A 114,154-nucleotide genomic window follows, 5' to 3' on the forward strand; every position below is an offset into this window, starting at 1 on the left:
CCAAGAAGCTGATGAAGACCGCCGGTGTTCCAGTGACGCCGGGCTATCAGGGCGACGACCAGAGCCTCGCGCGCCTCGAAGCGGCCTCGAAGGCGGTCGGCTACCCGCTGCTCATCAAGGCCGTCGCGGGCGGCGGCGGCAAGGGGATGCGGCGGGTCGATGATCCGTCCGAGTTCGCCGACGCGCTCATCGCGGCGAAGCGCGAAGGCGAGAAGTCCTTCGGCAACGACGGCGTGATGATCGAGAAGCTGATCCTGCGTCCGCGCCATGTCGAGGTGCAGGTGTTCGCGGATCGGCACGGCAATGCCGTCCATTTGTTCGAGCGGGACTGCTCGCTGCAACGCCGCCACCAGAAGGTGATCGAGGAAGCCCCCGCGCCCGGCCTCTCCGCCTCGCTGCGGGGAGCCCTTGGCGCAGCTGCGGTAAAGGCGGCGACCGCGATCGGCTATGAGGGCGCGGGCACGATCGAGTTCATTCTCGATTGCGACGATGTCGATACCACCGGCGACCCGAAATTCTACTTCATGGAGATGAACACCCGGCTGCAGGTGGAGCATCCGGTGACGGAATTCATCACGGGCACCGATCTTGTGGAATGGCAGATCCGCGTGGCGCGCGGCGAGAAGCTGCCGATGACGCAGGATCAGCTCCGTATCGAGGGTCACGCGGTCGAAGCGCGGCTTTATGCCGAAGATCCGGAGAGCGGCTTCCTGCCGTCCACCGGACGCCTGCGCCAGCTCGTGTTCCCGGAAAACCGTCCCGGCGTGCGCATCGACAGCGGAGTCGTCGAAGGCGGCGAGATCAGCATCCACTACGACCCGATGATCGCCAAGGTGATCGCGCACGGCGCCGACCGGCAGAGCGCCATCGATCGGCTGGTCGGCGCGCTCGACGCCACGATCGTGGAGGGCGTGCGCACCAACCGCGCCTTCCTCGCGCGGCTCGTCGATCACGCCTCGTTCCGCGACGGGGACGTGGATACCGGCTTCATCGCCCGCCACGCCGAAAGCCTGAAACCGCCCGTCGATATCCCGGACCGTGTGCTCGCGCTCGCCGCGCTCACGCGCGTCGGCGGCTATAACCCGCCAAGCGCGCAGACGATGTTCGAGCGTGCGGGCGCATGGCGCATGAACCTGCCGAGCCGCCGCCACGTCGATCTGTTCCCCGACGGCGGCGAGAAGCGCGCGCTGAGCCTGACACCCGAAGGCGCGGCCTATCGCATCGACGGCCTCGACGAACCCGTCACCGGCGCGCTGTACTGGACGGGACCGCAGAGCGTGGAAGCCGACCTCGGCGGTGAACTCGTGCGCGCAACCATCGTGGAACGCGACGGCAGCTTTGAACTCCGCATCGGCGGGCGCGTGTTCGTGATCGGAACCTCGGCGCCGGATGCCGATGCAGCCGAAGGCGGCAGCGGGCATATCACCGCGCCGATGCCGGGCCGCGTGCTCGCCGTGTTCGTGAAGCCAGGCGACAAGGTGGAGGCAGGCGCCCGCCTGCTCGTGCTGGAAGCGATGAAAATGGAAAACCGCATGACCGCGCCGGTTTCGGGCACGGTCACGAAGGTCGGCGTGGCGGAGGGCGATCAGGTCGCCGAAGGCACGCTGCTGGTGGAAATCGAAAGCGAGGACCAATGAGCCTGTCCCTTATGAACTTCGCCCACGGCGAAACCATCGACATGCTGCGTGATACCGTGCGCGCGTTCGCGCAGGACAAGATTGCGCCGCGCGCGGCCGCGATCGATGCGGAGAACAAATTCCCGCGCGACCTCTGGCCGGAGCTTGGCGCGCTCGGCCTTCACGGCATCACGGTTTCGGAAGAAGACGGCGGCGCCGGGCTCGGCTACCTCGCGCACGTCGTGGCGATGGAAGAGATCAGCCGCGCGTCAGCCTCCGTCGGCCTCAGCTACGGCGCGCATTCGAACCTCTGCATCAATCAGCTTAAGCGCTGGGGCACGGCGGAGCAGAAGGCGAAATACCTGCCCAAGCTGATTTCCGGCGAGCATGTCGGCAGCCTTGCCATGTCCGAGCCGGGATCCGGGTCCGACGTCGTTTCGATGCGCCTGAAGGCGGAGCGCAAGAACGACTGCTATGTGCTGAACGGCAACAAGATGTGGATCACCAACGGGCCGGAGGCGGACACGCTGATCGTCTATGCCAAGACCGACATGGACGCAGGCCCGCGCGGCATCACGGCCTTCCTGATCGAGCGCGGCTTCAAGGGCTTTTCGACGGCGCAGAAGCTCGACAAGCTCGGCATGCGCGGTTCCGACACGTGCGAACTGGTGTTCGAGGATTGCGAGGTTCCCTACGAAAACGTGCTCGGCGCGGAGGGCAAGGGCGTCAACGTGCTGATGTCCGGCCTCGACTACGAGCGCGTCGTGCTCTCGGGCGGTCCTCTCGGCATCATGGCGGCGTGCATGGACGTGACCGTGCCCTATGTGCACGAACGCAAACAGTTCGGGCAGGCGATCGGCACCTTCCAGCTGATGCAGGGCAAACTTGCCGACATGTACGTGACGTTCTCGACGGCGCGCGCCTATGTCTATGCGGTCGCGCAGGCGTGCGATCGGGGCGAGACGACGCGCAAGGACGCGGCGGGCTGCATCCTCTATTCCGCCGAGAAGGCGACATGGATGGCGCTGGAAGCGATTCAGGCGCTTGGCGGCAACGGCTATATCAACGAATATCCGACCGGACGCCTGCTGCGCGACGCCAAGCTCTACGAGATCGGCGCGGGCACGAGCGAAATCCGCCGTTACCTCATCGGCCGCGAGCTGTTCGAGGAAACCGCCTGACCTGAAAGGACCGCCCATGCGCCGACTGCTGCCTCTTCTCCTGATGATGATCGCGGCACCGGCGCTGGCGGCAACGCCCGAAGAGCGACTGGCGGCGGCGGGGCACAGCCTGCCCGCCGCGCCCAAGCCTGCGGCGACCTATGTGACGTCAGTCGAAACCGGAAACCTGCTGTTCCTCTCCGGCCATATCGACTGCATCGGCGGCGGCAAGCGCGGCAAGGTCGGCGCCGATGTTACGCTGGAAGAGGGCAAGGCGGAGGCACAGCGTGTCGGGCTCTGCATGCTTTCCACAATCAGGACGGCGCTCGGCGGCGACCTGTCGCGCGTGAAGCGCTTCGTGCGCATTCTCGGCATGGTGAACAGCGCCCCGGATTTCACGGCGCAGCCCCAGGTCATCAACGGCTTTTCGGAACTGATGAAGACGGCGTTCGGCGACGCCGGGCTCGGCGCGCGCTCGGCGGTGGGCGTCGCCTCGCTGCCTGCGGGCTATGCGGTCGAGATCGAGGCGACGATCGAAATCGCGCGCTGATGCGCATTCTCGGCGCGGTTCTGGCGGGCGGCGAAAGCCGCCGCTTCGGCAGCGACAAGGCCGAGGCCCTGCTCGACGGCAAGCGCCTGATCGACCACGCCGCCGCGAGCATCGCGCCCTTTTGCGAAACCGTTGTGATTGCGGGCCGCACCGGCGGCGTGCCGGACCGCCCTGCCCCCGGCCTCGGGCCGCTCGGCGGGCTGTGCGGGGCGCTTGCTTACGGCGCGGAACAAGGCTTCGAGGCGGTACTGACGACGGCGTGCGATGTGCCGGAGCTGCCGGAAGCGCTGATGCGCGTGCTCATTGCTGCGCCCCCCGCTGTGATCGAGAGCCTGCCGGTCGTCGGTGTGTGGCCGACCTCGCTCGGGGTTCGGCTTGCGGCGTATCTGGAGAGCGGAGCGCCGCGCGCCATGCGGGCGTGGTGTGAAACGGCCGGCGCGCAGATGGTGGCGTGGCCGCAGGCGATCCGGAACATCAACCGGCTCGAGGACATGGCCCAACCCGCCCGTCTCCCCGGCGCAGGCCGGGGCCCATAGGCTGGTGCAAGACACGGAAACATGTCGGAAGATCGTGCGATCGGATGCGTCGTATGGGGAGCCGGGGTGACGGGCGGGGCGATCAGGCCCCCGGCGGGTCCGCGATCATTGCGGTGAAGCTGCATTCCGCCGCCACCTTGCCGCCGACGATGCTGGCGACGCCGTTGAACTTGCAGACCCTTGAGCGGCGCTGCACGAATTCGACATCGAGGTTCAGCAGGCAGCCCGGCTCGACCGGCTGACGGAACTTGGCGTTTTCGATCACCATGAAATAGACGAGCTTGCCGAGCGCCTCGTCGCCGAGCGATTTGATCGCCAGAACGCCCGCAGTCTGCGCGAGCGCCTCGACGATCAGCACGCCGGGCATGATCGGACGCTGCGGAAAATGGCCCTGGAAGAACGGTTCGTTGATCGTGACCGCCTTGATGCCGCGCGCGCGTTTATCGGGCACGAAATCGACCACGCGGTCGACGAGCAGCATGGGAAAACGGTGTGGGAGCAGTGCCATCACTGCTCCCACCTCCATCGCGTCGAAGTTCTCGGACAAGCCCTTGGCCGTTACTTCTGGGCCGGAGCGGCCGGCGGGTTCACGTTGACGCGGGGCAGCGCGGAGTTGAGGCGCGTCATCACCTCGTTCGTCACGTCGAGCGACTGCGCCGTGGCGAGCGTGACCTCGCGGTCGAGCGCAACGCTTGCGCCCTTCTCGCGCATCACGGCCGTGATGATCGGGTTCACGGCTTCAAGGATCTGCTGGCGCACATACTGCACGGAGCGGCCGTAATCCTGTTCCCTGCCGCGCACTTCGTTCTCGGCGGTGACCTGGCGCTGCTGAAGCTCCTTGGCCTTGGCCTGGAACGCTTCCTTCGCCATCGAGGGCTGCGCCTTCTGCAGGCTCTCATATTCGCCGCGGAACTGGTCGCCCAGCGTCTTGGCGCGCGCCTGTACGCCTTCGAATTTCGCCTTGAGCTGCGGTTCGGCGCTCTTCGAAGCTGCGGATTCCGCAGCGATGCGGCTCATATCGACAACGATGATCGACGGAGCGGTCTGCGCCAGGGCAACGGTCGGCGCCGTGAAGGCAAGAGCGCCGGCGATCGCGGCGCGTGTAAGCATTTTCATCAGAATTGGGTCCCTACGTTGAATTGGAACAATTTGGTGTCGTCACCTTCCTGTTTGACGAGCGCCTTGGCGATATCGATCCGGAACGGACCGAACGGAGAGTTCCAGTTGATGCCGAAGCCTACGGCAACACGCGGCTTCCATGTATCGCCGTAGTAGAACTCTTTGAAGCCGGGTGCAAATTCCGGATCACCATTGGCGTCAACGCCGCCGGTCGAAATTTGCCGAATGTCCTGCAGGTCGGTCGCGGGGTTGAAATCGGTGTGCCAGAGCGCGCCCACATCGACGAAAACCGAGGGACGCAGGCCCATTTCCGCAGCGCCCGCGCTCAGCGGAATCTGCACTTCTGCGCGAACCTGATAGTAGGTCTCGCCGCCGATCGAGTCATCCTGCCTCTGGTTGCTTTCCGAGCTCAGGATGTAATCCAGCGGATCCGGCGAGTTCGTCGGGTTCGTGTAGGACTGACGGATAACGCGCGGGCCGACGCCTCGAATGTCGAAGCCGCGCATGCGCGGTTCGCCGAGGAAGAAGCGGTCGGTCAGGCGGATGTTGTCGCCGCCCCAGCCGAAAATCTGCCCCGCTTCGAGCCCGAGGTTGAAAATGAAGCCGCTGCCGAACAGGCGCCAGTATTTGTCGGCGTTGAGGCGCGAGCGCACGTACTGCACACTGCCGCCGACGCCGGCGATATCCTGGCTGATCATGAAGCGGTGGCCACGGCTCGGCCGGATGGCGTTGTCGCGCGTGTCGTAGGCGATCGAATAGCCGATCGACGAGGTGGTGCGCTTGCCGACTGCGTCGCAGAGGAAACGGCCCGCGCGCAGCGGATCGCAGATGCCGTTCGTGTAGAACGTGCTCTCGTCGAGCGACACGTCGTCGTAGCTGAGGCCGTAGCGGAACGAGGCCGACCAGAACTCCGTGATCGGAAAGCCGGTGCGGATCTGGAAGCCGGTCGTCGACTGTTCGTAGGTGGTGTCGCGGTCGCCGTTGCCGAGGAAGCGGAAGCTGTTGTAATCGCGCCGGAAGATGTCGCCGCCGAGCGCGAGATTGCGCCCGAACAGGTACGGCTCGGTGAAGCCGATTTCCGCCGACTGCGAATATTTGGACCAGTTGACCGAGGCGCGCAGTTCCTGGCCCATGCCGCGGAAGTTGCGCTGCCGGATCGACAGGTTGACGAGGAAGTTCTCGAGGCTCGAATAGCCCGCCGAGACCTGAAGCTCGCCCGTCGCCTGCTCCTCGAGATTGGCTTCGAGGATCACCTTGTCCGGCCCCGAGCCCTGCTTTTGCTGGATTTCGAGGTTTTCCTGGAAGTAGCCGAGGCTCTGGATGCGGTCGCGCGAGCGCTTCACGCGGAAGCTGTTGAAGGCGTCGCCCTCCGCGAGGCGGAACTCGCGGCGGATCACGTGGTCCTTGGTGATGGTGTTGCCGTTGATCTCGACCCGCTCCACGTAAACGCGCGGCGTTTCGTTGATGACGAACGTCACCCCCATCTCGCGCTTTTCCTTGTCGCGATTGAAGCGGGGGTTGATGTCGGCAAACGCATAGCCGAGGAGCCCGACCGATTCCGACAGGTTCGTGACCGTGTCCTCGATCTCCTTGGCGTTGTACCAGTCGCCCTGCTTCATCGGAAGCATGCGCTTGAAATTCTCTTCCTTGATGTCGCGAATCTGGCTTTCCAGATCGACCTCGCCGAACTTGTAGCGCTCGCCTTCGTCCACCACGTAGGTGATGAGGAAGTCCTTGCGGTCCGGCGTCAGCTCGGCGACCGACGAGACCACACGGAAATCCGCATAGCCCTGCGTCAGGTAGAATTGCCGCAGCTTCTGCTGGTCGAAGGCCGAGCGGTCGGGATCATACGTGTCGTTCGACGTGAAGAACTTGTACCACTTGGCTTCCTTGGTGGCCATTTCGCCGCGCAGCTCGCCGTCTGAAAACTTCGTGTTGCCCACGATGTTGATGCGGCGGACCTTCGACTTCGGCCCCTCCTCGATCTCGAACACCACATCGACGCGGTTCTGATCGAGCTGGACGATCTTCGGATCCACGGCAGCGGCGAAGCGGCCCTGGCGCCGGTACAGCTCCAGAATACGCGCCACGTCGGCGCGCGCCTTGGTGCGGGTGAAGATCTGGCGCGGAGAGAGCTTGATCTCGTCCTTGAACTTGTCGTCTTTCAGGCGCTTGTTGCCTTCAAGCACGATGCGGTTGACCACGGGGTTCTCGCGAACATCGACGATCAGCTCGCCCTCGCGGTCGCGGATCGTGACGTCGGCGAACAGTTCGGTCGCGTAAAGATCCTTCAGCGCGCGGTCGAGTCGGTTGCGGTCGTAGGTGTCGCCCGCCGTCAGGCCCACGTAGGAGCGCACCGTCTCGGGCTCCAGACGCTCAGCACCGCGGATCGTGATCGAACGCACCGTCCCGGACTGCTCCGCCATCGCGGCAGGCGCCGCCGCGGGCGCAGCTTCCGGCGTCGCAACGGGCGAAGGCTGCGCGTCCTGCGCAAGCGCGGGCAGCGACAGGCCGAGCGCACTGCCGACAAGCAGCGCAGCGGCCCAGTTACGATGCATGGCAGCCGGCGTCAGCGTCTGTTGGCCCACAAGTACCCCACTCTCGTTCAAAACTTATGACCGCATCTCAGCCGATCAGCCCGGCGACATGCTTGAACACGCCAAAAGATGCAAGGTCGTTCCAGGTTACGATCAGCATGAAGGAGATGAGAAGTGCAAAGCCGGTCATGAACGCCCACTCCTGTACACGCGGCGGAATCGGCTTCCGGCGCACGGCTTCCGCTGCGTAGATCGCCAGATGCCCGCCGTCCAGCATCGGAATCGGCAGCAGGTTGATGAACCCCAGGTTGATCGAGACCAGCGCCATCAGGTTCACGAAGGCCTCTATGCCCATCGTGCCCGCCTGCCCCGAAACCTCGGCGATCTTCAGCGGCCCGCCGAGTTCCTTCACCGATCGCCGGCCGGTGATGATCTGGGCGAGGCCTTCAACCATCATGCCGGTGGTGTCGAAAACGGCCTGCGTGCCGTAGACGAGCGATTCCACCGGCCCGCGCTCGACGACGCTGCGCTGATCGCCGATCAGGCCGATGCGCGGGATTTTGAAAGTTTTGCCGAAGCGATCCTGTTCCTCGATGATATCGGGCGTCAAAACGATGCTGCGCACCGCGCCGTCGCGTTCGAAATCGACCGAGACGGGCGTGCCGGGATTTATCATCACGACACCGACGATGTCCTCGAAGCGCTCGATGCGCTTGCCGTCCACGTTCAGAATGCGGTCGCCGGGCGCGAGTCCCGCGCGATCCGCCGCCGACTCCGTCACGATGTTGGAAATCACGGGCGACGTATAGCTCTGGCCGTAGATCGCGATGAACGCCGAAAAGATCAGGATCGCCGCCGCAAAGTTCACGAATGGCCCGGCCGCGACGATGATCGCGCGCTGCCAGAGCGGCTTGAACGCGAAGAGGAACGGCTTCTGCTCCGGATCGACGCGCGCGGCCTCCGCAGGCATGCTCGCGGCGTTGGCGTCGCCGGTGAATTTCACGTAGCCGCCGAGCGGCAGCCAGCCGACCTTCCAGCGTTCGCCGCGCCGGTTCGTCCAGCCGAAGATTTCGCGCCCGAAGCCAATCGAGAAGCTGTCCACCGATGTGTTGAACATGCGCCCGGCGAGGTAGTGGCCCATCTCGTGAATGAACACGAGCGGGCTGATCATGGCCACGAACATCAGGATCGTGAAAAGCAGCCCCGGGGACGGCAAAATTTCCATCAGTGCGCGCGACCTTTTATATGCATCTCGCCGACACGCCGGGCTTCCCTGTCGCAGGCCAGCACGTCCTCGAGTGATTCGACGGCGTAACCGCCGACGGCGTCCATCGTTTGCTCCACAATCACGGCAATATCGAGGAAGCCGAGTCGGCCGTCCAGAAATGCCGCAACCGCCACTTCGTTGGCGGCGTTTAACACGGTGGGAGATGAACCGCCGCTGACGAGCGCCGCGCGCGCAAGGCGAAGTGCGGGAAAACGCTCCGGATCGGGCGCCTCGAAATCGAGTCTGGCAACTTTGGCAAGATCGAGCTTAGCGCACGGCGTCGCCATCCGATCCGGCCACGAGAGCGCATAAGCGATCGGAATCCGCATATCGGGTGCCCCGAGCTGGGCCAGCATCGAGCCGTCGACATATTCCACGAAGCTGTGAACCACCGATTGCGGGTGTACGATAACGTCCAGCTGTCTCTCCTCCACGGGGAACAGGTGATACGCCTCTATCAGTTCCAATCCCTTGTTCATCAGCGTGGCGGAATCGACGGAAATCTTGGCGCCCATCGACCAGACGGGGTGCGCGACAGCCTGCGAGGGCGTCACGGCGGCCATTTCGGCAAGGCTGCGCGAACGAAACGGCCCGCCGCTCGCCGTCAGGATGATGCGCGCGATGCGCTCGGGATTATCGAAATCGAACACCTGGTGGATGGCGTTGTGCTCGGAATCGACGGGCAGCAGATGCGCGCCGCTCAGCTTCGCGCGCGCATTCACCAGTTCGCCCGCGCAAACGAGCGTTTCCTTGTTGGCGAACGCCACGCAGGCGCCGCGCTCCACGGCGCGCAGCGTGGGCGGAAGGCCGGCGGCGCCGACGATCGCCGCCATCACGATATCGCTCGGCACATCGGCGGCGTCCGCAAGCGCCTTCGCCCCCGCCGCTGTCTCTATGCCCGATCCTGCGAGCGCATCCTTCAGGTCGCCGTAAGCCGCCTCGTCTGCGACGACCGCGATACGGGCACCCAGACGGCGCGCTTCGGCGGCCAGACCGCGAACGTCCCGGTTCGCGGTCAGCACATCGACCGACCAGCGTTCCGGCTCCCGCGCGACGAGATCGATCGTCGAACGGCCCACGGAGCCGGTCGCGCCGAAAATACTGATCGACCGGGTCATCGTGTAAGGCCGATCGCAATCGCGACGAGCACGCTTACCGGCATCACGCCGTCCAGCCTGTCCATCACGCCGCCGTGACCGGGCAGGATATTGCCCGAATCCTTCACGCCCGCGCGGCGCTTCAGGTGGCTTTCAAAAAAATCGCCGACCTGCGCGGCGACAGCGAGCAAGGCACCGAGCGCTGCGGCGAAGACGGGGTTCAGATCGAGCCCGAACTGGCGCGCGAGCAGCCAGGCGGCAAGCGCCGCAGCGATCATGCCGCCGCCAAGCCCTGCCCATGTCTTGGATGGGCTGATGCGCGGCGCGATCTTCGGGCCGCCGATGGTGCGGCCCGAGAAATAGGCCGCGATATCGGTCGCCCAGACGATGACGAGAGTCCAGATCACAAGCTGCGCGCCGAGCGGCTCTGCGCGCAGCCAGACGAGCGCAATGCCCGGCAGCGCCGCGTAAAGCAGTCCCCACGCCGCGATGCTGGCCAGAAAGAACAGGACTGCTGCGGCAATGCCGACCAGCATCAGCGCATAAGCGGCATAATCAAGGTGCGTGAAGAGCACCGCGCCAGCCAGCGCGAACATGCCGACCATGCGAACCGCGCGGCCGACACGGTGCATGGCGCACCATTCAGCGTAGATGAGCAGAACCACGACGACCGCGAGCAGAGCGAAGGCGATGCCGCCAAGCCAGACCGCGCCGAGCGCGAGCGCGATCAGCGCGATGCCGACGAGGATGCGCGGGAGCAGATCGCCGTAGCGTGACCCCGGCGTCACGACCGGCTCAGAGCCCGCCATAGCGCCGTTCGCGCCCGCCGAATGCCTCGACGGCGCGTCTTAGCGACTGGCCGTCGAAATCGGGCCAGTACTGTTCCGTGAACACAAGCTCCGCATAAGCGGCCTGCCACATCAGGAAATTCGAAAGGCGCTGCTCGCCGGACGTCCGGATCACGAGATCGAGCAGCGGAAGGTCGGCAGTGTCGAGCCGCGCGGCGATGTCGGCGGGCATGACCTCATCGGGCGCCATTTTTCCGGCGGCGACATCGCGGCAGACGCTGCGCACCGCGCGCGCGATCTCGTCCTGCGAGCCGTAGTTGAGCGCGATGACGAGCCTGAGCCGCGTATTGCCCTCCGTGCGCACCTTCGCACCTTCAAGCAGCGCAAGGATATCCGGCGACAAACGGCTGTAATCACCGATAAAGCTGAGCCGCACGCCGTTTCGGTCAAGTTCCGCGATCTCGCTCAGCAGATACTGCTTGAGCAGGCCCATCAGGTAGCCGACCTCGTCCTCGGGACGTTTCCAGTTCTCGGAAGAAAAGGCGTAGAGCGTCAGCACCTCGATACCCAGATCGGGCGCCGCCTCGACGACCTTGCGAACCGCCTCGACACCGGACTTGTGCCCGGCGATGCGCGGCAGGCGGCGGGCTTTCGCCCAGCGCCCGTTGCCGTCCATGATGATGCCGACATGGCGCGGCCCTGCGGACTCCTGCCCGCTACCGGCACGCGCGGTTGGCGGTACGGCAGGTGTCACTGGCCGAGGATTTCCTTTTCCTTGGCGGCGCTGACGCTGTCGACGTCGGTGATGGCCTTGTCGGTCAGCTTCTGGACTTCGGCTTCGAAGCGCTTCTGCTCGTCCTGGCTGATGTCGCCCTTCTTCTCGGCAGCCTTCAGCGCGTCCATGCCGTCACGGCGGACATTGCGGACGGCGATCTTCGCCTTTTCGCCGTACTGCGAGGCCAGCTTCGCGAGTTCCTTGCGGCGCTCCTCGGTAAGGTCGGGGATCGGCAGGCGGAGCGTCTGGCCGTCGACGATCGGGTTGAGGCCGAGCCCGGCGGAGCGGATCGCCTTTTCGACCGGCTGGACGTTGCTGCGGTCCCAAACCTGCACGGCAAGCATGCGGGCATCGGGCGCGGTCACCGTTGCGACCTGGTTCAGCGGCATGTGCGCGCCGTAAACCTCGACATTCACCGGATCGAGCAGCGATGTGGAGGCGCGGCCCGTGCGAAGACCGCCAAGGTCACTCTTCAGCGCTTCGATCGCGCCCGTCATACGCCGTTCGATGTCAGCCTTGTCGTAGCTCATGGTCGGTTCCCTCGAATGCTATTGATTGCGCACGATCGTCGAGACGCCCTCACCCGCAAGAACCCGCGCGAGATTGCCGTGTTCCCGGATATTGAAGACAACGATCGGAATGTCGTTCTCGCGGCAGAGCGCCACCGCCGAAGCGTCCATCACCTTCAGATTGTCGGCGAGCACCTTGTCGTAGCCCAGGGACTCGTAACGCGTCGCGCTTTTGTCCTTCTTCGGGTCGGCGTTGTAGACGCCGTCGACGCTGGTGCCCTTGAACAGCGCGTCGCACTGCATCTCTGCGGCGCGGAGCGCGGCAGCGGTGTCGGTCGTGAAGAACGGATTGCCCGTGCCCGCCGCGAAGATGACGATGCGGCCCTTTTCCATGTGCCGCTCGGCGCGGCGGCGGATGTAGGGTTCGCAAACGCTCGACATCGGGATCGCGGATTGCACGCGCGTATCGACGCCGAGGCGTTCCAGGCTGTTCTGCACGGCGAGCGCGTTCATCACCGTCGCGAGCATGCCCATGTAGTCGGCGCTGGCGCGGTCGAAGCCCTGCTCGGCTGCCGCGAGGCCCCGGAAGATGTTGCCGCCGCCCACGACGAGGCAAAGCTCGAAGCCGGCCTCCTTCGCGATGCGGATTTCATCGGCGACGCGCGTGACGGTGGCGGTGTCGATGCCGAACGTCTGGTCGCCCATCAGCGCCTCGCCCGACAATTTTAGAAGAATGCGCTTGAACGGCTTCGATGACATGATTTTCGTCGCGCCTCCCGATACGCGGGGCGCACCTTAGTTGGCCGGCGGGGGGCGGACAAGCGCCCGCCGCCCCGCTTCCGGCTGAAATTTTAACGACCGACGGCGGCGGCGACCTCAGCCGCGAAATCGGTCTCTTCCTTCTCGATGCCTTCGCCGAGCTGGAAGCGCACGAACTCGGCAACCTTCACGGGCGTGCCGAGGTCTTTCGCCGCTTTGGCGACCACGTCGGACACCTTGCTCTTGCCGTCGATCACGAAGATCTGGCCGAGCAGAGTCGATTCGGCGAGGAACTTGCGGACGCCGCCTTCCACCATCTTTTCGACGATGTCGGCGGGCTTGCCCGACTGCGCGGCCTTCTCGCGGGCGATCGAGCGCTCGCGCTCGACCACGGCGGGATCGACGCCCGTTTCATCGAGCGCCAGCGGGTTCGCGGCGGCGATGTGCATGGCGAGCTGCTTGCCGAGCGCTTCGAGCTGGGCGGCGTCGCCCGTCGATTCGATCGCGACGAGCACGCCGATCTTGCCGAGGCCGGGGGCTGCGGCGTTGTGGACGTAGGACGACACGACGCCCGACGCGACCGAGACCTGCGCGATGCGGCGCAGCGACTGGTTCTCGCCGATCTTTGCAATGTTGTCGGTGAGCGCTTCGGAAACGAGCTTGCCGGCGGCAGTGGCCTGCGCGCCGAGGGCGGCAACTTCGGTGGTGCCGCTTGCAAGCGCAAGGGCGGTCACTTCGCGCACGAAGCCCTGGAAGATATCGTTCTTCGCGACGAAATCGGTTTCCGAGTTCACCTCGACCGCCGTGCCCTTCGTGCCGCTGGTGGCGACGCCGACGAGGCCTTCGGCGGCCGTGCGGCCCGCCTTCTTGGCGGCGGTGGCGAGGCCCTTGGCGCGCAGCCAATCGACCGCGGCTTCGAAATCGCCGCCGGTTTCGATGAGCGCCTTCTTGCTGTCCATCATGCCGGCGCCGGTGCTCTCGCGCAGATCCTTCACAAGCTGTGCCGTGATCTCGGCCATATGCTTAATCCCTTCTGTCTTTGAATGAGGCGGGGCGGCTGCCCGTTACGGCGCCGCCCCTTCCGTTTTATGACACACCGCGAAAAACGCGGCGTGCGGGAGGTCAGGCGGCGACTTCGGCCTGCGGCTCGGCCGCTGCGCCGAGGTCCGCGCCCAGATCGCGCTGACGGTTCTGATTGCCGCCGAGCACCGCATCCGCGATCGCATCGCAGTAGAGGCGAATGGCGCGCGAGGCGTCATCGTTGCCCGGGATCGGGAAGGCGATGCCCGAAGGATCGCTGTTCGTGTCGAGGATGGCGATCACCGGGATGCCGAGCACGTTGGCTTCCTTGACGGCGAGGTCTTCCTTGTTCGTATCGATCACGAACATGACGTCGGGCAGGCCGCCCATGTCGCGGATACCGCCGAGCGAGGCTTCGAACTTGTCGCGCTCGCGCGTCATCTTCAGCACTTCCTTCTTGGTGAGGCCGTGCGTGTCACCGGCAAGCTGCTCTTCGAGCTGCTTGAACTTGCGGATCGACTGCGAGATCGTCTTCCAGTTGGTGAGCATGCCGCCCAGCCAGCGGTGGTTCACGAAATGCTGGCGCGAACGGCGCGCGGCCTCCGCGATCGGATCCTGCGCCTGGCGCTTGGTGCCGACGAACAGCACCTTGCCGCCCGCCGCAACCGTGGCACGAACGAATTCGAGCGCACGCGCGAACTGCGGTACGGACTGCGACAGATCGATGATGTGAACGCCGTTGCGGTCACCGAAGATGTAAGGTTTCATCTTCGGGTTCCAGCGGTGCGTCTGGTGACCAAAGTGGGCGCCGGCTTCCAAAAGCTGCGCCATCGTGACGACGGGTGCCGCCATAATCGTTTCTCCTTCCGGTTTTACCTCGATGCAGGAGGAAGGCAGCAGGCTGCCCACCGGATATGTTCCCGCATCTGTGGAATGCCGCGCCCTTAACGCCGCGCGGCGGCAAAAGCAAGAGGCAGCCCGTGCACGGCGAGCGCGGCATTGTAGTAGTGCGGATCGGCGGTCACCTCGCGGCCGAGCCAATCCGGGCGGATAACGGCCTCGTCCTCGCGCTCCAGCTCGCATTCGGCGATCACGAGGCCGGAGAGTTCGCCTTCGAAAACGTCGACCTCCCAAAGCCGGTCGCCTGCCATGACGTCATATCGGCGCTTGGCGAGAAGACGCCCGCTGCGCAGCGCAATCAGCCCGCGCGCGTCTTCGAGCGGAACCTCATATTCGAACTCGTCGCGGGACAGGCCTGAAACGCGGCCCTTGATGGTGAGCCTGCCGCTGTTTTCGTCGATGATGCGGACGCGCACCGAGGCATGCTCGCCGCGCGCGATATAGGCCTGCGCCATCGCCCGGCTGCGCACGACGCCCGCGCGCCAGCCGTCGCCCGCCACGAGGAACTTGCGCTCGATCTCGCGGCCCATCAGGCGGCCTCGCGCCAGCCGTTCCACGCGCGTTCCCAGCGGCGGAGGCGCGATGTGCAGGGCTCCTCGAACAGCACGGCGCCGAGCTTCAGCGCTTCCTGTTCCAGTGCGCGGCGCCGTTCGATCGCCGCCTTTTCCAGCTGCCGCAGCGGCTTTTCCCGGCGGCGCTGAAGCCGTGCCTCCAGCGCGCAGAGATCGTGCTGCTCACCCAGAAGCGTCCCGAGCCGGCCCAGCATTTCGCCGCGCGCGGCAAGGCCCGGATCGCTTTCGTTCAGCAGCCGCACCTGAAAACCGTGATCCTTGATGTGCTTGCGCCATTCGTGGAACGTCTCGATGTCGCCGCCCCCCGCCTCCGCCATCAGCGCCACCGCTTTTTTGCAGGTGCGCCGAAGCCCCTTGCGCAGCGCGCCGAAGCCCTCGCGTTCGATCCGCCAGCCTGCCGACGCCTTGCGCAGCGCGATCAGCCTCTTGCGGGTATCTTCGAGCACGGCGCCGCGCACGCGCGCCGCTGAGGTCTGCGCTTCGGCCTCAAGTTCCGCCCGGAACGCTGCGATCGCCTTGCCGCCATCGGGCGCGATGTCGTTGAAGGTCGCGAGCAGCACCTGCGCCTCGCGCACCTCCGCCAGCCGCCCGGCAAGCGTGCGAAGCGCGCCGTTCGCGTCCGCATAGCAGGGAAAGCCTGCACGCAGCAGCCGCAGAAGCGCGCGGATACGCTTGGTCGCGGTTCGGACGCCGTGGACGCTGCGTTCAAGATCAGCGTCCGCCGATGCAAGCGCCGCGAGCGCGCCTTCAAGCTGTTCCGCCGCGATCCGCCGCAGCGCCGCCTCGACGTTCGCATCGCCGGACGTGAAACGATAGGCCATAGATCGATGCCGCTCCGCCTGGTTTCAGCAGGCTGCTATAGGCGCTCGGCGCACAAAAAAAAACGGCGGACGCAAACTCAATGCGTTCCGCCGTCAGTTTCTCGGTGTGGGCCAGCTCAGGCAATCGACCCAGACCGAAAGCTGCGGGGCCTGTCCATACAGACATCCTCGCGCTGCCGATCCTGCCGCAGCAAAGCCGGTGCCAACATATTCAATCGTTTGAAATCAACAGCTTGCCGGTGACGTCACATTCAGGCACCTGTGCCGCCTGCCCTGTTTCGGGACAGTCAGTGCAGCCGGCCCGCCGCCACCCACCAGTCCGGGTACGCCGCTGCAATCGCGGCGCGCGCGGCCTGCGCATCCGAAGGCAAGTCGAAGAGGGCAAAGCACGTCGCGCCGGAACCGGACATGCGCGAAAGCGAGGCGCCGAAACCGTCCAGAGCACCCAGAACCGTGCCGATCGCCGGGCAAAGCGACACCGCGGCAGCTTCCAGATCGTTGCGGCCTGCCTGTGCCGCGGCGAGCGGCGGCCCCTCGGCGAGCGGTCCCCGGTCGATGCCGTCCCACGCCGCGAACACCGCCCCGGTTGCGAGCGGGAGGCCAGGATTGACGAGCAGCACCGATTTGCCGCGCAGATCGTCGTCCGCGAGCGCGCGAAGCCGTTCCCCCGCGCCGTCGCCGCGCTGGGTTCGGCTGCCGACGCAGGCGGGCACGTCCGCGCCGAGCGTGGCGGCGATCGCGCGCAGCGCGGTTTCGTCCGCGCCGATGTTCCAGAAACGGTTCAGCAGCCGCAGCGCCGCCGCCGCATCCGCCGATCCGCCGCCGATGCCGGAGGCGACCGGCAGGCGCTTGTCGAGCGCAAGCGCCGCGCCCGCTTTGATCCCGCAGGCTTCGGCAAGGGCGGCGGCAGCGCGCAGCACCAGATTGCCGCCGTCCACCGGCAGGCCGGCACCGAACCGCCCGGCGATCGTCAGCGTGACGTCATCGGCAGCGCGAACGGCGAGCCCGTCGCCGAAATCCGCGAACGCGAAGATCGTTTCGATGTCGTGGTAGCCGTCCGCGCGGCGGCGGCGCACGTGGAGCGCGAGGTTGATCTTCGCCCAGCCGGTCTCGGCGGCCGTGTCGCCGGTCACTTCTTCGCCGTATCCTTCAGCGCAAGATCGAGCCCGTAGTCGTACTTGGCTTCCAGCGTTTCGATCCGCTCGGGCGTCGGCCCGGCGTCGAGCGCGGCCTTCCAGCGGTGGCGCGCCTCGATGCGGCGTCCCACCATCCAGTAGGCGTCCCCCAGATGCTCGGTGATGACGGGATCGTCCGCGACAGCGGCCACCGCCTGCTCCAGCGTCGCGGCGGCGGCGGCGTATTCGCCCGCCTGATACTGCGCCCAGCCGAGCGAATCGGTGATGTAGCCGTCCTCCGGCGCGAGCGCGTGCGCCTTTTCGATCAGCATGCGCGCCTCGGGCGTGGAAAGCCCGCGATCGAGCAGGGCATAGCCGAGATAGTTGAGCAGCGTCGCGTCGCCCGGCTGCAGGCGGACCGCTTCGCGCAGCGCGGCTTCCGCTTCGGGCCACATCCCGCCCTGCTCCAGCGCGGAGCCCTTCAGGAAATGCAGCCGCCAGACGATCGCCGGATCGGCGGGGCCGATCGCGAGCGCCTTGTCGTAAGCCGCTGCGGCTTCAGGAAAGCGCTTCGCCGATTGCAGCGCATCGCCGTAGCGCGCCATGTCCTCGGCGCTGGCGTCCGGGGCGTTTGCGGCGTTTTCCAGCAGCTGCATCGCTTCGGGCTCGCGGTCGAGGCGCGTGAGGATCGCCGCCTCCTGCCCCCGCGCCAGCGCTTTCTCTTCATCGCCGCCCGGCACCTTGCGAACCGCATCGAGCGCCGCTTCGTAACGCTCTGATGTGGCAAGCAATTCCGATGTCAGAAACCAGCCCGACGCCTGCTCGGGCGCCAGCATCGTCGCGATGCGCGCCAGCGTGAGCGCGACAGGGATCGGCCGCTCGCGCGACAGGTCCGCCGCCATGCGCAGCGCGAGTAGCGCGACGCCTTCACGGGCATTCGCGGGGATGCCAAGGATGGGCGTGCCTGCGGCAAGCGCGGCTTTCGCGGCCTCGACATCGGTATGCGCCGCCGATGCGCTCAGCCGCTTCAGCGCCTCTTCGGGCTGCTTTTCGGCTTGCAGCGCGCGCGCCGACGCAATCCGCATGCGGATGTTGCGGCCGCCGTCTTCCTTTGAAAGCTCATCATAAATTTCAGCAGCTTCCGCATATTTCCTTGCGTTGAACAGCAGGTGAGCGCGATGCTCCAGCACATAGGTTCGCGCAAAGCCGTCCAGCTGTTCGGGGGCGAGCTTGCGGAGACCTTCGGTGGTCTTGCCCCGCGCCTGCGCGATCCAGGCGTCGATGATCGGCACGATGAAGCTGCCGAACCCCGCATCGGTAAGCCGCGCCGTGGCTTCGCGGGCGTCGTTCCATTTGCGCGCCTTGATGGCGTCTGCAACGAGCAGCAGCGTGACGCCGCTGTCGAAACGGTCCTGCCGGGCCAGCCGCTCGCCGACGCTTACGGCAAGCGCCTCGTCGCCCGCCGCGATGGCCAGATCGAATGTCTGGCGCAGCAGCTGCGGATCGTCGGGCGCATAGGTGAGCGCGCCTGCGAAATACTCCGCCGCGCGGCCCAGCTCGCCGTTCGCCAGCGCAAGATGGCCCTGCACGTAGCTGCCGTAATCCGCCTCCCGCGTCGACATCATCGTCGCGTGCGCCGCAGGCGCGGCGAGCGATGCGAGAAGGAAGGCTACGGCTGCACGCATGGGAACCTCGCTACATGTTGGGATAATTGGGCCCGCCGCCGCCTTCGGGCGTCACCCAGTTGATGTTCTGCGTCGGATCCTTGATGTCGCACGTCTTGCAGTGGACGCAGTTCTGCGCGTTGATCTGGAAGCGCGGATTGCCCTCTTCCTCGCCGATCACCTCGTAAACGCCCGCCGGGCAATACCGCTGCGCGGGTTCGTCGTAGAGCGGCAGATTGTACGCGATCGGGATCGACGGGTCTTTCAGCTGCAGGTGGACGGGCTGGTCTTCCTCGTGGTTCGTGTTCGAAAGGAACACGGATGAAAGACGGTCGAAGGTCAGCACGCCGTCGGGCTTGGGATAATCCGGCTTCTTGCAGTGCTCCTTGCGCCAGAGCTGCTCGTTATCCCGGTGGTGCTTCATCGTGAACGGCAGGCGGATGCCGTACTGTTCGAACCACATGCTGGCGCCCGCAAGCATCGTTCCCACGAAATTGCCGAATTTTTCAACCAGCGGGAGCGTGTTGCGGACGATGAAGAGTTCCTTCTTCACCCAGCTTTCGTCGTAAGCGGCGGTGTAGGCCGAAAGCTCGTCGTTCGCGCGGCCTGCAGTCACCGCCTCGAAGGCCGCGTCCGCCGCCATGATGCCGGTCTTGATCGCGGTGTGCGACCCCTTGATGCGCGGCACGTTGACGAAACCCGCCGCGCAGCCGACGAGCGCGCCGCCGGGAAACACCAGCTTCGGCACGGACTGATAGCCGCCGTCGTTGATGGCGCGCGCGCCGTAGGACACGCGGCGTGCGCCTTTCAGCATTTTCGCGATCTGCGGGTGCGTTTTCCAGCGCTGCATTTCGTGGAACGGCGAGAGATGCGGGTTGCGGTAGTTCAGCCACGTGACGAAGCCGAGCGCGATCTGGTTGTTCGCCTGATGGTAGATGAAGCCGCCGCCGTTCGCATCGTCGAGCGGCCAGCCCTGCGTGTGGATGACCGTGCCTTCGTCGTGGTTGTCCGGGTCGACATCCCACAGTTCTTTTATACCAAGTCCATAGACTTGCGGCTCGCTGTTCGCATCGAGCGCGAAGCGTTTTTTCAGCTGCTTGGTCAGGTTGCCGCGCACGCCTTCGGCAAAGAAGGTGTATTTGGCATGGAGTTCAAGGCCGGGCTGATACGACGGCTTGCGGCTGCCGTCGCGCGCGACGCCGAAGTCGCCGGTGGCGACGCCGCGCACTGCACCGTTCTCGTCGAACAGCACTTCCGCAGCGGGGAATCCGGGGAAAATCTCGACTCCGAGCGCTTCGGCCTGAGACGCAAGCCAGCGGCAGAGGTTGCCGAGGCTGCCGGTGTAGCAGCCGTCATTGTCCATGAACGGCGGCAGCAGAATATGCGGAAACTCGAACTTCCGGGTCTTGGTCAGGATCCAGTGGTGGTTGGACGACACCTCGACCGTCATCGGATGCCCGTCCATCTCGCGCCAGTCGGGTAGCAGCTCATCGAGGCCGCGCGGATCGAACACCGCGCCCGAAAGGATATGCGCGCCGATCTCGGAGCCCTTTTCGAGCACGCAGACCGAAATCTCCTGTCCGGCAGTCTGCGCGCGCTGTTTCAGCCGTATTGCCGACGCGAGACCTGCCGGTCCGCCGCCGACGATGACGACATCATAGGCCATCGATTCGCGTTCGCTCATGGCTTCCTTCCCTTTCCCCCGTTTGCAACTCTAGCCGTGCGCCTTATTGCAGACGACACAATAATGGTTTTGGCGGGTTTGATAGGTCGCGAGGCCTGCCTTGGCCAGAGCGTATTGAAGAGTTGAGGAAGATGCGAGTGCTGGACGGCAACGAGCGCGATGAACTCCTCGCCACTCTCGGCTGGTGGGTCGAGGCGGGCGTGGACACGCTCGTCGATGCCGCCCCGCGCGACTGGCGCGCACCCCCGCCCCGCGCCGCGACGCGGGAGATTCCGGCAGCGGCGCCGGAGCCTGAGCTTGTGCTGCGCAAGGCAGCGGCAGGCCCGGTGACCGTTGCAGCCACGACACTCGCCGAGCTTCGCCACGCCGTGGAGGTGTTCGACGGCTGCCCGCTGCGCACGGGCAATGTCAGCACCGTGTTCGCGGACGGCAATCCCGAAGCCGATCTGATGCTGATCGGAGAGGCCCCCGGCGCGCAGGAAGACCGCATGGGCCTGCCTTTCGTAGGCCCTGCGGGTCAGCTTCTCGACCGGATGCTCGCCGCGATCGGCCGCGACCGAACCCGCGCCTACATCACCAACGTGACCTTCTGGCGCCCGCCCGGCAACCGCACACCCACCCCGGCGGAGGTGGAAACGACGATGCCCTTCGTCCACCGCCACATCGCGCTCGTGCGCCCGAAAGCGATCATCGCGCTCGGCGCCTGCGCGGCGCGCGCGCTGACCGGTGACGTCACCGGCATCATGCGCCAGCGCGGCCAGTGGCGCACGATCTCCGTGGAAGGCACGGATGTCCCGATCCTGCCGACGCTTCACCCGGCGTTTCTGCTGCGCCAGCCGGAGTCCAAGCGCCTCGCCTGGGCCGACCTTCTTGCCGTGAAAGCCAAGCTCGATGCCGATTGACGAAAGCCTGCCGTTCCGCCCCGTCCGCATCGCCGTGCTTACGGTGTCGGACACGCGCACCCTTGCCGACGACCGCTCCGGAAACACGCTCGTCGAACGGCTGGAGGGCGCCGGGCATGTGCTCGCGGCGCGGGAAATCGTGAAGGACGATGTCGGCACCATCGTCGAACAGCTCGCCGCGTGGATCGACGATCCGGAGGTCGATTGCGTCATCACCACGGGCGGCACCGGCGTCACGGGGCGTGACGTCACGCCCGAAGCGCTCGCGGAGGTCTGCGAGAAGGAGATACCGGGGTTCGGCGAGCTGTTCCGCTGGCTCAGCTTCCAGTCGATCGGCACCTCCACCGTGCAATCGCGCGCCACCGCAGGCGTTGCGCGCGGCACATACATCTTCTCCCTGCCCGGATCGACCGGCGCGGTGAAAGACGGCTGGGACGGCATCCTCGCCAGCCAGCTCGATAGCCGCCACCGGCCCTGCAACTTCGTGGAGCTGATGCCGAGACTGAGAGAGCGCTGAGGCGCCCCGCCTTACCCAAATCGTCATCCTGAACGTGCTTCGGGGTCCATACGTCGGTTAAGCGGCACTGCCGCATGGATGCTGAAACGCGTTCAGCAGGACGGCGCGGAAAATTTCATCACGCCCCGCTTTTCACCGCCGCCAGTTCATGCCCTTCGAGGTCGATGAAGTGGAAGCGGTGCCCGCCGGGAAACGCGAAGATGTCGAGGCTGATCGTGCCGCCCGCTGAAACCACAGCCTCCCGCGCCGCCTCCAGATTTTCGACCTCGATCACCGGCAGCAGGTTCGCCGTCACATGCTCGCCCGTGGCGTTGAAACCGATGTCGGTATCGCCCGTGGTCGTGGCGGCATACGCCGGGCCGAAATCGGTGATCGCGAAGCCGAACGCCTCTGCATAAAAGCGCTTCGCCATCGCGATATCGCGCGTCGGCAACTCCACATAGTTGAAACGTGCCATCGCAAATCCTCAAATAGTTCTTGATTTGTTCTCACCCGCCCCGCATCTTTTGTCAATGTCCAAACGGATAAACGCTGCGCGCGGCGCCACGATCAACGGCCTCAGTACGCGCTTCAACGACCCCGCGCGCGAGGCGGACGGCGACTGGCTCGACAGCGCGGAAGAGGACGATCTGCCGTCATCCCGCACCGAGATCAGCTACGAAACGCCGCGCACCGCGATCACGCGCAACACCTCGCCCGACCTGTCTTTCGACCGTTCGATCAACGCCTATCGTGGCTGCGAACATGGCTGCGTCTACTGCTTCGCGCGACCGACGCACGCCTATCTCGGCCTGTCGCCGGGGCTGGACTTCGAGCGCAAGCTGACGGTGAAAAGGAACATTCCCGCGCTGCTTCGCAAGGAACTCGAAAATCCGCGCTACGCATGCCGCCCGATCGCGCTCGGCACCAACACGGACCCCTACCAGCCCGTTGAAGGAACCTACGCCACCACACGGAAAATCCTGGAAATTCTGTCCGAAACCAACCACCCGGTGATGATCACCACCAAATCCGCGCGCGTGGTGCGCGACATCGATATCCTCGCCTCGATGGCCGAGCGCGGCCTCGTGGCGGTGATGGTCTCCGTCACCACGCTCGATCCTGAAACGGCGAGGACGCTCGAACCGCGCGCGACCGCGCCGCACCGGCGGATCGCGGCGGTGAAGGCGCTCGCCGAGGCGCGCGTGCCGGTCTCGGTATCGCTCGCGCCGCTCATCCCCGCGATCAACGATCACGAGATCGAGGCGCTGCTGGAGGCTGCGGCCAAGGCGGGCGCCACGATGGCCTCGATGATCATGGTACGCCTGCCCCACGAGGTCGCGCCGATCTTCCGGGCCTGGCTGGACGCGACCATGCCGGACCGCGCCGCGCGCGTGATGACGCACATTCGCGCGATGCGCGGGGGGAAGGACAACGACGGCGACTTCCACACCCGTTTCAAGCCGCAGGGCGCCTATGCCGCCATGATCCGCACGCGCTTTCAGGCCGGATGCCGGCGTTACGGCCTCGTGCGCCGCGACATCCCGCTCCGCACGGACCTGTTCAGCCCGCGCGGCAAGCAGTTCTCCCTGTTTTAGGCGGCGTCAGGGAAACGGTAGTCCTTGAACTGCTGGCGCAGCGTCAGCTTCTGGATCTTGCCCGTCGCGGTGTGCGGGATTTCGTCTACGAAGACCACATCGTTGGGCATCCACCACTTGGCGACGCGGCCCTCGAGATGATCGAGCAGATCCTGCTTGCTGGGGTTTGTGTCCGGCTTGCGCACGACGATGAGCAGCGGCCGTTCGTCCCATTTGGGATGCGGCAGGCCGATCACGGCCGCTTCGGCGACCGCCGCGTGGCCGACCGCTTCGTTTTCCAGCTCGATCGAGCTGATCCACTCCCCGCCGGACTTGATGACATCCTTGGCGCGGTCGGTGATCTGCATGTAGCCTGAAGGATCGATCGTGGCGACGTCGCCGGTATCGAACCAGCCGTCCGCATCGAGCACATGCCCGCCGTCCCCGGCGTAATATTCGCGCACCACCCACGGCCCGCGCACCATCAGATGGCCGAACGCCTTGCCGTCGCGCGGCATTTCGTCGCCGTTGTCGTCGACGATCTTCATCTCGACGCCGAAAATCGCGCGGCCCTGCTTCGTCTGGATATCGAACTGTTCCTGCTGCGTCTTTTCAAGCGCCGCAGCGGACAGCGAGCCGAGCGTGCCGAGCGGCGACATTTCGGTCATGCCCCACGCATGGCAGACGGTGACGTCATACTTTTCCTTGAAATCGACGATCATCGAGCGCGGCACCGCCGACCCGCCGATGACGACGCGTTTCAGTTCGCCCATCCCCTGCCCCGACTTTTCGAGGTGCTGGAGCATCGCAAGCCACACGGTGGGTACGGCCGCGGTCAGCGTCACGCCTTCGCGCATGATGAGGCCGTGCAGCGTCGGCGCATCGAAATGGGCGCCGCCCATCACCAGCTTCGCGCCCGCTGCGGCGGCCGCATAGGGCACGCCCCAGGCATTTGCGTGATACATCGGAACGACGGGCAATATCGTCGCCGCCGACGTCAGCCCGAGGGCGTCCGCCGAATTCGCGCCGAACGTGTGGAGGACGTTCGACCGGTGCGTGTAGAGCACCCCCTTCGGGTTGCCCGTGGTGCCGGACGTGTAGCAAAGCCCGGCGGGGGTCAGCTCGTCCACGTTCGCCCATTCGAAATCCCCGTCGCTTGCCGCGATCAGGTCTTCATAGGCGAGAAGATCGGGGATGCTCGTCTCGGGCACGTGCTCGCGGCCGGTCATCAGCACATAATGCTCGACCGTATTGAGCTTGGGCGCAATGCGCTCGACCAGCGGCACGAAAGTGAGATCGAAGAACAATACGCGGTCGCCCGCGTGGTTGATGATGTAAACGATCTGTTCCTCGAACAGACGCGGGTTCACGGTGTGCGCGACCGCGCCCATGCCCGAGATGCCGTACCAGCATTCGACATGGCGCTGCGTGTTCCACGCGAGTGTTGCCGCGCGGTCGCCGGTGCGGACGCCGAGACGGCTGAGCCCCTGCGCGACTTTCAGCGCGCGTTCGCGGACCTCGCGCCAGTTCGAACGGCTCTCGCCGCCTTCCACGCGCGCGGTGACGATTTCGCGCGAGCCGTGATGAAGCGCCGCATGATCGATAAGTTTCCAGACCAGCAGAGGCCAGTCCTGCATTCCGCCCAGCATTTATGATGCCTCCCTCAAGAGCAGCCCGAAGCTAGCCGCTGGCCTTCCGCCGATCAATCCGGCGCATGGATCGCGGGCGCTTGACAAGGTGAGAACAAATATGGAACAAGAGAACATCGGTAGAACAAACGAGGTTCAAACATGGCCTTTATGCTCTCTGCAGCACTTTCAAGCCTGCTGCTTTTCGTAAGTCTCGCCGTGGTTGTCAGGATGTTCGCGGATGCGCGCGGCACGATCGTGCGGGCGCTTCGCGGAGACATTGAAACCGTATTTACGGAACATCTGGTGACGGCGGTGGAGCCGCTGCCGCAGCCGTGCCCGTCTCCGCTGCGCTATCGGGAGTGGCAGTCCCTGCCGCTTGCCGCCTGACCTTGCGGTACGAGACGATAGCCATCGGGATCGTGGCCGCATAGATCACGGAAATCAGCGAAAGCGTCATGTACGGGGCGGAAAGCAGCGCGCCTGCGAACAGGGCCACCCCGACCAGCGCCATGATGCGGTATTCGGGCCGGATGCGCACCGATTTCCACGAATAGGTCGGCAGGTTCGACACCATCAGGAACGCGACGGTTCCCACCACGATCGCCGTCGCGGCGGTGCCGACCTCGGAGTATTGCGTGAAACGGGTGGGCTCCAGCCAGTAATAAAGGAACATCGGGCTGAGCGTCAGTCCGGCGCCCACGGGCGCGGGAATGCCGGTTAGAAAGCCGTACTTCTTGTGCGGCTGGTCGGTCACGTCGAGGTTGGCGTTGAAGCGCGCCAGCCTGAGCGCGCAGCACACGGCATGCGCGAGCGCGACGATCCACCCCACGCCGGGAAGATGCTCAAGCGTCCACAGATAGATGACGAGCGCCGGCGCGACGCCGAAGGCGGTCACGTCCGAAAGAGAATCGAGTTCGGCGCCGAAGCGGCTGGCGCCTTTCAGCAGGCGCGCGACGCGCCCGTCGATGCCGTCGAGCACGCCGGCGACCACGATCGCCAGAATCGCGCGCTCGTAATCGCCCGCGATCGCAAGGCGAACCGAGGTGAGCCCGGCGCAAAGCGCCGCGATGGTGATCGCATTCGGGATCAGCACCCGAATCGGGATGACCCGTTTCAGTCTGCGCGGCCGCTCGTGGTCGACCTTCACTGCCGCACGCCGCGGAGCCGCTCGCCGGGGGCGCCTGGGCGGCCGATCACGGTTTCGCCCGCAACAGCCCGCTGGCCGATCGCCACCGCAGGAACGGTGCCTGCGGGCAGGTACACATCAACGCGGCTGCCGAAACGGATGAGGCCGACACGCTGGCCGCTTCCCAGGCTTTCGCCCGTGTTCACGAACTTGATGATGCGCCGCGCGACAAGCCCGGCGATCTGCGTGAAGCCGATGCGGCGCCCGTCCGCGCCTTCAACGACGAAATATTGCCGCTCGTTGTGCTCGCTCGCCTTGTCGAGCTCGGCGTTCAGGAACTTGCCGGGCACGTACACGACATCGCGGAGCACACCGGCGATCGGAGAGCGATTTACATGAACATCAAACACACTCATGAAAATCGAAACGCGCGTGAAGGTTCCATCGCCGATGCCGCGTTCGCTGCCGGAAATCTCGCGCGGCGCGGGAACATCCATGATCTGCGAGACAAGCCCGTCCGCCGGAGAGACGACGAGCCCCGCCCCTTCGGGGGTGACGCGCACGGGATCGCGGAAGAACGCGAAGGTCCAGAACGTGAGCGCCGCCGAGAGCCAGCCGAGAATGTTCCAATCGACGACGAACCAGAAAAATCCGGTCAGAATCGCCGCAAGCACAACGAACTTGTTGCCGTCGGGATGAATGGAGGGCGGAAACTTGTACGTCGCCGCGGCTTCGACAGGCACGGGCGCAGGCGCCGGAGCGGCAGGCGCAGCCGGTGTTGCGGGCGCTGCCGCAGTTGGCGTGACGGGCGGTTCGGGGGGTGTGGTGTCGTTCATATGTCATCTTTAGCCCCTGCGCACGGGCGATGACAACGCGCAGCGTGCGAGAAAGCGGGAAAGGGGCGCTTTGCGGCCCCTGCGGCTGTTGATCTTGGCCGATGTTTCCTTCAAGAGCGTGCGCGAGTAAAAAATCCATACACGACCAAGAGGTATCGATGGCGAAGATCAAGGTGGCAAACCCCATCGTCGAAATTGACGGCGATGAGATGACGCGGATCATCTGGCAGTGGATTCGCGAGCGCCTGATCCTCCCCTACCTCGACGTCGATCTGAAATATTACGATCTCAGCATCGAGAACCGCGACGCCACCGACGACAAGGTGACGGTGCAGTCGGCAAACGCCATCAAGCAATACGGCGTCGGCGTGAAATGCGCGACGATCACGCCCGACGAAGACCGGGTCCGGGAATTCAACCTCAAGAAGATGTGGAAGTCGCCCAACGGCACGATCCGCAACATCCTGGGCGGCGTCGTCTTCCGCGAACCCATCGTCATCAAATCCGTGCCGCGCCTCGTGCCGGGCTGGACGGACCCCATCGTCATCGGCCGCCACGCGTTTGGCGACCAGTACAAGGCGACCGATTTCCTGATCCCGGGCGCCGGCAAGCTGACCATGAAGTGGACCGGCGAGAACGGCGAAACCATCGAGCACGAGGTGTTCGAGTTCCCGACCTCGGGCGTCGCCATGGGCATGTACAACCTCGACGATTCGATCCGCGATTTCGCGCGCGCGTCGCTCAACTACGGCCTCGCGCGGCAGTGGCCGGTTTACCTTTCCACCAAGAACACGATCCTCAAGGCCTATGACGGCCGCTTCAAGGATCTGTTCCAGGAGGTCTTCGACAAGGAATTCAAGGCGCAGTTCGACAAGGCCGGCATCGTGTACGAGCACCGCCTGATCGACGACATGGTGGCCTCCGCGCTCAAGTGGAGCGGCAAATTCGTGTGGGCCTGCAAGAATTACGACGGCGACGTGCAGTCCGATACCGTCGCGCAGGGCTTCGGCAGCCTCGGCCTGATGACGTCGGTGCTGATGACGCCCGACGGCAAGACGGTGGAGGCAGAGGCCGCGCACGGCACCGTGACGCGCCACTACCGCATGCACCAGCAGGGCAAGGCGACCTCGACGAACCCGATCGCCTCGATCTTCGCGTGGACGGGCGGCCTGAAGCATCGAGGCAAGCTCGACAACACGCCCGAGGTCACGCGCTTCGGCGAACTTCTGGAGCGCGTCTGCGTCGAGACCGTCGAGGCCGGCCAGATGACAAAGGATCTCGCGCTGCTCATCGGCCCCGATCAGGCGTGGATGACGACCGAACAGTTTTTCGAGGCGATCGTGCAGAACCTCGAAACCGCGATGAGCAAGGAATTCTAGCGCTCTACCTGCTTTTCTGCTGACGGCGCGGCGGCCATCCCGTTAGGATGCCGCCGTGGCTGTAGACCCGCTCTTTTCCCCCGGTTTCCGTGACGCTCTGGTCATTCTCGGCGCGACCGGCCTCGTCATACCCGCATTCCACCGGCTCCGCATCAGCCCCGTCATCGGGTTCATCGTCGTCGGGCTTCTGATCGGCCCGTCCGGGCTCGGCGGATTGGGAGAGGCTTTGCCGTGGGTTCGGCATATCTCGATCGCCGACCGCGAAGTCATCGAACCCTTCGCCGAAATCGGCATCATCCTGCTGCTGTTCTCGATCGGGCTCGAGCTGTCGTTCCGGCGTCTGTGGGATCTGCGGCAGCTGGTTTTCCTCATCGGCCCCGCCGAACTCGCGATATCCGGCGGCCTCATCGGCTTCATCCTTCACCAGTTCACCGATCTGGGCGCCGTCGTTTCGCTGATGCTCGGCATTGCGCTCGCGATGTCGTCGACCGCGCTCGTGCTGCCGATGACCGGCACGAAGAGCGCGATCGGCAAGCCCGCCTTTGCGATGCTGCTGTTCGAGGATCTCGCGATCGTGCCGATCATCTTCGTGATGGGGGTCATCAGCCCGCTTCCCGGAAGCGATGACGCCGGCGACCTTACGCGCACGGTGATCCTCGGCGCTGTCGTCGTTGCCGCCTTGCTCGGGCTCGGCAAGCTGCTGCTTCCGCCCCTCTTCCGCCAGGCGGCGCGCACCAAGAGCCCTGAGCTGTTTCTGGCGGTCTCGCTCGTCGTCGTCATGGGCGCCAGCCTCGTGACCAGCGCCGTGGGCCTCTCGCCGATCGTCGGCGCCCTCGTCGCCGGGCTCGTGATCGCCGAGACGGAATACCGGATGCAGGTCGAGGTCACGGTCGAGCCTTTCAAGAATCTGGCGCTCGGCATCTTCCTGATGACCGTGGGCATGAGCCTCGATTTCGAGCTTATCGCCGAATCGTGGCCGTACCTTATAGCGGCAATCGTCGGCATCATCCTGGTGAAAGCGTTGGTGACCGGCGGCCTGCTGCGCCTTTCCGGGGTGCCGCGCGGGGTCGCCGCCAATGTCGGCGTGCTGATGGCGTCGCCGTCGGAAACGACGCTGATCGTGCTTGCCGCCGCCGTGCAGGCGCGCGTGATAGACAGCGACACCGCCGCCTTCTGGCAGATCGTTACGGCTGTCGGCCTGACCGCGACGCCGCTGCTGGCGCGGATCGGCAGCGACACGGCGCGGCGCGTGGATCCGCCCCCGGCAGACTTGATCGAAGCGTCACGAAGCAGCGGGCGCACGATCATCGCGGGCTATGGCCGGGTGGGGCAGATGGTGGCGGACATGCTGGTGCGCCATGAACAGCCCTTCGTCGTCGTCGATGCGGACATCGACATGGTGGAATTCGGCCGCAAGCGAGGCCACGAAATCGTTTTCGGCGATGTCGGACGGTCCGGACTGCTGGAGCATCTCGGCATCGCAAGCGCGCGCGCGATCGTGCTGACCATGGACGATCCCGTCCAGCTCGTGGCGACGACGCGCGACGTGCGCACCGCCTACCCCGACCTGTGCATCATCGCGCGCGCCAAGGATGCCGAGCACGCCGCGCAGCTCTACCGCGCGGGCGCCACCGACGCCGTGCCTGAAACGCTCGAATCCTCGCTCCAGCTTGCCGAAGCCGTGCTTGTCGATATCGGACGGCCGATGGGTCTGGTGATCGCGTCGATCCACGAGATGCGCGAGATCAAGCGCAACAAGATCAAGGCGATGGTGCCCAATCTTCCGCGCGAGCCACTGAAAGCCGCATCACGCCTGCGCCACAGCGACGAGGAAACGGCCGAGTAAGGTAAGGCTCAGGCCCCGAGTGCGGCCTTCACGGCGGCGATCGCGTCTGCCGCTTTATCGCCGTCCGGTCCCCCGCCCTGCGCCATGTCGGGACGTCCGCCGCCGCCCTTGCCGCCGAGCGCCGCGACACCCGCCTGCAAGAGCGTGACGGCGTTGAAGCGTGCGGTGAGATCGTCGGTGACGCCCACGGCGATGCTGGCGCGGCCCTCGTTTACCGCGATGATCGCGGCAACGCCCGAGCCGAGCTGCTTCTTCGCCTCGTCGACAGCGCCGCGCAGATCCTTGGGATCGAGGCCGTCGGCAACGCGCGCCACGAACTTCGTGCCCGCGACATCCTCGGCCTCCGCCGCCGGAGCCGCGCCGGCGCCGCCGCCGAGCGCCAGCGCCTTCTTCGCGTCGGCAAGCTCGCGTTCCAGACGGCGGCGTTCCTCCACGAGCGTCTGCACGCGTGTCGGCAAGTCCGCGGGCGCCACTTTCAGCGTCGCGGCGGCATCGCGCAGCCGGTCTTCCTGGCCCTGCAGATAGAGGCGCGCGGCCTCTCCGGTCAGCGCCTCGATACGGCGCACGCCCGAAGACACCGCGCTTTCGCTGATGATCTTGAACAGCCCGATGTCGCCGAGCGCGCGCACATGCGTGCCGCCGCACAGCTCCACCGAATAGTCGGCGTCAACGTCGCGGCCCATCGAAAGCACGCGCACCTCGTCGCCGTATTTCTCGCCGAACAGCGCCATCGCGCCTGCCTCGATCGCGTCGGCATGGCTCATCAGGCGTGTGTTCACCGCCGCGTTGCCGCGCACCTGCGCGTTGACGTCCGCCTCTACCAGCGCGATTTCCTCAGCGCTCAAGGCCTTCTGGTGGCTGAAATCGAAACGGAAGCGGTCTTCCGCGACGAGCGAACCCTTCTGCGTGACATGCGCGCCGAGACGCCTGCGAAGCGCGGCGTGCAGCAGGTGCGTCGCCGAATGGTTGGCGCGAATGCGGTCGCGGCGCGCGGAATCGACATCGAGTTGCACGACATCGCCGACGCGCACGCTGCCCTCTGCAATGCGCGTCTGGTGCGCGTGCAGCTTGCCGAGCGGTTTCGACGTCGTTTCAACGACAGCCTTCAAGCCATTGGCGACAATCGTTCCCGCGTCTCCGGACTGGCCGCCGGATTCGCCGTAGAACGGCGTCTGGTTGGTGAGGATGACGACACTCTCGCCCGCCGCCGCGCTTTCCGCGCGCGCGCCGTCCTTCAGGATGGCGATCACCTCGGCCTGCGCGGTGTCTCCCGTGTAGCCGGTGAACTCGGTCGCACCGAAATCCTCGGCAATGTCGAACCACACGCCGTCATCGGCCTGCGCGCCGGAGCCTGCCCACGCCGCGCGCGCCGCCTTCTTCTGCGCGGCCATCGCCGTGTCGAACCCGCTCTTGTCGACGGACTGGCCCTGACGGCGCAGCGCGTCTTCGGTAAGATCGAGCGGAAAGCCGTAGGTGTCGTAGAGCTTGAACGCCGTTTCGCCGGGCAGCACGGCGCCTTCGCCCATGCCTGCCGTCGCCTCGTCGAGCAGGCGCAGGCCCGTTTCCAGCGTCTGGCGGAAGCGGGTTTCCTCCAGCTTCAGCGTCTCTTCGATCAGCGGCTGCGCGCGCGTCAGTTCCGGGAAGGCGCCGCCCATCTGGCTGACGAGCGAGGGCACCAGCCGGTACATCAGCGGATCTTTCGCGCCGAGCAAGTGCGCGTGGCGCATGGCGCGGCGCATGATGCGGCGCAGCACATAGCCCCTGCCCTCGTTCGACGGCAGCACACCGTCCGCCACCAGAAAGCCGCTCGCGCGCAGATGGTCGGCGATCACGCGGTGCGAGGCCGACATCGGGCCCTTCGCATCGGTCTTCGTCATCTCGGCGGCTTCACCGATCAGCGCCTGGAACAGATCGATCTCGTAATTGTCGTGCGTTCCCTGCAGCACCGCGGCGACGCGTTCCAGCCCCATGCCGGTGTCGATCGACGGACGCGGCAGGTCGCGGACGATTTCGCCGGCTTCCTGCTCATACTGCATGAACACCAGGTTCCAGATCTCGACGAAACGGTCGCCATCCTCGTCCGGGCTGCCGGGAGGGCCGCCGGGAATGTGGTCGCCGTGGTCGAAGAAGATCTCCGAGCACGGCCCGCACGGGCCGTTGTCGCCCATCGCCCAGAAATTGTCCTTGGTGGGGATGCGGATGATGCGGCTTTCGGGAAGGCCTGCGATCTTCTTCCACAGCGCGAAGGCGTCGTCGTCGGTATGATAGACCGTCGCCGTCAGCCGCTCGGGCGAGATGCCCCATTCCTTCGTGATGAGCCTCCACGCGAGTTCGATCGCGCGTTCCTTGAAATAGTCGCCGAAGGAGAAATTCCCCAGCATTTCGAAGAACGTATGGTGCCGCGCGGTGTAGCCGACATTGTCCAGATCGTTGTGCTTGCCGCCCGCGCGCACGCACTTCTGGCTGGAGACGGCGGTGCTGTAAGCGCGCGTCTCGAGCCCGGTGAAGACGTTCTTGAACGGCACCATGCCCGCGTTCACGAACATCAGTGTCGGGTCGTTCTGCGGCACCAGCGGCGAGGACGGCACGCGTGCGTGCCCCTCGTTCCCGAAAAAGTCGAGAAATGAGCGGCGTATGTCGTTCGTGGAGGTCATGGCGAGCATGTAGTCGAGGACCGCGCTCTACTCAAGGCGACAGAATGGAGGGGGTGCGCATGCCTTTCCCCTTGCGCTCGCCGGGCAACAGGCAGACCTTGGCCCCGTTGTGCCGCCTTGAGTGCCGGCCCAATGCACGAGGCCGAAACCGGGCGGCGATCATCCACTATGGGGAGATCGTGACATGGCGGCTTTTTCACAGGAGACCGGCAAACCTGTCAGGGTGGTCGCGCTCGTCGGCCCGGCGGGCACGGGCAAGACGAGCCTTGCGGAGGCGATGCTGTTCACGGCGGGGGCAATCTCGCGGCAGGGCAGCGTGGATGCCGGCACGGCGGTGGGCGATGCCTCGCCCGAAGCCCGCGCGCGGCGCGGTTCCACCGAACTCAATCTTGCACGCTTCGTATATCTTGAAGAGACGTTCGTGCTGATGGACGCGCCCGGTGCGTCGGGATTTGCGCCCGATGCTCTCCCGGCCATTGCGGCGGCGGACCTTGCGGTGGTGGTGATCGATCCCGATCCCGCCCGCGCCGCGCTTGCCGAACCCGCGCTCCGGCTGCTCGAAGCACTCGGCGTGCCGCACGCGATCTTCGTCAACAAGATCGATCAGGCGCGCGGCCGCATCCGCGACCTCCTCGAAGCCCTGCAACCCATGAGCGCGCGCCCGATTCTGGCGCGGCAGATCCCGATCCGCGAGGGCGAAGCGATAACCGGCTTCATCGATCTCGCGCTCGAACGCGCGTTTCACTACCGGCCCGGCAAGGCGTCGGAACGCATCGAAATCCCGCAGGCGCTGGCGCAGCGCGAGTCGGCGGAGCGCTTTCACATGCTGGAGCAACTCGCCGATCACGACGACGCGCTGCTCGAAAAACTGCTGATGGACGAAACCCCGGAGCCCGCGATGGTGTTCGGCGACCTTTCGCGCGAGACCGGCGACAGTCTGGTGGTGCCGTTGCTGTTCGGATCGGCACAGGGCGATCACGGCGTGCGGCGGCTTTTGAAGATGCTGCGGCATGAAACCCCCTCGCCCGCCGCTGCCGAGGCGCGTCTCGGCGCGGACGGCGGCACCTATGTTTTCAAGATCGCGCACGCAAACGCGGCGGGGCGCCTGGCCTATGCGCGGACGTTCAGCGGGCTTGCCGAAGGCGCCGAGCTTCACGACCGCGAGGGCAACGCCGTGCGCGCCGGGGCGCTGTTCACCGTGCTTGGCGACAAGCTCGGCAAAACGGCGAGCGTGCCGCCCGGCGCCGTGACGGCGATCGCCAAGGTGGATACGATACGGGCGGGAGACGTCATCTCGAACGGGCGGGCGCGCTGCGCCGGCTTCGCGCCGCCCATGCCCGGTCATGCGCTCGCCATCGCGACGCGCGACCGCAAGGATGACGTGCGGCTCTCCACCGCGCTTCACAAGCTCGTCGAGGAAGACGCGGGGCTGGCGTGGGATCAGGATGCCGAAACGCACGAGATGCTGCTGCGCGGTATCAGCGACGAGCATCTGAACATGGTGCTCGCGCGCCTCAAGCGCCGGTATTCGGTGGCGGTGGACGCGCAGCCCCCGCGCATCGCCTACCGCGAATCGATCCGTCGCACCGCCACGCAGCGCGGACGTCACAAGAAGCAGTCGGGCGGACACGGCCAGTTCGGCGACGTCGTGATCGAGGTCGCTCCGCGCGGGCGCGGCGAAGGCTTCGCGTTCGACGACCGCATCACCGGCGGCGCCGTCCCCAGGCAATGGATCCCCGCGGTCGAAGCGGGCGTTCGCGATGCGATGGAACGGGGCCCGCTCGGATTTCCCGTCGTCGATGTCGCCGTGACGCTGATCGACGGTTCCTATCACACGGTCGACAGTTCGGAGCTGGCGTTCCGCACGGCGGGACGCATCGCGATGAGCGAGGCGCTTGCGGCGTGCAGCCCGCACCTGCTCGAGCCGGTGGCGCGCGTGACCATAGAGACGCCGGGAAGCGCGACCTCGCGGATCACGTCGAGCATCGCAAGCCACCGGGGGCAGATGCTCGGCATAACCCCGCGCGCAGGCTGGTCGCGGTGGGATGTGGTGGAAGCGTTGATGCCGGAGGCGCAACTCCACGGACTGGGCGCGGAGCTGCGCGCCTTGAGTCAGGGGCTGGCAACGTACCGCGCCGAATTCGATCACCTCGCCGAGCTGAACGGCGCGCTTGCGGACGCGGTCGTCAAGCAGTCGAAAGCCGCCTGACACGGGGCGCGCTGCATAAGGGTCGAAGGCAAAGATATGTGTTGATATTGAGAATTAAAATCAATAATGAACAACACACCGGTGGTTTCCCTCCCCGGCCATCCGTTTCGGCCTCCTCCCTCCCCTCGGCCGCCGGATATTCCTGACCGGAGCATGAGATTTCGTGCTCCGGTCTTTTCTTTTCCGGTCTCGCGATCTTTCTGCAACGCACCAGCCCCAAACGAAAGAGGCCGCCCCGGGGGAGGCGGCCTCGGCGGGAGCCTGGGAAGGGCCGCTTATTCGTCGCTGTCGCTGTCGGTATCGGGGCCCGCGGTGAGCAGCGCTTCGGAAATACCGGCGGCATTGGCGCGGATCGCCTTTTCGATCTTGTCACGCATCTCGGGATTGTCGCGCAGGAACTGCTTGGAGTTCTCGCGGCCCTGCCCGATGCGCGTCGAATCGTGGCTGAACCAGGCGCCGGACTTCTCGACCAGGCCGATCTTGACGCCGAGATCGAGAATTTCGCCGACCTTGGAGACGCCCTCGCCGTACATGATGTCGAACTCGACCTGCTTGAAGGGCGGCGCGACCTTGTTCTTCACCACCTTCACGCGCGTCGCGTTGCCGACGATTTCGTCGCGGTCCTTGATCTGCCCGGTGCGGCGGATGTCCAGACGAACGCTGGCATAGAATTTCAGCGCGTTGCCGCCCGTCGTCGTTTCCGGGTTGCCGTACATGACGCCGATCTTCATGCGCACCTGGTTGATGAAGATGACGATGCAGCGCGAACGGCTGATCGATCCGGTGAGCTTGCGGAGCGCCTGGCTCATCAGCCGCGCCTGCAGGCCGACATGGCTGTCGCCCATTTCGCCTTCGATTTCCGCCCTCGGCACCAGCGCCGCGACCGAATCGACCACGAGAATGTCTACGGCGTTCGACCGCACCAGCGTGTCGGTGATCTCCAGCGCCTGTTCACCCGTATCGGGCTGCGAGACGATAAGGTTCTCGATATCGACACCCAGCTTCTTGGCGTAAACCGGATCAAGCGCATGTTCAGCGTCGATGAACGCGGCGGTGCCGCCGCCCTTCTGCGCTTCGGCGATGGCGTGGAGCGCCAGCGTGGTCTTGCCCGAGCTTTCCGGACCGTAGATTTCGATGACGCGGCCGCGCGGAAAACCGCCGACGCCGAGCGCAAGATCGAGCCCCAGCGAACCCGTCGAGATGGAATCGATTTCCAGGGCATCGCGCTGACCGAGCTTCATCGCAGAGCCCTTGCCGAACGCGCGGTCGATCTGCGCCAGAGCCGCGTCGAGAGCCTTTTGTTTGTCCATGCCTGTTTCTACCACCCGAAGCGCTGATGCCATTGTCCGGTTCCTCCTAGTGGGCTGACGAAGCCGTTTCAATGGAGGAACGTGTACGCACTTTGTTCCAGGCGCGCAAGGCGGTTTGTTCTATTTTCGTTCTTTACTTGGCGGCGGCAGGTTCCGGCTTTGCGCGCGCCGTGCCGCGCGCGATCTCGTGCCGCACCTTGTCCGAAAGCTCCTGCACCGAGAATGGCTTGGCGAGGAACGCCACATCGGGAACGTCGATGGATTTCCTCAGCTGTTCTTCCGCGTAGCCCGACATGAAGATGATCTTGAGATCGGGAAAGGCCTTGCGGGCATGCTGAACAAGCGTCGGGCCGTCCATCGTCGGCATCACCACGTCGGAAATCAGCAGGTCGACGCCCTCGGGCATGCGCTCCAGGATCTCCAGGGCCTCCTCGCCGTGACCCGCCGTCAGCACCTCGTAGCCCTTGCGCGTCAGCGCGCGCTCGGCGACGGCGCGGACCATCGCTTCATCTTCCACCAGCAGGATCTTGCCCTGCCCCCACGGATCGCCGCCGTCCGCCTTCGCTGCCGCCGAAGCCGCCTCGGGGAGCGCCTCCTGCGCGGGCAGGTAGATCGTGAAGGTGGTGCCGCCGCCCGGCGTGCTGTCGGCGAAGATGTAGCCGCCCGACTGCTTGACGATGCCGTACACGGTAGACAGGCCGAGGCCGGTGCCGCGCCCGATCTCTTTCGTCGTGAAGAACGGTTCGAAGATCTTGCCGAGGATGTCCGGCGGAATACCCGTGCCCGTGTCCTTCACGCCGATCGCGACATATTCGGCCGACGGCATGCCTTCACGGTCGAGGCTCTTGGCCTCGCGCGCGGAGATCGCGAAGGTCGATATCGTCAGCTCGCCGCCTTCGGGCATCGCATCGCGCGCGTTCACGGCGAGGTTGACGATCACCTGCTCCATCTGGCCGGGGTCGGCGCGCACGGGCGCGAGGTTGCGTCCGTGCTTCACGGTCAGCGTCACCGTCTCGCCGAGCAGGCGCTTCAGCAGATGGCTGAGTTCGCCGACGATGTCGGAGACGTGGATAAGCTGCGGGCGCAGCGTCTGCTGGCGCGAGAAGGCGAGCAGCTGGCGCACGAGGTTCGCGGCGCGGTTCGCATTCTGGCGGATCTGGTTGATATCGTCGAAATCGCTGTCGCCGGGCGTGTGGCGCAGCAGCATGAGGTCGCAGTAACCGATAACGGCGGTCAGGATGTTGTTGAAATCGTGCGCGACGCCGCCCGCAAGCTGGCCCACCGCCTGCATCTTGGTCGCCTGCGCGATCTGCTTTTCAAGTTTGAGCTGTTCCTGATTGTCCTTGAGCGACAGCACGACGGCAGGGCCGCCGGCGCCCGGCGCCTTGCCGACGGTGAGAGCGACCGGCTCATCGGGCTTGTGCTTCAGGTGGACGCGAAGGTCGCGCGCGCGCTCGATCGAGGCGGCGGCGCGGCGCACGGCGTCCGACACCATCGTCTTGTCCTCGTCGATCACGAGGTCGCTCGGGTAGCGCAGTTCGCTTCCCGCCTCCACGCCTGCGATGGCGGCGAAACTTTCGTTCATGAACGTGAAGCGGCCGTCGCGGTCGGCGAGCGCGAGGCCGATCGGGAGCACCGAAAGCAGCGCGGGCAGGCTGTCGGGCACCCGGCTCGCCGCCTCTGCCGCCGCGCTGCCTTCGCGCAGGATCAGGAACACGTAAGCGCTTGTGCCCTGCTCCTTCTGGTTGCCGAGCGGCAGCTCGATCAGGCGCACGGGCAAACTGACGCCGCCGCCGGTTTTCATGCGGCGCGCACCGTCCTCACCGGCTTCGAGGATGTCGACAAGGTTTGTCGGCGCGCGCCCGGATCCGCCGCTTATCAGGGTCTTGAACGCGCCGTTTGCCGTGATGATCTCGCCCGACGGGTCGGCCATCACGATCATCAGCCCCGCGCTGCCCAGCCAGATGCCTGCGGGCCCTTCGAGCAGCGCAACCGTATCGTCCATCGCCTTTTCGGCGGTTCCGCGCCGCAGCGTCCACAGCAGATAGCTTCGCGCCGCATCGGCGGGCCGCACCGAAATGCGCAGCCTGCGCAGCGCGCCGCCGACGGACTGCTGGATCTCTGCAAAGCCGTTGCCGTCGCGCCGCGCCTGTTCGGCGATGTTGGCAAGCCGGCTGCGGCTCGCCTCGTCCGCGCCCGCGAGGTCGAAGGGCGAGGGATAGCCGTCGCAGCGCGTGCCGTAGGCCGCGTTCGCGCAGACGAGCTTGCCTTCCGTGTCCGTGACGGCGAGCGCATCGCTGCGCGAATCGAGCGCTGTCCGCATCATCGTCCAGTCGATGCCGCCGGCGCCGCGGCGCGCCCTTCCCAGCGCCGAGAAATACGCAACGACCGTCGAGGCGAGAATCATCGCGGCGTAAAGCGCCGCGATCTCCCAGGAATCCATTGTCCAGCCGACAAGCACGGTCGAAACGAGCCCGAGCAGCACCGCGCCGGCAATCACGATCGCCATATGACGCTGCGCGCCCGGCAGACGCGGCCACTCGATAGGATCGGGTAGATCCTCCATGCGGGGTTTGGAGCGGGAGTCGCTGCGCGTCATCATCGTGTCGTGGTCATCCGCGCAAGCCGCCGCCCGGTCAAGTCCGCGTGCGCGGAACGGATGCAGCGCCGGGGCGGCCAGCCGATCGACACCTCAGGCGGGCGCCCGAAGCAGGTCGCGGTAGGCGGAGATCAGCCGATCGTCGGCAAGGCAGATGGCGGTCGCGGCGACGGGTCTTTGCACCCTCGGCATCGCGGGCGCCGCCTCTGCCGGTATCGCATGTCGCGCGCGCCGGGCACGAAACATGCCCCGGAGCTTCGCGCCGATGATTTCGGCAAGGCTGAGACCGCGTTCCGTCATGCGCGATTTTCGCCGGTTCACGGATAATTTCGCGTTAACTCCGACAGGAAGATTTTCCCGTCAGCCCAGCAGTTTCTCTGCTTTGCACAAAGCCGGGCAGCGGTCTAAGCGCATGGCCATGACCGCGCCCGCCGCCGAGGATAAAACGTCCGTCTTCGCGATACCCGATTATCGCTATTTCTTTATCACCAAGCTCGCCTCCACGACTTCGCAGATGATCCTGGTGATCGTGATCGGGTGGATGGTCTACGATATCGCGCGCGAGACGATGCCGGAGCGCGAGGCCGCTTTCCTGCTCGGCATGGTCGGCCTTGCGCAGTTCCTGCCGCTGTTCGTGCTGTCGCTCGTTGTCGGCTACATTGCGGACCGCATGGACCGCCGCTACATCGTGCGCGGCGCGCTCGCGCTTGAAATGCTGTGCGCCGCTTGGCTCGGGGCGCTCGAACTTACCGGGGGCATCACGATTCCGGCGCTGTTCATGGTGGCGGCGCTGCTGGGTGTGGGTCGCGCCTTTGCCTCGCCCGCGCTGTCGGCGCTCGCGCCCAATCTCGTGCCGGTGCGGATGCTGCCCACGGCGATCGCGTGGAATTCGATCGGCTGGCAGGTCGGCGCGATCGGCGGCCCGGCGCTCGGCGGTTATCTCTATGCGGCGAACTCCGCCGCGCCGCTGGTCGTCTCCGCAGCGATGCTGACGATCAGCCTGGTGGCGATGTTCCTGATCTCGCGCGTGCCCCTGCCGACCACGGAAGCGGTGGCCAATCCGATCGAATCGGTGATGAACGGATTGCGCTACGTGCGCGACAACAAGATCGTGCTGGGCGCGATCTCGCTCGATCTCTTCGCGGTTCTGCTCGGCGGCGTCACCGCGCTGTTGCCGGTCTATGCGCGCGACATCCTCGCGGTCGGGCCGGAAGGTCTCGGCCATCTGCGCGCCGCACCCGCCGTGGGCGCTGCGCTCGTGGCGCTCTGGCTGTCGCGGCGGCCGATCGCGCGCCATGTCGGCGTCAAGATGTTCGTGTGCGTTGCGATTTTCGGCATCGCCATCGTGGTTTTCGGCCTGTCACGCGACCTCTGGCTGTCGCTGGGGGCGCTCGGCGTGCTCGGCGCGGCCGACATGGTGAGTGTCTATGTCCGCACCACGCTCATCCAGATCTACACGCCCGATGCGATGCGCGGCCGCGTATCCTCTGTTTCGATGCTGTTCGTCTCGGCATCGAACGAGCTTGGCGAAGCCCGCTCCGGCCTCACGGCCGCCCTCGTCGGACCCGTCGAGTCGGTGGTGATCGGCGGTGTGGGCACGATCATCGTCACCATTCTGTGGGCTTGGCGCTTTCCAGAACTGCGCCGAGCCGATACTTTCGAGGTTCCGGGCGCACTCAAGGAGAGACCGACATGAAGGCATCAAGCATATTGGAGACGATCGGCGGCACCCCGCACATCCGGGTGAACCGCCTGTTCGGGGCGGATGCATCGGTATGGGTGAAATCGGAACGCTCGAACCCCGGCGGATCGATCAAGGACCGCATCGCGCTCACCATGATCGAGGACGCGGAAGCCTCCGGCGCGCTGAAGCCCGGCGGCATCATCGTGGAACCGACCTCCGGCAACACCGGCATCGGCCTTGCCATGGTTGCGGCGGTAAAAGGCTACCGCCTGGTGCTCGTCATGCCGGAATCGATGTCGCTCGAACGTCGGCGCCTCATGCTGGCCTACGGCGCCACGTTCGATCTGACGCCGCGCGAAAAGGGCATGAAGGGCGCCATCGAGCGCGCGGTCGAGATCGTCGGCTCCACGCCCGGCGCCTGGATGCCGCAGCAGTTCGAAAACCCGGCGAACGTCACCGCGCACGTGAAGACGACAACACAGGAAATCCTCGCCGACTTCCCCGATGGGCTCGATGCGATCATCACCGGCGTCGGCACCGGCGGCCACATCACCGCCTGCGCCAAGGTGCTGAAGCCGAAGATGCCCGGGCTGAAGGTCTATGCCGTGGAGCCGACGCTCTCTCCCGTGCTTTCGGGCGGTCAGCCGGGTCCGCACCCGATCCAGGGCATCGGCGCGGGCTTCGTGCCGGGCGTGATGGATACCGCGCTGCTCGACGGCATCATCCAGGTCGCGCCGGACGACGCCAAGGAAATGGCCCGCCGCTCCGCGCGCGAGGAAGGCACGCTCGTCGGCATCTCATCGGGCGCCACGCTCGCCGCGATCCGCCAGCATCTTGAAAAGAACCCGAAGCACCGCGTGCTCGGCTTCAACTACGATACGGGCGAGCGCTATTTGTCGGTGCCGGACTTCTTGCCGGAGTGAACCGCCGGAGCCGGGGGGGGCGTCTGGTCGCGGCGGATCGCGCTGCGCCAGACGCTGACATCGTCGGATGAGCCCTGTTCGGTGACCGCCTGCTGGAAATCCAGCAGCTGCGGCACTTCGTTCATCGACATGGCGACCGTCAGATGCTCGCCCTGGCGGCGCTTCTTCATCACGTCGAAGCCCGACGCGAGCAGCGCCTCGATATTGTTGTTGCGCGCGGCGGACGTCGGCGCGCCGAGCACCACCGCGATCAGCCGCCTGCCGTCGCGCACGGCCGTCGCCGCCAGCGTGAAGCCCGAAGCATTGGTGTAGCCCGTCTTGATGCCGTCAAGACCGGCAAACTTGCCGAGCAGCTTGTTGTGGTTGGGCAGGAGCGTGCCCTGGAAGTTATACTGCTGCTCCGAGAAATACGGATAATATTGCGGAAAATCGCGGATCAGCGCCTTTGAAAGCGTGGCGAGATCGCGCGCCGTCGTGTGATGCGCGGCGTTCGGCAGGCCCGAGGCGTTGAAGAACGCCGTGCTGTTCATGCCGAGTTCCTTCGCCTTCTCGGTCATGGCACGGGCAAACACCACTTCGGAACCGTCCAGCCGCTCGGCCATCGCGACCGCCACGTCGTTCGCGGATTTTGTGGTCAGAACGCGGATCGCCTGTTCCACCGTGATCCAGCCGCCGCGCGGAATGCCCAGCTTGGATGGCGGCTGCGCGGACGCATTGGCCGAGAAAAACACCTTGTCGGTCAGCTTGAGTTCTTTGCGCTCCAGCGCATCGAAGGTGAGGTAGAGCGTCATCACCTTGGTGATCGAGGCGGGGTGCCGGGCTTCATCGGGGTTGCGCGCATAGAGCACTTCCCCGCTGTCCGCATCGACGAGGATCGCCGCATACTTGGAAACCGAAACGAGACTTGCAGCCGTAGCGGGCTGGGACGCGAGCGGCGCGCCGACCAGAACCGAAACCACCAACGCGACGATCAGATGCAATCGCATGATCGTAATCTCCCTCCCGCCGCCTGCGCCCCCGCGCAGACTACTCAACTCCACTATCCGGCCAGAATGAGGCAAATGCGCCATTCTGAAAAGCCCTTAAGGCGAACCGAACCGAAACGTGCGACGATCCGAGTCAATTCCGCGCTGTTCTGAATCCAGCGCGCCCTGAACGCAAGATTGCGGATTCAAACTTAAGAAGCGCTGAACGCCGCATAAACGAAAAGGGCCGGAGCGCTTCCGCGCCCCGACCCTCTAAAATCGGTATGGAACGAGACTTAATGCAGACGGCGCTCGAGTTCGCTGATCGCGGCGTCGGTCAGTTTGGTTTTCGTCGCCTTGTCCGTGGTCTCGGCGATGATGCGCGCGGCGGCGGCTGTCGCAAGCGTGGCGGCGCGGGCGCGAAGGTCGGCTTCCGCGGCGCGTTCGGCAGCGCCGATCTTCGCTTCCGCCATCGCGGTGCGGCGCGTGACCATCGTTTCCGCGTTCTTCTGGGCGGCGACGGTGATCTGCTCGGCTTCCTGCTTCGCGTGCGCGATGATCGCCGCAGCGTCCTTTTCGCCCTGTGCTTCGCGCGTTTTTGCTGCGGCGAGCAGCGCTTCGGCTTCCTCGCGCAGCGTCTTCGCCTCCGCAAGCTGCGCCTTCACCAGCGCGATACGGGCATCCAAGCCCTGCGCGATCAGCTTCGGCGCCTTCATCACGAAGATCGCGACCAGGAAGAAGAGCGTGATGCTGACGTAAACCCAGCCCGTTGCATCAAGGCCGAGGAGAACCGCATGTTCGTCCTGCGCGGTCTGCTGAACGACGGTCGCAGTCGTCTGCTCGGCCTCGCCTGCGCTCAGCGGCACATCGACAGGGGTCACATCACCGGCGGGAACTTGCATGGCGTTATCCTACGAAAGGCTCGCGTCGACCGCGGCCCTGGCTTCGAGCGCACCGGGGCGAACACCCGTCAGGCGTTCGACGACATCGGCCGCAGCCTCGCCCGCCGCGGCGTCGATCTCGCCGAGCGCCTTGGCACGCGCATCGGAAATGCGCGCTTCCGCAGAGGAAAGGCGGGCGTTCAGTTCGGCATCGACCGCAGCAAGTCGGGCCTCGTTTTCACGGGCCGTGACCGCCTTGGCCTCCGCAACCACGCCGGTCGCGGCGTCGCGGGACTTGGCGAGCACCGCATTATAGGCCTCGCCCGTCGTCTCGGCGGCGGTGTGCGCCACTTGTGCTGCCGAAAGGTCTGCCGCGATGATGCTGGCGCGTTCGTCGACGACCTTGCCGATTTTCGGCAGCGTCAGGCGGACGACGCCGAAGTACAGGATGGCGAAGGTGATCGCCAGCCAGAACATCTGCGGCAGAAAATTGGACGGGTCGAACTGTGGCATGACTTACCCCGATGCGAATCCGGCTGAACGATCAAAAGGGCGCGCACCGGCACGATAACCGCGCCGGTGCAGAGCCCTTGTGGATCAACCGAACGCGAGCGCGAGCGCGACGACGGCGGCGATCAGGCCGAGCGCCTCGGTCACGGCGAAGCCGAAGATCAGACGGCCGCCGAGCTTGTCGGCAGCGGCAGGGTTGCGCAGCGCACCCTGCAGGAACTGGCCGAAAATCGTGCCCACGCCGATGGCGGCAATGCCCGCACCGATAGCAGCGAGACCGGCACCGATGAGCTTGGCTGATGCGATATCCATGTTGAGAACCCTTCCGTTAACTAAGCTAGCGTGATTGCGTGGAAACTAGTGAAGATTGACCGCGTCGTTCAGGTAGATCGACGTCAGCAGTGCGAAAACATAGGCCTGCACGACCGCGATCATCACTTCAAGCGCGGTGAGCGCCACATTGACGCCGAGCGGCAGCACACCGAACACGCCGAGGCTGACGACGAAACCGCCGAACACCTTCAGCAGAACGTGACCCGCGGTCATGTTCGCGAACAACCGGATCGCCAGTGTGAACGGCCGCGACAGGAACGAGACGAACTCGATCGCCGTCACCAGCGGCAGCAGCACGATCGGGCAGTCCTTGGGAATGAACAGCGAGAAGAAATGCAGCCCGTGACGGGCGAAACCGATCCCGATCACCACGATGAAGACGAGCGCGGCGAGGCCGAACGTCACCGCGATGTGGCTGGTCGGCGTGAAGGCGCCCACAAAGGGCAGCAGGCCGAGCAGGTTGCAGCCGAGCACGAAGATGAAGAGTGCGAACACCAGCGGCACATACCTGCGCCCTTCCGGCCCGACGTTTTCCGCAAGCATGTTGCGGATGAACTCTTCGAGATACTCGACGGATGCCTGCCAGCGCCCGGGGACGAGCTTGGGGGCGGCCGTGCCGATGAAGAGGAAACCCGCGACCGTGACGAGCGCGATCATCATCCACAGCGACGAATTCGTGAACGAGACGTCATAGCCGCCAAGCTCGATCGCGCTGAGCGTCTTGATCTCGAACTGTTCCATCGGGTTCGCCATTGAAAGCCCGCGCTCCTGAACCTTAGTTGTTGTCGTCCGGGTTGCCGTCGAAGTCGCCGCTCTTGCGCATCACCGTGCGCAGACCGGCGCCGAAGCCGAGCAAAAAGAACAGGATCATTCCGTAAGGCCCCGTTCCGAACCAGCCGTCGACCAGCCAGCCGAAAAAGGCGCCCACGAGGATCGCACCGATGAACTCGATGGCGATCGACCAGCCCCTGTTCTCTTCCCGTTTTAGCCCGTCACGCTTCGGTTCGGCCCGCTCTTTCGCCTCTGCAAGCCGGCGACCGAGATCGCCGGGATCGATACGTCGGTCATCTGCCAACGATCATCTCCATGCCAAAGGACGGTTGGAACGGTCCACCCGAAACGCATGCCGTTTCCGGCAAGCGACGAGACGCCGGAGCCGAAACCCCGAACGCGAGCGCACGTTTAGTGGCGGGTTTTCGCCAAGTCAACGCTCGCCTTGCCGCAGCGCGGCATAGCGTCCGCAAGGGCACGCTTACTCCGCCGCAAGCAGCGTTTCGGCGCGGCCGAGGTCGACGGAAACAAGCTGGCTGACGCCCTTTTCGCCCATCGTCACGCCGTACAGGCGGTGCATGCGGCTCATGGTGACGGCGTTGTGCGTCACGATCAGGAAGCGGGTGTCCGTCAATGTCGTCATGCGGTCCAGAAGATCGCAGAAACGCTCGATATTGGCGTCGTCGAGCGGCGCGTCGACCTCGTCGAGCACGCAGATCGGCGCGGGGTTGGTCAGGAACAGCGCGAAGATCAGCGCGATGGCGGTCAGCGCCTGCTCGCCGCCCGACAGCAGCGTAAGCGATTGCAGCTTCTTGCCCGGCGGCTGCGCCATGATTTCGAGCCCGGCTTCGAGCGGATCATCCGATTCGATGAGTTCGAGCCGCGCCTCGCCGCCGCCGAACAGGCTGGTGAAGAGGTCGCCGAAGTGGCGGTTCACCTCCTCGAACGCGGTGAGCAATCGCGCGCGGCCTTCGCGGTTCAGCGAGCCGATGCTGCCGCGCAGGCGGGCGATGGCGGTTTCCAGTTCCTCGCGCTCGGATGTCGAGGTGGTGAGCGTCGTCTCGATCTCTTCAAGCTCGACATCGGCGCGCAGGTTCACCGGCCCCATGCGTTCGCGCTCGCCGGTCAGCCGGTCGAGCCCGGAGGTCAGCGTTTCGGTGTCCTCCATGTTCTCGTCGCTGAATTCGAAGCGCGCAGGCAGCATCTGCGGCGAGCACTGGAAGCGCTCCACCGACAGGCGGTTGATCTCGGTGCGCCGGTGCTCGCAGTTTTCGACGCGCACCTCGATGCGCCCGCGCTCCTCGCGCAGCGTCGAGAGGATTTCGGTCGCCTCGCGCGCTTCGCCGTCGATGGTGCGCAGGCCGCTTTCCGCTTCCGCAAGCCGGTCCGCCGCGCCCCGGCGCGCGGCCTCCGCGTCGGCGAGATCGCCCGCGAGCCGCGCCTGCCGCTCGGCGATGGCGGCGGGCACATCGGCGATTTCGGCGATGGTCGCGTTCGCCGCAGCGATTCGGGCCGCAAGCTCCTCGCGCTGTGCCGTGCTGCCGGAGATGCGGCGCTCCCACGCCTCGCGCTCGGCACTGATCGCGTCGCGCCGCGCGGTATCGCTTTGCAGCCCGCGCTGCAGCGCGACATGCTCGGCGCGCGCCGTGGCGAGATCGGAGCGGTGCGCGTCGGCTGTGTTGCGCGCCGCCGTCACGGCTTCGGTCAGCCCTTCGGCGCCCGGAACATCGAGCAGCGCGGCATCCAGCGCCTGCACCTTCTCGCTGGATTCGGCGATCTGATCGTTCGCGCGCGTCACCGCAGCCGCCAACGCTTCGAGCTGCGCGGCCCGCCGCTCGACCTCGCCGGCGAGCTGCGACATCGTCTTCGCCGCATCGGCGCGGGCGGTTTCGGCGCGGCGCAGCGCCTGGCGTTCGGCGTCGATCGCGGAGGCGGTTTCAGCAACCACGGCGCGCGCGGCGGCCAGTTCGGTATCGAGCGCTTCCACCGACGCCTCGGCATCGGGCATCAGCGCCTCGACCTCGGCGAGCCGGTTGCGCTGGCGCAGCTTTTCCGCAGCGGCGCTGCCGTCGCCCGCCTCGGTGCGGAAGCCGTCCCAGCGGATCATGCGGCCTGCGGTCGTGACGAGGCGCTGGCCCACGGAGAGCTTCGCCGCCATCCGGTCCAGCATGTCGTCGTCGACAATACCGATCTGCGCGGCGCGGCGCGCGACTTCCTCTGGCGCGTCGATTACGTCGGAGAGCGGCCGCGCGCCTGCCGGAAGCGCCGGATCCCATTCGCCCTTGATCGCCCCGCCCCAGCGGCGTCCGCTTTCGCCGCCCACGGGCGCTGCCGTGTCGTCGCCGAGCGAGGCCGCGAACGCCGCCTCGAAACCCTTCGTCACGCGCACGCGGTCGATCAGCGGCTCGGCGTCACCGCTGCGGCTCGCCGCCAGCGAGCGCTGGAGCGACTGCCGCTCGCCCGTAAGCGCGGAGAGCGCTGCCTGCGCCTCGCCGCGTTTCGCCTGCGCCGCCTCGCGCGCGGTCTCCGCTCCCGCGCGGCGTTCCTCGCCGGTCGCGATGGCGGCAGACGCGCGCTCGGCCTCGGCCTCGGCGTCCCTGGCGCGCGCTTCGGCGGCAATCAGACGCTCACCCGCGTCATCGCCCTGCGCGGCGGCGGCCTGCGCGGCGAGCGTGCGGGTCTTTTCGGAGTCGGCGCGGGCGATCTGCGAGCGCAGCGCGGAAAGCTCGGCCTCGATCGCGCGGCGCTGGCCCTGCGCCTCGGCCTGCGCGGCGAGTGCGTCGCCGAGCGTGCGCTGATCGGCCTCGACCACGCCTTCAAGATCGGTGATCCGCGCTTCCGCCGGGCCGAGCGCAGCCTGCGCCTCGGCGAGCCGGGCCGCGATCGCCGCATCTTCGGCTGCAAGCCGTTCGAGCGCGGCGCGGGCATCGTGGTTCAGCGCATCCTCGCGCGCGATGTCGCGCTCCGCCGCCTCGCGGCGTGTCTCCGCCTCACGACGGCGGCGTTCGACTTCGTTAAGCTCGGCGTTCAGCGAATCGCGCGAGAGCTTCAGCCGCTGCAGGATCGCCGCAGCCTCGGCCTCGGCCTCGCGCAGCGGCGGCAGGTTCGCGGCGGCATCCGCTTGCCGCGCCGAGATCGCCGCGCCGAGCCGGGTCGCATCCTCGATCTTCCCGCGCAGCGCTTCGGCTTCGGCCTTCGCCGCATTCGCGTCGGCGGTCGCCTCGCAGGCCTTCGCGTAGAGCAGCATCGCCTCGGCGATACGGATCTGCTCGGAGATTTTTTTATACCGCTCCGCCTGCCGCGCCTGCCGTTTCAGGTTCGCGGCCTGCGTGCTGAGGCCCTGCAGCACATCGTCGAGCCGGGTGAGATTCGTTTCAGCCGCGCGCAGCCGCTGCTCGGCGTCCTTGCGGCGCACGTGCAGCCCCGCGATCCCCGCCGCTTCTTCGAGAAGCTGGCGACGATCCTGCGGCTTCGCGGCGATGATCGCGCCGATGCGCCCCTGGCTGACGAGCGCGGGCGAATGCGCGCCGGTCGCCGCGTCGGCGAACAGCAGCTGCACATCCTTCTGGCGCACGTCGCGGCCGTTGACCCGGTATGCGGAGCCGAGCCCACGCTCGATGTGGCGGACGATTTCCAGATCATCCGAATCGTTGAACTGCGCGGGCGCGCGGCGGCTGGAATTGTCGAGGTGGAGCGTCACGTGCGCGGCATCGCGCGCCGGGCGGCGATCGGTGCCCGCGAAGATCACGTCTTCCATGCCGCCGCCGCGCATGGATTTGGCGCTCGATTCGCCCATCACCCAGCGGATGGCTTCAAGGAGGTTCGATTTGCCGCAGCCGTTCGGCCCGACAACGCCCGTCAGCCCATCCTCGATCCTGAGTTCCACAGGATCGACGAAGGATTTGAATCCGGCGAGTCTAAGCCGCCTGAAATGCACGCGTCCCCCGCTCTCTCACGTCCCCACGCGTCACGCTACTTCACGGCATCCTTCAGCAGCGGCTCCAGATCCGCCCAGCTGTGCACGCCTTCCAGCCCCTTGCCGTTCAGAACGAATGCGGGCGTGCCCGTCACCTTGTACTGTTCGACTGCGGTTTTGCGGATCGTTTCCAGATGGCCGCGCTGCGTCGCATCGGTCAGGCAGGCGCGGAACTTCGATTCCGGTATGCCCCGCGCGCGCACGAACGCGTCCAGCCCGCCGAGCTTTGCGTAGGTCACGACCTGATCGTCCGGCGACATCGATTGCAGAGACGCCGTCTGCGCCTCGGTGAGCTTGGTGAACGGCTCGATCCAGGCCTGCTGGTTCTTGAAGAACGCATCGGAAAGCCCGAAGAACGCGCCCGGCCCCTGGCAGCGCGAGAGCATCGTGGCGCCGTAGTCCGCCGGGTTCAGCACGAAGTTGCGGAACTCGTAGTAAACCTTGCCGGTGGCGACATATTGCCCCTTGATGGTGGGCATCGCCATTTCATGGAAATCGCGGCAATGCGGGCAGGTGAGCGAGGCGAACTCGATCAGCTTCACCGGCGCATCGGGGTTGCCGATGCTGAAGCCGCCGTCGGGCGTCGCGGCGATCGTCTCCAGCCAGTTATTGGCCTTTGCTGCCGGCGCGGTCCCCGTCGACTTCGCCGTCGCGGGCGCGCTCGCGGCTTTACTGCCCGCGGCTTCGGAGGAGTCCTGCCCGCAGGCGGAGAGCACTGCGACAGCACCGAACAAACACAAGGCCTTGAACCGCACTTTTCTCAACATCTGGTAGCCTACCCTTGAAAAAGCCCAATACCTGCCACGGATACGGGTAGCGCACTATGGCGAGGCGCGCCTCCCAAGTCAAAGCCGATCAACGCCCCGCAGCGCTATCGAATGACCGGCGGGCCTTTCGTCGCGCCCATCTGCCGGGCAAGATCCTCGAGACTCTGCCGCAGCCCCTGATCCGCGATCGTCTTCAGGCTGCCCGCGATGTCTTCCGGCACTTCGCCGGGTGTCTGCACGGTCGTTCCCGCCGTCTGCGCGGCCGCCACCATGCCCTGCCGGATCGCGATGCGGACGATCGCATCATAGCCGAAAAAGCGGTTGACGCGTTCGATGATCTGCGGCGCGACATGCTGGATCATCAGCGCGTGCGAGCCGCTTGCGGAAAGATTCAGCGTGCCGCCGCTGCGCTTGCCGTGCGGGAAGGTCAGCGATTCGGGCGTTGAATGCCGCGCGTAATCGGGGCCGACGATTTCGGGCCAGCGCGCCACGACCGCGCTGTCGACGAACCCGAAGCGGCGAAAGGCCTTGCGCCCCACGAGCGGGACGAGTTCGGCGACCGACCTGCTTCCGCCCCTTCTGTCGCCCGGTTTCCTCATGGGGAAACCCATGCCATAGGCGCGCCATGCCCGCCAAGGAAATCGCCCCGAAAGATATCGCCCCCAAGGACATCGCGGCGCCGCTGCTCGCCTGGTACGATCGCGCGCACCGCCGCCTGCCGTGGCGCGCGCCGCCGGGCGCGAACGCCGCCGATCCCTATCGCGTCTGGCTGTCGGAGATCATGCTCCAGCAGACGACCGTTGCGGCCGTCATCCCTTATTTCGAGCATTTCACGTCGCGCTGGCCCACGGTGGAGGCGCTTGCCGCCGCTGAAGACGGAGACGTGCTCGCCGCGTGGGCGGGCCTCGGCTATTATGCCCGCGCCCGCAACCTCATCGCCTGCGCGCGCGCCGTGGCAAGCGAACACGGCGGCCGTTTTCCCGAAACCGAAGCGGCGCTGCGCGGGCTTCCCGGCGTCGGCGCCTACACTTCGGCGGCGATCGCGGCGATCGCGTTCGGGCAGCGCGCCGTCGTCGTGGACGGCAACGTCGAGCGTGTCGTCGCCCGGCTGTTCGCGGTCGAGACACCCCTGCCCGCCGCCAGGCCGCAGCTTCGCGCGCTTGCCGACACGATCACGCCCGGCGCGCGCGCTGGCGATTTCGCGCAGGCGATGATGGATCTCGGCGCCACGGTCTGCCGCCCCCGCTCTCCCGATTGCCTCGTCTGTCCGCTGGTCGTGTCCTGCGATTCGGCGCGGCGCGGCATCGCCGATGCGCTGCCCGCGAAGACGCCGAAGCCGCCACGCCCCACGCGCTATGCCAATGTTTATGTGCTTCGCGATGCCGACGAGGTTATGCTGGTCCGCCGCCCGCCGCGCGGACTTCTGGGGGGCATGCTGGGCCTGCCGATGAGCGAGATTGCCGACACCCCGGCTCCCGACAACGCCCACCCCGGCGCGCCCGCCGCCGTCCGCTGGACGCGCAGCGCAAGACCGGTAACCCACGTATTCACGCATTTCGAGTTGCATCTTGCCGTTTTTTCAGGCGATCTGTCCGGCATAACGAAACCGTCGGGGGATTGGCGTGTGGCAAATAAATCTGCCGCGCGGGATTTGCCGACGTTGTTTCGTAAAGCATTGGACTTTGTAGTATGAGATTGATTTTAGCCGCCTTGTAACGGCGTACGCCTGATCGGAGTGAGATTTGTCGATGTCGAGGCACGTTGTGTTCGCGCTCGCTGTATTGCTGGCTGCTTGTGACGGTCAGAAGGGCGGCGAAGAGGGCCGCGCGCCCGTTGTGGTCGGCGGCGTGGTCGAACCCGTTCGCTTCGTCGACAGCATCGATGCCGTCGGCACGGCGTTCGCCCGCGAATCCACCACGCTCACCTCCACGGTGACGGAGCGCGTGGAATCGCTGCGCTTCACGGACGGCGCCTATGTGCAGGCGGGCACGGTGATCGCCGTGCTGCGCGCCGTCGAACAGAACGCCGACCTTGCCAGCGCGCAGGCGCGTTCGCGCGAGGCCGAGCAGCAGCTCGGTCGTCTGCGCGAACTCCAGCAGCGCGGTTTCGCCACCAATGCCAGCATCGACGCGCAAACGGCGGCGCGCGATCAGGCGCGCGCGCAGGCGGGCGCCATTCGCGCGCAGATCGGCGATCGAATCATCCGCGCGCCGTTCTCCGGCGTTGTCGGCCTGCGCCGTCTCTCGCCGGGAAGCGTCGTGACCGCAGGCACCGAAATCGCGACGATCAGCGACATCAGCTCCATCAAACTCGATTTCACCGTGCCGGAACGCTTCATCTCCGCGATCAAGGCCGGGCAGGACATCGAAGCCCGCGCGCAGGCCTGGCCGGGGGAAGTGTTTCGCGGCACCATAGAAGGCGTGGAGCCGCAGATTGATCCGATCACGCGCTCGGTCGCGATTCGCGCGCTACTTCCCAATACAGAGCGGCGCCTGCATCCGGGCATGCTGCTCACGGTGTCGATCGTCACCAATCCGCGCGATGCGCTCGCGGTCCCGGAACTCGCGCTCGTCTTCCAGGGCGACCGTCAATTCGTGTTCAGGCTGGATGAAAAGAACGTCGCAAACCGCGTGCCTGTCGAAATCGGCATGCGCTCGGGCGGCATGGTGGAAGTGACCGGCGGCCTCAATCGCGGCGACCGCATCGTTGCCGACGGCGTCGTCAAGGTGCGCGACGATGCTCCCGTAAAGCCTGTTTTCCCCGGCGAAACCGGCAGAACCACCGGCGCGCTCTCCGGCGCGGCGGCGGGTGCGGGCAAGTCCCGATGATCCTTTCCGATGTCTCGGTAAAGCGGCCGGTCTTTGCGGCGGTCATCAGCCTCATCATCGTGCTGGCGGGCGCCATCGCCTTCATTTCGCTTCCGGTCCGCGAATATCCCGCCATCGAGCCGCCGATCGTTTCGGTCGAGGTCGCCTATCCCGGCGCGGCGGCCAGCGTCGTTGAATCGCGCATAACCCAGCTGATCGAAGACAGGATCGCAGGGGTCGAGGGCATCGAGATGATCCGCTCGCGTTCACGCGACGGCGTTTCCGACGTGACCATCGAATTTTCCGCAACCCGCAATGTGGATGACGCCGCGAACGACATCCGCGACCGGGTCAGCGGCCTTGCCGACGATTTGCCCGACGAAGTGATCCCGCCGGAAATCCGCAAGGTCGATGTCGATTCCCAGCCGATCCTCTGGATGCATCTGTCGGGCGAGGAGCGTGATCCGCTCTGGCTCGCCGACTATGCCGACCGCATCCTTGTCGATCGTTTCTCGTCGATCGACGGGGTCGCGCGCGTGCAGGTCAGCGGCCTCTCGCGGCCCGCGATGCGGATCTGGCTCGATCGCGCCAGGCTCGCCGCCTATCAGCTGACGCCCAACGACATCGAAACGGCGCTGCGCTCGCAAAACGTCGAGCTTCCCGCAGGCCGCGTAGAGGCGGAAACCCAGAACCTCACCGTCCGCGTCGCCCGCGCCTACAGCCAGGTCGATGATTTCCGCGCACTCGTCATTTCGCGCGGCGACGACGGGCATCTCGTGCGTCTCGGCGACGTCGCGCGCGTCGAGGTCGGGCCGGAAAATCCGTACAGTTTCTTCCGTTCGAACGGCAAGCCGGGTGTCGGCATCGGCATCGTGCGCCAATCCGGCGCGAACACGCTCGCCGTTGCCGACGAGGTCAAGGCGCGCCTCGAAGAAACGCGAAAGATGCTGCCCGCAGGCCTCAGCATCGACATATCCAACGACAGTTCGGTGTTCATTTCGGCCGCGATCGACAACGTCTGGAGAACGCTTGCCGAAGCGTCGGCTCTCGTCATCCTCGTGATTTACGTTTTTCTGGGCTCGGCGCGGGCCACGATCATCCCCGCCGTCACCGTTCCCATCTGCCTTATCGCCACCTTCGCCGTGTTGTGGGCGCTCGGCCTGTCCATCAACCTGCTCACCCTGCTCGCGCTGGTGCTCGCCATCGGCCTCGTCGTCGATGACGCCATCGTCGTGCTCGAGAATATCTATTACCGTATCGAACGGGGCGAGACGCCCCTCGTCGCGGCCTATGAAGGCGCGCGGCAGGTTGCCTTCGCCGTGATTGCCACAACCGCCGTCGTGTGCGCGGTGTTCGTGCCGATCATGCTCCTTGCCGGAAACACCGGGCTGCTGTTTCGCGAACTCGCCGCCGCGATGATCGGCGCTGTCGCCTTCTCGGGCTTCATCGCGCTGACGCTGACGCCGATGCTGTGTTCCAAGATGCTCAAGTCCGAATCCAGCAGCAACCGGCTCACCCGGTGGGTCGATGAACGGTTCGATCGCGTCTCGGCGGCCTATGATCGCGCGCTCGGCCGCCTGCTGAATCGTCCGCTGCTGATCGGCGGCATTTCGCTTGCCGTCGTCGGCGGCTGTATCGCGCTTGCGACCACGCTCTCGTCCGAGCTGGCCCCGCTCGAAGACACCGGCAATCTGATGGTGACCGCCACTGCGGCGGAAGGCACCGGCTTCGATCAGATGGTCCAGTACATGGAAGACCTTCAGGCCCGTGTCCTGCCGATGGTCGACGAAGGCCCGATCCGCCGCATGATGGTCCGCGCGCCGGGCAGCTGGGGCACGAGCGAGGATTTCTCCAGCGGCCGGATGGTGCTTTTCCTGAAAGACTGGTCGGAGCGTGATCAGACCACGCAGGAAACGGCCGAAATGGTCCAGAAGGCGCTTGAGGATTATCCCGGCGTCCGCAGCTTCGCTTCGGGCGGGCAGACCATCGGCAGCCGCGGCGGGCGCCCGATCCGTTTCGTCATCGCCGGAGCCACGTTCGAGGAACTGGCCCGCGCCCGCGACGCGATCATGGATGCCGCGGCATCTTATCCCGGCATTGAAAACCTGGAATCGGACTACAAGGAAACCAAGCCTCAGCTCCTTGTCGATATCGACACCACGCGCGCAGGCGATCTCGGCGTCTCGGTGGCCGATATCGGAAGCACGCTTGAAACCATGATGGGCTCGCGCCGCGTCACCACCTACATCGACCGGGGCGAGGAATATCGCGTCATCGTGCAGGCGGAAGACAAGGACCGGCTGACCCCGCAAGACCTTTCCAACGTCTATGTCCGCTCGCGCACCGGAGACGTGATACCGCTGTCGAACCTCGTCTCGCTGCGCAACTTCGCGGACGCGGGCGAACTCGGCCACTTCAACAAGCTGCGCGCCATCACGCTCGAAGGCTCCGTCGCGCCCGGCTATTCGCTCGGGGAAGCGCTCGACTGGCTGGAGGCGGAGGCCTCCACGCTGCCGGAAGTCGCCGCCATCGGCTACGACGGCGAAAGCCGCGCCTTCAAGCAGACCGGCGGCGCGATCTGGGGCGTCCTCGCTGTCACCATCCTGCTCGTGTTCCTCGTGCTCGCCGCGCAGTTCGAAAGCTGGGTGCACCCCGGCATCATCGTGCTCACCGTGCCGCTTGCGGTGGGCGGCGGGCTTCTCGGGCTCGTCGTCATGGGCCAGTCGCTCAATCTCTACAGCCAGATCGGCATCGTCATGCTCGTGGGGCTGGCCTCCAAAAACGGCATCCTCATCGTCGAGTTCGCGAACCAGCTGCGCGATCAGGGCGTCCCCTTCGACGATGCGATCCGCGGCGCCGCCGTGCGCCGCCTGCGTCCCGTCATCATGACCTCGATTGCAACGGTCGCGGGCGCCGTGCCGCTTATGCTTGCAAGCGGTGCGGGCGCCGCCTCGCGTCAGGCGATCGGCACGGTCGTGGTGTGGGGCGTCAGCCTTGCGACGCTGCTCACGCTGTTCGTCATCCCGGTCTTCTACCGGCGCCTTGCCCGCAACACCGGCTCGCCGCTCGCGGTCACGCGCAAGCTGGATGAGGAGCGCGGCGCAGAACCTGCCCCGGCGGAGTAAGACCAATGTCGCTCCCCAGGAGCCTGCGCATCGCCATCCTGACCGTTCCGGGCGTGATGCTGCTCGGTTCGCTGTCCGGCGTCGTCGCCGGGTCGGGGGAAACCAACCCGTGGTTCGCGACGCTGGTGAAGCCTGCGCTCTATCCCCCCGGTTTCGTGTTCGGCATCGTCTGGACACTGCTCTACGCGCTGATGGGCATCGCGATCGCTCGCGTCCTCGCATGCCCGCCGGAGCGAGACCGGCAGCGCGCGGCCCTGCTCTTCGCCGCCCAGCTCGTGCTCAATCTTCTGTGGTCGACACTTTTCTTCAAGCTGCACCTGCTCGGCCCCAGCTTCGCGCTCATCCTCGTCATCCTCGCCGCCGCGCTCGCCACGACCCTTGCGTTCGCGCGGCTGGACCGCATCGCGCCATGGCTGCTTGTCCCCTATCTGGCGTGGCTCTGCTTCGCCGCGGGCCTTGCCTTCCGCATCTGGCGGTTGAATCCGGGCGCTGCGCCGCCATATTAGGCACACAACACAGCGAAGGGCCCCGTCCATGCAGTCCAAAAACCGCTTCTTCGACGATTTCTCGCGTATGGCGACCGGCGCCATGGGCTCGCTTGCGGGTATGGGCCGCGAGATGGAATCCGGCTTCCGCGCCCGTATGGAGGAATTCGTCGGCGGTCTCGATCTCGTGAAGCGCGAGGAGTTCGAGGCCGTGAAGCAGATGGCGGCGAATGCCCGCGCTGAAAACGAAGAGCTGAAGGCGCGAATCGCCAGGCTCGAAGCGGCAGCGGGCGCAGCGCCCGAAAAGCCCGCGCCGGCCCGCAAGCCCGCCGCGAAGAAACCCGCGAAATCAGCGCCCGCCGCCTGATATCCACAGCAAATTCTCGGGCGTCAGCGCGCAGCGGCTTGCGTATCGCCGGTCGGCACCGCACCATATATGGTGCAGCATGAACTCCATCGGACGAGCTATTGACCGAACTCGAACTTGAAATGGCCCAGGCCACGGCAGCGCCGCTCGATATGCTCGAGCATTATTTCGGCGCGCACGGCTGGTCGTTCGAGCGCGCCAGCGACGAGGAACTCATCGCCCGCGTGGAGGGCAGCTGGACGACGTACCAGCTCCGCGCGCTCTGGCGCGAGGAGGAGCGCGTGCTCCAGTTCATCGCCATGCCCGATGTGCGCGTCCCGGAAAACCGCCGCGCCGCCGTGTGGGAAGTGCTCAGCCTCATCAACGAGCAGCTCTGGCTCGGCCATTTCGAGATGTGGTCGGCGGACGGCACGCTCCTCTTCCGCCATGCCTCGATGCTCGACGGCGCCGACGACGACAGCGGCCTCTCGCTCGCGCAGGCCGAAACACTGGTCGAAGCCGCCGTCGACGAGTGCGAGCGCTACTACCCCGTCTTCCAGTTCATCCTCTGGGCCGGAAAAACCCCCCGCGAAGCCCTCGACGCCGCACTGATCGACACGGTGGGCGAGGCATAGCTTCCGCCGTACATCAGGGACTCTTCGCAGGCAGCGCAGTTACCGGGCTGATCTCGACGGCATGATAAGGCAGGGGCATTTTCAGCGTCTTCGGCCCTGCAAGCGATGATCCCGCGACGCGATCGAAAGTCCCGTCGCCGTCATCGTCGAAAAAGCACGCACGCCCATAGGGAAGACCGAGTTGGAAGACGGTCATCGTCTCCGAGCAGACTTTCAGCTTCGCCTCGGACTCCACCCGCCTGAGGATGGTGCCCGCTGGTACTTTTATCCTGGAAAGCGTCAGCCCGGTCTTGAACGCCTCGGGCAGCACATACACGCCTTCGAGCGGCTGCGCCGATACGGCTCCGGCCCATAGCGGCAATAGCGCCGCGAGCGCCGCGCTTCGGCCGAACCTCACCCCGCCAGCGCCGCCTTCAGCAGTTCGTTCACCACCTGCGGGTTTGCCTTGCCGCCGGTCGCCTTCATCGTCTGGCCCACGAAGAAGCCGAACAGCGCTTCCTTGCCGCCCTTGTACTGCGCCACCTTGTCGGCGTTCTTCGCCAGCACGTCGGCGATCGCCGCGTCGAGCGCGCCGGTGTCGGAGACCTGCTTCAGGCCCCGCTCCTCCACGATCTTCTCGGGGTCGTCGCCGGTTTCCAGCATGATCTGGAACACGTCCTTGCCGAGCCGCCCCGAAAGCGTCCCGTCACCGATCAGCGCCAGCAGCGTCGCGGCATGTTCGGGGCTGATCGGGCTGTCGATGATATCCTTGCCGAGCGCGTTCAGCGCGCCGAACAGGTCGGATATCACCCAGTTGGACGCCGCGCGCGCCACCTCCGTCAGCGGCTTGCCCTGCTTCTCCGCGCTCAGCGTCAGCATGCGCTCGAACCAGTCGGCAGCCTCCTTCTCGGCGGTCAGCACGCCCGCGTTGTAATCGCTGATGCCGAGGTCGCGCACATAGCGCGCGAGCTTCGCGTCGGGCAGCTCCGGCAGTTCCGCGCGCAGCGCCTCGACGAACGCGTCGTCGAACACCAGCGGCGGCAGGTCGGGGTCCGGGAAATAGCGGTAATCGTGCGCGTCTTCCTTGGATCGTAGCGCGCGTGTCTCCATCCGGCTCGGGTCGAACAGCCGTGTTTCCTGCACGATTCTGCCGCCGCCTTCGATGATCTCCACCTGCCGCTGCGCCTCGAATTCGATCGCCGCCTGCACGAAGCGAACGCTGTTCACGTTCTTGACCTCGCAGCGCGTGCCGAGCGGATCGCCGGGCTTGCGCACGCTGACGTTCACGTCCGCGCGCATGGAGCCTTCCTCCATGTTGCCGTCGCAGCTGCCCACATAGCGCAGGATCGATCGCAGCTTCTTCACATACGCCCCCGCCTCTTCGGGCGAGCGCATGTCGGGCCGCGAGACGATCTCCATCAGCGCCACGCCCGACCGGTTGAGATCGACGTAGGAATAGCCCGGAGACTGGTCGTGCATCGATTTGCCCGCGTCCTGCTCCAGATGGATGCGCTCGAGCCCCACGGTCTTGGTGCGCCCTTCGCCAAGCACGATGTGCACCTCGCCCTCACCCACGATCGGGTGCTGGAACTGGCTGATCTGGTAGCCCTGCGGCAGATCGGCGTAGAAATAGTTCTTCCGGTCGAAGCGCGACCACGTGTTGATCTGCGCATCGAGCGCCAGCCCCGTGCGCACCGCCTGCTTCACGCACTCGCCGTTGATGACCGGCAGCATCCCCGGCATCGCCGCATCGACAAGGCTCACCTGCGTGTTCGGCTCCGCCCCGAACTCCGTCGCCGCGCCCGAGAACAGCTTTGCGTTCGACGTCACCTGCGCATGCACCTCAAGGCCGATCACGACCTCCCACTCACCGGTTTCGCCTTTGATTCTGTAGTCGCTCATCTTACCACCAAGCCTCCGGCCGCGCGGAGAAGCCCGCCGCCTGTTCGATCGCATAGCCCGCGTTCAGCACGCCTTCCTCGTCGAGCGGCTTGCCGATGATCTGGAGGCCGAGCGGCAGGCCGTCGTTCGAAAGCCCGCCGGGCACCGACATCGCGGGAAGTCCCGCAAGGCTCGCGGGCACGCAGAACACGTCGTTCAGGTACATGGCGATCGGGTCGTCGATGTTCGCGCCGATGCCGAACGCCGCGCTCGGCGCGGTCGGCGCGAGGATCACGTCGCATTTCGCCCACGCCTGCTCGAAGTCGCGCGCGATCAGCGCCCGCACCTTCTGCGCCTTCAGATAATAGGCGTCGTAGTATCCCGCCGACAGCACATAGGTGCCGATCATGATGCGCCGCTGCACCTCCGTGCCGAAGCCTGCCGATCGCGTCGCCTCGTACATGTCGATCAGGCTGCCGCCGTCGGGCGTTTCGCGCAGGCCGTAGCGCACGCCGTCATAGCGCGCGAGGTTCGAAGACGCCTCTGCGGGCGCGATGATGTAGTAGGTGGGAAGCGCGTATTTCGTGTGCGGCAGCGAGATGTCGACGATCTCCGCGCCCGCGTCGCGCAGCATGTCCGCGCCCTTCTTCCACAGCGCCTCGATCTCGGCGGGGATGCCCTCGACCGTATATTCCTTGGGAATGCCGACGCGCCTGCCCTTCATGTCGCCGGTCAGCGCCGCCTCGAAGTCGGGCACCGGCAGGTCGAGGCTGGTCGAATCCTTCGGATCGAACCCGCACATGGATTTGAGCAAAATCGCGCAGTCGCGCACGTCGCGCGCCATCGGCCCGGCCTGATCGAGCGAGCTTGCGAACGCCACGATGCCCCAGCGCGAGCAGCGGCCATAGGTCGGTTTGATCCCCGAAATGCCCGTGAACGCCGCCGGCTGGCGGATCGAGCCTCCGGTATCCGTGCCGGTTGCGCCCGCCACCAGCCGCGCCGCGACCGCCGCCGACGAGCCGCCCGAGCTGCCGCCGGGCACGAGGCTTTCGTTGCCCTTCCCGCGCCACGGGTTGATGACCGTGCCGAACGCGCTCGTCTCGTTCGACGAGCCCATCGCGAACTCGTCCATGTTGAGCTTGCCGAGCATTCCCGCGCCGTCCGCGAACAGCCTGCCGCTCACCGTCGATTCGTAGGGCGGCTTGAAGCCCTTCAGGATGTTCGAAGCCGCCGCGCTCTGCACGCCTTCGGTCGCGAACAGATCCTTGATGCCGAGCGGTATGCCCGACAGCGGTTTCGCCTCGCCCTTCGCCAGCGCCGCGTCGGCGGCATCCGCCGCTTTCAGCGCCAGTTCAGGCGTTTCCACGGTGAAGGCATTCAGCGCGCGCGCGGCTTCCACCGCTTTCACATGCGCTTCGGCGAGTTCCTTTGCGGAGAAGTCCCTGGCGCGCAGCCCGTCGCGCATCTTGCCAAGCGTCAGGTCGGTCAGCGCCGTCATTATTCGATCACCTTCGGCACGGCGAAAAACCCGTATTCGGCCTTCGGGGCGTTCGACAGCACCTTGTCCTGGATGCCGCCATCGGTGACGACATCCTCGCGCCAGCGCAGCGTGTTGGGGATCACCGCCGCCAGCGGCTCCACGCCGTCGGTATCCACCTCGCCCAGCATCTCGACCCAGCCGAGAATCTTGGAAAGCTCCTCGGCCATCACCGCGCAGCGGCCATCATCGATCTTGATGCGCGCAAGATGCGCGACGCGTTTGACGGTTGCGGCGTCAACGGACATGCAAAAAACCCCGGATTGATTGAGCCAGAGCCGTTAGCACGCAGTTTCGTGCGCGGGCAAGCGTCCCGCACCTGCAAGGAGCGCGCAATCAATCCGCTCCGGCCACAAGCTTGCCGTTGACACGAAGTTCCATTCCCTCGCGCGGCGCGATCTCCAGCTTTCCACTTTTTAGCGCCTTGATGATTGGCCCCTCCGTGTTGGAGTGATACGCATCGCCGGGCCTAAGGCCGGCGTGCCATCCATCAGCCTTTTGTCTGTAAGCATCCGTGTCGTTCCAGCATGTCCGGCTGCCCGAGACGATTTCACACGTTTCACTGATAAAAACGGCATCCTCCAGACCGTCTCCGGTCAAGTCGGCGACAACAGCGGCGCAGAGCAGGTTTTCGTTTTCTCCGCAGCCACTTAGCCAGGTAGGCGGTCGATCATCGCTCTCGACAAGATACGCGATCAACCCCTCCGGAAGTTTCTTTCCCGATGGATACACGGGCATGCGGTCAAATGTTTGGCGTAAACGGGGTGCAGTTTCCCGCGCCGCACGCCTGGTACGCGCCTCCCACCGCGATGATGTGCGATAAATTTGCCCAATTTCATGCCGTATAGCCTCGGACTGCGGATGATCCTCCACGTCCGCCAGTTCACCCAGCGCATCGCGCCCCGGAGCGCCCAGATCGAACATCAACGCCGCGAAGTCAAAGTCATCGGGAGCGACCTTGCCGCTTAGCAGGCGAGCCGCCTGGTTTTCAGCCGAAATCGTTCGGAAATCCAGAATCGGCGTGGAAAGCAAAAGAAACACCACTCCCAAAGCAAGTGCCAGCCGCACGTTCGCAGTGCGCACTGTGTCAGCCCATCCTTCGAAACGGCGGACAAGCGGCCACAGGTAGGCAAGCCCGTAAGCAATCGCGAATCCGGTGAAGATCATTGCCCAGATGCGTTCCGGCATCAGGCCGCTAGCATCGACGCGAATACCGGTCGAGATGGCGGCGATGACAGCGAGCGGCAGCATCGCGAAGGCAAGCCTCGTGGCGCCGAACCTCATCGCGCGCGCGGATGAAAGCTGATCGTTCGCATCCTTGATGACCGTATTCACGAGTAGCAGCGCGAACAACAGCGCGCCGAGCATCAGCGGTGTTGCGTGCCGGGTCGTCTCCCACAGCTTCGACAGGCCCGTCACTGGCAGGAAGGAGAGGAACAGCAACAACACGAACGCTAGCAGCGGCGCGAATACCGAAAGCACCGCCATCAGCGCCTTCTGCATCGCCGCGATCACGCTCGGCCAGTCGCGCACCAGCGAGATACCGAGCGCAATGCTCGCGCCGCCGACCACGGTAATGAACACGGGCTTTTCGAACACATCGGAGAAGAACTCTACGCCGATCAGCTCAAAGAGACTGGCCCAGAGTGCGAACAGCAGCGTCACCGCGAGTTGGAAGCCACCCGCGCCGATGGCGACCACAATATCCTCCCAGCTACGCGCATGAAGTCCCGCATAGGGCAGTCGCCACCCGCCCTCGTCGCGCACGGTCTGGAACACCGGCAGGGCAATACCGAGCGCGGCGGCTAGGCACAGATATTGCCAGGCGAACCAGGGATCGTAGCTACCACTGCTATCCGCCTGCGGGCCCGCCACGAGGTTCCAATAGACGATGCCCGCCGCCACCGCGCCGCAGCCGGCGGCGAAGCCTGCGGACCACAGCGGACGGACGCCCGAAAGCGTGAACGCCAGCGCCGCCCCGGCGATGCAGACTCCGGTGGCCGCCACTGTCCGGATATCGCCGACGGGTCCGCTCCCGTGCGTCAGCCACCAAAACGCAAGCCCGCACAGCGCCCCGGCGACCATCAGCACCAGATGGCGCCGCTGACCATCCCCAAGATCGATCATGACGCCAAACTCGCTTTACGCCGGGCATTTCCCCGCGCCCGGCCCCTTCACGAAGCGGCCCGGCCGCGCTGCGGTGGCCTCGCCGTTTTTCAGCACCTGCTGGCCGTTCACGAACACGTCGCGCACGCCCACCGAATACTGGTGCGGCTTGGCGAAGGTCGCCTTGTCGGCGATCGTCGCGGGGTCGAACACCACGACGTCGGCGTAATAGCCCGGCGCCAGGCGTCCGCGTCCTTCGATACCCATCTGCTCCGCCGAGAACGACGTCAGCTGGCGCACCGCCTGCGAGAGGCTGATCGTCTTTTCGTCGCGCACATATTTGCCGAGCAGGCGCGGGATGTTGCCGTAGGCGCGCGGGTGCGTGCTCGATTTCAGGAACACGCCCTCGGTCGCCGGCGCGTCCGCGTCGGAGCCGAAGCTCATCCACGGCAGTGTCGTCTGCTTCGCGACATTGGCCTCGCTCATCAGGAAATAGGCGGTGCCGACCCGGCTGCCGTCTTCCACCACGAGGTCCATCGCGGTTTCTTCCGGGCTCTTGCCGCGCTCGCGCGCCACTTCGCCCAGCGTCTTGCCGATCAGCGGCTTCAGCTTCTCGCTCTTGAAGCCCAGCAGCAGCAGGCCTTCCGCTGTTCCGGCCTGATTGTAGAGGTTCTCCCAGCCGTTGCCCGGCGCCTTCATCTCGGCGGCGACCTTTGCGCGGATCGCGGGGTCTTTCAGCCGTTCGAACCACGCCTCCTCACCGCCCGCCTGCACCCACGGCGGCATCGCCGCATCGAGTCCGGTCGCGCCAGCCGGGTAGGTGTACATCGTGGCGGTAATGTCGAGGCCTTCCTTCTGCGCGGCCTCCACCTTGGCGATCACGGGATCGAGCTTGTCCCAATTGTTTTTCCCCGCCAGCTTCAGGTGATAGATGATCGCGGGCGCTTTGGATTGGCGCGCGATGTCGATCAGTTCATCGACCGCGGGCAGGATGTTGTCCCCTTCGGAGCGCATGTGGCTGATGTAGCGCCCGCCGCAGGGGGCTGCCGCCTGCATCAGCGCAACAAGTTCCGGCGTCTCCGCGAACGTCGCGGGCGCATAGATCATTGCCGACCCGACGCCGAGCGCGCCTTCGTTCATGGCGGTGCGCACCAGCGCCTGCATGCGTTTCATCTGTTCCGGGGTCGGGTCCACGTCATCCTCGCCGAGTTCATGGATGCGCACCGTCGTTGCGCCCACGAAGCTCGCGACGTTGGGCGAGATGCCCAGCGTTTCCAGGCGGGTCAGATACTCGCCGAGCGTGGTCCACGTGATGTCGTATTTCACGTCGCCCATGCGGCTCAAATGCAGTTTCTTCATCTTTTCGTTGGCGGGGCCCATGGTCCAGCCTTCGCCCATCACTTCCAGCGTCACGCCCTGCTTCAGGTCGCCGAGCCCGCGCCCGTCCACGAGCAGCGATTCGGTCGCCCAGCTGTGCGTGTTGATGAAGCCCGGCGCCACCGCGAGACCGGCGGCGTCGATTTCGGTGCGTCCGCGCGCGGCCGGGCCGACCGAGACCACCTTGTCGCCGTCGATGGCGACATCGCCGATCTGCGCCGCGCCGCCCGAGCCGTCGTAGATCGTGCCGCCGCGAATCACCAGGTCGTGAAGCGCGGGCGTGGCGCCTCCCGCCGCGCAGGCGGCCAGCGGAAGAATGAGGGAAACGGCGAAAGGAACCCGTGTGATACGCATGGTGTTAACCCCTGTATTCTCGTTGCATGAGCGGCATGCTAAGCGCCCGAACAAAGGAGTCCAGCAACTTGGCCGCCCGACGGTTTCTCTACATCATCGCCGCGCTCATCGTGCTCGCCATCGCGGGTGCGTTCGCATACCGGATTTTCGCGCCGCACCTGATGCGGGCAGCCTTCGTGCCGTCAGTCAGCTTCGCGGACAGTCCCAAGCCCGTCGCCACGTTCTACAACCGCGCGGATGCGTGGCTGGCGCGCCCCGGCATCCCGGCGGATGTCGTGCGCTGGACGCCCGAGGGCTACAGCCCCGCGCCCAAGCCCGCCGTCGCGGTGTTCTATGTTCATCCCACCACCTATCTGAAGGCGGATCGGTGGAACGCGCCGATCGCGCTCACCGGCGATCCCCGCTTCCGGCAAACGGTGTTCCTGAAAAGCCAGGCCAGCGTCTTCAACGGCATCGGCGAGGTGTGGGCGCCCAAATACCGGCAGGCGACCTTCGGCGCTTTCCTCGCGCTCGGCGAACCCGATTCGGCGAAATCGTTCGCGCTTGCCTACAGCGATATCGAAAATGCGTTCGAGCTGTTCCTGCGCGAAATCCCGGCGGACCGGAAGATCATTCTCGCGGGCCACAGCCAGGGCTCGCTGCACCTCGTCTCGCTGCTCGCGCAGAAGATCGCGGGCACGCCCGTCGCGGATCGCATCGTCGCGGCATACCTTATCGGCTGGCCGATCTCGATCGAAACGGATCTGCCGAAGCTGGGTTTGAAGCCGTGCGAGACGCCCGAAGAGACCGGCTGCATCATCGCCTTCCAAAGCTATGCCGAACCTGCCCAGCCCGAATCGATCTTCGATCCGTTCTACACGACGATCGGCCTCACCGGCGCCCCCCGCGCCGGAACGCACCTGCTGTGCATCAATCCGCTGACCGGGGGCCCGGACCTTCCGGCCGCTGCTGAACAGGAAACCGCCGAAGCACCCGCCGCAGCCGAGGACATCGCGCGCAGCAGCCTCGCCGCGCAGGCCGCGCCGCTTCCGGTGGAGACGATGGAAGGCGCGGAGGAGAGCGATCCCTATGGCCCCGCGCGCAACCTCGGCACGCTGATCCCGGTCGATGAAACCTATTCGGCCGCAACGCTCGAAGCCGGAACGGTCGGCGCGCAATGTACCGACAGGGGCTATCTCAGCATCGGCGAAAAGCCGCCGGAGGGTTTGCGGTCGTACGTGCTGCCGGGCAACAACTACCACGTCTACGATTACGCGCTGTTCTGGACGAACCTGCGCACAGATGCGGAGCGCCGCGCCCAGGCGGCGCTTACGTCGCGCGCGCAGGCCGTGCGCGCGCGGTGAGCACGCGCTCGGCCGCCGAATTCGCGGCGCAATTGCCTTCGGGCGTGCTTGCCGGTCTTGATCTCGGCACGCGAACGATCGGCGTCGCCTTCTGCGATGCGCAGTGGCACTTCGCCAGCCCTGCGGAGACCATCGCACGGCGCAAGCAGGCGCAGGATTTCGCAGAGCTTCGCCGCCTCGCTGCGGGCCGCGTGCTCGCCGGCATCGTCCTCGGCTATCCCGTGAACATGGACGGCACAGACGGCGCCCGCGCGCAGGCGACACGCGCCTTCGCGCGTTCGCTCGAAGCCGAATTCGCCCTCCCCGTCCTCCTGTGGGACGAGCGCCTCTCCACCGTCGCCGTCACGCGAGAAATGATCGCCGCCGACATGAGCCGCGCAAAACGCGCCGAACGCGTCGACGCCCTCGCCGCAGCCCACATCCTGCAAGCCGCCATAGACGCCCTGGCGCTCACCGCCTGAGTAAAAAGCCCCTCCTCTTCAGGGGAGGGGTTGGGGTGGGGCGTTTCCGCCCAGCGCCGCGTGTGGGGATAGGCCCCACCCCTGGCCCCTCCCCTGAAGTGGAGGGGAGAAAGAAATCGCGCCCCCCTACCGCGCCGCATCCTCCCGGTCGATCGCCACCAGCGATATCCCCTTCGTCTCGCGCATCAGAAGCGCCGCGATCAGGCTCACCATCCCTGCCAGCATGATGTACACCGCGATCGGCCACCACGTTTCATATTCGCGCAGCAGCGCCGTGCCGATCAGCGGCGCCCACGATCCGGCGAAGATCGCCGTCAGCTGATAGCCGAGCGATACGCCCGAATAGCGCATCCGCGTCGGGAACATCTCGGTCATGATCGCCGGCTGCGCCGCGTACATCAGCGAGTGAACCATCATCCCCGTGATGATCGCCGCGAGCACGATCCCCGTCGTCCCTGTATCCAGCATCGGAAAGGCCACGAACGGCCACACCATCGTCAGCAGCGTGCCCGCGATATACAGCGGCTTGCGCCCGAACCGGTCGGTCGCGTGCCCCACGGCGGGGATGATGAGCGCATGGAGGATGTGCGCGAAGAACAGCAGCGTCAGGATGCCCGTGGTGTCGCCGCCGCGATGCGACAGGTAGGTGATCGTGAACGTCACGACCATGTAGTAGAGAATGTTCTCGGCAAAGCGCAGCCCCATCGCCGTGAACACGCGGCGCGGATACAGGCGGAAGACCTCCTTCAGCCCATAGCCCGCATCCGCCTTCTCCTCCATTTCCGCCTTCGCGGCCTTGAAGATCGGCGAATCCGAAACCTGCGTGCGGATGTAATAGCCGATGCCCACGATCACGACCGACATCCAGAACCCGACGCGCCATCCCCACGACAGGAATGCCTCTTCCGAAAGCGTCGCCGACAGCACGAGCAGCACCACCGTCGCGGCCAGGTTGCCCAGCGGCACGGCGGCGTGCGGAAAGCTGCCCCAGAAGCCGCGGCTGTGGTTCGGGCTGTGCTCGGTCACGAGCAGCACCGCCCCGCCCCATTCGCCGCCGAGCGCAAAGCCCTGGATGAAGCGCAGCGTCACCAGCAGCAGCGGCGCCCAGTACCCGATCTGGTGGAACGAAGGCAGGCAGCCCATCAGGAAGGTGGAAACGCCGATCAGGATCAGGCTGAACTGCAGCAGCGACTTGCGGCCCACCTTGTCCCCGAAATGCCCGAAGACGATGCCGCCGAGCGGCCGCGCGAGGAAGCCCACGGCATAGGTCGCGAAGGCCGCGATGACGCCGTCGAGTTCGTTGCCCGTGTCGGGGAAGAACAGCTTGCCGAACACCAGCGTCGCGACCGTGCCGTAGAGGAAGAACTCGTACCATTCGACGACCGTTCCGGCCATCGAGGCGCCCACGACCTTCTTCAGATACGGCAGATCGGCGGTTTCTTCGTGTTTCATCGGCGCTCCCCTTGCCGAAACGGGCGTGCCTCGCACCGTGCCCAGCGTCAAGCTGCACATTTATGATATGAAACGCCTGTCCTACAGCACGCGGATTGATGTAGCAGGCAGCCATGCCCGCACGCCTTGCTTCGCCTCCTGCCGACAGCCGCCGCGCGCGAACGCGAAATCCGCGCATTGGCCTCCACTTCCTCCACTTTGCCCGGCAAGGCCTTGATGTTGCTTGGCCGGATCGTAGGGGCGGCGCTACGCGCCTTCCCGTTTCCCCGCCTGTCCCCAGCGAAGCCCTTGCCCGTTTCGCCCCTTGCCCGCCGGGGCGCACAGGTCTAAAGGCTCGGCTTTAATGACATCGACACAGCAACCCGCTCCGCTACCGGCCGTGCCGCCGGGGGCGCACCCCTTCCCGCACATGCATCTGCTGGGAATCGAAGGCCTGAAACCGTGGGAAATCGGCTTCCTGCTTTCAGAGGCCGAACACTGGGTCGAATTCAGCCGCAGCGCCCACAAGCGCGACGAGCGGCTCGCCAGCCTCACCCAGATCAACGCCTTCTTCGAAAACTCGACGCGCACGCTGCTGTCGTTCGAAATCGCGGGCAAACGGCTCGGCGCGGACGTCGTCAACATGTCCGTTCAGTCCTCTTCGATGAAGAAGGGCGAAACCCTGCTCGATACGGCGCTCACGCTGAACGCCATGCACCCGGATGTCATCGTCATCCGTCACGATGCCTCGGGCGCGGTCGCGCTGATCGCCTCCAAGGTCGATTGCCCCGTGCTCAACGCGGGCGACGGCCGCCACGAGCACCCGACGCAGGCACTGCTCGACGCGCTCACGATCCGCCGTCGCAAGGGCCGCATCGAAGGCCTCAAGGTCGCGATCTGCGGCGACATCCTGCACAGCCGCGTCGCCCGCTCGAACTTCCACCTGCTCGCCGCGCTCGGCGCCGAGGTGCGCGCAGTCGCGCCGCCCACATTGATGCCTGCCGGGATCGAGCGTTTCGGCGTCACCGCCTTCACCGATATGGATGCGGGCCTCGAAGGCGCCGACGTCATCATGATGCTCCGTCTCCAGCGGGAGCGTATGGCGGGGGCCTATCTCCCGTCGGAGCGCGAATATTTCCATTTCTACGGCCTCACCGCGAAACGTCTCGCGACGGCGGGCGACAACGTGCTCGTCATGCACCCCGGCCCGATGAACCGGGGCGTCGAGATCGAATCGCAGGTCGCCGACGACATCGCCCGCTCCGCGATCACCGAGCAGGTCGAGATGGGCGTCGCCGTCCGCATGGCCTGCCTTGACGTGCTGACGCGCACGCGAAGGGGCGTAGCCGACTGGGAGGTGCGCGCATGAGGCCGCTTGCGATCATGGGCGCGCGCGTCATCGACCCTGCAAGCGGTCTGGATGCAGTGGTCGATATTCTCATCGCCGACCGCATGGTCGCCGCTGTCGGCAAGCCTGATATTCCCTCGGACGCGCAGCGTATCGACGCGGCGGGGCTCATCGCGGCGCCCGGTCTTGTCGATGCCGGTGTCTTCCGGTCCGAACCCGCCGCGTGCCTTGCGGGCGGCATCACGCGCACGCTGCTGATGCCCGATCAATCGCCGGTGATCGACGATCCCGCGCTTGCCGAGCGCGCGCAGCGCATCGGCAAGCCGCACGTCTGGGTGCACCCCCTCGCCGCCGCGACACGCGGCCTTGCCGGAACCGAGCTTGCCGAAGTCGGCCTGATGAAGGTTGCGGGCGCCGTCGGCATCGCAACGGGCCGCGCCCAGATCGCTTCGGCGGCGGTCATGTACCGGCTGCTGCAATATGCGGCCGCGTTCGATCTCGTCACCGTGGTGCATGCCGAAGACGCTGCGCTCACCGAAGGCGCCGAGGCGACGACGGGGGAAACCGCCACGCGGCTCGGCTTTGCGTCTGCTCCGGCCATCGCCGAAGCCATCGCGATCGCGCGCGATGTGCGTCTCGCCGAAGCGGCGGGCGCGCGGCTCCACGTCCACAAGGTGACGACGGCCGAGGGGCTGGACGTGATCCGCACCGCGCGGGCGCGGGGCGCGCGGATCACCTGCGGCACCGCCCCGGCCTACCTGCTCCTGAACGACGAGGCCGTCACCGGCTATCGCACCTTCACCCGTCTTTCACCGCCGCTCCGCGCGGAGGACGATCGCCGGGCGATGCTCGCGGGTCTTGCGGACGGCACGATCGATTGCCTCACCTCGGCGCACGATCCGCGCGGGCAGGACGAAAAGCGTCTGCCCTTCGCGCAGGCTACGCCGGGCGTATCGGGAGCAGAAACGCTGCTCGCGCTCGCCATCTCGGCAGGCGAGAACGCAGGCGTTTCCCTTTCCCGGCTGATCGCAATGATGAGCGCCGCGCCGACGAAAATCTTCGGCGTGCCGGGCGGAACGCTCAGCGCGGGGGCGCCTGCCGACGTCGTGCTGTTCGATGCCGGTGCGCCCTGGCGGATCGATGCGGCGAAATTCGTTTCGACCGGCGACAACACGCCGTTCGACGGCCTGCCTGTGCAGGGCCGCGTGAAATGGACCGTGAAGAGCGGCGAGATTGCCTTCGCGGGGTAATCAGGCTTTCTTGGAAGACGTCGCTGCCGACGCGCCCTTGCGGACGAAGCAGCTGTAACCCTCGGACTTGAGGTTCCTGCAGAGATCGACCGCGTCGGTTACGTTTACAAACGATCCGATGGCGAGACGATGATATGTCGCGCCCTTCACCTCGATCTCACTCCGGATCGGCTCGAATTCGCCAAGCGCACTGTTCTTGCGGATCAGTGTCTTCCATCCGGCGTTCAGGAACTCCGGCTTCGCGTAGGAACCGAGCTGAACGACCCAGGCGCCGTGTGAAGGCTTCGCCAGCGCGCGGATTTCCCGCTTCACGGCGGCAACCGGCTTCAGCGTCTCGAAGGCAGGCTGCACGGCGCGGATCTGAACGATCGGCTGCGCCGGTTCGGCAGCGATCGGCACCTCGGCCCGTGCTATGGTCACGGGCGCGGCTTCGACGCTGACGGCCGGAGCGGGTTCCGCAGCGGCGGCGATTGCGACGGCCTGCACCTGATGCGGCGGCGCCCATGCAAGCGCGACCGGGCGGCCTGCGTCGTTCGCGGCCGTCTGAACGCCGAGCACGGAAGCCGTGCGCCAGGCGCTGTCGGTGTTCGAGGCGATTGCCGCCCATTCCGCGACGCGGGCATCGACCGCGTCCGGCGTCAGGTCCATCGATGCGGTCGTGCGCGCTGCCGCCCATTCGCCCGAAAGCGCCTGTGCAAGCGCAAGGTTCTGGCGCAGACGCGGCGTCGAGTCGCCCGCCCGAACGGCGGCTTCAAGCAGGCTGATCGCCTTGCGGCTCTCGCCGGAAAGCGCCAGCGCAAGGCCGACATCGGCGGTAAGCGACGGATCGCCCGCCAGCGCATCGAGCGTCGACAGCGCCGTGTAACGGTTCCCCGCGGCAAGCGAAGAAAGCGCCGCACGGAAGCGGACGTTCGCATCGGCGGGGTTCATTGCCGAAAGGTCGCCGTAGGCTTCGGCCGAAGACTGATAGCGACCCGCCGCCGTGTAAGCCTTGGCGAGCGCGAAGCGCGCATCGGCGTTCTGCGGATCCGCCGTAACGGCAAGCTCGGCGAAGCTGATCGCCGCTGCAGGATTGCCCGCAAGCCGCGCGGCTTCCGCCTGCTTGATGAGAACGATGGAAGGTTGCGGAGCGTCAACGGACCCGATCGCCGTGTTCACATGCGCCGCCGGGCTGTTCGAAGACTGGCACGCGGTCAGAGAGGCCCCGAGCGTGAATGCGCTCGCGGCCAGCTTGAACACCGTATTGCTGCGCTGAGTCTGCATGGTCTTGGCCCCTTCACCCCGTTCACGCCTAATTGGCGGCGGATTTCCTCATGTCTTTCAAGGCATCCGGAAAATGCGTGGACAGATATTCGTCGAGCGCGGCCGTCACGAGTTGCTGCGCGGATTGGTTCGCATAAACACACGCGAGACGCAGTTTCATGTGGCGCTCGGGGTCGAGCCGCAGCGTAAATGCCGCCTTTGCCTTGGACCCGGCCATCGCACGAGGACGGTGCGCGGTTTGCGCCGGAGCCACGGTGATCGACGGGATCGCCACCGGAGCAGCGACCGGCATCGGCAGCGGCTCCACCACCGCAACCTCGGGCTGATCGTCCGCCGGTTCTGCCGTCGACACTGCCGCAGCAGCCGCCGCGAACTCCTCGGCGATCGCCTGTTGCTGCGCGGCGACCGGTGAAGGCACCGCCGTATCGATATCAGCCGCCGAACGCGGCTGAAAGTGCATCGGCTGCGCGGGCATCAGCGCGACGCGCTGCTCGGCGGTGAGCATGTCTCCGCCCATGTCATTCCAACCGAGATCATCGTCGGACGCAAAACCATAGCCTTGCGGACGCATCGCGGGGCGCGCCTGTCCCTTCCGCGCCAGCAGACCGGCGCTCAAGGAAGCATAGTTTGCCTCGTTCATAACTTACCTTTCCTCGGAACGGCCCCTTGCATCTTATTTTTAGCTTGCAGCTTTCCGGCCGAAGCCACCGGCGGTTCGCACGGCGGGGGTCGGCACATGCTGGCCCGGTGCATTGAACACCGTCCGGCGGAAGTTCTTCTCGAGCCGATCGGCGACGTACGTCCAGAGTTCCTGGATTTCCTGGGAGGACTTGCCGTCGGGCTCGACCTCCATCACCGTACGCCCATCGATCATCGACGCCGCGAAATCGGTACGATGATGCAGCGTCACCGGCGCGACCGTGCCGTGCTGCGAAAGCGCCACAGCGGCCTCGTAGGTGATCTTGGCGCGCGGCGTTGCCGCGTTCACGACAAAGATCAGCGGCTTGCCCGCACGTTCGCAAAGCTCGACCGTAGCGCCTGCGGCGCGCAGGTCGTGCGGGCTCGGGCGTGTCGGGATGACGACGAGTTCGGCGACCGAAAGCACGCTCTGGATCGCGACCGTGATCGCCGGCGGCGTATCGATCACTGCGAGCTTGAAACCCTTCTGACGAAGCATTTCGAGATCGGTGACGAGCCGCGCCACTGTGGTTTGTGCGAAGGCCGGCATTTCGGCTTCGCGCTCGTTCCACCAGTCCGCAAGCGAACCCTGGGGATCGATATCGATAAGAACGACAGGCCCAGCACCGGCCCTCTGCGCTTGAACAGCGAGATGGCCGCTGAGAGTGGTTTTGCCCGAACCGCCCTTTTGTGAAGCTAACGCGAGAACGCGCATTGGCTTTTCCCCATAGACTCTGCGAATTGCAGGGCATGGATCGCACGTACAAAGCTAATTTTCGGTAAAGCCTTGAGGTTATTTCTTGAAAACGCTTCGATGATTGTCGGCGGAAATGCGTTGGCGGGTTGTCCGTGAACCCTGACAGGGATTCCCTTGATGGAAAGACTGCTTTAGAGAACGCCACCATGCGACACGGCCTCATCCTCGCGACTGCGTTTTTCACCCTTTTTGTTTCGGTTCCGACACTTGCAGGCGTCAAGGAAGGCGTCGTCAAGTGGCAGGGCGGCGATTACCGGGGCGCCGTGGTCGAATGGATGCCGTCCGCCGCCAAGGGCGACCCTGACGCGCTCTTCAATATGGGGCAGGCCTACAAGCTCGGGCGCGGCGTTCCGCTCGACAAGGCGAAGGCCGAAGACTTCTACCGCCGCGCTGCCGACAAAGGCCACGCTCCCGCGCAATCGAATCTCGGCATCCTGCTCGCCCAGCGCGGAGAAAAGAAGGAAGCTGCTGGGCTTTGGCAGAAGGCCGCAGCGAAGCGCGACGCCCGCGCGCAGTACATGCTCGGCGTTCTCCACTTCAATGGCGATACGCTGCCGAAGAATTGGCCCCTCGCTTACGCCTATATGACCCAGGCGAACAATGCCGGACTCCCGCAAGCCGGGCGCGCGCTCGCCACCATGACCGCCAGCCTGTCACCGGGCGATCGTGCCAGCGGCAGCGAGATGGCGCAGGCGATGATGACGGGCGACAAGCTCGGCGCCAGCGGGAAGCCTGTCGCGCCCCCGCGCAAACTCGCCAATCCCGTCGCGGTGGACAAGCCGCAGGCGGCCTTGCAGAAACCCGCGCCGTCGCCCGGCCGAACCACCGTTTCCAACGCGGAAATCCCGCAGCCCCGCATCACTGCGTCCGCGCCGGCGACAAACGTAGCCGGCGGCGGCTGGCGCATCCAGCTCGGGGCGTTTTCACAGGAAGCCCGTGCCCGTGAGGCATGGACAGGGCTGCGGCGCGACTACCCGGGCATCGTCGCAGGTCTGGAACCGGTTTATGCGCCCAGCGGCAGCATGATCCGGCTACAGGCGGGCAGCTTTGCGAACCCCGGCGAGGCCAATTCGATCTGCCAGCGCTTGCGCGATACCGGCAGGCCGTGTTTCGCGGTCCACACCAATTAACCTTTCATCGACGGCTTTGCGCTAGCTCTGGATGCCCGCGGGACGCGTATGTCCCGAGAGTTGCTTTGGTGCGGGACAGACCAGGAATGATCAGCAGCAACATCACGGAGTTTCCACGCCGCCATGCTGCAGTGCGCAGCGGCAGGGTCAGCATGCTTCTCGCCTCGGGCGTGAATGTGGGCGCCTCGCTTCGGGATGTCTCCGCTGCGGGGGTCTTTGTTGAAACCGATCATCCGCTCCGACTCGGCGAGCCGGTCGTACTCTCGCACCCGCTCGCCGGAGCGATTCGCGCATATGTCGTCCGCGTCGGCCGGGACGGCGCCGCGCTGTCCTTCCCCGCAGGCGAGGATGCCGCCACGTTTGCGCTCGCCTCGCTGTGCGCGGGGATGACCACGGCTGTCGATTCTGCACTGAATGCCTGATAGCGCGAAGTCCGGTCCATTGCGGCAGCGCCTGCGCGCCTGGTGGGAAGGCTATGATCTTGCCGAACTGAAACGGCGCCTCGCTGCGCGTGTCGCCAATGAGGATGCTGTCCCCTTTCCGCAGCCGTCGCTGTTGGAACGGTCTCAGACGGTCACATTGCCGCATGCCGAGCCCACGAACTGGACACGCGAGCGTCTGGCAGCCGCGCAGATCGTATGGGGTGAAGGCTCCCTGTCACCGCGCGGCGTTTCGCAGTTGAGGGCGATATCCGCGCGCGCCGGGCTGGGTCAGCGAAGCCGCGTTCTGCATTTAGGCGCCGAACTCGGCGGTGTTGCGAGCGAACTGCAGGCATCGGTCGGCTGCACCACGCTCGCCGCTGAAACCCAAAGGCCGCTTGCGGACGCCTCGAACGGACGTGTGAGGCTACTGCGCGCTGCCGACGGCCCTCTCCTGCCGAACGCTGATCTCATTCTCGTCGATGGCCTCTCAGAGCACGGCGAGCCCCTCACGACACTGCTCCGCAGCCAGTGCCAAACGCTCGTGCCGGGCGGATATGTCGTGGTGCGCAGCCTCGTGTTGACAGACGAACGGCAGGCATCATCGCCGCGCTACCGCGAATGGGCGCAGGCGGAGCCCGTGCGTCCGCGCCTCCGTTCGGTGGAAACGCTTTCGCGGCTGGTGGAGGACACGCGCCTTTCCGTGACCGCGATCAGCGACATCGCCGCCGACTATGCGGCCGAGGTCGAATACAGCTGGGGCGGCGCGATCGACCGGATTCGGGCGATGCACCGCACACCTGCGGGGCAGGCGCTGATCCCGCAACTGCTTGCGGAAGGCGAGCGCTGGTTGAAGCGGATCGAACTGATTCGCGAAGGCGCAATCGGCGTCCGCGTTCTGATCGCAACGCGCCGGGACCGAGCCCGACGTTAACGGCTCAAGCGGCCCAGTCGGCCCGAGGAATACCGAGCGCGTGAAGCAGTACGGTCAGGTCGCCGCGCCGAATCCGCATGTCCGCCGCGTCAGCGAGCTTGGGCTTGGCGTGGTACGCGACACCAAGGCCGGCAGTCTCCACCATCAGCAGGTCGTTGGCACCGTCGCCGATGGCGATCGTCTCAGTGAGGGCGATACCCCTGCCCTGCGCCGTCCCGGTCAGCGCCTCACGCTTGGCGTGTGCATCGACGATCGGCTCCAGCACCTTGCCCGTGAGCACATCTCCGCGCGTTTCGAGGACGTTGGCACGCGCCTCGTCGAAGCCGATCATCGCCGCGACCGGGCCCGTGAAATGCGTAAAGCCCCCTGAAACGAGAAGCGTATAGACCTGTTGGCTTCGGAGCGTCTGCACGAGCGTGCGCGCGCCCGGCGAAAGACGCACGCGATCCCGCAGGCATTCATCGATGGAAGCGAGCGGCAAGTCAGCAAGCAACGCGACGCGGCGCTCCAGAGCCCCGGCGAAATCGATCTCGCCGCGCATCGCCGCCTCCGTCACAGCGCTGATTTCAGCCTTCAGCCCCGCATAATCGGCAAGTTCGTCGATACATTCGACTGTAATCATCGTCGAATCCATGTCGGCGATGAAAAGGCGGCGGCGACGCTCCGCCGCCGACTGCACGATCACGTCGGCATGGGGAAGCACGGCCTCGACCGCGTCACGGACCGCGGCGGAGGGGCCTGTGCCGGAAAACTCGGCGACAGCCTCGGCCTCCATCCACCGGACATCCCCTGTTTCCATCCCGGCGGCTGCAGCGGCATCGCGCGCAGCGCTCATATCACCCGCAGATAGACGCTCCGATCCCACGATTGTAACAAGCTGCATGGCCTCGCCTTCCTTGCCGCCGCTGGCGGTCATTGCCGGGCCGACTGCCAGCGGCAAGTCGGCGTTCGCGCTGCGCATGGCGGAAACGCGGCGCGGTGTCATCATCAATGCGGATGCGAGCCAGTGCTACCGCGACCTGTCCGTTCTGTCCGCTCGCCCCTCGCCCGCTGAAACGGCGCGCGCACCGCACCGGCTCTATGGCTTCCTGGGGGCAGAATCCCCCCTCGGCGCCGCCGGATGGGCTGATCTTGCAAGGCGGGAGATCGGCCGCGCGCACGAACAGGGCCTGTTGCCTATCCTTGTCGGCGGCACCGGCCTTTATCTCCGAACGCTGCTTCACGGCATCGCGCCGGTGCCAGAGATTGACCCGAATATCCGCGCAGCGGTTCGCGCACTCGATACGGCGGCGCTCGCGAAGGCGCTCACGCGCGAAGACCCCAACATGACGGCGCGCCTCCATCCCAACGACACCCAGCGCATCGCGCGCGCGCTTGAAGTGATCCGCAGCACCGGCCTTTCGCTTGCACACCATCAGACGCAGCTTTGCGGCGGATTGCTGGGCACGGTGATGCTGGAGGCTGCCGTGGTGGAGATTGACAATGATGAACTCGGGCGGCGATGCGACGCGCGGTTCGATGCGATGCTGGAGGCCGGCGGTCTGAACGAAGCCGCGCGGTTGCTCGCAATGAACCTCGACCCGGCGTTACCGGTGATGAAAGCGATCGGCGTGCCGCCGCTCATCAGCCACATCAAGGGCGACTGCACGCTCGATGAGGCCGTCTTGCGGGCGAAGCTCGACACGCGGCGCTACGCCAAGCGGCAGCGCACCTGGTTCAGGAACCAGACGCCGGACTGGCTTCGGCTTCAGCCTTGAACACAGTGTCCAGGCTCTCGCGCACCTTCTGTGCAAGGCCTTCCATCGTATAGGGCTTGCGAACGGTTTCCGCCGGAGGATCGAGGGGTTCGCCGTCGACGCCGGTACGCGCGAAACCGCTGGTGTAGAGAATGCCGAGTTCGGGCCAGTGCTTCAGCGCCTCTCGCGCCAGTTCGTCACCGTACATGCCGGGCATCACGATATCGGTGAAAAGCAGGTGGATGCCCGGGTGTTCGTCGAGGATTTCCAGCGCTTCCTTGCCGTTCGCCGCATGGCGGACCGTGTAACCGAGTTCGCGAAGATTCTCGACTGTGACCATGCGAAGCTGATCTTCGTCCTCCACCACGAGAATCGTCTCTTCCGGGCTGCCGCCGACGAGCGGCATTTCTGCGCGCGGTGCAGAGGAAACGACGCGGCCGAGAATTTGCACGGGCAGATAGATGTCCAGGCGTGTGCCCTCGTCGGGCGCCGACTCGATCGAAATGTGCCCGCCGGATTGATGCACGAAGCCGTGAACCTGGCTGAGGCCGAGCCCTGTGCCCTTGCCCACCGGCTTGGTGGTGAAGAAGGGCTCGAAGACGCGCTCGACGACTTCGGCAGGCATTCCCTGTCCCGTATCGGTAACGCTTATCAGGGCATAGGCGCTCGCGACCTCGGCCTCGGGCAGAGGTTCGCCGTTCGGCACAAAACGCGCCGTCTCGATCCGCAGCGTGCCCCCGTCGGGCATGGCATCCCGCGCGTTGGCCGCCAGATTGATGATGACGTTTTCAAGCTCGCCGGGATCAACGAACACCGGCGGAATATCCTCGCCGAATTTTGTTTCCACCGTGATCCGTTCGCCAAGCGTTCGGCCGATCAGTTCGACCACCCCCATCATCAGCGTGTTGACCTCAACCGTCTGCGGGTTGAGCGATTGCCGGCGCGAGAAGGCAAGGAGCCGAGCCGTAAGAGACGCCGCGCGATTGGCGCCCTCACGCGCATTGTCGATCAGCTTCACGACACGGGCGTCGTCTGCCGTGATCCGGCGTTTAAGAAGGTCGAGACTGCTGATGATGACAGCAAGCATGTTGTTGAAGTCGTGCGCTATGCCTCCCGTCAGCTGGCCCACCGCCTCCATGCGCTGTGCCTGCCGCAGCCTGTTCTCCGCCGCCTCGCGAGAGGCGATCTCGGCGCGGAGCGCGACGTTCGCCTGCGTCATTTCGTGCGTGCGGGCGGCCACCGCCGCCTCCAGCACGTTGCGCCTTATCTCCCCGGCCTCCTCGCGCTCCAATGCCAGTTTGGTCCGGTAGACCATGTAGGCAAGTGCGATCATCGAGATGAGCGCCGCCACGAGCAATGCAACGCCCAGCGCCGCCAGCCGATAAAGCGACTGCGCACCAAGCTGGTCACGCTCGACCACCTCCTGCTGCCGCCGTTCGAGCACGGCGCGCTGCTCGGCGACGATTTCGTTCATCATCGCCTGAATCTCATCCATCAGGCGCCGTCCGTAACCGGAGGCGACATCGGTTCGCGCCGCTTCCATGCGCCCGCGGCGGGTCATTTCAACCGAACGCGCCATTTCTTCCAGCTTCAGCGCAATAAGGCGCCGCAATACGACGAAGCGGGCGGTCTGCCGCTCGTCGCCTTCGCCGATCCGGCGCTGCAAATCGTCGAGCACGGTCGAGCTACGCGAGATCGCGGCCTCATAAGGCTCCAGAAAAACCGGATTTTCGGTTAGCACATAGCCGCGCTGGCTGCGCTCCGCCTCCTGCAGCGCGTTGATCACACGCTCGGCGGCCACCAGACCCTCGAAACCTTCGCTGGTGCGCGCCACGGCCTCGGTGCGCGTGCGTTCGATATCGACCGCACGCTGAAACGCGGCAAACGAAATCGCCCCGATGCCGATGAGTGCAGCAAGCAGAGCGAACACGCCCACAACGAAATGCCAGGTTCGGCCCCCGACGCGGCGATCCTCGAACCCATTGGAAACGGTAGCGTCTTCCATCGCGCCTATCTTGCCGAACTTGAGCATCGAAGGCGAGAGTTGATAGTATGGAAGACGTTTTGCATCTATCGTACGTATTTGAAGCATTATTTGTACAAAAATTACAAGACATGGGGTTGCCATGAATGTTTTAATCTCGTACATGCGCGGGCCGAATCAAGGAAACCATGGCTGTGAACGAAGAGAAAACCGGAGCGGAGAATCTCATCCAGGCGCTCACCGAACTGGGTGTCGACACCGTGTTCGGCTATCCGGGCGGTGCCGTACTCCCCATCTATGACGCGCTGTTCCGGCAATCGGTAATCAAGCACGTGCTTGTCCGTCACGAGCAGGCTGCGGTTCATGCGGCCGAAGGCTATGCGCGCTCGACGGGCAAGCCCGGTGTCGTGCTCGTCACGTCGGGCCCCGGCGCGACCAACGCCGTCACGGGCATTACCGATGCCCTGCTGGATTCCATCCCCGTCGTCGTGCTCACCGGGCAGGTCGCCACGCACCTTATCGGGTCGGATGCCTTTCAGGAGTGCGACACGGTGGGCATCACGCGCCACTGCTCCAAGCACAACTATCTCGTGAAAGACCCGGAACGGCTCGCCGATATCATCCACGAGGCATTCCACATCGCCACCTCGGGCCGTCCCGGCCCTGTCGTTATCGACATCCCGAAAGACGTTCAGGTCGCGCGCGCCGGATACCGGAAGCGCTCGGCGCTTCACAACGGCTACAAGCTGCAACTGAAGGGCGAACTGAAAGACATCGAAGCCGCGGTCGAGATGCTGGCCAAGGCCCAGCGCCCGATCCTCTACACGGGCGGCGGCGTCATCAATTCGGGCAACGGCGCCTCGCAGTTGCTGCGCGAACTGGCGCGCGTGACGGGCGCGCCTGTCACATCCACACTGATGGGTCTCGGCGCCTTCCCCGCCGCATCGCCGCAGTGGCTCGGCATGCTCGGCATGCACGGCACCTACGAAGCCAATATGGCGATGAACGAATGCGACCTGATGGTCTGCATCGGTGCGCGCTTCGACGACCGCGTGACAGGCCGCCTCGACGCTTTCTCGCCGAATTCGAAGAAGATCCACATCGACATCGACCGTTCCTCGATCAACAAGAACGTGAAGGCCGACCTCGGCATCGTCGGCGATGTCGGTCATGTGCTCGAAGACATTCTGAAAATCTGGAAATCGCGGGCGCACACGGCGGTCGATCAGACGGCATGGTTCGCGAAAATCGACGCATGGCGCGAGAAAGACAGCCTCGGCTTCAAGCAGACCGGCAAGGAAATTCTTCCCCAGCATGCAATCTGGCGCCTTTACGAGGCGACCAAGGCCAAGTCGCCAATCATCACCACCGAAGTCGGCCAGCATCAGATGTGGGCCGCGCAGCACTTCCATTTCCAAAGCCCGCGCAAGTGGCTTACGTCGGGCGGGCTCGGCACGATGGGCTACGGGCTACCCGCAGCGATCGGCGCGCAGATGGGCAATCCCAAGGCGCTCGTCATCGATATAGCGGGCGAAGCCTCGATCCTGATGAACATTCAGGAAATGTCCACCGCCGTGCAATACCGCCTGCCGGTGAAGGTGTTCGTGCTCAACAACGAATATATGGGCATGGTGCGGCAGTGGCAGGAGCTCACCTACGAAAGCCGCTATTCCGAAAGCTACAGCGAGGCGCTTCCCGATTTCGTGAAGCTCGCGGAGGCTTATGGCTGGAAAGGCATCCGCATCGATGATGTGGACCAGCTCGATGCCGGGATCGCGGAAATGCTGGCTTACGATGGCCCGGTGTTCGTCGATTGCCGCGTCGCCAAGCTGGAAAACTGCTTTCCGATGATCCCGTCGGGTGCCGCCCATACCGAAATGATGCTCAATGCGTCGCAGGTGAAGGGCGAACTCGATGAAGACGCGCAGGCGCTCGTCTGATGCGTGATCTCGGACCCATCCGGCGGCACACGCTTGCCATCACCGTGGACAACGAATCCGGCGTTCTTGCCAAGATCGTCGGGCTGTTCTCGGCGCGCGGCTACAACATCGAAAGCCTCACCGTGGCCGACATCACGGAAGCGCACGATGTCAGCCGCATCACCATCGTCACCTCAGGATCGCAGGAGGTGATCGATCAGATCGAAGCCCAGCTCGACCGGCTCGTGACGGTTCACAAGGTCAGCGATCTCACCGAACTCGGGCCGCATGTCGAGCGCGAGATGGCGCTGCTCAAGGTCCACGGCGGAGGCGACAAAAGGCTCGAAGCGATGCGCCTTGCCGACATCTACCGTGCGCGCGTCGTCGATGCGACGATCGAGAGTTTCATTTTCGAGATCACCGGGTCCACCGAGAAGGTCAATACGTTCATCGCGCTGATGCGCGAGGTCGGCCTTGTCGAAGTCGCGCGCGGCGGTGTCGTCGCCATCTCGCGCGGCAAGGAACCGAGCTGAGTTTTTTTGTCACCATCCCAATTTCCAGAACAGAGAAAGTCCTGAAATCATGCGCGTTTACTATGATGCCGATGCCGATTTGGGTCTCATCAAGGGCAAGAAGGTTGCCATCGTCGGTTATGGCAGCCAGGGCCATGCCCACGCGCAGAACCTGCGCGACAGCGGCGTCGCCGAAGTCGGCGTCGCGCTCCGCGAAGGTTCGGCGACAGCGAAGAAGGCCGAAGCCGCCGGCTTCAAGGTGTTTTCCAACGCCGACGCTGCGAAATGGGCGGACGTCATCATGGTGCTGGCGCCCGACGAGCATCAGGCCGCGATCTATGCCAGCGACCTCGCGCCGAACATGAAGGAAGGCGCCGCACTCGCCTTCGCGCACGGTCTCAACGTGCACTTCGGCCTTATCGAGCCGCGCGCCGATATCGACGTGTTCATGATCGCGCCCAAAGGCCCCGGCCACACCGTGCGCAGCGAATACCAGCGCGGCGGCGGAGTCCCCTGCCTCATCGCCATCGCGCAGGACGCGACCGGCAATGCGCACGATGTTGCCCTCTCCTATGCGTCTGCCGTCGGCGGCGGCCGCTCGGGCATCATCGAAACGACCTTCAAGGAAGAGTGCGAGACCGACCTGTTCGGCGAGCAGGCCGTGCTCTGCGGCGGCCTCTCCGCGCTTATCATGGCCGGCTTCGAAACGCTGGTGGAAGCGGGCTACGCGCCCGAGATGGCCTATTTCGAGTGCCTGCACGAGGTGAAGCTGATCGTCGACCTGATGTACGAGGGCGGCATCGCCAACATGCGCTACTCGATCTCGAACACCGCAGAATACGGCGACTACAAGACCGGCCCCCGCATCGTCACCGAAGAGACAAAGGCGGAGATGAAGCGCGTGCTGACCGACATTCAGCAGGGCCGTTTCGTCAAGGACTTCATTCTCGATAACCGCGCGGGCAACCCGGAACTGAAGGCCGCGCGCAAGAACCAGAATGCGCACCAGATCGAAGAGGTCGGCGGCAAGCTGCGCGCCATGATGCCCTGGATCGGCAAGAACAAGCTGGTCGATAAAGCGGTGAACTGACACGCTCCGTCACAAGACCATCGGTTGACAGGAACGGCGCGCGCGGCACAGGCTGCGCGCGCCGTTTCCCTTTTCAGGAGCCATTGCCATGAAAGCCCAGCTTGTCGCGCTTGCCCTCGTCGGCCTCGCCGCCCCCGCATTTGCCCAAGGCCAGCCGGGCGCCGAAGCCGCTGCGAAGGTCGTTGCCGGCACATACACGGTCGATACCGATCATACGCAGGTCGCCTGGAGCCTCGATCACCTCGGCTTCAACGTCTACTACGGCATCTTCGGCGGCACCACGGGGACGCTGACGCTGGATCCTGCGAAGCCCCAGTCCGCAGTCGTGTCACTCACCATTCCGATCGATCAGGTGGCGACGACGAGCGAGAAATTGAACGAGCACCTGAAAAGCGCCGATTTCTTCGACACGGCGAAGTTTCCGAATGCGACCTTTAAGTCCACCAGCGTCGTCGTCACCGGCCTCTCGGCCAAGATCACCGGCGACCTGACGATCAAGGGCATCACGAAGCCGGTTGTTCTCGACGCGCGCTTCTCCGGCGCCGGACCGAACCCGATGAGCAAGATCGAAACCGTGGGGTTCGAGGCTCAAACAAGCATCAAGCGCAGCGACTACGGCATCACTTATGCGCTTCCCGTGCTTGGCGACGAGATCACCTTGAACATCACGGCCGCTTTCGAACGGCGTCCCTGACGCGTTTTGTGTCGGACAAACTTACATAACCAATATGGTTAACGGTTTGTTAACTATTGTCTTTACTGGAAAACCCGCAATCGCCAATTCTGGCACCGTCCTTGCTTTTGTTAAGCCCAACACGGTTTAACCAGAGGATTATGTCATGAAATACGCGATTGCTTTTGCCGCCATGCTCGCTTCCACCGGCGCATCCGCCGCAGTCATCACCTCGTCGGTGGGCGGCGTTCCCGTTGGCGCCAACGTGTACGAGAGCTTCGATGCCATCGGCCCCGGCGGCACGACGGCGAGCGGTATCACCGTTTCGTTCGCAGGAACGGGCGCCGGCACGGCGTCACTCCCGAACGTGTCGGGACAGTATGCCGCACCCTTCATTTCGGGCGGCAACGGTGCGCTGTTCGGGAACGCGCAGGCTGATGGTCAGGATGCTACGCAGTATCTCACGACCGGCATCGGCACCGTCACGCTCGATCTGGGCGACTCTCATCAGTATTTCGGGATCCTTTGGGGTTCGGTCGATACCTACAATTCGCTTACCTTCTACGACGGCAACACACTCCTGTTCACGTATTCAGGGTCTGATGTTGCTGCTGCCGCAAACGGCGATCAGGGCGCGGCGGGCACCTATTATGTGAACATCAATTCGGACACCGCCTTCAACAAAGTCGTCGCCTCCAGCTCGAGCTACGCGTTCGAGTTCGATAACGTAGCGCTCGCTCACGATCCGATCACCGATGTGCCGGAGCCCGGCATGCTCGCACTGTTCGGTCTCGGCGCGATCGGTCTTGCGGCAACCCGTCGCCGCAAAGTCTAAAAAAGATCAGAACTAGGGTGGAAAGGGCGGCCTTCGGGTCGCCCTTTTTCGTTATGGCGGCAACGGTTTGTCGCGCATTTTTACAGTTCCGTGATGGTATGAGCCGCCTTAACCATCGAACCGGTTGATCCGGCTTGCGGCGGAAGCGCTGGCATCACTTTTGCATTTGATACTGTGCAAGACAGTGAGGGAAACCGGCAATGATCGTACGTTATGGCATCGCAGCTCTGGCCATCCTGCTTGCGGCGACACCCGTGGCGGCTGAACCCGTGGAGAACGGCTCGGAAGTTGCCGCCCTCCTCACGGATCTGGGCGGTCGTTGCTGGGCCGTGGACATCAACGGCACGATCCTCGATGCCGACGCAATGGCGCAGATCGACGGACCCATCGACGTTGAACTCGAATGCGTGATCAGCGAGATCAAACCGGCATCGGCCAATGCGAGCAACAAGGTGCCGCTGCCCGCGAATATCATCTGATCCTGTTCAGGGCTGGACAAATCCGGCAGCTTGCAACATAGACCTGTGCATATGAAACGGCACGACAGCCTTGATTCAACCCGGCGCACCCTGCTTGCGCTCCTTCGACTTACGCGCCCTTAGGCGCGCGGGTTTCGCTGTCTGGCGCTTTTGACGCGCCGCCGCCTAAGGGTCTCGATCGAACCGAACCGCAAAGGTTCGCTCCCGTTTTCCAGAGATTTTGAAGGTGTGCCATGTCCAGCCAGAACTACGTGAAGATTTTCGATACCACCCTGCGCGACGGCGAGCAGTCCCCCGGCTGCTCGATGAACCTCGCCGAAAAGCTGCGCATTGCCGAACAGCTCGAAGCCTTGGGCGTCGATATTATCGAAGCCGGTTTCGCCATCGCCTCCGATGGTGATTTCGAAGCCGTTCAGGCCGTTGCCCGTCAGGCGAAAACAGCAACGATTGCAAGCCTCGCGCGCGCCGCGACGGGCGACATCGATCGCGCATGGGCCGCGCTGAAGGATGCGAAGAATCCCCGCATCCACACGTTCATCGCCACCTCGCCGCTCCACATGCGCGTCAAGCTGGAGATGGAGCCCGAAGCAGTTCTGGAGAAAATCCGCGCCTCCGTAAGCCACGCGCGCAACCTCTGCGGTGATGTCGAATGGTCGGCGGAAGACGCAACCCGCAGCGATCTCGATTTTCTGTGCCGCGCGGTCGAAACCGCGATCCGTGCCGGCGCATCGACGATCAATCTGCCCGACACGGTCGGCTACGCGACGCCCGAAACCTACGGCGCCATGTTTCGCGACGTCATCTCCCGCGTGCCGGATGCCGACAAGGCGATCTTCTCCACCCACTGTCATAACGACCTCGGCCTCGCCGTCGCGAACACTCTGGCGGCGGTTTCGGGCGGGGCACGCCAGGTGGAATCGACGATCAACGGCATCGGCGAGCGTGCGGGCAACGCCGCGCTCGAGGAAATCGCGATGGCGCTGCGCGTCCGCAACGACGTGATGCCCTATGCCACCGGCGTGAACACGCGCGAGATCACGCGCGCCTCGCGGCTCGTATCGGCCGTCACCGGCTTCCAGGTACAGCCCAACAAGGCGATCGTCGGCGCCAACGCCTTCGCGCATGAAAGCGGCATCCATCAGGACGGCATGCTGAAGGACGCGAGCACCTACGAGATCATGACACCGGAATCGGTCGGCCTTTCCGAATCCAGTCTCGTCATGGGCAAGCACTCGGGCCGCCACGCCTTCCGCCAGAAACTTGAGGAATTGGGCTACAAGCTCGGCGACAACGAGTTTCAGGATGCCTTCAAGCGCTTCAAGGATCTCGCCGACGCCAAGAAGCACGTCTACGACGAAGACATTGTCGCGCTGGTCGACGACGAGACGATACGCGACAATCAGGTGATCCAGTTCAGGGAGCTGGAGATTTATTGCGGCTCCCACGGTCCGCAGCGCGCCATCCTGACGCTCGCGGTAGAGGGCGAAGAACAGACCGTCACCACCCGCGGCAACGGGCCGATCGACGCCGTGTTCAAGGCCATGCGCAAGATCGTGCCTCACGACGATGCGCAACTCACGCTCTACGAGGTTCACGCCGTCACCGAAGGCACCGACGCGCAGGCGACGGTCAGCGTCGTGCTTTCCGAAGATGGTCGCACAGTGCGCGGCACGGGCGCCCATGTCGATACGATGGTCGCCTCCGCGAAGGCCTACGCGAACGCGCTGAACAAGCTGATCGTGAAGCGCGGACGCAGCGAGCTTCCGGCCGTTGCCCGCACGGGTCACTGACGGCTGACGGCTGAACGCTGATTTCCGGCATCCGGGCGGGCGCATGCTTGCGCCGCCCGCGATCTCATGGTTACCACCGGCCATGTCGTTGGGGTCGCGCATCAAAATCTGTCTCGCGTTTCTGATTGCGGCGGCGGCCCTCCCCGCTTCGGCAGGTACGGTCGCGCGCTTTCAGGACGAGCGCCTCGCTTTGTATACGGAAAACGGCGACGCCCGCGTTCTGAAGCGCAGCGACCTCACACCGCTCCTTCGCGGCAGGCCGGACTGGTCCGTTACGGCGGATATCGCGGCGCTCGGCAAGGCCGAGAACAAGTCTTGGCATCTTGTCGATGCCGATTGCCTGCCGCCGACGTTCGAGCGTTGCCTGCTATTCCTTGCAGAAGCCGGACGGCCGGGCGTCGCACTGCGCGAATACAGTACGCAGGCGGGCGGCTTCGTCCCTAACGGCTTTGCGCTCCCGCCGGGGCCGACGCAGGCGATCTGGTACGATGACAGCCGTATCCTCGTCGCCGCCAACACCGGGCCGGGATCTCTGACGCGTGCAGGAGTTCCTCGCCTGCTCAAGCTCTGGACGCGCGGGCAGCCCGTTTACGGGGCAACGACGATCCTCGCCGCTCCGCTCGACACGCACGGCATCCGCCCCTTCTTCTCGCTGTCGGGCGGCGGTCTCTTCCATGCCGCGGAGGTGACGACGGCAACCGGCGATTTCGAGCTTTATCATTTCGGCTGGGGGCAGAACTTCCGGCGCTCACAGCTTCCCGCCGACGCGCGGTTGCTCGATTTCTTCCAGGGCCGCGCCATCGCCGTGCTGGGAGACCGCGGCTGGATGACCGCGCAGGGCCGGCAACCGCCGGGCAGCCTTGTCGCCTATCCGATGGCCCCGCTCCTCGGTCCTGCCAGCGAGACGCTGCCGGAACTTGCCTACACGCCGCCTGCGGGCTTCCGCATCATCGGTGCCAAGGCAGGTCGGGATACGCTTTACGTCCACCTGCGCGGCGCAGCGGGGGACCGGCTGGTTTCGATGCGGAAAGGCGCGCCGAGTTGGCCCGCTGCAAATATCGCACTGCCTTCGACGGGGCCGTTCGAACTTGTCGCGGCCAGCGACCTTGCAGACGTCGCCCTTGTTGCCGGTGGCGGGGTATTTCATGTTGTAGGCCGGGGGCGAACGCGTACCATCACACCATGAAGCCACCCGCTCCGCTCGATCTCGTCGCCGCAATCCGGCTCGCGCTTTCTATTTTCTGGGCCCAGTTTGCGCCGATCATCTTTCTCGGCCTCCTTTTCCTGACGCTCCCGGCGGTCGCGCTGCGGACGCTCAGCATCGCCACGGAAGCAGCACCGGATCCCGCGCTCGGCACCATTGTCGAAACGCTGCGCTGGATGCTGGTGATGATCTTCCTCTGCGCCGTGACCGGAGGCGTGCTCGCCCGCAACCGCGATCCGCGCGCGTTCATGAAGGCGGGTCTGCGTGGACTTCAGCCGGGGTTGGTCGTCGCGCTGACGATCGGCATCGGCCTCATGACACTACGCATCGTGCTTTTACTCGCCTCACGGATGCTTCAGCTCGGGCAGATGAGTTCGCTGCTGTTCATAGTTGCCTGCATCGCGGCCTTCGCCGTTTGGGCGCTCGCCGTTCCGGCTGCCCTCAGCGAGCGGCTCTGGCCGATGGCTGCACTTCGGCGCGCGGCGGAACTCTCGAAGGGCAGCCGCTGGCAGCTGTCCGCGCTGTGCATCGTCATCATGCTCGCCTTGACGCCGGCGATCATGGTCGTCCGCTTCGCCGTCTTTCATTCCGCGCAAACGCCGCATCAGGTTGCCGCGATCGTGCAGTCGATGACGATCACCTCCCCCGCGCTGTGGATCGTGCAGCTTTCCACGCTGCTGATCTACAGCCTGCTGTCGGTGGTGCCGGTTGCGATCTATCTGACTCTCGCGAGCCGCCGATAGAAAAAGGGCGCCACCTTCCGGCAGCGCCCTTTTTCCTGAAATCTTGCCCGGTTTAGCGCGAGTAGAACTCGACGACGAGGTTCGGTTCCATGCGGACCGCATAGGGCACCTCATCAAGCGTCGGCACGCGCACATAAGTCGCCTTGCCGTCGCCGTCGATCGAAACATACTCGGGGATCTCGCGCTCGCTGAGGCCCTGCGCTTCGAGCACCAGCGCCATTTCCTGCGCCTTTTTGCGCAGCGACAGCACGTCGTTCGGCTTCACGCGGCGGCTGGCGATGTTGCACTTCTCGCCGTTCACTTCGATATGGCCGTGGTTCACGATCTGGCGCGCGGCGAAGATCGTTGGCGCCCACTTCGCACGGTACACGACCATGTCCAGGCGCTGTTCAAGCAGGCCGATCAGGTTCTGCGAGGTATCGCCTTTCATGCGGACGGCTTCTTCGTAAACTTTGCGGAACTGCTTCTCGGTGACGTCGCCGTAATAGCCCTTGAGCTTCTGCTTGGCGCGGAGCTGGATGCCGAAGTCGGAGATCTTGCTCTTGCGGCGCTGACCATGCTGACCGGGGCCGTACTCGCGCTTGTTGACCGGGCTCTTCGGACGACCCCAGATATTCTCGCCCATGCGGCGATCGAGCTTGTACTTTGCACTGCTGCGCTTCGACATGCGCCATCCTTTCAATTCGCGTTCAAAAATGCCCGGAACCGCACCATCCTGCCATTCACAGAATGCGGCACCTGCTTCACCGGACGTGCAGGGCCAATTGCGAAGGCGCGCGTTTAGCTGTGCCAACCAATTGAGTCAACGCATTTGCGCCGCCTCAAATGCCGGAAAGGACGTCAGGGGGGCTTGCAATCGTTTCACGATGCAAAGATAGTTTCGGCGAAGCAATGATGGGGGCTGAATGTGCTTGTTCAAGGGCCTGGATTAAGTGCGATCGCGCTTTTGCTTGCCGTTTCATTGCCTGCCGCCGCCCAAAATGCAGACCTCGCCACGCTTTTAGGCGCGCGTGCGAGCATAGAGAGTGTAGGCTTGTCTCCCTTGGGTGATTTTGTCGTCTACAAAACGCCGGCGGGGCCGCGTGATACGAACTTCGTGGTCGCCGAAATTGCGACCGGCAAGCAAAATCTCCTCGCGAATTCCTCGTTCGATGGCTCCAGGATTTCGGAATGCCATTGGGTAAAAACCGATCGCCTTACCTGTCTCGTCGTCGGCGAGACCAAGGTGGACGGCATCAAGCTCGGCTTTACGCGTATGTTCGCGATCGGGAGGGATGGCACGAACGTGCGCACGCTCGGCACGCAGGATACCGACCGTGCGCTGCAGCTTAACCAATACTCTGGGCGGCTTATCGACACCCTCCCGGCAGACCCTGAACATGTCCTGATGCAGGTTCCCTTTCTCGAACAGTCAACAACCGGAACGCGCCTTTTAAGCCCCGAGTCAGGCCTCGGCGTAAAGCGGTACAATATTTACAACGGCAAAGAATCGACGCTGGAACGCCCGAACAGAAATGCCAGCCGTTACATCACCGACGCACAGGGCGATATCCGCTTCCGAACCGTTCGCGATATCGATGGAAATCAGAATTACACTGGTAAGCAAATCCACTGGTATCGGGACCGCGAGGCCCGGAACTGGAAACGGGTCACACTTCCCGACGCAGCCTATGTGCTGAGCTTCGATGAAAGCGGCGACAGTGTTTACACGCTGGAACCAGTGAACGGCCGCGACGCTCTCGTAAAGCACCGGCTGGACGGTGGCGCGGAAAAACAGGTCGTGTTCGCGCACGAGAAGGTGGACATCACCAATCTTGCTCGTATCGGGGCACGGAACCGTCCCGTCGGTGTCTACTATTACGATGAGTACGAGCACCTCGAATATTTCGACAACGATCTGAAGGCGCTCGGCAAAAGCCTTTCCCGGGCTTTGCCAGGCAAGACCGTCACACTGCTCGACACCTCATGGGACGAAAATCGCATCCTGCTGCTTGCCCATGCAGACAACGACCCCGGCACTTATTATGTTTTTGATCGCAAAGGCCGCGAGTTGATGGTTATTAGCGCGGTGCGGGATGAATTGACGGGCAAGACGCTCGCGACATCGAAACCGATCTCTTACCGCGCTGCGGACGGCACGCTCATTCCCGGCTATCTAACGCTGCCGCCGGGAAAGGAAGGCACGCAATTGCCGCTTGTCGTGATGCCGCACGGTGGGCCTACTGCACGCGATACGTGGGGCTTCGACTGGCTGGCCCAGTATCTGGCATTAAACGGATATGCGGTGCTTCAACCCAATTTCCGGGGCTCGTCGGGCTACGGCGAGGACTGGGTCGGCGACAACGGGTTTCAAGGCTGGCGGCAGGCCATCGGCGACATCAACGACGGCGCCCGCTGGGCCATCGCCAGCGGTCTTGCGGACGCAAAGCGCGTTGCCATCGTCGGCTGGAGCTATGGTGGCTATGCCGCGCTGCAATCGAACGTGGTCGATCCCGCGCTCTACAAGGCCGCTGTCGCCATCGCGCCGGTCACGGATCTGCAGCAATTTGTCAGCGAGGCCCGGCACTACAAGGAGTCCCGCCTTGTGAAGGAGTCGATCGGAAGCGGCCCCGAACGCCTCGCGGGATCGCCCGCGCGGCATGCGGCCGCATTCCGTGTTCCTGTATTGATGTTTCACGGCACGATGGACCTGAACGTGGATGTCAATCAGTCCCGCGTCATGGCGCGCGAGCTTCGGAAGGAAGGCAAGCCCGTCGATTATGTCGAGTATGATGGGCTGGAACACAGTCTTGTCGACAGCAAGGTTCGCATCGACATGCTGACGCGGATCGGCGCATTCCTGAACACGAACCTGCGCTAATCGCGCCTTTTGGTCAGCGCTGTCACGATGCCCCTCAGTGTGCGCACTTCCTTTGCGGAGAAGCTCGGGCGGGTGAGCATGTTGCGAAGGGTGCGGCGGGCGGTGGGGGCTCGGACGGTGACGCGGAAGTAGTCGATGTTATCGAGCGCGGTGGTGAGTTGGACGATAAGGCCTTCGAGGTCGGCCTGGGGGGCGGGGCCTTCGTAGTTGTCGAAAGTTGTCGCCTCCCCCACCCCGGCCTTCGACCATTCGTAGGCGAAGAGGATGACCGCCTGCGCGAGGTTCAGCGAGCCGAACTGCGGGTTTACCGGAACGGTGAGGATCGTCTGCGCGAGCGCTACGTCGTCGGTTTCGAGGCCGGAGCGTTCGGGGCCGAAGAGGATCGCCGTGCGTCCGGCGCGGCTGCGCGTATCGCGCGCGGCCTGTTCGGGGCCGACGACCTCTTTGGTCAGGCCCCGCTTGCGCACGGTGGTGGCGTAGACGTACGCGCAGTCGGCGACCGCCTCGGCGACGGTTTCAAACACCTTCGCGTTTTCGAGCACGATGTCGGCGCCGCTCGCCGCCGGGCCCGCATCGGGGTTCGGCCAGCCGTCGCGCGGGGACACGAGACGCATCTCCGCAAGCCCGAAATTGAGCATCGCGCGCGCCGCCTTGCCGATGTTCTCGCCAAGCTGCGGCCGCACCAGCACGATGGCGGGCGGCTCATTTGCCGAACGAACAGCCTCTGTCATGCTGAACGTGTTTCAGCATCCATAGGGCATCGCCACCGAACCGCCGCATGGACCCTGAAACACGTTCAGGGTGACGATTCTTTCAGGGGCCGACATCACTTGCCCCCCGTCCTCGCGACGGTTTCGATGGCGCCGATGAACTCTTCGAAGTCCCTGGCCTCGCGGAAATCGCGGTAGACGCTGGCGAAGCGCACGTAGGCGACCGCGTCGAGCGTTTTCAGCCCTTCCATCACCGCCTGCCCGATCACCTCGGCCTCGATCTCGGCCTCGCCGATCGCCTCCATCTGGCGCACGATGCCCGAAACCAGCCGCTCGATGCGTTCGGGCGCGATCGGGCGCTTGCGGCAGGCGATCTCGATGGAGCGGGCGAGCTTGTCGCGCTCGAAGACCTCCTTGTCGCCGGACTTCTTGAGGATCACCAGTTCGCGAAGCTGCACACGCTCGAACGTGGTGAAGCGCGCGCCGCACGCCGGGCACTGGCGGCGGCGACGGATCGCGCTGCCGTCTTCGGTCGGACGCGAGTCCTTGACCTGGCTATCCTCGCCTCCGCAAAACGGGCAGCGCATCGCTCGTCCCTCCCCCCGATGAGTGCGTCAGAGTCCCGGATAAATCGGGAAACGATCGCAAAGCACCTTCACGCGCGCCCGCACGTCCGCCTCGACCGCAGCGTTGCCCTCGGCGCCGTTTGCGGCAAGACCGTCGAGCACGTCGGCGATCATGTCGGCGATGGCCGTGAACTCGGCCTGGCCGAAGCCGCGCGTCGTTCCCGCCGGGGAGCCGACGCGAATGCCGCTGGTCTTCGTCGGCGGCAACGGATCGAACGGGATGCCGTTCTTGTTGCAGGTGATGTGGCTGCGCTCCAGCGCCTCGTCGGCGTCCTTGCCGGTGATGCCTTTCGGGCGCAGATCAACAAGCGCGAGGTGCGTGTCGGTGCCCCCCGCCACGATGTCGCAGCCGCGCTCTTTCAGGCGACCTGCGAGCGTCTTGGCGTTGGCGATCACCGCCTGTGCGTACAGCTTGAAGCTCGGATCGAGCGCCTCGCCGAACGCCACCGCCTTCGCGGCGATCACGTGCATCAGCGGCCCGCCCTGAAGGCCGGGGAACACCGCCGAATTGATCTTCTTGCCGATCGCCTCGTCGTTCGAAAGCACCATGCCCCCGCGCGGTCCGCGCAGCGTCTTGTGCGTGGTGGTGGTGACGACATGCGCGTGCGGCAGCGGGCTCGGGTGCAGCCCGGCGGCGACGAGACCGGCGAAGTGCGCCATGTCGACCAGCAGATACGCGCCCACCTTGTCGGCGATTTCGCGGAAACGCGGGAAATCGAGCGTGCGCGGATAGGCCGAGCCGCCCGCGATGATGAGCCTGGGCTTATGCTCCAGCGCCAGCCGCTCGACCTCGTCGAAGTCCACCAGATGGTCGCTTTCGCGTACGCCGTACTGCACGGCGTTGAACCACTTGCCGGACTGCGCGGGCGGCGCGCCGTGCGTCAGGTGGCCACCGGCGGCGAGGCTCATGCCGAGGATCGTCTCGCCCGGCTTGACCAGCGCCATCATCACCGCGCCGTTCGCCTGCGCGCCCGAATGCGGCTGTACGTTGGCGTAGGTGCAATCGAACAGCTTGCGCGCGCGGTCGATGGCAAGCTGCTCCACCTCGTCCGAAGGCGCGCAGCCCTGATAGTAACGCTTGCCGGGATAGCCCTCGGCATATTTGTTCGTGAACACAGACCCCTGCGCTTCCAGAACGGCGCGGCTGACGATGTTTTCAGAGGCGATCAGCTCGATCTGGTCCCGCTCCCGGTTGAGTTCGCCGGTCATGGCCTTGAAGACGGCCGGGTCGGCGGTCGCGACGCCGTCTGTAAAGAATCCGTCCTGTGCAAGCGGCGTGGCGGCTGCGGTGCTCATGCTCGTGTCTCCTTGATGGGCTACGCCGACAATTTGTCGACGCGCCGCTGATGGCGTCCGCCCTCGAAGGGCGTGTTCAGAAATTCATTCAGGCAATCGCGCGCGGTTTCGACGCCGATCAGGCGTTCCCCGAGCGCGAGGATATTCGCATCGTTGTGCTGCCGCGAAAGCCGCGCCATCAGCCCGTTCATGCAGAGCGCGGCGCGCGCGCCCTTCACGCGGTTCGCCGCGATCGAAATGCCGATGCCCGATCCGCAGACGACAACGCCCTTCTCGGCCTTGCCTGCAGCCACGGCCTCGCCCACCGCGCGTCCGAAATCCGGGTAATCCACGGACTCGTTGCCGTTGGTGCCAAGGTCGAGCACCTCGTGACCGGCTTCCTTCAGCCAGTCCGCGACTGCGGATTTCAGGGTGTAACCGGCGTGGTCGCTACCAATGGCGATAACGGACATGGAGCAGCGGGCCTCATGCGGGTTGTGGACACGATTCGCGTGAGCGCACTATCTAGGGGAGTGGCCTTCCCGGCGCTACCAAGAATTGTGGTGGAAGGCAGCGCGGCGCGTGCCTCGACTTCGCTCGGGATGCTGGATGTTGAGAACAAAAAGGTTTTCATCGCGAGCCCTTCGACTGCCTGCCAAGGCAGACGCTCAGGCCAAGGTCGAGAGACGCCCCCGAACCCTCACCCCACAGGCCGCCGCGCGCGCAGCGCCTGTGCGATCGTGCCTTCGTCGAGATAGTCGAGTTCGCCGCCCATCGGCACGCCGTGCGCGAGCTGCGTCACCGAAACGCCCTGCCCGGCCAGCCGCTCGGCGAGGTAGTGCATCGTCGTCGCGCCTTCCATCGTGGCGTTCATCGCGAGCACGACCTCCTCGATGCCGCCCGCGCTCACCCGCGCCATCAGCGGCGCGATGCTGAGGTCGCCCGGCCCGACGCCCTCCAGCGCGGACAACCGCCCGCCGAGCACATGGAAGCGGCCGGGGAACAGGCGCGCGCGGTCCATCGCCCACAGGTCCGCGACCTCTTCGACCACGCACAGGAGTTTCGTGTCGCGGCGCGTGTCGGTGCAGACGCCGCAGGGGTTCGCCGTGTCCACGTTGCCGCAGATGTCGCAGGTGGCGAGGTTTTCCTCCACCGATTGCAGCGCCGCGATCAACGGTTTCAGCGCGATTTCGCGGCGTTTGAGCAGGTGCAGCACGGCGCGGCGGGCCGAGCGGGGGCCGAGGCCGGGAAGCCGGGAGAGCGCCTGCGTCAGCGCGTCGATTTCGGGGGAGGACATACGGCGCCCATCTATCGGTGCGCGCGGGCGTCTTGCAAGTGCTCCGCGCGGGGGCTAGCGGATCGCGCATGCGGATTGTCTTCATGGGAACCCCGGCCTTCGCGGTGCCGGCGCTCGAGGCGCTTGTGGCGGCGGGGCACGACGTCGCGGCGGTTTACACGCAGCCGCCGCGCCCCGCGCAGCGCGGCAAGCAGCCGCAGGTGTCGGCCGTTCAGCAGGCGGCCGAGCGCCTCGGCCTGCCCGTGCGCGTTCCGGTAAACTTCAAGGACGAGGCCGATCGCGCCGCCTTCGCCGCGCTCGGCACCGACGTTGCAGTGGTGGCGGCCTACGGCCTGATCCTGCCCCAGGCCATCCTGGATGCGCCGCGCCTCGGCTGCCTCAACATCCATGCGTCGCGCCTTCCCCGCTGGCGCGGCGCCGCCCCCATCCAGCGCGCCATCCTTGCCGGGGACAGCGCAACGGGCATCACCATCATGCAGATGGAACGCGGCCTCGACACCGGCCCCATGCTGCTCACCGCCGAAACCCCGGTCGACGCGAAGACCGCCGGAGCGTTGACCGCCGAACTCGCCGAATGCGGCGGCGGCCTGATCGTCGACGCCCTCGCCCGCTTTGGTACGCTGGTCGCGCAGCCGCAGCCCGCCGAGGGCGTCACCTACGCGCACAAGATCGACAAGGCCGAAGCCGCGCTCGATTTCACGCAACCCGCCGCGCAGGTCGAGCGCGCCGTGCGCGCCTTCAACCCCGCCCCCGGCGCATTCACGATGCTCGGGCAAGAACGCTTCCGCATTCTCGCCTGCGATGTGGTGGAGGGCAGCGGAGAGCCCGGCGTGACGCTCGACGACCGGCTCACCATCGCCTGCGGCACCGGCGCGATCCGCCCCGCGCTCGTCCAGCGCCCCGGCAAGCGCGCGATGGACGTTTCCGAGGTGCTGCGCGGCTTTCCGGTCCCGCCCGGAACACGGCTCGGCTGATGCAGCGCTTCAAGCTGACCATCGAATATGATGGCCGGCCTTTCGTCGGCTGGCAGCGGCAGGAAAACGGCCCCAGCGTGCAGCAGGCGCTGGAGCGGGCCGTCTTCGCCGTCACGCAGGCGGAAAGCGTCGTCTACGGCTCCGGGCGCACCGATGCGGGCGTCCACGCCGAAGGTCAGGTCGCCCACGTCGATATCGCCAAGCCGCTCTCGGCCGTCCGGCTGCGCGATGCGCTCAACGCGCGCCTCAGGCCGGCGCCGATCTCGGTCATCGCGTGCGAACCTGCGGCGCCCGATTTCCACGCGCGTTTCGATTGCACGGGCCGCCGCTACCGCTACGACATCATCAACCGCCGCGCGCCCCTCACCTGGCAGTCCGGCCTGGCATGGCATGTCCTGCGCCCGCTCGATGCCGATGCGATGCACGCGGCTGCGCAGATTCTCGTGGGGCAGCACGATTTCACGACGTTCCGCTCGGTACATTGCCAGTCCGCCAGCCCCGTCAAAACGCTCGACCGGCTGGATGTCACGCGCGCGGGCGACCGAATCGCGATCCACGCCGCCGCGCGGTCGTTTCTCCACCATCAGGTGCGTTCGATGGTCGGCTGCCTGAAACTTGTGGGAGACGGCAGCTGGAGCGCGCATGATCTTCGCTCCGCACTCGCGGCCGCCGACCGCACCGCGCTCGGCCTCAACGCCCCGCCCGACGGGCTTTTCTTCGTCTCCGCGCACTACCGGTAAGTGTCGAAATTCTTTACGATTTCGAAGACTTCGTTGCGGATCTGTCACAGCCAGTGTCGTAACATGTTTGAAACATGCGGAATTCCCATTTTGGCACAGTCTATGCATTTATCGTGCAGACAATTCGAAGAGTAATAAACTCTCAAGTCCTGAGTCTTACGGAAGAGACCGTCGGCGCCTGTCGCAGCTTTGAAAACCAAAGCCATGGCGCTGCCGGATGAAGGGTTCAAGATGGCGTCACACGTCCGCACGGAACGGCATACTGCTGCACGTAATACGATTCTGCTCTGGCTTGCCGGAGTCATTCTGTTTGCCGGTATCGGCATCATCCTGACCTATCACGCGCTGCGCGACAGTTCGCTTTATGCGAACACGATGACGCCGCTGATGTCCCAGAAGGATCAGGTGCGTCCGGCGCCCACGCTGAAACCGGTCGCGGTTCGTCAGACCGACGCCGCGGCGGACATTGCGCGCGCGCACTCCAGTGCGGTTGCATTGGCCAAGGGCGACGTCGCGGCGGAAGCGGTGGTTGCCGAAACGGCGTCCGAGACGCCTGCGCCCGAAACGGTCGTTCCCGGCCTGTAATACTCAGGCGGCGAGCGCGGCGGCCGGTGTCGCGGCCAGCGCCGCGAGCGAGCCTTCCAGCATCAGCATCTGCCACAGCAGCCTGCTGTGATCGGCGCGGCCGCTGCGATGCGCCGCTGCGCAGGCCGAGAAATACGTCATGTCGAACCAGCCGCTCCCGGCGACGTTGGAACCGTTCGCCAGTGCCGCGACACGGTCGGCCAGCGCGCCGCGAAACCAGCGGTCGATCGGCACCGAGAAGCCCATCTTGCGCCGATACAGGATCTCTCTCGGCAGATACGGCTCCATCGCCTTCTTCAACAGCCACTTGCCTTCCCCGCCGCGCAGCCGGAGATCGCTGGGCAGGCCCGCCATCCAGCTCACGAGTTCGTGGTCGAGCAGCGGCTCGCGGGCTTCCAGACTGACCGCCATGCTGGTGCGGTCCACCTTGGTCAGGATATCGCCGGGCAGCCAGACCTTCAGGTCGGCGTATTGCGCGCGGCCGAGCATGTCGTCGGCGGGCGCCGCGCGCATCGTGTCGGTGTAAAGCGTGCCGGCCCAGTATCCGCCGATCTCGCGTTTCAGCGAGTCGGAGAAAAGCCGCGAACGGATGCGGTCGGGCGTTACGCTCACGGCGTGGAAATAGGCCTCGGCGCTGTCCATCGCGATCGCTTCGAACGTCGATTTCGCGCGAAACATGCGCGGGGCCCAGTCGAGCTTCGGCCAGGCCCGGCCCAGACGCCCGAAGACGCTCTGGCGGAGGCCTGCGGACAGCGACCCGCGCACGCGCTCCTCGTTCATGTAAAGCCGGTAGCGGCGATAGCCCGCCATCGCCTCGTCCGCGCCGTCGCCCGACAGCGCCACCGTCACGGTTTCGCGCGCCAGTTCGCTGACCCGGTAGGTCGGCAGCGCCGACGCATCGGCGAACGGCTCGTCGAACGCCTGAACGAGCGTATCGATCAGCCCGTAGTCGTCGGTCGTCACCGTCCGCGCGCGGTGGTGCGTCGCGTAGCGCTTGGCGATCGTCTCGGCATGGCCCGTTTCGTCGTAGGCGGGGTCGTCGAAGCCGATCGAGCAGCTGTTGACCGGCGTATCGATCAGCCCCGCCATCAGCGCGACGACCGCGCTTGAATCCACCCCGCCGGAGAGGAACGCGCCCACCGGCACATCCGCCACCAGCCGCAGCGCCACCGCCTCGCGCATCCGGGCGGTCAGTTCCTCGGCGAGCGCTTCGGGCGTGCCCTTCACGTGCCCGTCGAACGCGATATCCCAGTACGCGCGCGGCTTCGCGCCGGATTGTCCCCAGCGCAGCGTCAGCGTGTGACCGGCGGGGAGCTTGCTGACGGCGCTGAGCAGGCACTTGTCGTCGGGGATGTAGCCGTAGGCGAAATAGTCCTCGATCGCGCGCGGATCGATGGCGCGGGACAGGCCGGGCCACTTCAGCAGCGCCTTCAGTTCAGAGCCGAAGATGAACCGTCCGTCACCGAGATCGGCGTAGTAGAGCGGCTTCACGCCGAGCCGGTCGCGCGCAAGGAACAGCATTCTGGCGCCCTCGTCCCAGATCGCGAAGGCGAACATGCCGCGCAGCTTGTCGACGCAGGCCTCGCCCCATGCGCGCCAGGCCTCGATGATGACCTCGGTGTCGCTGTCGCGCCTGAACACGTGGCCGAGCGCCTGAAGCTCTTTGCGCACCTCGCGGAAATTGTAGATTTCGCCGTTGAAGACGATCTGGACCTTGCCGTCCTCGCTCGGCATCGGCTGCACACCGCCCGCGATGTCGATGATCGACAGCCGCCGGTGCCCGAGGCCGACACCCGGCGCGCGGTAAAAGCCGCTGCCGTCCGGGCCGCGGTGCGCGAGGATATCGGTCATGGCGCGGAGCACGGGCTCCGGAATGGTCCGGTGCTCGCGCTGGTCGAAATATCCCGCGATGCCGCACATGAACTAGCGCTCCACCGTCGCGGTTTCGATCGCCGTATCCACGGGGCCGAGCGCCTTTGCGAAGCGTTCGATCACGGGCATCGCACTGACCAGCTCGTCGCGGCGATCGGCCGAAATGACGAGCGTGCCCGCCAGCGTCTCGCCGCCGAGCAGCCGCGACTTCAATCCTTCGATCTTGGCCACGTAGTCGCTGCCGGTCAGCTTGCCGTTCACCAGAAGGAACTGCCAGTTGTCGCGCACCGTGCCGCCGTTCTTGATCTGCTGCGCGCGGCCGCCCGGCGGGGCCTTTTCGTTGCGCGCCCACGACCAGTCGGTCTCGGGCGGCAGCAGGCCCTGCTTGTAGCCGACAAGCTCGCCGTCTTCGGTCTGCCGGTCGAAAACGCCGATGTAGAGATCGACCGGCTGGCCTTCGCCGTCCACATAGCGCGCGATGGCCTGCGCAGAGACGCCCTTGTAGTGCGGCTGCCAGTCCGGGCCGCTTTCGATCCGCTGCCAGCCCGGCACGTCGGGAAGCGCGATCGACGCTGTCACCGTATCGGGGTCGCGGTTCGCGACCGCGAAGCCGTACAGCGGCCCTGCGATCATTGCGACGATGCCGATTGCGGCTGCCGTGGCCACCGCGCGCGGCGCGGCGGGTGCGGGCGGCGCGGGCTGAAGCTGCGCCGGATCGAACGCCGGGTCATCGACCGGGCGGTCGAAGAAGGGCCACCCGGCCGCGACGAGCAGGAACATCACGATCGCGAAGAAAATCCAGCCGTAGATGATGTGATCCACACCGGCGGCGAAGCCCGGCGTCGTCAGGTGCGAGATATAGATCGTGCCGAACGCGCGGATGCCGTTCGCCAGAATCGAGAGCGCGATCGCCGAGAGCACGAACAGGATGCGCCGCGTCCAGCGCTTGAAGCAGAGGTGCGCGACAAGCACGCTGAATGCGATCATCGCGATCAGGAAACGTACGCCCGAGCAGGCTTCCGCGACTTCGAAACTGCCGTTGGGGATGGCGATGAACACGCCGTCGATGAAGGCCGGGATACCCGACCATTCCAGCAGCTTGATGCAGATCGCCGCCGTCAGCGTCTGCAGGATCGGCACGAGTTCCTCGCCCGCCGGGATCATGAACAGCGCGAAGAACAGCACGAAAGCGAGGCCCCGCGACACGGTGAGGCCGAAGACCAGCGGCACGCTGACGATGAGGAGACCGACAACCGCCGTATGCCGCAGCAGCGCGACCCCCGACGCCTCGCCCACCAGCCACCCGGCGCCGCCGATCAGCATCAGGATCGCTGCGGGATACCAGGGCCGGGGCGTCAGCACCGCAAGCTCGCTGCGCCGCTGCCACACCAGATAGGCAAGGATCGGCGGGATCAGCAGGCAGTGCCCGAACGTGTCGGTGTTCCACCACAGGTCGAAGATGTGGGCGACATCCTTGCGCAGCAGCACGAGTATCGTCGCTGCCACGACGACCCACGCGATGATGGCGGATTGCCAGCCCCTTCCGGCCGCAGCCGCCCGGGTTTCGAATTCGCTCATATCGTTCATGCCGCTTCCACTTTCGAATCTGCCGCACCCAGACCGAGCCAGCCGTCGAGTTTTGCAAGCTGGGCGTTCCATGCGTACCGGCTTTCAACCTGCTGCCGTCCGTTTCCGGCAAGACGCGCGGCGAGCGCCGGATCGTCCAGCACGGCGCAGACCGCATCGGCGAAGCTCTCCGCATCGCGGCGCACGAGAAGATCGCGTTCCGGCGCGGCGTCGATCCCGGACCATGCCGCCTCCGTCGCCACGACGGGCCGCGCCATCGCCATCGCTTCCAGCACCTTGTTCTGCACGCCGCGCGCGATCCGCACCGGCGCGACCGCCACATCGGCCGCCGCGACATAGGGCCTGACGTCGGGCACACGCCCGGTCACGACGATACCCTCCCGCGCGGCAAGCGCCTGCACCTCGGGCGACGGCTTGCCGCCCACCACGAGGAAACGCGCCTGCGGATAGCGTTTGCGGACGCGCGGCAGGATCGCGTCGGCGAACCAGCAGACAGCGTCGATGTTGGGCCGGTAATCCATCGCCCCGGTGAACACGAGCTTCGGCCCGGCCTCGTCGCCGAGCGGCGCGAAGGCGGCATCGGGCGAAAAATACGCCAGATCGACCCCGTTGTGCAGCGTATCGACCGAATGCGCATAGGAACCGGCGATGCGCCTGAACATCGCGGTTTCGGCGTCGGAGACGAACAGGCTGACATCGACATGCCGCGCCACCTGCTTTTCATAGGCCTGCAGCAGCTTCGCCTCGCGCGCGTAGAGCCACGATTTCGGCCAGCGGCTCTCTTTCGCGTACTGCGCGAACTTGTCTGAATCGATATCGACGAAATCCATCACCAGCCGCCGGTCCTGCGACGTGTGCCCGAGCGCGTAGGGCGCCATCTGGCTGGAAAAGACGAACATCCGGTCGATGTCGTTCTGCTTCACACGGTCCCACACCCAGCGCTTCATGGCGCGGTCGTCGAACAGGGAAACGCTCAGCGCCTCGCCCTTGCGCCAGCCCGCCCACGCGCGCTTCAGCCGGTCCTTCGGATCCATCGGGATCAGCTTCACGGACTTGCAGATGCTGGCCAGGAAGGCCTCGTGCTTCATGTCTTCGGGATCATCCACGAAGGCGCAGAGATGCACCGGGGCGCGCGCGGCCACGTATTTCAGGATGTTCCACGACCGGATCTTGTCGCCCTTGTCGGGCGGATAGGGAATGCGGTGCGCAAGGAACAGCAGATCGCCCATCGCTTAGCCCAGCGACCGCGCGACAAACGGCCCCATGCGGTTCGCGAGCCATAGCGGCAGGCGGCTCCACACGTCGGTCATCAGTTTGTACTTCGGGTTGTTCGGATTGACGTCCGGCATCGCGCGGCCTTCCGCCAATCTGTATTCATAAACAAGCGGTTGCGGCTCGAAGCCCCAGTTCTTCTTGAACGCGAATGCGCCGGTATCGTATTTCGAGCGTCCGAAATCGAAGTTGCGGCGCCCGCGCGAAACCGCGTGCTCCATCAGCATCCAGTACATGTGATCGTTGGCACGCAGCGCGCGCGCACCTGCCGTGCCTCCGCCGTAGTAAGGATAGACGGTGTGCGCGTCATACAGCGACAGCACCGAAGCGACCGGCGCATCCCGATGATACACGGTCAGGATGTCGGCATCCTCGCCGAAGTGGCGAACGATTTCCGCAAACAGGCGCGCGGGAAACACCGGCGTGCCCAGATTGCGGACGCTTTCGGAATAGACGGCGAAATGGTCGCGCAGCGCCTTCGCATCTGATGCGACCCGCACGCTCAGGTCCATCGTCAGCGATCGGCGCACCTCGGCGCGCTGCTTGCGCGGGATCGCCTTCAGATTGGCTTCGCTGTCGGCTTCGAGCGGACGCACGAAGTTCGCGTAGGTTTCGGCCTTCGCCGCCCAGTCCGGGTGCAGGGCCTGCGTGCCGCGATATTCGAGCACGCCGATGCCTGCCGCCTCGGCAATCGCCCACGCCGCCTTGTCGAGCGCGGCAAGCGCGCGCGGATCGGCGGCGAGCGGCCCGCCGCGCACCGCGAAGGCATTGGAGATGAGCGCCGAACCGAACAGCCGCGACCGCAGCGCGATCAGCGGCAGCACGGCGTCGCCCGCCATCAGGTAACGGGGCGTGTGGCCGAGCGCATCGCGGATCGCCCTGCCCCATGCCGCGCGGTGAAACGGCGTCGCGCCGGAATGCTTCTGCACGGCCGCGTCGAATGCCGCAGCGGCTGCGGCATCGTCGATATCGATTTCCGTCACCGTGGGCGCGATGGGGCTTTCCGCGTTCATGCCGCCGCCTTCAGGGTCTCGCGGCCCAGGAAAACGCGGTCCATGCGGTCCCAGCGGAACCGGTCCAGCAGCCGCGCGAGCTTGGCTTCCATCACGTCGAGGTTCGTATAGTGGCGGATGCGCGATTTGAGCGGCGCGCCGGGCACCGCAGGCTGCTCGGGGTCGATCTCCCACGGGTGGAAATAGAACACCGTCGCCTCGCCCTCGATGCAGTTCACGCGGTCGATCGCCCATTCGGAAAGACCGTAAGGCAGCAGCCGGAAGAAGCCGCCGCCGCCGCACGCCATGCGCCGCCCGGCATACTCCACCGTCGTCACCGGCACCTCGATCATGTCCGATCCCGCGATCGGCGTGTGCGGAAAGCGCGGCGCTTCGGGCCAGCCGTAGTGATCGTGACGGATCGGCGCGACCGACGAACTGTAGGCATAGCCCTCTTCGGCCAGCACCTCGAGCGCCCAGCGGTTGCCGCTGCCGATCGAAAAACTCGGGGCGCGGTAGCCTTTCACCTGCGCGCCGGCCGCATCCTCGATCAGCGCGCGCGCCTTGCGGATGTCGGCGCGGAAACTCTCGGGCGTGAAGGTGTGGACGCGGTCGTGCGCATAGCCGTGGTTCGCGATCTCGTGGCCGCCCTCGACGATGCGGCGGATCAGCCCCGGCTCGCGCTGCGCAACCCAGCCGAGCGTGAAGAACGTCGCGGAGACGCCTTTGTCGGCGAACAGCTGCAGCGCGCGTTCCGTGTTGCGGACGACGCGGCTCTCCCATCGCGGCCAGTCTTCGCGTCGGATGGTGTTTTCAAACGCGCCGACCTGGAAGTGCTCTTCCACATCAACCGACATCGCATTGCAGACGCCGCGGTTCGCCACCGCACCGCTCATGCGCTTCGGCTGACGCCGTACGGGCCGCGTTCAACCTCGTTCTGCTCGACGAGGTCTGAAAGAATTCTCAGCACTTGCCGCAGGTTACGGTCGTTTTCTGACGCATAATATTCAAGACGTTCGATGCGCGCGACCAAGCGGTCGTCAAGCGCCGCTGCGGCCCCGCCGCTCGGCCCCGGCGCCGGATAGCCGCTCTGCTGCGGCGCGGGAACAGGAGACAGCGATACGCTGTTGGGCTGAATGATCTTTTCGCGGTCGCGCGGCGCGTTGTCGCGCTGCAGATCGTCGGTCACTTCGCGCACGATGGATTCGTCGATCTCGTGCTTCTCTTCGAGCGCGCCGAACAGCAGCACGCGCGCGCAGAGATTGTTCAGCTTACGGGGAACGCCGCCCGAATAATCGAAAAGCGCGTCATAGGCCTCTTCGCTGAAAGCCGGATCGCCCGCCCAGCCGCACAGCGCCAGTCGGTTTTCGACATAGGCCGGAATTTCGTCGCGGCGCATCGGCTCCAGATGGTGCGAGGCGATCACGCGCTGGCGAAGCTGTTCAAGCTCCGACGAATTGGCGAGTTTTTCGCGGAATTCGGGCTGTCCGAGCAGGATGGTCTGGCTGAGCGGCTGCGCGCCGGCGCTGAAGTTCGAAAGCATCCGCAGCTGTTCGAGCGAGCCGATCGGCAGGTTCTGCGCCTCGTCGACGATCAGCAGCACGCGGCGGCCCTGCTGGTGCTGCACGCGCAGGAAGTTCTCGATGCGGGTGAGCAGCGTCGCGACATCCAGGTTTTCGGCGTTGATGCCGAGCCCCGAGGCGATCATCTTCAGAAGGTTGTCGGCATCCACAAGCGACGTGACGATGTTCGCGACGACGAGCTTCGAACGGTCGATGGTCTGGAGCAGGCGGCCCACCAGCGTGGTCTTGCCCGCGCCGACGTCGCCGGTGATGATGATGAAGCCTTCGCCCTGGCCGAGACCGTAGGTGAGGTAGGCCATCGCCTTCCGGTGCGTCTGCGTGTCGACGTAGAAGCGCGGATCAGGCGTGAGCTGGAACGGGCGTCCGTTCAGGTTGTAGAACTCGGTGTACATGCTTTTTGCCTGTGTTCCTTGAAAACGCCCCTCAGCTTAAACCCGAAGTCATGACGTTTCAGTCAATCCGCCGTCAGAAATTATATCTTACACCCACGGATGCCGTAACGGAGGACGAATCCGAACGCGTCTCGGTGATGCGGTGCGTTCCGTAAAACGATGCGTTGCCGCTCAAATGCTTGCTCAGGCGCCGCGTGTACTGCGAACCCAGCGTGATCTGCGTATCCTTGCGCTGCGCCGACAGCGCATAGCTGTTGCGGGCGAGCAGCGCGTCGAAACCCAGCGTTTGAAGCTCGCCGAGCCGGAACGCGACGCGCCCGCGCACGCCGAAGCTCTCGTCGTCGCCGAACAGCCCCGTCGGCAGTTCGGACTGCGTGGGCGCCTGCAACTGCTGCGCGTCCACATAGCGGCGCTTGTCGTAATAGACCGACGCCGACCATGTGAAGGCCTCGAGCTTGCGCGAGACCATCAACAGCCCGCGATCGGACTTGAACGTCGCGGGTGTCAGCGACTGCGTGAATCCGCCGAGACAGCCGCCGTCATCCGATTCGGGATCGATGCCGATCACGCAAAACGGAACGCCGAGCTGGTCGAGTCCGCCGACACGCACGACGTTGAACGGCACGCCGTTGAACGACTGGGTGAGCAGCCTGCTGAAGCTGTTCAGCGTCTGCTGGAAGTTCGCGCGCACGGACATGCCGTTTCGCGAACGGTGGTTGAAATCGAGGAAGAAATTGGCCGACCCGTACCGCTCACCCGCCCGGAATTCGAGCGACGTGCGGCGAGACGGGGTGAACCGAAAGCCCCCATTCCAGTAGATGCCGCTGAAGTCGTACGCAGTGCGGCGCGGCATCGCCGGATCGACCTGAAAGCGCCCGTCCTCGTCGAGATCAGGCAGGCCGGTGATCGGATCGAACAGGATGCTATCCTGTGTATTATCAATATCTTCGTAGCCACCGCTCGCAATCAGCTCGAACTTGCGGGACAGGCGGTAGCCTATTTCACCGCCGGCGCTGTAACCGCGATACTTCTGATTGAGCTGATCCACATCCTCGCGCGTGCCCTGCGCGGTCAGCGACCAGTTGAACGTGTTCGTCGCGCGCGTCGAGGCGAGCGTCAGATCGGCGGTCTGCGTAACCGAATCGCTGAGCCGCGAACCGATACCGTCGCTCGGATCGAGCCCGATGCTGCCGGGCCCTGTCAGCCCCTCGCGCGGCGAATCCGCAGAGACCGCACCGAGCCGGTAGCGGCCCTGGAACGTCGCGAAATCGCCCAGACGCTGCTGGACGGTCGGCTCGATGTAGCCCGAAAAGATCTGGGTCTGGTTGCCGTTCTCGTCGTCGGGATTGATCGCGTTGAAGCCCCGCATGTCCGTCGCATACTGCGACGCGGTGCCGCCCGCGTTGAGCATGAGGAAATCATCGATCAGTTCCGCCCGCACGTTGGCGTTGGCGTTGTGGCGGTTCTTCTGGCTGATGCTGCCGAATTCTTCGATGCGGCGCATGTACCGATAGCTGATGTTGCCATCGATGCGGTTCGTGTCGAGCAGCGCGGCAAAACCGGCGCCGGCTTCCAGCCATCCCCGCGTATCGCGGCCCGTTCCGTCCGACACGACCTGCCGGAGCGAGACGAACGGATTGATCTCGACATCGGCGAAGGCGGGCGCGGGCGCCATCGTCGCCAGCACGGACACGACCATTCCGGTCGCCGTCAGCGTTCGGCAGCGCCCTTGCCGGCCGCCGCGGGCGTTTGTCGAAGCGCTCACGTCAGCTTCCATAGCCGTAATACGTCCCGAAGCGCCGGCCCATACCGGCATAGCGCACCTTGTTGATGAGCAGCTGCACGTGGTCGCATCCGCTCATCAGGGAAAGTCCGTCGCGAAGCTCGGTTTCGCGGGTGTTCTCCGCTTCGACCACGAACATCACCTGCCCCACGTGCATGGCGAGCACGGAAGCGGCGGAGGATGCCAGCGCGGGCGGGGAATCGAATATGACGATGCGGTCGCCGTAGCGCTTCGCGATCTCCTCCACCATGTCGCCCATGCGGTCGGAGGCGAGCAGTTCGGTGGTCAGGTTATGCTGGCGACCGGCGGGCAGCACCGAGAGATTCTCGATATTGGTGCGGATCAGACAGTCCGAAAGGTCGAGCGACGGATCGGCGATCACGTCCACCAGCCCCTTGCCGCCTTCAAGGCCGAGCGTCGAAAGGATTTCCGGCTTCGCGAAGTCCGCATCGACGAGCAGAACGGTCAGATCGCGCTCCGAAGCGATCGAAAGCGCCAGGTTGGTCGCGCAGAACGTCTTGCCCTCGTTGGGCTGCGCCGAACACACGAGAATGAGATTGCCGTTGCGGATGGCGTTGTCGCCGCGCGCCATTGCATTGATGAGCAGCTGCCGCTTGACGATGCGGAACTCCTCGGCGGTGGCTGTCGCCGGCGCGTCCGGCACCACATAGCCCAGATCGCGCAGTTCGGAGAGATCGATGACGCCGCGGCGGCTCGTGCGGTTGCCGTCGTCCGCCGGCAGATGCACGACAGGCGTTTCGGGCGTCGCGAATTGCGGCGTCGGCGCGACGTCGGGCGAAGCGGCAACCGGGGCGGCAGCCGCAACCGGGGCCGCAACCGGCGCAGGCGCGCGCGGCGGCGGCGCGGGCTGAGCGGCCGGGCGCGCTGCCGCGGGTTTCGCGGGCGCGGCCGTGTCCAGACGTCCGGCGGCCCGCTCAAGCAGAGAGGCGCGCGGTGTTCCGGACGGTTTCTCTTCACTCATCTTCTTTACCTTCCGCGCACGCGGCAAAAGCCAGGGCGTTAAACGATTTCATACAGCAGCAGGGCAAGATAGATCACGATCAGCCCCAGGCTCAGCACGCCGAAGCCCCACAGCCACACCCTGTTCTGGGCGCGCTGGTTGTCCGAAACGATCTCCGTGACCGAACCCAGCACCGTATAGTCGAAGCGCTTTTCCAGCTGCGCCGCAGTGATGTAGGTCGTGTGCAGCTGGCTCAGCAGGAAGGAGAGCGCAGCGCCCGCACCAAGCCCGACGAGCAGCACGAGGCTGAGATAGAGCGGCCGGTTCGGCGCGATCGGGTCGCGGGGCTGCGAGGGCGGATCGACGACGCGGAACTTCACCTGCTGCGTCTTGGTTTCGACATCGCTCCTCAGGCGGATTTCCTCGCGCGATTTCAAAAGCTGGTTGTACTGCGACTGCAGCACCTCGTAATCGCGGTTCAGCTTGGACTGTTCGGCCACGATGCCCGGCTGCTGCACCTGCCGCGACGACATCCCGGAGATGGCGCTCTGCAACTGGGCTCTGCGCGCCTCCAGCGCCGCGACGGCGGACTGCCGTTCGAAAACCATGCTTCTGAGGTTGACATAGACCGGATTGGCCTGCGCCGCCTGCTGCCGCAGCGAGGGATCCTTCGCCTCGCGGGCGGCCTGCTGTTCCAGTCGGCGAACCTGCGCCTTCGTGGAAACCACGTCGGGATGCTGATCGGTCCAGCCGCGCGCGTACATGTCGCTCAGGCTGCGGCCCAGCGCCGAAATCTGCTGCTGCGTCGGGCTCGCGCCCATCGAAGCGCTTTCGATCACGAACGAGGGCGCATTGATCGTCGAGGGCGTGCCGCCGATCTGGCGCTGCAGCGCCAGCAGCGAATTCCGGGCCTGCGCAAGCTCGATCTCGACATTGTCGAGACCGCTGCGCGCCTGCATCAGCCGCGACGAGATATTGCCCTCGCCGGGAAGCATGCCGAGATATTTTTCCTCGAATTCCGCCTTGCGGCGCTCGGCCTGTTCGAGCTGGCGCTCGCGTTCGGCAAGCTGGTCTTCGAAGAAGCGGATCGCCTCGTTGATGTCGTCCCGGTCGGAAGCGACGTTTTCTTCCATGAAGATCTGGATGAGGTTGTCGACCACGCGCCGCGCGAGGTTCGCGTTCTCCGCATTGCTGAGCGAAGGATCGTCGGACTGGTAAACGAGCGTGAAGAGATCGGCCTGCTGGCTCTGAACCGAGATATTGGTTGTCATCCGCGCGATGAGTTCGTCGAGTTCCTGGTCGCTATCCAGCCCCACGTCGAGTTCGGTGCGGCGAATCACCTTTTCCATGTTCACGCGCGATGTCAGCGTGCGGCGAACCACATCCACCTGCCGCAGCAGGTTCGTGCCCTCATATCCCAGCTTTTCCGGGATCAGCGATGCCCAGTCGACATAGACGCGCGCCCGCGATTCATAGGTGTTGGGGATCGTCGCGACGAACACCCACCCGATCAGGCACACGGCCCACATCAACGCAAGGCCGTACCAGCGCTTGCGCCAGACCCCGTAAAGGGTCGTCATCACTTCTTCCTGGATCGAATTCATGACTATCGCGGACCGCCTGCCTGAAGGATGAATGGCCTGGGGCCGATCTCCGTAACTATTCCGGAAACCTTAGAAAAAGCTTTCCGGAATGATAATCACGTCGCCCGGCTGCACCGCCACGTTCGCGTTCGTCTTGCCGCCTTTCAGCAGGCTTTCGATCTTGACCGCATATTCCTTCTGCGTGCCGCTCGCCTTGTCGTAACGGATCAGGCGCGCGCTGTCGCCGGAGGCGTATTCGGTAAGCCCGCCGACCGCGATCATCACGTCGAGCAGAGTCATGTTCGAACGGAACGGGATCGCCTGCGGCCGCGCCGCTTCGCCCACGACACGAACCTGCTGCGAAAGCGGGCCGTTGAAATTGTTCACGATCACCGAAACGATCGGTTCCTGAATGTAGGTGGAGAGCTTCTGCTCCACTTCGCGGGCGAGCGCGGAGGGGGTCTTGCCCGTGGCCACCATGTCCTCGATCAGCGGCGTGGTGAAACGCCCGTCGGGACGCACGGTAACCGACGTCGACAGTTCCGGGTTGCGCCACACGAAGATGCTCAGCGAATCCAGCGGGCCGACCACGTACTCGGCGCCGGGCCCTTCATCGGTGGACTGGAACTGCGCGGGCGGCAGCGTCGGCAGCCCGCTGTTCGACGCGCAGGCTGAAAGCGCCAGGGCCGCGGCAAGCGCCGGAACGACCGCATACAAAGATTTCGCCATCTGAGTTGAATCCCCTCTTCAAACGCCCCCGCGTCTGCGGGAGACAAAATCAGGCCGACACGCCCTATGCATGCCGGCTGGCCGCCTTTCCGCCCCTGAACCCGATACCGTAAAAAGGTTACGGCATCGTTCGTTTCCCTACCCGTCCAATAGCAAATTTTGCAATTTACGCAAGCATTTCGGCGGGAGGTTCGTGGCTCAGGAAGGCTGTCGGGCTGGCCGTGAAGCCATAGGCGCCCGCCATGAAAACGGCAATAACGTCGCCGACCTCCGTGGCGGGAAGCATGACCTTGTCGCCAAGCCTGTCGAGCGGTGTGCAGAGACAGCCCACCACGTTCAGGCTTTCCGCGTCGGTTGCCCCGAAACGGCTTGCGTTTGCAAGGGGATAGTTGCGCCGGATGACCGTGCCGAAATTGCCGCTCGCCGCCAGCTGGTGATGCAGCCCGCCGTCGGTGATGATGAAGACTTCGTGCTGGCTCATCTTCCGGTCGATGGCGCGGGTCAGATAAACGCCGCATTCGCCGACCAGATAGCGCCCGAGTTCCACGACGAACCGAGTGTCGGCAAGGATCGGATCGCGCGCCGCGAGCGTCTTTTCGAGCGCCGCGCCCACGGCGGCAAGGTCGAGCGGCTGGTCGCCCGGGAAATACGGCAGGCCGAACCCGCCGCCCAGATTGACGAGCGGCGGCGGAACGGCGGCGTGCTCGGCAAGGTCGGCCACAAGATCGATCGTTTTGCGCTGCGCATCGATGATCGCCTCCGCCGAGAGGTTCTGCGATCCCGCGAAGACATGGAAGCCGCGAAAATCCGCGCCTGCCGCCTCGATCTCGGCGAGCAGCGCGGGCACCTGCTCGGCATCGACGCCGAACGGCTTCGCGCCGCCGCCCATCCGCATGCCCGACGCCTTCAGGTCGAACGGCGGATTGACGCGCACGGCGGCCCGCACCGGCTTGCCGATCCGGTCGCCGATCGCTGCGGCGCGGGCGAACTCGCGCGCGGATTCGATGTTGAGCGTGGCGCCCACCCCGATCGCAAGCTCCAGCTCGAAATCGCGCTTTCCCGGCCCCGCGAAGCTGATGTGCGAGGGATCGCCCCCCGCCGCGAGCGCCACCTTCAGCTCGCCCGCCGAAGCGACGTCGAGACCGTCCACCTGCCCCGCCATCCATGCGACGAGTTCGGGCATGGGGTTTGCCTTCATCGCATAATGGATGCCCACCTCCTTGGGCAGCGCCGCGCGCAGATCGGCGATCTTCGCTTCGATCACGGCGCAGTCATAGAGGAACAGCGGCGTCCGCCCGCCGGCTTCGGCAATCCACCGGCTCACGGTCCGGCCCGCGACGGCGAGTTCGCCGTCCTGCTCGGTGAACAGCGGATGGATGCGATGGTCGCGGCTCACTGCACATGCCTTGCACGCAGCGCGGCGCGGTCGATCTTGCCGTTGGGATTGCGCGGCAGGTCGATCTCCCAGATGAAGTGGCGCGGCACCATGAAGGCAGGCACTAGTCCGGCAAGCTCCTGCCGCGCAAGCGCCTCCGCGTCGGCCCCGTTCATCCCGGCCGCAGGCACCCCGACCGCGACGACCACCTGCCCAAGCCGCTCGTCCGTCACGCCGAACACCGCCACGACGCTGACCGCGCCGGTCGCGAAGATCGCCTCCTCGACCTCGGTCGGGCTCACGCGGTTCCCCGAAATCTTCATCATCTCGTCGTCGCGGCCCACGAAATAGAGCAGGCCGTCCTCGTCCCTCATCACGGTATCGCCCGACCACACGGCCATGCCCGCATGTTCGAAAAAGGCGGGCGCGGGGCGGAAACGCACGGCGGTCCGTTCCGGGTCGTTCCAGTACCCCTGCGCAACGAGCGGCCCGGCGTGGACCAGCTCGCCGGGTTCGCCGGGCGCTGCGGGCGTTCCGTCGGCGTTCAGCACATTAAGCTCCGCGCGCGGGATCGCCCGCCCGATCGAATCAGGATGCGTATCGACCAGCGCGGGATCGAGGAAGGTCGATCGGAACGCTTCGGTAAGGCCGTACATCAGGTAGATCTTCGTCGCGGGCAAAAGGTCTCGCAGGCGTTTCGTCAGCGCTGCGGGCATCCGTCCGCCGGAGTTCGTGATGTAGCGAAGCCCGCGCGCTTCGGCGGGCCACTCCACCTCGGCAAGCTGCATCCAGAGCGGCGGCACGCCCGCAAGCCCGGTCGCCTTGTGCCGGACCACCGCCTTCACGACGTCGCGCGGCAACAGATAATCCAGCAAAATCGCCGCGCCGCCCTGTCTCAGCGCGGTCAGCACCTGATTGAGGCCGTAGTCAAACGCGAGCGGCAACACGCAGAGGGTACGGTCCTCCGGCCCGATGCCGAGATACTCCGAGACGCTTTCCGCGCCGAGCGCCAGATTGGCATGGGAAAGCATCACGCCCTTGGGGCGTCCGGTACTTCCCGACGTATAGAGTATCGCCGCGAGGTCGTCCGCCGCGCGGTCCACCGAAACCGGCGCGCCCGTCATCAGCGCGCCCCAGTCCTTCTCGGCGCGCAGAACGCGGCACGTGCGCGGCGTCCCCCGCAGCGTTTGCGCGCGCGCGCTGTTCGTCAGCAGAACCGTCGCGCCGCTGTCGGCGATGATATGTTCCACCTGCGGCGCCTTCAGCACCGGGTTGACCGGGATCGCGACCGCCCCCGCGCGCATCGCGCCGAGCAGCGCGGCGACATTGCCCGTGGTCTTGCTCAGCCAGATCGCGACCCGGTCCCCCGGCTTTACGCCGATCGCGGCGAGCCCGCCCGCCATCGTGCTGACGAGCGCTTCCAGCTCGCCGTAAGTGGTCGTGTGTGCGCCCTCGATGAGCGCCGCGCGCGCGGCGTCGTGATCCAGATGAAGCGCATCGACCCGCATGGTTCAGCGACCCCTCAGGTCGCAGACCGCAGGCGTTCCGGTTCGCGCGAGCGCCGGACGCGCGCCCGCAGCGATCTGCCATGCGCCGAAGCGCGCCGCCGCGAGCATGCCGAGCGTCGCGCTTCCCATGCGCTCATGCGGGCGCAGCGAGCCGAGATTATAGTCGGCGATGCGACTGAGCGAGCGCGTGAGCCCGCGCTCGGCCAGCCACGCGCCGGTTCCCGCCCAAAGCGCGGCGAACGCGCGGCCCAGCCGCCGATCCTCGCGAATCCACAGTCCCGTGTCCCAGGCGGCATCATCGGGGATCAGAAACCGCACGTTCACCTCATCTTCGTCGTATTGACCCCGCGCGAGCCAGTTGACCCCCACCAGCGCTTCACCGTCGAACGCGCCGAGACAGATGAGCCCGCGCGCGAAGCGATCCGCCTGCACCTGTAGGGGAGCATCGATGACCAAAGTCTTGAGCGCATCGGCGGAAAGTTCACGCACTGCATGACCGCGCGGCATTTCGGGCATGCCGGAAAGCGGCACCGCGATGAGCCGGTAGCGGTGCCAGGAAACGCCGGGAATCCGCGCCGCCGCGCGTCCAATCGCGTAGGAAAGCGTCGTTGCCGTGCCCAGCGCCCGCCATGTTTCCCCCAGCGCCATCCGCCCCATTCCGTTCTGCTGTCCCGCGTGCATTTACCTGCGCAAACTGCGCCAGTATACCGCCCGCGGGCAAAGACAGTGCATACAGGGTAGAGATGACCGCAGACACCGCTTCCAGCGCCGATCAGATGCGGCGCATTCTCGTCGAGGTGCTGGGCGTGCCGCCCGCCACCGCCGCCGGGCTCGATGATGCCTCGCCGCTGTTCGGGGCGCTTCCCGAAATCGATTCGATGGCGGTCGCCGGTCTCCTCACCGAGATGGAGGATCGCTTCGGCATCGTCATCGACGACGACGAGGTCGATGCGGACCTGTTTGCAACATTCGGCA

The 114,154-nt window shown here is 65.4% G+C and carries 104 protein-coding genes (2 of these 104 only partly in view); 40 read left to right on the forward strand and 64 right to left on the reverse strand.

The features are described 5' to 3' along the window. The 4 genes in view from GGQ98_RS00860 to mobA are tightly spaced (at most 16 nt apart) and all read left to right on the forward strand, a layout consistent with a single transcriptional unit that may run on beyond the window. A protein-coding gene (locus tag GGQ98_RS00860; protein WP_184063672.1) for an acetyl/propionyl/methylcrotonyl-CoA carboxylase subunit alpha crosses the window boundary here: on the forward strand, positions 1–1,637 show its 3' portion. 352 nt of this gene lie to the left of the window's left edge; the window shows 1,637 of its 1,989 coding nt (coding positions 353–1,989); the start codon falls outside the window, past its left edge; it ends in the stop codon at positions 1,635–1,637. Beyond that, the gene (locus tag GGQ98_RS00865; protein ID WP_184063675.1) at positions 1,634–2,797 is read left to right on the forward strand and encodes an isovaleryl-CoA dehydrogenase; all 1,164 of its coding nucleotides are present in this window, start codon (positions 1,634–1,636) and stop codon (positions 2,795–2,797) included. The genes GGQ98_RS00860 and GGQ98_RS00865 overlap by 4 nt, the downstream gene beginning before the upstream one ends. A gap of 16 nt (positions 2,798–2,813) precedes the next feature. Next, the gene (locus GGQ98_RS00870; protein WP_184063678.1) at positions 2,814–3,326 is read left to right on the forward strand and encodes a RidA family protein; all 513 of its coding nucleotides are present in this window, start codon (positions 2,814–2,816) and stop codon (positions 3,324–3,326) included. Further along, positions 3,326–3,862: a molybdenum cofactor guanylyltransferase gene (gene mobA, locus GGQ98_RS00875; RefSeq protein WP_184063681.1), complete on the forward strand. Its 537-nt coding sequence runs from the start codon at positions 3,326–3,328 to the stop codon at positions 3,860–3,862. The genes GGQ98_RS00870 and mobA overlap by 1 nt, the downstream gene beginning before the upstream one ends. Positions 3,863–3,944: 82 nt before the next feature. Here mobA and fabZ read toward each other — a convergent pair whose 3' ends face one another. The 16 genes from fabZ to GGQ98_RS00955 form a co-directional block, all read right to left on the reverse strand. Beyond that, complete coding sequence (gene fabZ / locus GGQ98_RS00880) at positions 3,945–4,388, reverse strand: 3-hydroxyacyl-ACP dehydratase FabZ (RefSeq protein ID WP_184063979.1); 444 nt, start codon at positions 4,386–4,388, stop codon at positions 3,945–3,947. A gap of 32 nt (positions 4,389–4,420) precedes the next feature. Further along, complete coding sequence (locus GGQ98_RS00885; protein WP_184063684.1) at positions 4,421–4,978, reverse strand: OmpH/Skp family outer membrane protein; 558 nt, start codon at positions 4,976–4,978, stop codon at positions 4,421–4,423. After that, positions 4,978–7,539: an outer membrane protein assembly factor BamA gene (bamA, locus tag GGQ98_RS00890; RefSeq protein WP_184063687.1), complete on the reverse strand. Its 2,562-nt coding sequence runs from the start codon at positions 7,537–7,539 to the stop codon at positions 4,978–4,980. The genes GGQ98_RS00885 and bamA overlap by 1 nt, the downstream gene beginning before the upstream one ends. Positions 7,540–7,606: 67 nt before the next feature. Then, positions 7,607–8,743 (reverse strand): RIP metalloprotease RseP, encoded by a 1,137-nt coding sequence (rseP, locus tag GGQ98_RS00895; RefSeq protein ID WP_207791167.1) that lies wholly within the window; start codon positions 8,741–8,743, stop codon positions 7,607–7,609. Continuing rightward, positions 8,743–9,903 carry a 1-deoxy-D-xylulose-5-phosphate reductoisomerase gene (dxr, locus tag GGQ98_RS00900; protein ID WP_184063690.1) on the reverse strand — a complete coding sequence of 387 codons (1,161 nt, stop codon included), beginning with the start codon at positions 9,901–9,903 and terminating at the stop codon, positions 8,743–8,745. Before dxr ends, rseP begins: the two co-directional genes overlap by 1 nt. Next, positions 9,900–10,691 carry a phosphatidate cytidylyltransferase gene (locus tag GGQ98_RS00905; RefSeq protein WP_184063693.1) on the reverse strand — a complete coding sequence of 264 codons (792 nt, stop codon included), beginning with the start codon at positions 10,689–10,691 and terminating at the stop codon, positions 9,900–9,902. Before GGQ98_RS00905 ends, dxr begins: the two co-directional genes overlap by 4 nt. Then, positions 10,678–11,424: an isoprenyl transferase gene (locus tag GGQ98_RS00910; protein WP_424141337.1), complete on the reverse strand. Its 747-nt coding sequence runs from the start codon at positions 11,422–11,424 to the stop codon at positions 10,678–10,680. The genes GGQ98_RS00905 and GGQ98_RS00910 overlap by 14 nt, the downstream gene beginning before the upstream one ends. Further along, positions 11,421–11,975 carry a ribosome recycling factor gene (gene frr, locus GGQ98_RS00915; RefSeq protein ID WP_184063696.1) on the reverse strand — a complete coding sequence of 185 codons (555 nt, stop codon included), beginning with the start codon at positions 11,973–11,975 and terminating at the stop codon, positions 11,421–11,423. The genes GGQ98_RS00910 and frr overlap by 4 nt, the downstream gene beginning before the upstream one ends. Positions 11,976–11,993: 18 nt before the next feature. Further along, entirely contained in the window at positions 11,994–12,713 is a 720-nt protein-coding gene (gene pyrH, locus GGQ98_RS00920) for a UMP kinase (RefSeq protein WP_184063699.1), read from the reverse strand. 92 nt (positions 12,714–12,805) lie between these two features. After that, the gene (gene tsf / locus GGQ98_RS00925) at positions 12,806–13,732 is read right to left on the reverse strand and encodes a translation elongation factor Ts (RefSeq protein WP_184063704.1); all 927 of its coding nucleotides are present in this window, start codon (positions 13,730–13,732) and stop codon (positions 12,806–12,808) included. A 103-nt stretch (positions 13,733–13,835) separates the two neighbouring features. After that, positions 13,836–14,585, reverse strand: coding sequence for a 30S ribosomal protein S2 (gene rpsB / locus GGQ98_RS00930; RefSeq protein WP_184063707.1), 750 nt, complete (start codon positions 14,583–14,585; stop codon positions 13,836–13,838). A gap of 92 nt (positions 14,586–14,677) precedes the next feature. Then, a complete protein-coding gene (locus tag GGQ98_RS00935; protein ID WP_341534096.1) occupies positions 14,678–15,190 on the reverse strand; it encodes a CYTH domain-containing protein in 513 nt (170 codons plus the stop codon). After that, complete coding sequence (locus GGQ98_RS00940; RefSeq protein WP_184063710.1) at positions 15,163–16,026, reverse strand: CHAD domain-containing protein; 864 nt, start codon at positions 16,024–16,026, stop codon at positions 15,163–15,165. Before GGQ98_RS00940 ends, GGQ98_RS00935 begins: the two co-directional genes overlap by 28 nt. Before the next feature lie 287 nt (positions 16,027–16,313). Further along, positions 16,314–17,159: a 4-(cytidine 5'-diphospho)-2-C-methyl-D-erythritol kinase gene (locus tag GGQ98_RS00945; RefSeq protein ID WP_184063713.1), complete on the reverse strand. Its 846-nt coding sequence runs from the start codon at positions 17,157–17,159 to the stop codon at positions 16,314–16,316. Then, complete coding sequence (locus tag GGQ98_RS00950; RefSeq protein WP_184063716.1) at positions 17,156–18,826, reverse strand: tetratricopeptide repeat protein; 1,671 nt, start codon at positions 18,824–18,826, stop codon at positions 17,156–17,158. Before GGQ98_RS00950 ends, GGQ98_RS00945 begins: the two co-directional genes overlap by 4 nt. Positions 18,827–18,836: 10 nt before the next feature. Then, entirely contained in the window at positions 18,837–20,489 is a 1,653-nt protein-coding gene (locus GGQ98_RS00955) for an electron transfer flavoprotein-ubiquinone oxidoreductase (RefSeq protein WP_184063719.1), read from the reverse strand. Positions 20,490–20,626: 137 nt separating this feature from the next. On the opposite strand from GGQ98_RS00955, the gene GGQ98_RS00960 reads away from it, so the two are divergent. Both GGQ98_RS00960 and moaB read left to right on the forward strand, forming a co-directional pair. Beyond that, entirely contained in the window at positions 20,627–21,391 is a 765-nt protein-coding gene (locus tag GGQ98_RS00960) for a uracil-DNA glycosylase (RefSeq protein ID WP_341534097.1), read from the forward strand. Beyond that, the gene (gene moaB / locus GGQ98_RS00965) at positions 21,381–21,908 is read left to right on the forward strand and encodes a molybdenum cofactor biosynthesis protein B (protein ID WP_184063725.1); all 528 of its coding nucleotides are present in this window, start codon (positions 21,381–21,383) and stop codon (positions 21,906–21,908) included. The genes GGQ98_RS00960 and moaB overlap by 11 nt, the downstream gene beginning before the upstream one ends. A 118-nt stretch (positions 21,909–22,026) precedes the next feature. Here the strand turns inward: moaB and GGQ98_RS00970 are convergent, their stop codons facing one another. Then, positions 22,027–22,365, reverse strand: coding sequence for a VOC family protein (locus GGQ98_RS00970; RefSeq protein WP_184063727.1), 339 nt, complete (start codon positions 22,363–22,365; stop codon positions 22,027–22,029). Positions 22,366–22,420: 55 nt separating this feature from the next. On the opposite strand from GGQ98_RS00970, the gene GGQ98_RS00975 reads away from it, so the two are divergent. After that, positions 22,421–23,485 carry a PA0069 family radical SAM protein gene (locus GGQ98_RS00975; RefSeq protein ID WP_184063731.1) on the forward strand — a complete coding sequence of 355 codons (1,065 nt, stop codon included), beginning with the start codon at positions 22,421–22,423 and terminating at the stop codon, positions 23,483–23,485. Here GGQ98_RS00975 and GGQ98_RS00980 read toward each other — a convergent pair. From GGQ98_RS00980 to GGQ98_RS00990, 3 genes are all read right to left on the reverse strand, one after another. Next, positions 23,482–25,113 carry a long-chain-fatty-acid--CoA ligase gene (locus GGQ98_RS00980; RefSeq protein ID WP_184063735.1) on the reverse strand — a complete coding sequence of 544 codons (1,632 nt, stop codon included), beginning with the start codon at positions 25,111–25,113 and terminating at the stop codon, positions 23,482–23,484. The genes GGQ98_RS00975 and GGQ98_RS00980 overlap by 4 nt on opposite strands. Positions 25,114–25,384: 271 nt before the next feature. Then, on the reverse strand, positions 25,385–26,242 hold the full coding sequence (locus tag GGQ98_RS00985; protein WP_341534098.1) for a CDP-alcohol phosphatidyltransferase family protein: 858 nt from the start codon (positions 26,240–26,242) through the stop codon (positions 25,385–25,387). Continuing rightward, positions 26,239–27,057: a phosphatidylserine decarboxylase gene (locus tag GGQ98_RS00990; RefSeq protein WP_184063736.1), complete on the reverse strand. Its 819-nt coding sequence runs from the start codon at positions 27,055–27,057 to the stop codon at positions 26,239–26,241. The genes GGQ98_RS00985 and GGQ98_RS00990 overlap by 4 nt, the downstream gene beginning before the upstream one ends. A 158-nt stretch (positions 27,058–27,215) precedes the next feature. Between GGQ98_RS00990 and GGQ98_RS00995 the strand changes: the two genes are divergently transcribed. Both GGQ98_RS00995 and GGQ98_RS01000 read left to right on the forward strand, forming a co-directional pair. Beyond that, positions 27,216–28,436, forward strand: a complete 1,221-nt coding sequence (locus GGQ98_RS00995) for an NADP-dependent isocitrate dehydrogenase (RefSeq protein ID WP_184063739.1) — start codon at positions 27,216–27,218, stop codon at positions 28,434–28,436. A gap of 55 nt (positions 28,437–28,491) precedes the next feature. Continuing rightward, a complete protein-coding gene (locus GGQ98_RS01000; RefSeq protein WP_184063742.1) occupies positions 28,492–30,282 on the forward strand; it encodes a cation:proton antiporter domain-containing protein in 1,791 nt (596 codons plus the stop codon). 8 nt (positions 30,283–30,290) lie between these two features. On the opposite strand, the gene alaS is transcribed toward GGQ98_RS01000, so the two are convergent. Further along, a complete protein-coding gene (gene alaS / locus GGQ98_RS01005; RefSeq protein ID WP_184063745.1) occupies positions 30,291–32,936 on the reverse strand; it encodes an alanine--tRNA ligase in 2,646 nt (881 codons plus the stop codon). A gap of 184 nt (positions 32,937–33,120) precedes the next feature. Here alaS and GGQ98_RS01010 point away from each other — a divergent pair, with 184 nt between their 5' ends. Next, positions 33,121–35,145, forward strand: a complete 2,025-nt coding sequence (locus GGQ98_RS01010; protein ID WP_184063748.1) for an elongation factor G — start codon at positions 33,121–33,123, stop codon at positions 35,143–35,145. Between the two features lie 275 nt (positions 35,146–35,420). On the opposite strand, the gene recA is transcribed toward GGQ98_RS01010, so the two are convergent. The 3 genes from recA to GGQ98_RS01025 all read right to left on the reverse strand — a co-directional run bounded on the left by recA (position 35,421) and on the right by GGQ98_RS01025 (position 39,354). Beyond that, positions 35,421–36,455: a recombinase RecA gene (gene recA, locus GGQ98_RS01015; RefSeq protein WP_481133349.1), complete on the reverse strand. Its 1,035-nt coding sequence runs from the start codon at positions 36,453–36,455 to the stop codon at positions 35,421–35,423. A 133-nt stretch (positions 36,456–36,588) separates the two neighbouring features. Continuing rightward, positions 36,589–39,054 carry a hybrid sensor histidine kinase/response regulator gene (locus tag GGQ98_RS01020; RefSeq protein ID WP_243451600.1) on the reverse strand — a complete coding sequence of 822 codons (2,466 nt, stop codon included), beginning with the start codon at positions 39,052–39,054 and terminating at the stop codon, positions 36,589–36,591. Between the two features lie 93 nt (positions 39,055–39,147). Further along, entirely contained in the window at positions 39,148–39,354 is a 207-nt protein-coding gene (locus GGQ98_RS01025) for a hypothetical protein (protein ID WP_184063754.1), read from the reverse strand. A 118-nt stretch (positions 39,355–39,472) separates the two neighbouring features. Here GGQ98_RS01025 and GGQ98_RS01030 point away from each other — a divergent pair, with 118 nt between their 5' ends. Further along, complete coding sequence (locus tag GGQ98_RS01030) at positions 39,473–40,750, forward strand: MFS transporter (protein ID WP_184063757.1); 1,278 nt, start codon at positions 39,473–39,475, stop codon at positions 40,748–40,750. After that, positions 40,747–41,661, forward strand: coding sequence for a cysteine synthase A (cysK, locus tag GGQ98_RS01035; RefSeq protein WP_184063760.1), 915 nt, complete (start codon positions 40,747–40,749; stop codon positions 41,659–41,661). Before GGQ98_RS01030 ends, cysK begins: the two co-directional genes overlap by 4 nt. Here cysK and GGQ98_RS01040 read toward each other — a convergent pair. The 9 genes from GGQ98_RS01040 to GGQ98_RS01080 form a co-directional block, all read right to left on the reverse strand. Further along, positions 41,628–42,647, reverse strand: a complete 1,020-nt coding sequence (locus GGQ98_RS01040) for a D-alanyl-D-alanine carboxypeptidase family protein (protein ID WP_184063762.1) — start codon at positions 42,645–42,647, stop codon at positions 41,628–41,630. The genes cysK and GGQ98_RS01040 overlap by 34 nt on opposite strands. A gap of 275 nt (positions 42,648–42,922) precedes the next feature. After that, positions 42,923–43,528 carry a F0F1 ATP synthase subunit B family protein gene (locus GGQ98_RS01045; RefSeq protein WP_184063765.1) on the reverse strand — a complete coding sequence of 202 codons (606 nt, stop codon included), beginning with the start codon at positions 43,526–43,528 and terminating at the stop codon, positions 42,923–42,925. Between the two features lie 9 nt (positions 43,529–43,537). After that, entirely contained in the window at positions 43,538–44,020 is a 483-nt protein-coding gene (locus GGQ98_RS01050) for a F0F1 ATP synthase subunit B family protein (protein ID WP_184063768.1), read from the reverse strand. 84 nt (positions 44,021–44,104) lie between these two features. After that, complete coding sequence (locus GGQ98_RS01055; RefSeq protein ID WP_184063771.1) at positions 44,105–44,329, reverse strand: F0F1 ATP synthase subunit C; 225 nt, start codon at positions 44,327–44,329, stop codon at positions 44,105–44,107. A gap of 45 nt (positions 44,330–44,374) precedes the next feature. Beyond that, a complete protein-coding gene (locus GGQ98_RS01060) occupies positions 44,375–45,103 on the reverse strand; it encodes a F0F1 ATP synthase subunit A (RefSeq protein ID WP_184063774.1) in 729 nt (242 codons plus the stop codon). A gap of 22 nt (positions 45,104–45,125) precedes the next feature. Beyond that, on the reverse strand, positions 45,126–45,425 hold the full coding sequence (locus GGQ98_RS01065; RefSeq protein WP_184063777.1) for an AtpZ/AtpI family protein: 300 nt from the start codon (positions 45,423–45,425) through the stop codon (positions 45,126–45,128). A gap of 177 nt (positions 45,426–45,602) precedes the next feature. Next, a complete protein-coding gene (locus tag GGQ98_RS01070) occupies positions 45,603–49,058 on the reverse strand; it encodes an AAA family ATPase (RefSeq protein WP_184063780.1) in 3,456 nt (1,151 codons plus the stop codon). 35 nt (positions 49,059–49,093) lie between these two features. Continuing rightward, positions 49,094–49,864, reverse strand: coding sequence for a thioredoxin domain-containing protein (locus GGQ98_RS01075; RefSeq protein WP_184063783.1), 771 nt, complete (start codon positions 49,862–49,864; stop codon positions 49,094–49,096). 104 nt (positions 49,865–49,968) lie between these two features. Then, entirely contained in the window at positions 49,969–50,463 is a 495-nt protein-coding gene (locus tag GGQ98_RS01080; protein WP_243451601.1) for a DUF721 domain-containing protein, read from the reverse strand. 26 nt (positions 50,464–50,489) lie between these two features. Between GGQ98_RS01080 and mutY the strand changes: the two genes are divergently transcribed. The 6 genes from mutY (at position 50,490) to GGQ98_RS01110 (ending at position 57,262) form a co-directional block, all read left to right on the forward strand. Then, complete coding sequence (gene mutY / locus GGQ98_RS01085; protein ID WP_184063789.1) at positions 50,490–51,557, forward strand: A/G-specific adenine glycosylase; 1,068 nt, start codon at positions 50,490–50,492, stop codon at positions 51,555–51,557. 55 nt (positions 51,558–51,612) lie between these two features. Then, on the forward strand, positions 51,613–52,692 hold the full coding sequence (locus GGQ98_RS01090; protein ID WP_184063792.1) for an efflux RND transporter periplasmic adaptor subunit: 1,080 nt from the start codon (positions 51,613–51,615) through the stop codon (positions 52,690–52,692). Next, positions 52,689–55,796 (forward strand): efflux RND transporter permease subunit, encoded by a 3,108-nt coding sequence (locus tag GGQ98_RS01095; RefSeq protein ID WP_184063796.1) that lies wholly within the window; start codon positions 52,689–52,691, stop codon positions 55,794–55,796. Before GGQ98_RS01090 ends, GGQ98_RS01095 begins: the two co-directional genes overlap by 4 nt. 5 nt (positions 55,797–55,801) lie before the next feature. Further along, positions 55,802–56,302, forward strand: a complete 501-nt coding sequence (locus GGQ98_RS01100) for a TspO/MBR family protein (RefSeq protein WP_184063799.1) — start codon at positions 55,802–55,804, stop codon at positions 56,300–56,302. Between the two features lie 28 nt (positions 56,303–56,330). After that, positions 56,331–56,648 (forward strand): accessory factor UbiK family protein, encoded by a 318-nt coding sequence (locus GGQ98_RS01105; RefSeq protein WP_184063802.1) that lies wholly within the window; start codon positions 56,331–56,333, stop codon positions 56,646–56,648. A gap of 122 nt (positions 56,649–56,770) precedes the next feature. After that, on the forward strand, positions 56,771–57,262 hold the full coding sequence (locus GGQ98_RS01110) for a type III secretion system chaperone family protein (RefSeq protein WP_184063999.1): 492 nt from the start codon (positions 56,771–56,773) through the stop codon (positions 57,260–57,262). Positions 57,263–57,275: 13 nt separating this feature from the next. Here GGQ98_RS01110 and GGQ98_RS01115 read toward each other — a convergent pair whose 3' ends face one another. The 6 genes from GGQ98_RS01115 to GGQ98_RS01140 all read right to left on the reverse strand — a co-directional run bounded on the left by GGQ98_RS01115 (position 57,276) and on the right by GGQ98_RS01140 (position 64,496). Continuing rightward, positions 57,276–57,659 carry a hypothetical protein gene (locus tag GGQ98_RS01115; protein ID WP_184063805.1) on the reverse strand — a complete coding sequence of 128 codons (384 nt, stop codon included), beginning with the start codon at positions 57,657–57,659 and terminating at the stop codon, positions 57,276–57,278. Further along, positions 57,656–59,143: an Asp-tRNA(Asn)/Glu-tRNA(Gln) amidotransferase subunit GatB gene (gene gatB / locus GGQ98_RS01120; RefSeq protein WP_184063808.1), complete on the reverse strand. Its 1,488-nt coding sequence runs from the start codon at positions 59,141–59,143 to the stop codon at positions 57,656–57,658. The genes GGQ98_RS01115 and gatB overlap by 4 nt, the downstream gene beginning before the upstream one ends. Before the next feature lies 1 nt (position 59,144). Beyond that, the gene (gene gatA, locus GGQ98_RS01125) at positions 59,145–60,620 is read right to left on the reverse strand and encodes an Asp-tRNA(Asn)/Glu-tRNA(Gln) amidotransferase subunit GatA (protein WP_184063811.1); all 1,476 of its coding nucleotides are present in this window, start codon (positions 60,618–60,620) and stop codon (positions 59,145–59,147) included. Further along, positions 60,620–60,907: an Asp-tRNA(Asn)/Glu-tRNA(Gln) amidotransferase subunit GatC gene (gene gatC / locus GGQ98_RS01130; protein WP_184063814.1), complete on the reverse strand. Its 288-nt coding sequence runs from the start codon at positions 60,905–60,907 to the stop codon at positions 60,620–60,622. Before gatC ends, gatA begins: the two co-directional genes overlap by 1 nt. An 88-nt stretch (positions 60,908–60,995) precedes the next feature. Next, positions 60,996–62,786, reverse strand: a complete 1,791-nt coding sequence (locus GGQ98_RS01135) for a DUF4153 domain-containing protein (RefSeq protein ID WP_184063816.1) — start codon at positions 62,784–62,786, stop codon at positions 60,996–60,998. Positions 62,787–62,801: 15 nt separating this feature from the next. Further along, entirely contained in the window at positions 62,802–64,496 is a 1,695-nt protein-coding gene (locus GGQ98_RS01140; RefSeq protein ID WP_184063819.1) for an N-acyl-D-amino-acid deacylase family protein, read from the reverse strand. A 68-nt stretch (positions 64,497–64,564) separates the two neighbouring features. Here GGQ98_RS01140 and GGQ98_RS01145 point away from each other — a divergent pair, with 68 nt between their 5' ends. Then, positions 64,565–65,839, forward strand: coding sequence for a DUF3089 domain-containing protein (locus GGQ98_RS01145; RefSeq protein WP_243451602.1), 1,275 nt, complete (start codon positions 64,565–64,567; stop codon positions 65,837–65,839). Continuing rightward, the gene (gene ruvX, locus GGQ98_RS01150; protein ID WP_184063822.1) at positions 65,836–66,300 is read left to right on the forward strand and encodes a Holliday junction resolvase RuvX; all 465 of its coding nucleotides are present in this window, start codon (positions 65,836–65,838) and stop codon (positions 66,298–66,300) included. The genes GGQ98_RS01145 and ruvX overlap by 4 nt, the downstream gene beginning before the upstream one ends. A 126-nt stretch (positions 66,301–66,426) precedes the next feature. Here the strand turns inward: ruvX and GGQ98_RS01155 are convergent, their stop codons facing one another. Beyond that, entirely contained in the window at positions 66,427–67,752 is a 1,326-nt protein-coding gene (locus GGQ98_RS01155; RefSeq protein ID WP_184063825.1) for an MFS transporter, read from the reverse strand. A 343-nt stretch (positions 67,753–68,095) separates the two neighbouring features. On the opposite strand from GGQ98_RS01155, the gene GGQ98_RS01160 reads away from it, so the two are divergent. Both GGQ98_RS01160 and GGQ98_RS01165 read left to right on the forward strand, forming a co-directional pair. Continuing rightward, positions 68,096–69,100 carry an aspartate carbamoyltransferase catalytic subunit gene (locus GGQ98_RS01160; protein ID WP_184063828.1) on the forward strand — a complete coding sequence of 335 codons (1,005 nt, stop codon included), beginning with the start codon at positions 68,096–68,098 and terminating at the stop codon, positions 69,098–69,100. Further along, positions 69,097–70,329, forward strand: a complete 1,233-nt coding sequence (locus GGQ98_RS01165; protein WP_184063831.1) for a dihydroorotase — start codon at positions 69,097–69,099, stop codon at positions 70,327–70,329. Before GGQ98_RS01160 ends, GGQ98_RS01165 begins: the two co-directional genes overlap by 4 nt. Here GGQ98_RS01165 and GGQ98_RS01170 read toward each other — a convergent pair whose 3' ends face one another. Genes GGQ98_RS01170 through GGQ98_RS01180 form a run of 3 tightly spaced genes read right to left on the reverse strand, consistent with a single transcriptional unit; the run spans position 70,330 to position 72,985 of the window. Beyond that, positions 70,330–71,592, reverse strand: coding sequence for an SPOR domain-containing protein (locus GGQ98_RS01170; RefSeq protein WP_184063834.1), 1,263 nt, complete (start codon positions 71,590–71,592; stop codon positions 70,330–70,332). 28 nt (positions 71,593–71,620) lie between these two features. Then, a complete protein-coding gene (locus GGQ98_RS01175) occupies positions 71,621–72,232 on the reverse strand; it encodes a hypothetical protein (RefSeq protein WP_184063837.1) in 612 nt (203 codons plus the stop codon). 39 nt (positions 72,233–72,271) lie between these two features. Continuing rightward, positions 72,272–72,985 (reverse strand): ParA family protein, encoded by a 714-nt coding sequence (locus tag GGQ98_RS01180; protein WP_184063840.1) that lies wholly within the window; start codon positions 72,983–72,985, stop codon positions 72,272–72,274. 188 nt (positions 72,986–73,173) lie between these two features. Between GGQ98_RS01180 and GGQ98_RS01185 the strand changes: the two genes are divergently transcribed. The 3 genes from GGQ98_RS01185 to GGQ98_RS01195 all read left to right on the forward strand — a co-directional run bounded on the left by GGQ98_RS01185 (position 73,174) and on the right by GGQ98_RS01195 (position 75,510). After that, complete coding sequence (locus GGQ98_RS01185; RefSeq protein WP_184063843.1) at positions 73,174–74,157, forward strand: SPOR domain-containing protein; 984 nt, start codon at positions 73,174–73,176, stop codon at positions 74,155–74,157. Positions 74,158–74,243: 86 nt separating this feature from the next. Beyond that, the gene (locus GGQ98_RS01190) at positions 74,244–74,579 is read left to right on the forward strand and encodes a PilZ domain-containing protein (RefSeq protein ID WP_184063846.1); all 336 of its coding nucleotides are present in this window, start codon (positions 74,244–74,246) and stop codon (positions 74,577–74,579) included. Beyond that, entirely contained in the window at positions 74,572–75,510 is a 939-nt protein-coding gene (locus GGQ98_RS01195) for a hypothetical protein (protein WP_184063849.1), read from the forward strand. Before GGQ98_RS01190 ends, GGQ98_RS01195 begins: the two co-directional genes overlap by 8 nt. Positions 75,511–75,514: 4 nt before the next feature. Here the strand turns inward: GGQ98_RS01195 and serB are convergent, their stop codons facing one another. After that, complete coding sequence (gene serB, locus GGQ98_RS01200; protein WP_184063852.1) at positions 75,515–76,393, reverse strand: phosphoserine phosphatase SerB; 879 nt, start codon at positions 76,391–76,393, stop codon at positions 75,515–75,517. Here serB and miaA point away from each other — a divergent pair. Next, entirely contained in the window at positions 76,392–77,267 is an 876-nt protein-coding gene (gene miaA, locus GGQ98_RS01205; protein WP_184063855.1) for a tRNA (adenosine(37)-N6)-dimethylallyltransferase MiaA, read from the forward strand. The two genes, serB and miaA, sit on opposite strands and share 2 nt — an antisense overlap. On the opposite strand, the gene GGQ98_RS01210 is transcribed toward miaA, so the two are convergent. Then, positions 77,227–79,251: a CHASE3 domain-containing protein gene (locus GGQ98_RS01210; protein WP_184063858.1), complete on the reverse strand. Its 2,025-nt coding sequence runs from the start codon at positions 79,249–79,251 to the stop codon at positions 77,227–77,229. The two genes, miaA and GGQ98_RS01210, sit on opposite strands and share 41 nt — an antisense overlap. A gap of 167 nt (positions 79,252–79,418) precedes the next feature. Between GGQ98_RS01210 and GGQ98_RS01215 the strand changes: the two genes are divergently transcribed. The 9 genes from GGQ98_RS01215 to GGQ98_RS01255 all read left to right on the forward strand — a co-directional run bounded on the left by GGQ98_RS01215 (position 79,419) and on the right by GGQ98_RS01255 (position 88,475). Then, the gene (locus GGQ98_RS01215; protein ID WP_184063862.1) at positions 79,419–81,170 is read left to right on the forward strand and encodes an acetolactate synthase 3 large subunit; all 1,752 of its coding nucleotides are present in this window, start codon (positions 79,419–79,421) and stop codon (positions 81,168–81,170) included. Next, positions 81,170–81,682: an acetolactate synthase small subunit gene (ilvN, locus tag GGQ98_RS01220; RefSeq protein ID WP_184063865.1), complete on the forward strand. Its 513-nt coding sequence runs from the start codon at positions 81,170–81,172 to the stop codon at positions 81,680–81,682. Before GGQ98_RS01215 ends, ilvN begins: the two co-directional genes overlap by 1 nt. 49 nt (positions 81,683–81,731) lie before the next feature. Further along, the gene (gene ilvC / locus GGQ98_RS01225; protein ID WP_184063868.1) at positions 81,732–82,751 is read left to right on the forward strand and encodes a ketol-acid reductoisomerase; all 1,020 of its coding nucleotides are present in this window, start codon (positions 81,732–81,734) and stop codon (positions 82,749–82,751) included. Between the two features lie 88 nt (positions 82,752–82,839). Beyond that, entirely contained in the window at positions 82,840–83,445 is a 606-nt protein-coding gene (locus tag GGQ98_RS01230) for a YceI family protein (RefSeq protein ID WP_184063871.1), read from the forward strand. Positions 83,446–83,590: 145 nt separating this feature from the next. Continuing rightward, a complete protein-coding gene (locus GGQ98_RS01235) occupies positions 83,591–84,259 on the forward strand; it encodes a PEP-CTERM sorting domain-containing protein (RefSeq protein ID WP_184063874.1) in 669 nt (222 codons plus the stop codon). Positions 84,260–84,459: 200 nt separating this feature from the next. After that, positions 84,460–84,738 carry a hypothetical protein gene (locus tag GGQ98_RS01240; protein ID WP_184063878.1) on the forward strand — a complete coding sequence of 93 codons (279 nt, stop codon included), beginning with the start codon at positions 84,460–84,462 and terminating at the stop codon, positions 84,736–84,738. A gap of 233 nt (positions 84,739–84,971) precedes the next feature. Beyond that, positions 84,972–86,528 (forward strand): 2-isopropylmalate synthase, encoded by a 1,557-nt coding sequence (locus tag GGQ98_RS01245; RefSeq protein ID WP_184063881.1) that lies wholly within the window; start codon positions 84,972–84,974, stop codon positions 86,526–86,528. Positions 86,529–86,610: 82 nt separating this feature from the next. Further along, entirely contained in the window at positions 86,611–87,714 is a 1,104-nt protein-coding gene (locus GGQ98_RS01250) for a S9 family peptidase (protein ID WP_184063883.1), read from the forward strand. Beyond that, positions 87,711–88,475, forward strand: coding sequence for a hypothetical protein (locus GGQ98_RS01255; protein ID WP_184063885.1), 765 nt, complete (start codon positions 87,711–87,713; stop codon positions 88,473–88,475). Before GGQ98_RS01250 ends, GGQ98_RS01255 begins: the two co-directional genes overlap by 4 nt. A gap of 52 nt (positions 88,476–88,527) precedes the next feature. Here GGQ98_RS01255 and rpsD read toward each other — a convergent pair whose 3' ends face one another. Beyond that, complete coding sequence (gene rpsD, locus GGQ98_RS01260; RefSeq protein WP_184063887.1) at positions 88,528–89,142, reverse strand: 30S ribosomal protein S4; 615 nt, start codon at positions 89,140–89,142, stop codon at positions 88,528–88,530. 240 nt (positions 89,143–89,382) lie between these two features. On the opposite strand from rpsD, the gene GGQ98_RS18750 reads away from it, so the two are divergent. Then, a complete protein-coding gene (locus GGQ98_RS18750) occupies positions 89,383–91,335 on the forward strand; it encodes an alpha/beta fold hydrolase (protein ID WP_184063889.1) in 1,953 nt (650 codons plus the stop codon). Here the strand turns inward: GGQ98_RS18750 and GGQ98_RS01270 are convergent. The 5 genes from GGQ98_RS01270 to recR form a co-directional block, all read right to left on the reverse strand. Then, positions 91,332–92,066, reverse strand: a complete 735-nt coding sequence (locus tag GGQ98_RS01270; protein ID WP_184063891.1) for an RNA methyltransferase — start codon at positions 92,064–92,066, stop codon at positions 91,332–91,334. The two genes, GGQ98_RS18750 and GGQ98_RS01270, sit on opposite strands and share 4 nt — an antisense overlap. A 95-nt stretch (positions 92,067–92,161) precedes the next feature. Beyond that, a complete protein-coding gene (nrdR, locus tag GGQ98_RS01275) occupies positions 92,162–92,632 on the reverse strand; it encodes a transcriptional regulator NrdR (protein WP_184063893.1) in 471 nt (156 codons plus the stop codon). A 27-nt stretch (positions 92,633–92,659) separates the two neighbouring features. Further along, complete coding sequence (glyA, locus tag GGQ98_RS01280; protein WP_184063895.1) at positions 92,660–93,967, reverse strand: serine hydroxymethyltransferase; 1,308 nt, start codon at positions 93,965–93,967, stop codon at positions 92,660–92,662. A gap of 20 nt (positions 93,968–93,987) precedes the next feature. Further along, positions 93,988–94,419 (reverse strand): ribose 5-phosphate isomerase B, encoded by a 432-nt coding sequence (rpiB, locus tag GGQ98_RS01285; RefSeq protein ID WP_184063898.1) that lies wholly within the window; start codon positions 94,417–94,419, stop codon positions 93,988–93,990. A gap of 227 nt (positions 94,420–94,646) precedes the next feature. Next, on the reverse strand, positions 94,647–95,243 hold the full coding sequence (gene recR / locus GGQ98_RS01290; protein ID WP_184063900.1) for a recombination mediator RecR: 597 nt from the start codon (positions 95,241–95,243) through the stop codon (positions 94,647–94,649). Between the two features lie 68 nt (positions 95,244–95,311). Between recR and fmt the strand changes: the two genes are divergently transcribed. The 3 genes from fmt to GGQ98_RS01305 all read left to right on the forward strand — a co-directional run bounded on the left by fmt (position 95,312) and on the right by GGQ98_RS01305 (position 97,542). Beyond that, entirely contained in the window at positions 95,312–96,217 is a 906-nt protein-coding gene (gene fmt, locus GGQ98_RS01295; protein WP_184063902.1) for a methionyl-tRNA formyltransferase, read from the forward strand. Then, positions 96,217–96,957 (forward strand): tRNA pseudouridine(38-40) synthase TruA, encoded by a 741-nt coding sequence (truA, locus tag GGQ98_RS01300; RefSeq protein WP_184063904.1) that lies wholly within the window; start codon positions 96,217–96,219, stop codon positions 96,955–96,957. Before fmt ends, truA begins: the two co-directional genes overlap by 1 nt. 204 nt (positions 96,958–97,161) lie before the next feature. After that, entirely contained in the window at positions 97,162–97,542 is a 381-nt protein-coding gene (locus tag GGQ98_RS01305; protein ID WP_184063906.1) for a hypothetical protein, read from the forward strand. Positions 97,543–97,545: 3 nt separating this feature from the next. Here the strand turns inward: GGQ98_RS01305 and GGQ98_RS01310 are convergent, their stop codons facing one another. The 13 genes from GGQ98_RS01310 to GGQ98_RS01370 form a co-directional block, all read right to left on the reverse strand. Further along, on the reverse strand, positions 97,546–99,462 hold the full coding sequence (locus GGQ98_RS01310; RefSeq protein ID WP_184063908.1) for an XrtA/PEP-CTERM system amidotransferase: 1,917 nt from the start codon (positions 99,460–99,462) through the stop codon (positions 97,546–97,548). 3 nt (positions 99,463–99,465) lie between these two features. Continuing rightward, on the reverse strand, positions 99,466–101,001 hold the full coding sequence (xrtA, locus tag GGQ98_RS01315; RefSeq protein ID WP_184063911.1) for an exosortase A: 1,536 nt from the start codon (positions 100,999–101,001) through the stop codon (positions 99,466–99,468). Beyond that, positions 100,998–102,230, reverse strand: coding sequence for a TIGR03087 family PEP-CTERM/XrtA system glycosyltransferase (locus GGQ98_RS01320; RefSeq protein ID WP_184063914.1), 1,233 nt, complete (start codon positions 102,228–102,230; stop codon positions 100,998–101,000). Before GGQ98_RS01320 ends, xrtA begins: the two co-directional genes overlap by 4 nt. Before the next feature lie 3 nt (positions 102,231–102,233). Further along, entirely contained in the window at positions 102,234–103,286 is a 1,053-nt protein-coding gene (locus GGQ98_RS01325; protein ID WP_184063917.1) for a FemAB family XrtA/PEP-CTERM system-associated protein, read from the reverse strand. Beyond that, complete coding sequence (locus GGQ98_RS01330; protein ID WP_184063920.1) at positions 103,283–104,161, reverse strand: XrtA system polysaccharide deacetylase; 879 nt, start codon at positions 104,159–104,161, stop codon at positions 103,283–103,285. Before GGQ98_RS01330 ends, GGQ98_RS01325 begins: the two co-directional genes overlap by 4 nt. Then, entirely contained in the window at positions 104,158–105,240 is a 1,083-nt protein-coding gene (locus GGQ98_RS01335) for an XrtA/PEP-CTERM system-associated ATPase (protein WP_184063923.1), read from the reverse strand. The genes GGQ98_RS01330 and GGQ98_RS01335 overlap by 4 nt, the downstream gene beginning before the upstream one ends. A gap of 73 nt (positions 105,241–105,313) precedes the next feature. Then, a complete protein-coding gene (locus tag GGQ98_RS01340) occupies positions 105,314–107,005 on the reverse strand; it encodes a porin family protein (RefSeq protein ID WP_184063926.1) in 1,692 nt (563 codons plus the stop codon). A 1-nt stretch (position 107,006) separates the two neighbouring features. After that, the gene (locus GGQ98_RS01345; protein ID WP_184063929.1) at positions 107,007–108,005 is read right to left on the reverse strand and encodes an XrtA-associated tyrosine autokinase; all 999 of its coding nucleotides are present in this window, start codon (positions 108,003–108,005) and stop codon (positions 107,007–107,009) included. A gap of 38 nt (positions 108,006–108,043) precedes the next feature. Further along, complete coding sequence (locus tag GGQ98_RS01350; RefSeq protein WP_184063932.1) at positions 108,044–109,564, reverse strand: XrtA system polysaccharide chain length determinant; 1,521 nt, start codon at positions 109,562–109,564, stop codon at positions 108,044–108,046. 93 nt (positions 109,565–109,657) lie between these two features. Next, on the reverse strand, positions 109,658–110,296 hold the full coding sequence (locus tag GGQ98_RS01355; RefSeq protein WP_184063935.1) for an XrtA/PEP-CTERM system exopolysaccharide export protein: 639 nt from the start codon (positions 110,294–110,296) through the stop codon (positions 109,658–109,660). A gap of 166 nt (positions 110,297–110,462) precedes the next feature. Next, the gene (locus tag GGQ98_RS01360; RefSeq protein WP_184063938.1) at positions 110,463–111,692 is read right to left on the reverse strand and encodes a pyridoxal-dependent decarboxylase, exosortase A system-associated; all 1,230 of its coding nucleotides are present in this window, start codon (positions 111,690–111,692) and stop codon (positions 110,463–110,465) included. Next, positions 111,689–113,179: an acyl-CoA ligase (AMP-forming), exosortase A system-associated gene (locus tag GGQ98_RS01365; protein WP_184063941.1), complete on the reverse strand. Its 1,491-nt coding sequence runs from the start codon at positions 113,177–113,179 to the stop codon at positions 111,689–111,691. Before GGQ98_RS01365 ends, GGQ98_RS01360 begins: the two co-directional genes overlap by 4 nt. Positions 113,180–113,182: 3 nt before the next feature. Continuing rightward, positions 113,183–113,827: a hypothetical protein gene (locus tag GGQ98_RS01370; protein ID WP_184063944.1), complete on the reverse strand. Its 645-nt coding sequence runs from the start codon at positions 113,825–113,827 to the stop codon at positions 113,183–113,185. A 95-nt stretch (positions 113,828–113,922) separates the two neighbouring features. Between GGQ98_RS01370 and GGQ98_RS01375 the strand changes: the two genes are divergently transcribed. Then, positions 113,923–114,154, forward strand: the 5' portion of a protein-coding gene (locus GGQ98_RS01375; protein WP_184063947.1) for an acyl carrier protein. 38 nt of this gene lie beyond the right edge of the window; only the first 232 of its 270 coding nucleotides appear in the window; its start codon is at positions 113,923–113,925; its stop codon lies beyond the right edge, outside the window.

Origin of the sequence: Sphingosinicella soli, assembly GCF_014199685.1 — a bacterium.
Lineage (GTDB): Bacteria > Pseudomonadota > Alphaproteobacteria > Sphingomonadales > Sphingomonadaceae > Sphingosinicella > Sphingosinicella soli.

Coding starts and splice junctions, on each gene's coding strand:
- GGQ98_RS01345 (WP_184063929.1), bottom strand. CDS start 108,005: ATGAGTGAAGAGAAACCGTCCGGAACACCGCGCGCCTCTCTGCTTGAG.
- GGQ98_RS01030 (WP_184063757.1), top strand. CDS start 39,473: ATGACCGCGCCCGCCGCCGAGGATAAAACGTCCGTCTTCGCGATACCC.
- GGQ98_RS01140 (WP_184063819.1), bottom strand. CDS start 64,496: ATGCGTATCACACGGGTTCCTTTCGCCGTTTCCCTCATTCTTCCGCTG.
- GGQ98_RS01195 (WP_184063849.1), top strand. CDS start 74,572: ATGCCTGATAGCGCGAAGTCCGGTCCATTGCGGCAGCGCCTGCGCGCC.
- GGQ98_RS01110 (WP_184063999.1), top strand. CDS start 56,771: ATGGCCCAGGCCACGGCAGCGCCGCTCGATATGCTCGAGCATTATTTC.
- GGQ98_RS01075 (WP_184063783.1), bottom strand. CDS start 49,864: ATGTTGAGAAAAGTGCGGTTCAAGGCCTTGTGTTTGTTCGGTGCTGTC.
- alaS (WP_184063745.1), bottom strand. CDS start 32,936: ATGACCTCCACGAACGACATACGCCGCTCATTTCTCGACTTTTTCGGG.
- bamA (WP_184063687.1), bottom strand. CDS start 7,539: ATGCATCGTAACTGGGCCGCTGCGCTGCTTGTCGGCAGTGCGCTCGGC.
- moaB (WP_184063725.1), top strand. CDS start 21,381: ATGCCGATTGACGAAAGCCTGCCGTTCCGCCCCGTCCGCATCGCCGTG.
- fmt (WP_184063902.1), top strand. CDS start 95,312: ATGCGGATTGTCTTCATGGGAACCCCGGCCTTCGCGGTGCCGGCGCTC.
- GGQ98_RS01365 (WP_184063941.1), bottom strand. CDS start 113,179: ATGCGGGTCGATGCGCTTCATCTGGATCACGACGCCGCGCGCGCGGCG.
- GGQ98_RS01250 (WP_184063883.1), top strand. CDS start 86,611: ATGTCGTTGGGGTCGCGCATCAAAATCTGTCTCGCGTTTCTGATTGCG.
- GGQ98_RS00990 (WP_184063736.1), bottom strand. CDS start 27,057: ATGAACGACACCACACCCCCCGAACCGCCCGTCACGCCAACTGCGGCA.
- GGQ98_RS01325 (WP_184063917.1), bottom strand. CDS start 103,286: ATGAACGCGGAAAGCCCCATCGCGCCCACGGTGACGGAAATCGATATC.
- cysK (WP_184063760.1), top strand. CDS start 40,747: ATGAAGGCATCAAGCATATTGGAGACGATCGGCGGCACCCCGCACATC.
- frr (WP_184063696.1), bottom strand. CDS start 11,975: ATGAGCTACGACAAGGCTGACATCGAACGGCGTATGACGGGCGCGATC.
- GGQ98_RS00980 (WP_184063735.1), bottom strand. CDS start 25,113: ATGCTGGGCGGAATGCAGGACTGGCCTCTGCTGGTCTGGAAACTTATC.
- ilvN (WP_184063865.1), top strand. CDS start 81,170: ATGCGTGATCTCGGACCCATCCGGCGGCACACGCTTGCCATCACCGTG.
- dxr (WP_184063690.1), bottom strand. CDS start 9,903: ATGACCCGGTCGATCAGTATTTTCGGCGCGACCGGCTCCGTGGGCCGT.
- GGQ98_RS00940 (WP_184063710.1), bottom strand. CDS start 16,026: ATGGCCTATCGTTTCACGTCCGGCGATGCGAACGTCGAGGCGGCGCTG.
- rpiB (WP_184063898.1), bottom strand. CDS start 94,419: ATGTCCGTTATCGCCATTGGTAGCGACCACGCCGGTTACACCCTGAAA.
- fabZ (WP_184063979.1), bottom strand. CDS start 4,388: ATGGAGGTGGGAGCAGTGATGGCACTGCTCCCACACCGTTTTCCCATG.
- mutY (WP_184063789.1), top strand. CDS start 50,490: ATGCCCGCCAAGGAAATCGCCCCGAAAGATATCGCCCCCAAGGACATC.
- GGQ98_RS01050 (WP_184063768.1), bottom strand. CDS start 44,020: ATGCCACAGTTCGACCCGTCCAATTTTCTGCCGCAGATGTTCTGGCTG.
- GGQ98_RS00975 (WP_184063731.1), top strand. CDS start 22,421: ATGTCCAAACGGATAAACGCTGCGCGCGGCGCCACGATCAACGGCCTC.
- GGQ98_RS01355 (WP_184063935.1), bottom strand. CDS start 110,296: ATGGCGAAATCTTTGTATGCGGTCGTTCCGGCGCTTGCCGCGGCCCTG.
- GGQ98_RS00970 (WP_184063727.1), bottom strand. CDS start 22,365: ATGGCACGTTTCAACTATGTGGAGTTGCCGACGCGCGATATCGCGATG.
- GGQ98_RS01180 (WP_184063840.1), bottom strand. CDS start 72,985: ATGCGCGTTCTCGCGTTAGCTTCACAAAAGGGCGGTTCGGGCAAAACC.
- GGQ98_RS01165 (WP_184063831.1), top strand. CDS start 69,097: ATGAGGCCGCTTGCGATCATGGGCGCGCGCGTCATCGACCCTGCAAGC.
- GGQ98_RS01090 (WP_184063792.1), top strand. CDS start 51,613: ATGTCGAGGCACGTTGTGTTCGCGCTCGCTGTATTGCTGGCTGCTTGT.
- GGQ98_RS01175 (WP_184063837.1), bottom strand. CDS start 72,232: ATGAACGAGGCAAACTATGCTTCCTTGAGCGCCGGTCTGCTGGCGCGG.
- recA (WP_481133349.1), bottom strand. CDS start 36,455: ATGGACAAACAAAAGGCTCTCGACGCGGCTCTGGCGCAGATCGACCGC.
- GGQ98_RS01160 (WP_184063828.1), top strand. CDS start 68,096: ATGACATCGACACAGCAACCCGCTCCGCTACCGGCCGTGCCGCCGGGG.
- ilvC (WP_184063868.1), top strand. CDS start 81,732: ATGCGCGTTTACTATGATGCCGATGCCGATTTGGGTCTCATCAAGGGC.
- GGQ98_RS01255 (WP_184063885.1), top strand. CDS start 87,711: ATGAAGCCACCCGCTCCGCTCGATCTCGTCGCCGCAATCCGGCTCGCG.
- GGQ98_RS01335 (WP_184063923.1), bottom strand. CDS start 105,240: ATGTACACCGAGTTCTACAACCTGAACGGACGCCCGTTCCAGCTCACG.
- glyA (WP_184063895.1), bottom strand. CDS start 93,967: ATGAGCACCGCAGCCGCCACGCCGCTTGCACAGGACGGATTCTTTACA.
- GGQ98_RS01095 (WP_184063796.1), top strand. CDS start 52,689: ATGATCCTTTCCGATGTCTCGGTAAAGCGGCCGGTCTTTGCGGCGGTC.
- miaA (WP_184063855.1), top strand. CDS start 76,392: ATGGCCTCGCCTTCCTTGCCGCCGCTGGCGGTCATTGCCGGGCCGACT.
- GGQ98_RS01010 (WP_184063748.1), top strand. CDS start 33,121: ATGGCGGCTTTTTCACAGGAGACCGGCAAACCTGTCAGGGTGGTCGCG.
- gatB (WP_184063808.1), bottom strand. CDS start 59,143: ATGAGCGACTACAGAATCAAAGGCGAAACCGGTGAGTGGGAGGTCGTG.
- GGQ98_RS01040 (WP_184063762.1), bottom strand. CDS start 42,647: ATGCGATTGCATCTGATCGTCGCGTTGGTGGTTTCGGTTCTGGTCGGC.
- GGQ98_RS01270 (WP_184063891.1), bottom strand. CDS start 92,066: ATGACAGAGGCTGTTCGTTCGGCAAATGAGCCGCCCGCCATCGTGCTG.
- GGQ98_RS01370 (WP_184063944.1), bottom strand. CDS start 113,827: ATGGCGCTGGGGGAAACATGGCGGGCGCTGGGCACGGCAACGACGCTT.
- GGQ98_RS01080 (WP_243451601.1), bottom strand. CDS start 50,463: ATGAGGAAACCGGGCGACAGAAGGGGCGGAAGCAGGTCGGTCGCCGAA.
- GGQ98_RS01215 (WP_184063862.1), top strand. CDS start 79,419: ATGGCTGTGAACGAAGAGAAAACCGGAGCGGAGAATCTCATCCAGGCG.
- GGQ98_RS01210 (WP_184063858.1), bottom strand. CDS start 79,251: ATGGAAGACGCTACCGTTTCCAATGGGTTCGAGGATCGCCGCGTCGGG.
- truA (WP_184063904.1), top strand. CDS start 96,217: ATGCAGCGCTTCAAGCTGACCATCGAATATGATGGCCGGCCTTTCGTC.
- mobA (WP_184063681.1), top strand. CDS start 3,326: ATGCGCATTCTCGGCGCGGTTCTGGCGGGCGGCGAAAGCCGCCGCTTC.
- GGQ98_RS01170 (WP_184063834.1), bottom strand. CDS start 71,592: ATGCAGACTCAGCGCAGCAATACGGTGTTCAAGCTGGCCGCGAGCGCA.
- GGQ98_RS01020 (WP_243451600.1), bottom strand. CDS start 39,054: ATGACGCGCAGCGACTCCCGCTCCAAACCCCGCATGGAGGATCTACCC.
- GGQ98_RS01155 (WP_184063825.1), bottom strand. CDS start 67,752: ATGAAACACGAAGAAACCGCCGATCTGCCGTATCTGAAGAAGGTCGTG.
- GGQ98_RS01245 (WP_184063881.1), top strand. CDS start 84,972: ATGTCCAGCCAGAACTACGTGAAGATTTTCGATACCACCCTGCGCGAC.
- xrtA (WP_184063911.1), bottom strand. CDS start 101,001: ATGAACGATATGAGCGAATTCGAAACCCGGGCGGCTGCGGCCGGAAGG.
- GGQ98_RS01305 (WP_184063906.1), top strand. CDS start 97,162: ATGGCGCTGCCGGATGAAGGGTTCAAGATGGCGTCACACGTCCGCACG.
- GGQ98_RS01055 (WP_184063771.1), bottom strand. CDS start 44,329: ATGGATATCGCATCAGCCAAGCTCATCGGTGCCGGTCTCGCTGCTATC.
- GGQ98_RS01185 (WP_184063843.1), top strand. CDS start 73,174: ATGCGACACGGCCTCATCCTCGCGACTGCGTTTTTCACCCTTTTTGTT.
- GGQ98_RS00905 (WP_184063693.1), bottom strand. CDS start 10,691: ATGGCGGGCTCTGAGCCGGTCGTGACGCCGGGGTCACGCTACGGCGAT.
- GGQ98_RS01190 (WP_184063846.1), top strand. CDS start 74,244: ATGATCAGCAGCAACATCACGGAGTTTCCACGCCGCCATGCTGCAGTG.
- GGQ98_RS01320 (WP_184063914.1), bottom strand. CDS start 102,230: ATGGGCGATCTGCTGTTCCTTGCGCACCGCATTCCCTATCCGCCCGAC.
- GGQ98_RS01060 (WP_184063774.1), bottom strand. CDS start 45,103: ATGGCGAACCCGATGGAACAGTTCGAGATCAAGACGCTCAGCGCGATC.
- GGQ98_RS01235 (WP_184063874.1), top strand. CDS start 83,591: ATGAAATACGCGATTGCTTTTGCCGCCATGCTCGCTTCCACCGGCGCA.
- GGQ98_RS01045 (WP_184063765.1), bottom strand. CDS start 43,528: ATGCAAGTTCCCGCCGGTGATGTGACCCCTGTCGATGTGCCGCTGAGC.
- GGQ98_RS00865 (WP_184063675.1), top strand. CDS start 1,634: ATGAGCCTGTCCCTTATGAACTTCGCCCACGGCGAAACCATCGACATG.
- GGQ98_RS01240 (WP_184063878.1), top strand. CDS start 84,460: ATGATCGTACGTTATGGCATCGCAGCTCTGGCCATCCTGCTTGCGGCG.
- GGQ98_RS00885 (WP_184063684.1), bottom strand. CDS start 4,978: ATGAAAATGCTTACACGCGCCGCGATCGCCGGCGCTCTTGCCTTCACG.
- gatA (WP_184063811.1), bottom strand. CDS start 60,620: ATGACGGCGCTGACCGACCTGACGCTTGGCAAGATGCGCGACGGGCTG.
- GGQ98_RS01025 (WP_184063754.1), bottom strand. CDS start 39,354: ATGACGGAACGCGGTCTCAGCCTTGCCGAAATCATCGGCGCGAAGCTC.
- GGQ98_RS01100 (WP_184063799.1), top strand. CDS start 55,802: ATGTCGCTCCCCAGGAGCCTGCGCATCGCCATCCTGACCGTTCCGGGC.
- gatC (WP_184063814.1), bottom strand. CDS start 60,907: ATGTCCGTTGACGCCGCAACCGTCAAACGCGTCGCGCATCTTGCGCGC.
- nrdR (WP_184063893.1), bottom strand. CDS start 92,632: ATGCGCTGCCCGTTTTGCGGAGGCGAGGATAGCCAGGTCAAGGACTCG.
- GGQ98_RS00950 (WP_184063716.1), bottom strand. CDS start 18,826: ATGCGTGCAGCCGTAGCCTTCCTTCTCGCATCGCTCGCCGCGCCTGCG.
- rpsD (WP_184063887.1), bottom strand. CDS start 89,142: ATGTCGAAGCGCAGCAGTGCAAAGTACAAGCTCGATCGCCGCATGGGC.
- GGQ98_RS01135 (WP_184063816.1), bottom strand. CDS start 62,786: ATGATCGATCTTGGGGATGGTCAGCGGCGCCATCTGGTGCTGATGGTC.
- GGQ98_RS00870 (WP_184063678.1), top strand. CDS start 2,814: ATGCGCCGACTGCTGCCTCTTCTCCTGATGATGATCGCGGCACCGGCG.
- recR (WP_184063900.1), bottom strand. CDS start 95,243: ATGTCCTCCCCCGAAATCGACGCGCTGACGCAGGCGCTCTCCCGGCTT.
- GGQ98_RS01230 (WP_184063871.1), top strand. CDS start 82,840: ATGAAAGCCCAGCTTGTCGCGCTTGCCCTCGTCGGCCTCGCCGCCCCC.
- tsf (WP_184063704.1), bottom strand. CDS start 13,732: ATGGCCGAGATCACGGCACAGCTTGTGAAGGATCTGCGCGAGAGCACC.
- rseP (WP_207791167.1), bottom strand. CDS start 8,743: ATGGAAATTTTGCCGTCCCCGGGGCTGCTTTTCACGATCCTGATGTTC.
- GGQ98_RS01105 (WP_184063802.1), top strand. CDS start 56,331: ATGCAGTCCAAAAACCGCTTCTTCGACGATTTCTCGCGTATGGCGACC.
- GGQ98_RS00955 (WP_184063719.1), bottom strand. CDS start 20,489: ATGAGCGAACGCGAATCGATGGCCTATGATGTCGTCATCGTCGGCGGC.
- rpsB (WP_184063707.1), bottom strand. CDS start 14,585: ATGGCGGCACCCGTCGTCACGATGGCGCAGCTTTTGGAAGCCGGCGCC.
- GGQ98_RS01330 (WP_184063920.1), bottom strand. CDS start 104,161: ATGAGCGGTGCGGTGGCGAACCGCGGCGTCTGCAATGCGATGTCGGTT.
- serB (WP_184063852.1), bottom strand. CDS start 76,393: ATGCAGCTTGTTACAATCGTGGGATCGGAGCGTCTATCTGCGGGTGAT.
- GGQ98_RS00995 (WP_184063739.1), top strand. CDS start 27,216: ATGGCGAAGATCAAGGTGGCAAACCCCATCGTCGAAATTGACGGCGAT.
- pyrH (WP_184063699.1), bottom strand. CDS start 12,713: ATGTCATCGAAGCCGTTCAAGCGCATTCTTCTAAAATTGTCGGGCGAG.
- GGQ98_RS01310 (WP_184063908.1), bottom strand. CDS start 99,462: ATGTGCGGCATCGCGGGATATTTCGACCAGCGCGAGCACCGGACCATT.
- GGQ98_RS01350 (WP_184063932.1), bottom strand. CDS start 109,564: ATGACGACCCTTTACGGGGTCTGGCGCAAGCGCTGGTACGGCCTTGCG.